The sequence below is a fragment of the Phenylobacterium sp. RIFCSPHIGHO2_01_FULL_69_31 genome, assembly GCF_001824475.1.
Lineage (GTDB): Bacteria > Pseudomonadota > Alphaproteobacteria > Caulobacterales > Caulobacteraceae > Phenylobacterium.
On sequence record NZ_MHXN01000045.1, the window covers coordinates 56,685 to 167,995 of the forward strand.

Here is a 111,311-nt window from a genome sequence, read left to right on the forward strand (position 1 = left end):
GAGCACGACGGGCCGGCTCGAGCAGGCGGCGGCGACCGGCCCAGTTCTCCTGAGGAGCCCGCTGTTCGGGCACGGCCCTCGCCAGGGCGCGGGAGCGTTGGGTTACACCAATCCCGCTGGCGAAGTTTCGATCGATAGTTATTTGCTGGCAATGTTGCTGGACTACGGGATCGTGGGGTTCTTACTCTACTACGCCATGTTCATCTTCATGGTGATCCAGGCGCTGCGGGTAGGCAGTCGCTACGCAAACCCGGAACTGGCCTATGTCATGCCGGCTGGGGTCGCCCTGGTAGTCTGGCTCGCCTCGAAGGTCGTGCTGGCGCAAGAGGACAGCACCTCCTTCACCTACATGCTGCTCGGCCTGGTCGCCGCGTCAGTTTATCTGGCGCGCCGAATCCAAGCCAAGCAGGACGCCGTTGCAGTCGCCCCTCAGGTTGTAAGCCGGTCTAGGTAGGGCACGCGACGGAAGATAAGAGCCTTCGCGACGACGGGCCCCAGGATCCCTGCCGCAAGAAGCAGCGGGAAGAGCAGGAAGAATCCGCTTCCGTCCCAAGGAACAAAGAACAGCAACACACCCTTCGCCAAGCCGATGGCAACCGTATTCAGCAGGTATATGACGAAGCTGAAGCCCCCTAGGATGGCGAGCACGCCGCCGACCTCAGAGATCTTTCGGCGACAGAATCCGTGGAGAACGGGGATCGACAGGAATCCGCAGAGCAATATCGATAGATTATAGTTTGCGATCACCCTTGTAACGATAATCGCAGCCGCGAAGATTATTAGGTTGATCCAGAGATAGCGATCGACGAACGCAGTCCAACGTTCACGACGCTGTACAGCGAGGCCCGCGAAGAGAAAGAACGGTAGATACAAGAAGAATCTATCCGCATATAATATCGGCAAAACAGGAAGCACGCTTAGCGGTATGGAAATAAGGAGAAGCAACACTCTATTTGAAACGATGGCGTGAACAATAACCAGAACAACGGTATATTCGAACAGAACAAAAATATACCATACGGATTTTGCGGCGCTCGCTCGCGTGTCCCAGAATAGATTCACGATGTCCGCGAAAATGCTGTTCGAATAATTATCGACATGAATGAAATTCGCCGCGACGTGCTTTCCAATGACAATGAAGACGCCAAAAGCAAAGAAGGGGATGAGGAGCCGCTCAGCACGCTTCAGGAAGAAGCTTGGACGGCCACTCGATGGGATTTGATCGGAAGCTGTATAGTAGAACATGTAGCCGCTCAGATATATGAAGAACGGCATATGAAATGCATAGATGGCCGCGCGGAGCGTCATATACCAGTCGGCGCCCTCCGGTGGACGGCCCGTCACAAGGTGACCAAGCACCACCAAGAAAATCCCGAGCCCCTTGGCGCGATCAATGTCTGCAAGGTGCTCGCGCCGCGGACGAGCGCTTGAAGTCCCAGTACTCGTCTCGGTCGTCAAGTCGCACGCCTCCCGCATCACAGACCTGGAAATGCCGAAATCCCCCCAGCGAGGCAACCGGCGTGCGTCGGCCCGCGGGGACGCGCATCACCAGCCGCCAGCGAAGGCCGGAGCACACCGACCGCCGCATCGGCAATGATTGCACAATGCGGGGTGCCGCCTTGCCAAAGAATCGACGTTTCGCAGGATTAAGCAAACAGAAGGCTGGCCGACCCACTATACGTTTCAAAGACGCCCTGCGCTTGTCGGCCGCCCAATACGTCGCCGAAGCATGAAGGATGGAGATCGACTTGGCCGGCTGGAACCCGTTCACTCGTAAGGCGGCGATGAAGAAGTCGCGCGTCGACCCGGCGCCGGCCGCTCTTTCCAAGCCTGTGGCAAGCGAAACGACCCGGCGGGCACAGGAACTCAACCCCCTGCCCCGGTTCAATACGACCGCGAGCGATCAGGTCAGCGGACGCGGGCATGACCGTTTCAGCGCACTCCGCGCGAAGCTGCGGCACGCCTTTACGCCTTCGCAGCCGGTTGGAGATCGCAAGCTTTTTGCGGGTCGCGAGGAGGTATTGAAAACGATTATCCGCGCGATTGAGGACCAACGTCTGCACGTCGTGATCTATGGTGAGCGCGGGATCGGCAAGACATCGCTCATGCATGTCCTCACGCAGGCTGCAAGCGAAGCACGGTACATTGTCGTTTATACCTCATGCGGCGCCAATTCGACGTTCGACGACACGTTCCGCGCCGCGGCCGCCGAGATCCCCCTGCTGTTCCATTCGGGCTTTGCGCCCACCACGACCGAGGCCGAGACGGGAGCGTCCCTTGCCGACCTCCTCCCCAATGAGGCGCTGACGCCGCGGAAATTCGGAGATCTGTGCGCCAAGCTAACCGGCACCCGGGTGTTGATCATCCTTGATGAGTTTGATCGCGCCGGTTCCGGTTCGTTCCGGCGTGACGTCGCGGAGTTGATCAAGAACCTCTCTGACCGGCTCGGGCGTGTGCAACTCGTCCTGGCCGGTGTTGCGGCCGACCTTACAGAGTTGGTCGAGCACATCCCTTCGATCCGCCGCAACATCTTCGCGATGCGGATCCCTAAGATGAGCGAAGTCGAGGTTCTACAGATTGTCGCCAACGGCGAGCGAGAAACCGGCCTAAAGTTCGATAAGCAGGCCAGTGTCTTTGTCGTCGAAGTGTCGCGGGGCTCTCCCTACATCGCAAATCTGATATGCCACCACGCTTGCCACGCCGCGCTCGATGGCCAGCGTAGCTCCGTATACGCCGCTGATGTGGCTAGCGCCGTCGACCGTGCGATCATCGAATATGAGGGACGCGTGCCAACGCCGGCGCAGGTCCACGTCCGACGGGTCTTTGACCAAGGTCGCCAGGACGCGCTGGCTATGACGGCCCGTGCCGCACTCGCCGGCGACGGAACGTTCGACGCGCTGGATATCGAAGCAGCGAGCGAAATTGCACTTCGCAAGGCGCAGGAGGCCATCGACGCGCTAGTCGATGAGCGACTTCTCGAACCGGTACCAACTGAAGCCGTACACCAACGCTATCGGTTCACTGAGGACGGTCTGCCGACCCTAATTTGGATGATCTGGGCTCAGCGGAACCTGAACCGCGAGGCGGCGCCAGTGCGCGCTACCGCAGCCGCGTCCTAACGTGGGCCGGGGCAGTGGCCGGCTCGCAATGCGAGCCGGCCACCTGTCGTCATTTCGCGTCAGGCGCCCCACCGACGGCGGGCGCCGGAGCCGCAGGTTGCGCACTCGCTGTCGGCGCTGACGGCGACGCAGCTTTGCTCGGCGCCTTCGGAGGGGCCGGTTTGAAGGCCGGGTTGTACGTAATCTTACTCTCCGCGGCTTTGCGCATGCCCTCAATCTGCTTGCCCACGGTCTCGCCGGCGCGTTGCTGCCGCAGAACGTTCTGCGCGTAACTCACGGCGACGTCACCGGTCAACGGAACCGAACGTGACCCCGTGATCTGGTTGAACAGTAGTCGACCTCCCTGCGGGATGACGAAAATCTCCCCGTCAGGCAGCGCTAGAATTCCAGTCAGCAGACGTGGATCGGCCGTGAGTGTATCGAACACGGCGGCATTCTGCTGATACGGAACCCCTTCTTCATCCAACAACGTCTTGACCTCGCCTAGCGTCTTCAGCGGGCGCAAACGATCCGGTGTGATCTTGTTTGGTGCGGCGATAACTTGATCTACAACCAGGACCTTGCGCTCGGCGAAGCGGGTCGGATTCGCTGAGACGTAATCCTGCGCTTGCTGCTTAGTAGGCGGGGCGATCTTCGACGCGAGTTTGCGCTGATAGAGCTGTGCAAGCAGGGTCTCGCGGTAGCGGTCCACTTGCAGCGTATAATCGGCGCCCTTGTCGAGCTTCTCTTTACGCGCTTCCTGCGCGAGCATTCGACGGAGAATAATGCGCTGAAGAGCCTGTTGTTGGGCCGCCTTCATCACCGCAGGATCACGGGAGCCGAAACCACCAAGCTCTGCCCGAAGCTCGAGGCTGGTGATCTCCTCGCCGTCAACGGTAGCGACAACCTGGCCTGTGGGTTTGTCTCCCGCGACAAGCTTCTTCACACGGTCGCAACTCGAGACCATTAGGCCCGCGCTGACGGCGACCGCTAATACGACCATTCTTGACTTCACTTGCCTCTCCCTGGTGACTACGGCACGGCGTCGCACTCGGCCTGACAATGCACTACCTTCGTGTGCATGAAGTAATGGTATTCCGGCCAGTTGAGAATGCAGTTGCTGACCTCGCCGCTATCGTTCTTCGCCCGATTGGACCTGCGCGGGGTTCCCAACTACGTAGGCCCCGGGCGGCACGTCCCTGACCACGACTGCGCCAGGCGCAACCACCGCGCGATCACCTACCTCTACGCCGGGCATCACAATCGAGCGGGGACCGAGCACACAACCCTCGCCGATCCGCGTGTCCAGATAGATTCCACGCGTCATATCGTGAGTAAGGACAACAGCCTCCTCTTCAATGACGCTTCCGGCCGCGATATGTATGCCTCTTGGCCAAGTCCGGTCGATCAGGGCTGTAGGAGCGATCCTCGCCGACGGATGGATATCCATCCCCCAAACATGAATCTGGACGAGGCGAATTATGCGCCTCTTCAGACCGTCGATCACAAGACCCCCCGATTGTTTCCACCGCTCAGACGTGCGTGCAAATGTCAGCACGACGCAAGGAACCGAAAATGGCCCTGAGATCGTTAAATCAGCTTCGCACCTTTAGGAACACTCTCATACTGCTGCGGAACCGTTGGCTGACAAGCCGCATGGGCATCGTCTTCGGTCAAGGCGTCAGCATATCGCTATCGGCAAGATTTCGGTCAAACCAGAGGGGCGACATCGTCGTGGGAGATGACACCCTCATCGCCTTCAAGACTCTGTTTCTCACCCGCGACCACCGTAGTGGCGACGTAAAGCCGATCCGGATCGGATCGCGATGCTTCATAGGCGGCGGTAGCACCATCCTCCCCGGTGTTAGCATAGGGGATGAGTGCATCGTCGGCGGGGGCTCGGTGGTGTTTACCGATGTCCCGGCGCGCTCGATCGTCGTCGGGAACCCTGCCCGTGTGCTTCGCGGCGATATCGAGGTAGGTCGGCTCGGGCGCCTGAAGGGCGCCGACGAGAACACGCGCGTGATGTACCGGTAGCGATCCTCATCCGGGGCTGCTAGACGCGAGTCCCCGCAGGTAGCGCCCGTACTCGCTCTTGCCCTGGAATTCGGCCGACTTCATGAGCTCGGCCGAGTCGATCCAGCCGTTCTCGAAGGCGATCTCTTCCAGGCAGCCGATGCGCAGGCCCTGGCGCTGTTCGAACACGCGGATCAACTCGCCGGCCCCGATCAGGCTGTCGTGCGTGCCGGCGTCCTCCCACGCGAAGCCGCGACCCAGCAGTTCCACGTGCAGCTTGCCTTCCTGCAGGTAGACGTCGTTCAGGGCGGTGATCTCGAGCTCGCCCCGGGCGGAGCGCTCCAGCGTCTTGGCGATCTCGCTCGCGCGGCCGTCGTAGAAATAGAGGCCCGTGACCGCGTAGTTCGACTTCGGTTTCGCCGGCTTTTCCTCGATGGAGAGCGCCTTATTGTCGGGCGACAGCTCCACCACGCCGTAGCGCTCGGGATCGTGCACCGGGTAGCCAAACACCGTGGCGCCTTCCTGGCGCGCGTCAGCGTTCTTCAGCATCTGCACGAAGTTCTGGCCGAAGAAGATGTTGTCGCCGAGGATCAGGGTCGAGGGCTCGCCGCCCACGAACTCTTCGCCCAGCAGATAGGCTTCGGCGAGGCCGCCCGGCGTCGGCTGGATCACATATTCGAACCGCACACCGAACCGCGAACCATCGCCCAGAAGGCGCTTGAAGCCCGCCTGGTCCTCGGCCGTGGTGATGATCAGGATCTCGCGGATGCCGGCCAGGAACAGCACCGACAGCGGATAATAGATCATCGGCTTGTCATAGACCGGCAGCAGCTGCTTGCTGACCGCGATGGTCAGGGGGTGCAGCCGGGTGCCGGCGCCGCCGGCCAGGACGATACCGCGCCTCATGCCTTCACCAGGCCCAAGCGGTCGGAATGGAACCCGCGCTCACGGATCCGTTCGACCCAAGCGTAGTTGTCCACATACCAGCGCACGGTGTCCTCGAGACCCGCGTCCAGCGGCATCCGCGGCGTCCAGCCCAGCTCGCGCTCCAGCTTGGAAGCGTCGATCGAATAGCGGAAGTCGTGACCCGGACGGTCGGTGACGAAGGTGATCTTGTCGGCGTGGCTGGTGTTGGCCGGCGCCATCTTGTCGAGGTGGGCGCAGATGATCTTGATGACCTCGAGGTTACGCTTCGAAGCGTCGCCGCCGATGCAGTAGGTGTCGCCCAGCTTGCCCTTGGCCAGGACCAGCAACAGCGCCTCGGCATGGTCGTCAACGTGCAGCCAGTCGCGCACCTGGCGGCCGTCGCCATAGACCGGGATGGTCTTGCCTTCCAGCGCCCGGGTGATGACCGTGGGGATCAGCTTCTCGGGAAATTGGTAGGGACCGTAGTTGTTCGAGCAGTTCGTGATGACGACCGGGAACTTGTAGGTGTGCCCCCAGGCGCGGACCAGATGGTCGGACGCGGCCTTGGACGCCGAATAGGGCGAACGCGGGTCGTAGGGCGTCTCCTCGGTGAAGTCGCCGTCCTCGCCCAGGGCGCCGAACACCTCGTCGGTGGAGATGTGGTGGAAGCGGAACGCGTCCTTCCGGGCGCCGTCCAGCTTGTTCCAGTACGCGCGGGCCACCTCCAGCAGGATCGCCGTGCCCAGGATATTGGAGCGCACGAAGTCCAGCGGCCCTTCGATGGCCCGGTCGTTATGGCTCTCGGCGGCCAGGTGCATCACTGCGTCGGGCTGATGTGTCTCGAACACCGCCTCCACCTTCGCGCGATCGCAGATGTCGACGTGTTCGAACGCGTAGCCGGGCTGGCTCGCCACGCTCTCGACGTTGTCCAGGTTCGCCGAGTAGGTCAGCGCGTCCAGGTTCACGACCTGATGGCCATCCGCAATGGCGCGGCGCACGACCGCAGACCCGATAAAGCCTGCTCCGCCCGTAATCAGGATCTTCAATGACGCCCCCGGCGCTGCAAACGACGGCCCTCCTTACTATGAAAGGAGGCCGGTTCAAGGCGGTTGGTTATGGGTCATCACCCGCTAACGACCGGTGACCAGATTCAGATCGAGCTTCGCCGGCGTCTCGTCCGCCGGCCGCCCGTGCCGGCGCTCGATGTCCTTCTGGAGGGCTCGCGCGGCGAAGGCGTGGCCGGTGAACAGGGTGTCGATCGCCCAGCCGATCAGCGGCACGCCGGAGGCGACACTGTCCAGGCCGAGATAGGCGGCCATGCGCCCGATGGTCTTGCGCGAGGCGCCGGCCTGGACCGCCTCGGTGAGAAGCAGGGCTGCGGCGCCCACGGAATAGACGGTTCCCGCCACCGGCACCCACGCGAGCACGCCGTCGACACCCAGGCCCCACGGGCCGAAGCCGACCACGCGGTCCGAGAGCTGCTTCACCCGTTCGGCCCGCCGCCAGGCCCGATGCGCGCGGTCACGGTCTTCGTCCATGGGCAATGAAAGCCCCTCCTCCGCGGCCGGTTCCCGCTAGATCATGTCGCCGGCGGCGGCGTCGAGCAGCAGGAAGACCCGCCCGCCTTCCGCCGCCAGCATGCCCGACAGCAGCAGGCCCGCCGGATCCCGCTGAACGGTGTCGTCGATCAGCGTCTTGTACCGGCGCAGGTAGACCTCGGTGCGGCGCTTCACGTCGTCGTCGGTGAAGAGACGGCGGGCGATCCGGCGCGTGGCCGCCGGCGCCAGCTTGCGCACCACCTCGCGGCCGCCCTCGCGGTCGCCGGTCTGCAGCGCGGCCGCGATCTCCTCGATGCGCGCGCCGGGCAGCAGCTTCGCCGGATCGACGCCCATTCGGGCCAGCTCGGCGCCCAGCACGTCCTCCAGCCGCTCGCCCTCGCCGTCCGCCCCGTCCAGCGAGGCCAGCAGATCCTTCCACGTCCAGGTCTCGCCGCCCTCGTCGCCATCTTCGGCCTCGGCTCCGGCCGGCGCGGCAGGCGGCCCACCCGCGGCCTCGAACACCGCCGAGAATTCCCGGTCGGTGGCGGTCGGCGTCAGGCGGATCCGATTGCGCAGGCCGATCCGATCGGCCAGCGCGGCGCCGGCCGGCTCGACGGGCGTTTCCAGCTCGAGCGTCTCTTCGATCTCGGCCTCGGCGGACGGAAGCGGGGGGGCCTTCGCCTTGCGAACCGGCGGCGGCGGCGGCGCGACAGGCGACGCTGCGACGGGGGGCGCCGCGACGGCCGCCACGCCCATCAGCTTCACCGCCTCGGACAGCATCTCGAAATTGCGACGCACGCGGTCCTGGAAGGCGGCGTCGATGGCCTGGGCCTCCTCGGCCGTGCGGCGGGCCTGGGCCATCAGCTCGTCCATCCCGTCCGCCACCGCGGCCCGAACGCGATCGGCCTGGCCGGCGGCCGCGGCCGGCAGTTTCGCCGCGCGCTCTTCCAACTCCGCCATCATCGCGGCCAGTTCGTCCAGGGTGGCCCGCGCCGCCTTGGCGCCGTCCTCCAGCTTGCGCGCCGTGACGGCTCCCGCCTCCTCGACCATCCGGGAGGATTGCTCGACCAGCGCCCTCGCCTCCTCCAGCCGCGCCTCGAACACCTGGTTAGCCTTCTGGCCCGCGCTGAAGGCGGCCTCGGAAAGCTGGTCGACCTGCTCGCGCGCGGTTCCGGCGTGGCGGGCGGCGGCGGCTCGGGTCTCCTCCGCGGCCTTGGCCAGGGCCTCGATGGCCGCGCGGGTCTGGGCCTCCAGCTGCGCCCGCTGCTCGGCGGCGGCGGCCGACACCGCCTCAAGCGACTGCAGCGTCGACTGGCCGAACTCCTCGCGCTCGGCCTTGGCCGTCTCGGCGATATCGCGGAATTGCAGCGCCGCATCCGACATCAGGCGGCGAAGCTGCTCTCCGCCCGTGAGCGCGCGTTCGCTCATCTCGGCGGCGGACGCGCGCGCCTGGTCGATGAACTGCCCCAGGGTGGCCGCGTGGGTGTCGGCATTTGCGGCGAACGCCTCGTGATCGCCTTTGAGCGTCTGGCTCAAGGCCACGAGGGCGGCGCGCTGCTCGGTCAGCCCGGCTTCTACCGCCCGCACCTGGTCGGCGACGCCGAGGCCGGCCGTCTCGAGACGGGCGATGTGCCGGGTGAGGTCCTCGCCCGCCGTGCGCGCGACGTCGCTCGCCTCTCCGGCGGCCGCCGCCAGATCGGCGGCCCGGGCCTGGAGGGCGTCTTCGGCCTCGCGGATCTGGGTCTCGGCCACGCCCGTGGCTTCGGCGATCATCCGGGCCTGCTGTGCGACGGCATCGGTTACCCGGTTGGCCTGGGCGTCGAGGCTCTGGGCCAAGGCTCCCATTTCGGAGCGCTCACGGCCGAGGGTGGTCGCCAGCTCCTGCGCGGTGCGCGCCGACTGGGCGGTGGCCCCGGTGAGCTTGTCGGTCTCGAACGCGAGGGCTTCGCGCATGGCGAGCAGGGTCTCGCGCGCCTCCTCCGCGGCGGCGGCGGCGCGCTCGATCTCTTCGCGGACCGCCAGGGTGACGTCGCCGGCGCGGGCCGCAGCGGCGACCGCGGGGGCCAGCATGTCCTCGGCCATCGCCCGGGCGCGCCGGGTCTCGTACCCCAGCTTCTGCGCCTGGCGGATCAGGTAGGCGGCGCCCAGGACGAAGATGGCCGGACCGACGGCGAGCAGGGCGAAGACGGTCAGCGCGAAGGCGTCGTCCTGAAGCGGGGCGACCTTGTTGCGATATCCCACCGCGAAGGCGATGGGGGCCAGCGCCCAGAGCGCCGCCACCGCAAAGGCGATCAGCCACGTCGGCCAGCCCGACGGCGGGGGATCGGCCGGGTCGAGCGCGGCATAACCATCGGGCTCGCCGGACGCCGTCACGGCCCGCGCGCCGGGCATCACCACCGCGTGGGCGCCGCGGGACGCTTCCATCGTCCGAAATCCGACCGGCTCGGACGTCTCCATAGGCTCGGTCGCCATGTTGGCCGCCTCAGCCGCGTGGGGATCCTCGTCCGGGCCCCCGAAGTCCATCGGTCGCGGCCGCTTGGAGAACCTCATCTACGCCCGTTCCTTCCGACTGTCCGGCCAGCGCGCCCATGGCGCACACCTATCCAGGGGCGCAGGATTACCCTCGGCGCGAGCCGACGCAAACAGGCGGAACGTCTCAGACCCGCGCTTTGCGATATCGCAGGCCTTGAAGCCGCGTAACTGCAGACGCTGCGGATCGCCGCAAGTTCTCGACGGATCCGTTTGATCTCTTGTCGCCTGGTCCATTCGCCAGTTGGGCGCGGGCCCCCATCCGCGCTCGTTGAGAGGCTTTGGCCCCGTATCGGACGTGGCGTACCAGGGTGCTGCCAAATGGGAATAGGGGAAGGCGAGCGCGTCGCGGCGTCCCGACGGCGATCGACCGACATGAAGGTGGCCGCAGATGCGGTAGGCTGACACCTTCCCTCATGGGTAAAGTGTGTATCCAGCATCATCGCTCGCGCGAACTCCGACACATGCTGCACAAGTACATGGAGGCCTTGAGCAGCTCGCTAGGGCGATCGGCGGTGTGTCTAACGCCGGAAGCTTCGGATCAGCAGGATGAGGCCGGTGAGGGCCAGCCAGGTGGCGGCGGCGGCGGCAGTGACGACCAACGGGTGGTTGAAGGTCTGGCGCTGGCCGTAGTCCATGATGTGCAGCATCCAGGCGATGTCCCACAGGCGCCAGGTGTCGGTCCTGACCCCCACGACTTCGCCGTTGGCTTCCGACACCAGAAGCGTGCTGCGGTCCTTGTCGGCGAACTCCACACGCCAGACCGGCAGCGGCGCGTCGCGGGTTTCGGGCGTGGGCTGGGCGATGCGCCGCACCGATCGGACCGGGGCGTCGCCGCTGTAGCGCGCGACCGCCAGCGCCCGAGCCTTCGCGGCGTCGATGACGATCCGCCGGCCGTTGACGGCATCGAGCAGCACGACGGCGTCGGGGGTCGTCGCTTCATACACATAGGTGTCGAACAGCGGCTTCAGCTGCAGCCTCAGGATCGGCGCCCCGACACGCTCGGCCACCGACGCCAGCGGCAGCGGCGCGGCGGGCGCTGGGATCTGCGCCACCGGCAGTATCGCCGCCTCGCCGCTGACCGCGCTGGAATCCAGCAACGCCATGAACGCCCCGCTGCCGGCCCACAGCAGGACCTGCAGGCCCAGGATCAAGCCGAGCCATTTGTGAAGACTGCGGATTACGAACAAGGTGGCGGTCTCACGCAACCGCACCGCGCCGGCGGCGCCGGCGGCGGAAGCTGTAGAATAGGAGCCAGCCGCCGGTGACGGCCGACCCCACCGCCAGCCAGGTGAAGGCCCTGAGCAGCGGATTGTTCACGTCCGTCCGCCCCTCGTAGTCCATGATGTGGAGCATCCAGACGACGTCGAACGCGCGCCACAGATCGTGCCGGCGCGACACCAGTTCGCCGGTCTGGGGCGAGATGTAGAACGTCGGCCGCCAGGCGCCCTCGAACTCCACCCGCCAGATCGGCGTCGCCCGGCCCTGGATTTCCAGCGGCGCCTTGGTGAGCAGCGTGGCGCTGACGATCTCGCCATCCTCCGCGAACAGCGCCTTGGCCCGGGCCCGCGCCTCGGCCTCGCCCAGCGGCGACAGTTTGCGGCCACTGCGGGCGTCGAAGAGCGCCCGGCCCGCCTCGGCGTCGACCACATAGACCGGCCGGCCGGCCTGGACCTCCAGCCGGGCGCTTTTCAGGCCCGGCGCCAGGTGCGCGAGGTGCGCCGGCTCGACCAGGCCCGCGACGGGAAGCGGCCTTGGCGGGACCGCCTTCACCAGGCGATCGCCGTGGATGATGTCGATATGGACCGCGGCCATGTAGAGGCCGCCGAGCATCCAGAGGACCGCCTGGATCCCCACGACCAGAGCGAGCCACTTGTGAAGCCGGCGCGCCAGGGCCGGCCAGCGCAACGGCGGCCTAGAACCAGGCCCGGAGACCGGCGACGAACCGCGTGTCCTCGACATCTTCCCCCTCGGCGCGCGCGAAGTCGGCCGTATCGCCGAACTTGCGGCTCCAGACCACGCCGACATAGGGCGCGAACTCCCGCTTGATCTCATAGCGCAGCCGCAGGCCCAGTTCTGCATCGGAAACGCCGGATCCGACGGCGCGCGTGGGGATGTCCTCGGCCGCGAAGTTCACCTCGGCGCGCGGTTGCAGGACCAGCCGTTGCGCGAGGCGCAGGTCGTAGGTCCCCTCCAGCCGCCCGAGCAGTTCGCCCTTGTTCGACAGGAACAGGGCGCCCTCGGCCTCGAACCAGTAGGGAAGCAGGGTCTCGAAGCCGACGGTGGCGTAGGTCCGCTGCGGTCCGGGTTCGAAGTCGTGCCGCACGCCGAGCTGCAGGTCGGTGTAGACGCCGACGGCGCGCGAGTAGAGCGCCTGGACCTCGGCGTCGTCGACGCCATGGTCCCAGCTTCCCTCGCCCTCGGACTTCAGGACCAGGCGATTCAGGTCGCCGCCGTACCAGGCCTCGGCGTCCCAGTGGTAACCGCCGTCCGAGCCGAGCAGCGCCTCGGACAGGTTCAGCATGACCTTGGACAGGCGCGCCCCGCCATGCTCGCCGGCGAGGATGGCGCGGCCTCGGTCCATGGCGGCCGCGCCGAAGATCCGGTCGGCGGCGTTGTCCCTGGCGACGGGCGGAGCGGGCTCGGACCCCACGGGGAGATCGGCCCCGGTCTGCGGCGCAGCCATCGCGTGGCCGGCATGCGGATCGGCTAGCGCCGGGGCGGGCATCCGATGGCCGGCGTGAGGATCGGCCGGCGGCGACGCCTGCGGCATGGCGTGCCCGGCGTGCGGGTCGGCCGGCGCCGATATGCGGTGACCGGCGTGCGGATCCGCGGGCGGCGAAGCCTGCGGCATCGCGTGGCCGGCGTGCGGATCCGCCGCCGGGACGGGCTGCGCATGGTGAGCGTGCGGGTCGGGCGTCTGCGCCAGGGCGGGCGCGGCGGCGGCCAACGGCAGCAAGGCCAGGAGAATCAGGCGGCTCATGCGGCGCCTCCGTCGAGGGGGCGGACCTTGAACACCTGAAACATGCCGGCGTGCATGTGGTACATCATGTGGCAGTGGAAGGCCCAGTCGCCCCGCTCCGCCGTCACATCGAAACTCACCTTACCGCCCGGCAGGACGTTGACCGTGTGCTTGCGCGGCATGCGCCCCACCGGCCCGTGGACCAGCTCGAAGAAGTGGCCGTGCAGGTGAATGGGATGGGTCATCATGGTGTCGTTCACCAGGGTTACGCGCACCCGCTCCCCGTGCCGGAAGGTATAGGGCGGCGGGCGGTCGGACCATTTCCGGCCGTCGAACCCCCACATGAAGCGCTCCATGTTGCCGGTGAGCCGGATCTCCACGGCCCGGGAGGGCGCGCGGGTGTCGGGGTTGGGCTCCAGGGCGAGGAGATCCTTGTAGACCAGCACCCGGTGGCCGACGCTCTCCAAGCCCTGCCCGGGTTCGCCGGTGCGGTCCGCCGGCGAGGCCGCGATGGACTGGACGCCAGGGCCAAGCTGAAGCTGCGGCGCGTTCCGCGGGTCGCGCATGGACATCTCCATGCCGCCCATGGCGTCCGAACCGCGCACACGGGGCGGCGCCATGCCGGGCGCGGCGGACGACGCTGCGCCGTGGCCCATGGCGGCGTGATCCATGGCCCCATGCGCCATGCCGCCATGCCCCGCGCCGGCGCCCGCCGAGGCCCCATGGGCGTGGGCCGCCATGTCCATGCCCATGTCCTTCATGGTTCCCAGCGGCCGCGCGCGCAGCGGCGGAACCTCGGCCGTCATCCCGGGCCGCGGGGCCAAGGTCGCGCGGCCCAGGCCCGACCGGTCGACCGCCTCGGAGACGATCGTGAAGGCGCGGTCTTCGGTCGGCTGGACGATGACGTCGTAGGTCTCGGCGTTGCCGATCTGGAATTCGTCCACTTCGACCGGCTGCACGTTCTGCCCGTCGGCGGCCACGACGGTCAGCTTCAGGCCCGGGATCCGCACGTTGAAGATGGTCTGGGCGGCGGCGTTGATGAACCGCAGCCGCACCCGCTCGCCGGGCCGGAACAGGGCCGTCCAGTTGTCCTTCGGCCCGTGGCCGTTGATCAGGAACCGATACGCCGCGCCGGTGACGTCCGAGATGTCGGTGGGGTCCATCAGCATGCGGGACCACTCGATCCGCTCCTGCAGGGTCTGGTCCCGCCCCGCCAGCAGGCCGGCGACGGTCTGCTTCTGGTAGTTGAAGATGCCGCCCTGCTGCTTCAGCTTCTGGAAGATGCGGTGCGGGTGCAGGAAGCTGTAGTCCGACAGGACCAGCACGTGCTCCCGGTCGTAGGCCACGGGGTCCGCGCCCGCCGGGTCGATCACGATGGGCCCGTAATGACCCTCCTGCTCCTGCAGGCCGGAATGGCTGTGGTACCAGTAGGTCCCGCTCTGGATGATCGGGAACTCGTAGGTGAAGGTCTCGCCCGGCCGCACACCCGGGAAGCTGACGCCCGGCACGCCGTCCATCTCGAACGGCACCAGGAGGCCGTGCCAGTGGATGGAGGTGTCCTCATCCGTCAGCGCATTGGTCAGCGACAGGCGGACCTTCTGCCCCTCCTTCAGACGGATCAGCGGGGCGGGCACAGTTCCATTGATCGTGACCGCGTGTCCGGGTCGCCCGTCGACGGTGAGATGACTGCGGGCGACCGTCAGCTTGATGTCTTCACCCGAGAGCGTGGGGAGGGTCGCCAGACCCGGCGCCGCGCTCTGGGCCCATCCGGGGAAGAGAGCGGTCGCCGCAAGTCCGCCTCCGGCCAAGGTCGCGCCCCGCAGAAGCTGGCGGCGGCTCAAGGCGTCGTGCATCGTCCATCCTGGATCTGAACGGCCCCAGAGGGGCCCACTGGCGGGTATACGCACCGCGATCCCCCATCCCTCAAGCTTCGCCGGGTGATTTTTCGATTGGCCGAATGCGGGGCCTTCGACGCTGGTGCGTATACTCCGGGTGCAACCCCATGAGATCACGATGACCACTGCTCCCCGTAATGACCGCCTGTCGAAGAGCCGCCGGAGCCTGCTGGCAGGCGCCGCGGCGCTGGCCTTCGCCGGCTGCGCCCGGGCCGAGGCGCGCGAGCTGACGGTCTACAAGACGCCCTGGTGCGGCTGCTGCAAGGGCTGGGTCACGCACATGACCCGGTCCGGCTTCCGGGTGAAGGTGGTCGAGCTGGAGGATCTAGCGCCCATTCGGGAGCAGTATGGGGTCCCCTTCCGGCTGTCGTCCTGCCACACCGGCGTGGTGGGCGGCTATGTCGTGGAGGGCCACGTTCCCCCGGCCGACGTGGCGCGGCTGCTTCGGGAGCGACCGCGCGGCCTTGGCCTCACTGTCCCCGGCATGCCGATCGGATCGCCCGGCATGGAGCAGCCTGGCGGCGCGACCGAGCCATACGAGACGCAGCTGCTGTTGGACAGAACCGGCCGCACGCGCACCTTCGCCCGTCACGGCTGAGGTTGCGGTAAGGGGTTCGCGACCTGCGTGCGTATATCCGCTGAGGAACAGAAGGAACCTGCGCCATGGCCGACGATCTGGACCGGATGCTCGCCCGCCTTGCGCGTGAGGCCGGCCTTCAGGCGCCCGACGGGTTCGAGGCCCGCGTGCTGGCCGGCGTGGCCGCTCGCCGCGAGGCCCTTCGCGCCGGCCACGCCCTGGGACCGGCGCAGTTCGCAGCGGTGGGCCTCGCGCTGGCGGTCGGCGTGACGGCGGGCGGCCTCGCCGGTGTTCGCACGGTGGTCGGCTCGCACGGCTTCGACACGTTCTCGACCGCGACCCACCTGGCGCCCTCGACGCTGCTGGAAGGCGACGGATGACCTTTACGCCCAGACTTCTTCTCACCCTCGTGCTGTCGGTGATCGTCGCCTTTGCCGGCGCGTGGGCCGGCGCGAAGTACATGGTGGCGCGCACTCAGCCGGAGGCGCCGCTGCACGACCTCGTGCACAGGAAACTGAACCTGACGGCCGAGCAGGAGCGCCGCATCGATGAGCTGGAAAGCACCTTCGCGGTGCGCCGCCAGGCCCTAGAAGCCGAGATGCGGGCCGCCAACGCGGACCTCGCGCGCGCCATCGCCGCAGAGCATGCCTATTCGCCGGGGGTGCAGCAGGCCGTCGACCGATTCCATCGCGCGATGGGCGAGTTGCAAAAGGAAACGATCCTGCACGTGCTCGCCATGCGCCGGGTCCTGACGCCCGAACAGGCTGCTACCTTCGACGACACGGTGGTGAAGGCGCTGACCGAAGACGCCACGTGAGCCCGGCGGACGAGCCGACCGACGCCGACCTCGCCCGGGCGGCGGCGGCGGGCGATGAGCGGGCCTATGCTCGCCTCGTCGCGCGTCACAAGGATGGATTGCTTCGCCTGATCGGGAGGTACCTCGGGCGTCCGGACGAGGCGCAGGAGGCCGCGCACGAGGCGTTCATCGCGGCCTGGAGCGCCCTGCCCCGCTACGATACCGCCCGTCCCTTCGGGCCCTGGCTGCGGACCATCGCCATCAACAAGGCGCGCGACCGGGGGCGGCGACTGGCGTTTCGGCGGCTGTTGTTCGGCGACCGGCCGCCGGAGGATACCGCGGCGCGCCATCATCCCGATCCGGCCGCCACGCCCGACGAGGCCATCTCGGACTTGGAGCGGCTGCGCCTGCTGGAGCGGGCCATCGCTCAGCTTCCCGATGCCTTGAAAGCCCCGCTCGTGCTGACGGCGCTGGAGGGGTGTTCGCAACAGGAGGCGGGCGACATCCTCGGACTCACCCCCAAGGCCGTCGAGACGCGGGTCTATCGCGCCCGCCGCGTCCTGGCCGAAACGCTTGGGACAACCCTGCGGGCAGATCCCTGATCGGGCGGATCAGTGGGCGCGGGCCAGCGCCAGCTCCGGTTCGCGCGGCAGGCCGAACGCCCTCAGGCTCGCCGGCAGCCGTGCGCTCATCCGCGTCGCTTCGCGCATCGAGGCGAACGGCGTCGCCGACGCGGGATCGGCGACCCACACCATGCGGCCGACAGGGGTCATCTGAAGGTACTGGTCGATGTGGTGGCCGGTATCGGTCCTGGCGACCAGGGCGGGGGCGATCGGGGCGACGATGCTGGGCATGGCGGGGTCCTTCGTGTTGACCCACAGTCGCCGAGCCCCTGCGCCGTCGCCATTCGGGAGCTCCCCCTAGGTAGCGATACGGAGCGGGCGCAAGGCGGAGATCAGGCTCCGCGCTCGCGGATTCCAACGCCGTCGCGGACCTTGTCCGACGGAAAGACGACCACCCGCTCGCCGGGCTGCAATCCCTTGCGGATCTCGGCCTCATCGTCGGTCATGGCGCCCACGGTCACGGGCGAGAGCCGCGCGCGGCCGCCGACGACGCGGAACACCGCCCAACCCCGTCCCTCGCGAACCAGGGCGCCCACCGGGGCCTTCACCGCGTTCGCCTCGCGCCGCAGCACCACCCGTCCCCAGACCCGGTAGCCGGGCCCCAGGCGCGACCAGCGAGCGGGATCGCCGGCGAACTGGAGCAGGACGAGGACGCGCTGTTCCTCCACGCCAAGGGCCGAGACCTTGGTGAACCCCTGGGGCTCCACGCGGCGCACGATAGCGGGGATGGTCCCTTCGCCGCCCCAGTCGAAGATCTCGGCGGGCATGCCCTCGCGGACCCGCACGGCATCCTGTGTGAGAAACTCGATCGCCGCTTCCAGGCCGCTCTGGTCGCCGATCTCCACGAGCGGAGCGCCCATGGCCACGGTCCGCTCGCTCTCTTGCAGCACCCGCGTGACGTAGCCGGAGGCCGGCGAAGTGACGGGCACGGCCCGGCCGTCCGCCGCATCGGGACCCAGCAGCGCCGAGCGCGCAGCCGCCAGTTCGGAGCGGCGCACGATGAGTTGCGCGGCGGCGGCCCGCACGGCCGCCCGCGCCGCCCGGGCCCCGGCCTCTGCGGAATCCAGCGCCTGGCTGGCGGCGAATCCCCGCTCGGCCACGGTCCGCGTCCGGGCCAGGTCGTTGTCGGCCTTGCGCGCCTCTGCCGCGAGCTGGTCCTGCTGGGCGGCGGCGGCGGCGGCGCTAACCGCGGCCTGGGCGGCGGCCACCGCGGCCTGGGCCTGCGCCCGCGCGCGGGGATCGAGCAGGTCCGCGCTGGCGGGCCAGATGTGCGCGACGACCGTCTGACCGGCGGTGACGCGGTCGCCGACGTGCAGGGCGACGCGCTGCAGGCGGCCCGAGACCGGCGCGGCCACCACATAGGCCTCGCGGACGCGTGCGAAACCCTGGTCGGCGACGCTCTCGTCGATGGCTCCGCGGGTCACCGCCGCCACGTCGGCCTCCACCGGCCGGGGCGCGAACAGCATGGCGAGCGCGGCGGCCACCAGGCCCACGAGGACCGCCCCGATCGCCCACCGCACCCACTTGGTCTTGGCCATCGTCTATTCCCTCGTCTTCAGGACGGTCACGAGGTCGAAACCCCAGATGCGCCGCCCCACCAGCAGGGCGGCCAGGCTCACGGCCGCGAGATAGGCCAGGAGCGAGATTCCATAGCTGCGCGGGCCGATCACCGCGGGCAGGCGCATCTCGTCGCGCGAATAGGCCGCCACGAGACCGTGGGCGAGAGCCTGGCCGCCCAGCATGCCCAGGGGGATCGCCGCGAGCGCCAGGATCGCCAGTTCGCCCACCAGGATGTAGGCGCACTCCCCCTGCCCGAACCCCAGCACCCGCAGGGTCGCCAGGTCGCGGGCGCGCTCCGACAGTGCGATGCGGCTGGTGTTGTAGGCGACCCCGAAGGCGATTGCGGCGGCAAAGCTGACGTAGAAGCTGATCATCACGCGGAAGGCCTCGGCCATGGCCTGCCGCCAGTTGGCCACGGTGTCGTCGCGCGACGAAGAGCCGATGATCTGGGGGATCCCCTCGATGGCGCGATAGAACGCCGGCCGTGCGTCCGGCGCTACGAGGAGCTGGGCGCCGCTGGCCAGGTCGCCCTCGCCCATCAGGTGGTTCAGCTCGCGCCGGGGCATGTAGGCGGCAAAGCCGCTGTAGTCGCGGGCCAGGGCCGTCACCGGCAGGTCGGCCGCCGGTCCGGAGCCGTCGATCACCTCCACCCGCACGCTGTCGCCCGGCTCCAGCCCCAGGCGGGCGGCGAGCGCCTCGCTGATCACCAGTCCGCGCCCCTTGAAGGGGATCGGCCGGTCCAGCCCGTCCAGCGGCCGCTGAAAGCTGGCCCCGGGATCGAGGCCGACGATGCGGGTCATCTCCTCGCGCCCGCCGGCCTTGAGGCGCGCCGCCACGATGCGGACCGGCTCGGCGGCGAAAACGCCGGGAAGCCGCTGAACGCTCGCCAGCGCGGCGACGCTGCGCGCCTCTGCGAAGCCGACGGACTCGCTCCAGCGCTGGGTTCGGTAATAGGCCTGGTCGACGACCTTATCGAGGCTGTCGAACAGGAACTGTGTCCCCACCAGCAGGGTGAGGCTGGAGGCCAGGCCCAGGATGGCCAGCGTGGCCCGCATGGGAAACCGCTCCAGGTTCCGCACGATGATGCGCGTGGCCTGGTCGACCGAGCCGTCCCGCGCCACACGGTCCAACAGTCCCTCGCGATAGGCGGTCGGCCGGAGTGGTTGCATGGCGAGGGCCGGCGACAGCCCAGCCGCACGCCGCACCGCCGCCAGGGATCCCAGCATGGTCGCGGCGATCGCCACCCCCGCCGAACAGGCGAACGCGCCCCAATGGAAACGCGGCTCCAGCAGGGGAAACCGGAAGTACTCGCGATACTGGTCGACGATGGCCGCGGCCAGGCCGCCCCCCGCGAGGCCGCCGGCGATCGCGCCCGTCAGGCCGATCACCGCGGCGAGCCGCAGGTATGGGACCGCCGCCTCGCGGTCGCGATAGCCGAACGCCTTCAACAGGCCGATCTGCTCGCGTTCCGCCTCGACCAGGCGCGAAACCGTGAGGTGCACGAGCGCCGCGGCGATCACCAGGAAGATCGGCGGCAGAATCGAGGCCGAGGTCGAGAGCTCCTTCAACTCGGCGGCCAGGAAGGCGTGCGAGGCCTGGTCCTCGCGCGCATAGGCCGCCCGCCCCCCGTAGGGGGCGAGCATCCGGTCGAGGTCCGCAAGGACCGCGGGGACCGACGCCCCGGGGGCCACCCTGAGCGCGACTGCGTTCACCGCCCCGTTCATGCCGGCCGCCCGCTCGACGGCCGGCCGCGGCGCCCAGAATACGGCCTGGTGGGCGTCGTCGGGCATGAAGGACTCGGGCGCCGGCACATAGACGTACTCAGGCGACAGCGCCGCGCCGACGATGGTGAAGGTGAAGGCGCGGCCATCGATGACGGCGGTCAGCCGATCCCCCAGCCGGACCCTCGCCGCCTCCATGAAGGTCTTCAGCGCCACCGCCTCGTCGAGCCGGTTGGGGTCGGGCATCCGGCCTTGCGTCAGGGTGATCCGGTTGAGGGCCCGACGCTCGTCGTCGGGCAGCGAGATCACCCGTGCGATCGCCGGCCGCGACAACCCGGGAACGTCCATCAGGCCGCTCTCGAGGATGCGGGCGTCCACCGTCGTCACACCGTCCAGCCGCGACAGGTCGCGGGTCACGGACGCCGGCATACGCTTGGCCTGCGCGAAGACGTCGGCGAACCGGCTGTCGGCATAGAAGGCGTCCTGGGCGCCGGCCAGCGCCCGCTGCGCCGACAGCGACATCACCGCGACCGCGACGCCGCAGCCGACCAGCAGGGCGATCGCCATCACCTGCCACTTGAGGCGCCAGAGGTCGCGCAGGAGCTTGCGGTCGAGCGCCTTCACCAGCTCACCTCCCGCGGCGCGAGTTTCCGCGCGTTGGGCTGCACCTCCTGGATCCGCCCGTCGCGGAACCGGATCACGCGGTCGGCCATGCCCGCGATGTCGGTGTTGTGCGAGACGATCATGGCGGTCGCGCCGACGTCGCCGGTGACGTCCACGATGGCCTCCAGCACCTGGACGCCGCTGTCGCTGTCGAGGGACCCTGTCGGCTCGTCGCAGAGCAGCAACTCCGGCCGCTTGGCGATGGCGCGGGCCACGGCCACGCGCTGCTGCTGGCCGCCTGAGAGCTGAGCCGGGAAATGGTCCATCCGATCCGCCAGCCCGACCCGCGCAAGGGCTTCCTCCGGGGACATCGGGTCCGTGGCGATCTCGGTTATCAAGGCCACGTTCTCGCGGGCCGTCAGGCTGGGCACCAGGTTGAAGAACTGGAAGATGAAGCCCACGGAGCGCCGCCGGTAGCGCGTGAGCTCCGTCTCGCTGGCGCCGGTCAGTTCGAAGTCGTGGAAGCGCGCGGATCCGGAACTCGCCCGGTCCAGGCCGCCCAGGATGTTGAGCAACGTCGACTTGCCCGAACCTGAGGGTCCCAGCAGCACCAGGGTTTCGCCGGCCAGGATCTGCAGATCGACGCCTCGCAGCGCATGCACATCGCCCGCCCCGGTGCGATAGACTTTGCTGAGGCCGCGGACATCGAACGCGACCTTCGGACCGGGCGCTGGAGGGGCGGTCGCCATCTTTGCTCCCTAGCGGCCTGGTTCCGCTGCGCCTTGACCTCGCGCAACGGCGCGCCGCCGTCCTGCCTAGTCGCCGGGAGACAGCCGCACCGAGGCCTCGGCCAGCCGCCGGTACAGCCTGCGCCGGCGCGCCAGGGGCTGCCAGTCGTAGAGAAAGATCTGGATCGGCCGCCAGTTGGCCACCCATCCAAGGATGATCAGGCCCTCGTCGAACACGCGGCCGAGGTAACCGCCCAGCAGTTCACCCAGGATCCGGCCAAGGACGACGGCCACGGCCAGGACGGCCAGCCCCACGCCGAGCGAAGCCCGTCCCACGCGGAACAGGTCGCGCAGTTCCCAGCCGATCACCTCGGCGCGATAGGCGAAGTAGTTGCGGATCGCATCGCCGATGTGGGCCGCGTCCTCGCGCTCGGCCTGCGCCGCCGGAAGGTGGACCAGGATCTCGATCGGGGCGTTCGGCATCTCGCCCGCCCAGCCGACGACGTATTCCTCCACGCGCTCGTCCAGATCGCGCTCGCGATAGGGCAGCGGATCGAGGTTGTGGAACAGCTGGCCGATGTCATGGATGCGCAGTTCGATGGGCCGCGTACGCCGGGCCGCGCCGGACGACCGGTCTTGCGGCGACGGCCGCACCTTGTCTGTCATGGCTCGATCCTCGGGCAAGCCGCGAAGCTGGCGTTGACCGCGATCAACTCCGCTGGCGGCCCTTGGCGCGCATCGCCAGGCCCGCGGCGATGGCGAGTTGCGCCTTCGCCGCCGCCAGAGCCTCGGCGAGCTTGTCCGCCCGCTCCGGCGAGCGGGTCAGCCGCTCGGCCGCCTCCAGATAGATGCCGAGTGCGGTCAGCGTTCCCACGAGGTCAGGCGCGACTGCGGGCCCAGCGGCGACGTTGGGAATTTCCGGGGCCTCTGCACGGGACGGCCCCCGCGTCTGTCTCTGCTCGCTCACGCCGCGGCCTCCAGAACGCATCGACACCATCTAGCGCACCGAACACCCAAGGTCGCAAGCACCGGTTGCGCCCGAGGACCACGGCGGGTCAGCGCCCATCCGGCATCAGGCCAAGCTGTCTGCCGACGATGCGGTCCAGCAGCCGTTTGGGCAGGTGTTCCCCCATGAAGATCCTGAACATGTCCGCCGCGACCGTGTAGCGGACCTTCGGCTTCTGCGCAGTCAGGGCGTGGTGGATGACCTCGCCGACTCTCTCGGGCGGCAGGCCCGCGCGCCCGAGCTGCAGCATGTAGGCGCGGATGCGGTCCAGGGCGGCGGCGTATGGCGTGTTGGCGTAGCGGCTCACGTCGACCTGGTCGGCCTTGTCCCAGATCGGGGTCGCGACGGCGCCGGGCGCCACGACGATCACGTCCACGCCGAACGGCAGCAGCTCGCGCCGCAGCGATTCCGACAGGCCCTCCAGCCCGAACTTCGAGACGTTGTAGGGCGCCATGAACGGGTTGGCGGTGCGCCCGCCGACCGAGGAGATGTTGACGATCCGGCCCGGGTCGCGAACGGCCGGCGTCCGCGCGCCGAGGAGCGGCGCGAAGGCCTGGGTCGCGATCACCACCCCGGTCAGGTTGACCTCCAGCTGATGCCGGAACTCGTCGACGGGCAGGTAGAGCAACGGCCCGGCCACGGCGATCCCGGCATTGTTCACGAGACCCGCCAGGGTGGCGCCCGAGAGCGCCGCCTCGACCTGCGCGGACGCCGCCTGGGCCGCCTGCGCGTCGGTGACGTCGAACACCAGGGGCGTGAATGCGTCCCCGAACTCGGCCTTGAGGCGGGCGCCGTCCTCGACCTTCCGCACGCTGCCGAAGACGTGGAAGCCCTTCGCGACGAGCACGCGCGTCGCCCCCAGTCCGATCCCCGTCGAGACTCCCGTGACCACCACAGATCGCACCACCACCGCCTCCCGCCTCATTGTTGTACGGCCAAGCTCACACGGGCCCCGCCAAGGGTTCAATCCCCTTCCCTGCAAAGGGAATCGGGGGCTCTATCCCCGCCTCCATCGCCTCAGAGGTCGATCGCCGCATGAGTCCCGCCGACATCGTCCTCGCCATGGCCGCCGTGTTCCTCGGCGGCCCGACGCTCTGGTCGCTGGCGATGATGGTCCGCAGTCCGCGATGGTCGGGGCCGCGCTCGGCCTGGGATTGGAGCCTCAGCCTCGCCTCGGCGCTCGCCTACGCCCTGGCCTTCAACATCATCTTCTTCATCCAGGAACTGTTCCTGGTGGTCCCGAAGGCGCTGACGCCGGGGCTCAAGCCCACGCTCTTCCACAACAACCATAGCTGGACGGGCCAGAACCCGCTCGCCGAACTGTTCCAGGGAACGGGAGCCCTGGCGACCGTCATCGCCGGCGTCGCCTTCGCCGTCTGGGCCACCCGGCGGGCGCCGCGCGCGCTGGGCCTGCGCCTGTTCGTGACCTGGATGGCGCTGCTGGGCCTGCTGGAAGCGCTTCCACAGGTGCTGATCGGCACGGTGATCCCGCAGAACGACGTGGGCCGGGCGATGACCTATCTTCAGCTCCACGAGGTTGCGAAGGTCGCGGCCTCCGCCGGCGCCCTGGCGGCCATGGCGCTGGCGTGCGGGCTCGCCACCCCGCTCGTCCTTAGCCTGGTTCCGGGCGCCGAGGCCCAGGGGCCGCGCGGCCGGGCGCGCACGGTGTTCCGCTATGCCGTCCTGCCGGCCTTGCTGGCCGTGGCGCTGATCGTCCCCTTCCGCCTGCCGGGCGCGCCGATCGAGGTGCTGTTCCCGCCGGCGGTGGCGACGCTGGTCGCGGCGACCTGGCTGCAGGCCTGGTCCTGGCACGCGCCGCGCGCACCCGCGGGCGCCCCATCGCGAAGCTGGACCCTCCCCAGCCTGCTGGCGGCGCTGATTGCGCTCCTGGCCATTTTCCAGATCGCCCTCCGCCCCGGCGTACCGTTTTTCTGAGCCGCGAGGCAGCGCCGTCGACTCCGTTCTGCGAACATCGATATGCTTTTTGGTAACATTCCGCCGCGGCAAGCGACGGTTTCGTGACAACGGCGCCACAGGTCACCGCAAGAAAGCCCGCCGAACGCCGCAATCCCTTTGCCCATAAGGGATTGCGCCCGCTACGCGCGCGTCTCCGAGCGAAGATCCTGCACCTCCCCATAAGCAGGGCCGCATCGGGGAGAACGGACCGAAATGAAATCTGGAATGCTGTTCCGCACGTCGGCGCTCGCCGTCGTGCTGGCGGGCGCGTTTGCGTCCACCATCCAAGCCCAAGAGGCTGCCGCGGATCGCGAGATCGAAGAGATCGTCGTCACCGCCCAAAAGCGCGAGCAGAGCCTGCAGGACGTGCCGATCGTGGTGACCACGGTCAGCGGCGAACTGCTGCAGGACGCGGGCGTGAAGGACATCCGCGACCTGACCGTGCTGACGCCCGGCCTGACCGTCACCTCGACGTCGAACGAAACCATCGTCACCGCCCGCGTCCGCGGCGTGGGCACCGTGGGCGACAACCCCGGCCTGGAAAGCTCGGTCGGCGTGGTGATCGACGGCGTCTATCGCCCCCGCAACGGCGTGTCGTTCGGCGACCTGGGCCAGGTGAGCCGCATCGAGGTGCTGAAGGGCCCGCAAGGCACCCTGTTCGGCAAGAACACTTCGGCCGGCGTCATCAACGTCATCACCGCCGGTCCGACCAAGGACTTCCAGGCGGAAGCCGAAGCCACCTACGGAAACTTCGACCAGATGGGCGTGACCGGCTCGGTCAGCGGCCCGATCAGCGACAAGGTCTCGGCCCGCCTGTTCGCCGGCACGCGCCAGCGTGACGGGTACCAGGACATCATCGTGGGCCCGGGCCCGCGCACCAAGACGCGCGACAACGACCAGAACTTCTACACCGTCCGCGGCCAGCTCGAGGTCGAGGCTACCGACGACGTGAACATCCGCTTCATCGCGGACTACACCAAGCGGGACGAGAACTGCTGCGTCGGCACCCAGCTCTTCGTGGGCCAGGCCGCGAACAGCCGCGGCAACCTGATCAACGCGGTCCGTCCCGGCTCGCTGGACCTGACCTCCACGCCGTTCGACCGCCAGGGCTACGCCAACCGCGCGACCAGCCAGGACGTCGAGGATATGGGGCTCTCGGGTGAGCTCAACTGGAACCTCGGCAACGGGATGCGCCTGACCGCCATCACCGCGGTCCGCAACTGGCGCTCCGAGACCGGGCAGGACAGCGACTTCACCGCCGCCGACCTCGTTTATCGTCCGGCGGACGGCTCGAACTTCGTCGAGTTCGGCCAGTTCAGCCAGGAACTGCGCCTGGCCGGCGAAGGCCTCGACGGCAAGCTCAACTGGCTGGTCGGTGGCTTCTACGCCAAGGAAGACCTGAAGACCCGCTCGGTCTTCAAGTACGGCACGGACTACTATGCCTACTTCGCCGGCCGCGTTCTGGGCGGCGTCCCGGCCCTCATCGGCCTGACGCCTGGCACGGTGCTGCAAAACGGCGCCGGTTCGGACGACCGCTACAAGCAGGAAGGCGAGACCTTCGCCCTCTTCACGAACAACAGCCTGCAGATCACCGAGCAGCTGGAACTGACCGTCGGCCTGCGCTTCACCCGGGACGAGAAGTCGCTCCGGTCGCAGTACAGCACCACGGGTTCGACCTGCGATCAGGGCGAAGCGGCCTTTGGCACGCTCGCTGGCCTCCTCGGCCAGGCCACGGCTTCCACGATCGTCGGTGGCCTCTGCCTGAACGCCCAGAACAACGACTTCGACGCCCTGGGCCGCTACACGCAGAAGAACACCGAAGAGGAGTTCTCGGGGACGGCCAAGCTGGCCTACCGCTGGAACCCGGACGTCATGACCTATGCCTCGTACTCGCGCGGCTACAAGGCGGGCGGCTTCAACCTCGACCGTGAGCAGGCGATCGTGGTGACGGCGGCGGGCCCGAACTTCACGGCCGACGGCGACACCGGCTTCAAGGGCGAGTTCGTGGACAGCTACGAGCTCGGCGCCAAGACCAGCTGGCTCGACCGCACGCTGCTGCTGAACGTCGCGGCGTTCTACCAGAAGTTCACGGACTTCCAGCTGAACACCTTCGTCGGCACGGCCTTCGTCGTGGAGACCCTGCCGAAGGTGGTGTCCAAGGGCGTGGACCTGGACTTCATCTACCTGCCGCCGATCGACGGCCTGACCCTCCAGGGCGGCGTCACCTACGCCGAGACGGAGATCGGGAAGTTCGCGGCCGCGGACCTCATCAATCCCACCCGCTTCAACAGCCTGCGCCGCCTGCCCGGCGCCCGGCTGTCGTTCGCGCCGCTGTGGTCGGCCTCCCTGGCCGGCACCTACGAGCGTGAGGTGGGCAACGGCCTGAAGTTCAAGGCCAACCTCTCGGGCAAGTTCACCTCGAGCTACAACACCGGCTCCGACCTGCATCCCTCGAAGCTGCAGGACGAGATGGTGCTGGTGAACGGCCGCATCGGCCTGGGCTCCGAGGACGAGCGCTGGATCGTCGAGCTGTGGTCCAACAACCTGTTCGACAAGGACTACGTCCAGGTCGGCTTCAACGGGCCGTTCCAGGTGGATGAGAACAATGACGCCGTCAGCGTCTACGACGCCTTCCTGGGCGCGCCGCGCACCTACGGCGTGACCCTGCGACTGAAGTACTGATCGCTCTGCGTACCTGAGCGTCGGTGGAGGGGGCGGCCCGGAGCAATCCGGGCCGCCCTTTTCGTTTGCGCGGGATCGGCGTCAGTCGCGGCGCGTCGAGACGGGCGCGTTCGGATCCGGCGCGGCGGGCGGCGTGTAGCTGGGCAGCGGCTCGGGGGCCGGCGCGGGCGGCGCCGCAACGACGGGTGGCGGCAGCGAAAGCACGGGCGCCGCAGGCGCCTCGTCGGCTGCCGCCGTCGGCGGCGCGACCCTGGCCGCGGGGGCTGCGACTCGGGCCGCCGGGCGGGCTGGCGGCGGCGTCTCTACGCTCGCGACCGTGGGCGCCGGCGATGACGCCGCGGGCGCTCCGACCGGGGCCGAGGCAACGGCGCCCGCCGCTGGGGGGCCCGACGCCGGCGCCGATTCCAGAGCCGCCTCCTGCCCGCGGCTCAGGGCATAGGCGACGCCGAGAACCGCGGCGAGGCCCGCCACGGTCGCGGCGATGACCGGGGCCGGCGACTTTCGACGGACCTTGCGGACGCCCGCGCCCACCGGCTGCACGATCACCGGCGCGACCTCGCTGTAGGATTGCGGAGGCGGCGCGGGCTCCGGCTCCGGCGCGGCCGCCAAGGGCGTCTCGGCGCGTGGGGGCTCGGCGCTCGGGATCTCGGTGACGACCGGCGGCGCGGGTGGGGCCCGCTCGGGCTGCGCGGGACGCGGAGGGGCGACGCCGGGGAGGCCGGCGAAGGCCGCCGGGCCGGCGGGCCGGACGAATGCGGGGGTGATCGTGCGCGGCGGCGGCTCGGCCGGCGCAGGTGACGGCGCGGCCTTCGGGAGCGGCCCGACGCGGAACGGCGCCTGGGGCATCTGGGGCCAGGCGCTGTTGCGGGCGAAGGGGTTGTCGTCCTGTTCGGAAGCCATGGCTCAAAATTCAGCGGGACTTGGACAGCACTATGACGCGCGTCGGCCCCGGCGCGCCATCGCCAGCGCCAGATTGTGGGGGATCGCCAGGCCCTCGCGCAGGGTCATGCCCAGGCCATGGCCGAAAGGCGGGCGCTCGCCGCAGGGCCAAGGCTCGCTCGCCACGCCGTGCAGCGCCAGCAGCAGGCGGATCCGCGGCAGATGATAGGCGTCGCTGCAGGCGACCACGCGGGGATGTCCGCCCGCCGCGACCTGGCGAGCCGCGGCCGCGGCATTGTCGGCCGTCGTGCGGCTCGCCTCGTCCAGGATCAGGCGCTTCGGCGCCACCCCCTGCGCCGCCAGCACCCGGCCCATGACCGAGGCCTCGGACGGCGCGCCGGGGACCGCGGCTCCGCCCGAGCAGAGAACCGGCGCCTCGGGATGCGCCCGCGCCGCGGCCAAGCCGCCGCCGATCCGCCGCAGCAGGGCCGGCGACGGGGCTCCGTCGGGTCGCACCATGGCGCCGAAGATCACGATGAGGGGTGGCGCGCTCACGCCCCCAGCATGGCGCGCGCCGCCCTAGCCGTTCAACGGCGGATGATAATGCTCGATGAGGTCGGCCCGTTCAGCCTCGCGGATGGCGCGGGTCACGTTGAGCCGGGTCAGCACGGTCGCCTCGGCGTATTTCCGGCGCGCCTTCTCGAGGTCGGAGCGCCACGTCTGGCTGGCGAGGTTGTCGGTCTCGCCGGCGTAGACGACGTTGGCGCCCTCCTCCGTCAGTTCCGCAATGACATAATTGGCGCCGGCCGGCGGCAGGAACCGCTCCTCATCCAGCGGGCTGTAGCGATAACGCGCGCCGGAGGCCCCTGCGAGGTCGATCTGTCGGGTCACTCTCTCCACTCCTACGCTAGCGAGTCGGGTCCGTAGCGGGACCTCGGGATGCTTACCCGCCGGACTTGGACCAAAACTTGGCTGAGCGTTGCCGTAGAGGGCTCTGGAGCGCGAAATCATCGTTGGGAACAACCTTCGCCATATGGACGTTGGGCCCTGGCGCTGTCTCTGTAAGGCGCCAACGCCAAGAGGGAGACTGAATTCGGCGACCGGGGCTGGACAGCCGCCTCGCACCCCGAAACAACCCGAGTATGGAGAAGCCCGCCGACTTCCGGATGCAGGCCGCGACCGATCGCCCCACGGCGGCGCTCAGCGGGGACTGGACGACCAACCTGCTGGCCGGGGTGGGCGAACGGCTGGCGCAGGAGCTTCGCGGCCGCCAGGGCGTGAGCCTGGACCTGACCAAGGTCAGGCGGATGGATACGGCCGGCGCGTACGCCATCGTCCGGGCCGTGGGAACCGACTTCAAGCTCGACCAGGTGGTGGCCCGCCCGGAGACGCGGCGGCTGCTCGAGCTGGTGGACAACGCCGCCCGCGTCCAACCGGTCGTCCGGCCCGAGCCCAGGGGCTTTCACAACCTGACCATCCGGATCGGCCGGGGGATGGTGAACCTGGGGGTCGAGTTCCTCGACACCATGGGCTTCCTCGGCCACCTGCTGGTGGTGGCGCTCAGGGCCCTCGTCAATCTCGTCACCGCCCCGCACAAGGTCCGCTGGGCGCCGATCTTCACCCAAATGGAGCGCGCGGGCCTCGACGCCATCCCCATCGTGGCGATCACCACCTTCTTTATCGGCGCCGTGGTCGCCCTGCTCGGGGTGAACATGCTGCGCCAGTTCGGCGCCGAGGTTTTCGTGGTCGAACTGATCGGGGTGGCGGTGATCCGCGAATTCAACATCGTGATCACGGCCGTCCTGCTCTCGGGCCGTTCCGCCTCCGCGTTCGCCGCCGAGCTGGGCTCGATGAAGATGCAGCAGGAGGTCGACGCCATGCAGGTGATGGGCGTCGACCCGTTCGAGGCCCTGGTGCTGCCGCGCTTCATAGCGCTGCTGGTGACCATCCCCCTGCTCACCTTCGTGGCCACGCTAGCCGGCCTGCTGGGCGGCCTGATGGTCACCTGGTCCACCCTGGGGCTGGGACCGACGTTCTTCCTGCAGCGGATCGTCGACAATGTGGGCGCCACCCACTTCTGGATCGCACTCTCCAAGGCGCCGGTGATGGCCGGCGTCGTGGCCGGCATCGGCTGCCGTCAGGGCCTGCTCGTCGGCGGCGATGTCCAGTCCCTGGGCCAGCGGGTCACGGCCGCCGTGGTCCACGCGATCTTCGCGATCATCATGCTCGATGCCGTCTTCGCGCTCATCTACATGGAGCTCGACCTGTGACGGACGTCGTCAACGAGAACACCCTGTCGGACGAGGAACTGCTGGACCAGTCGGGCCCCGCCATCGAGGTGCGCGGCCTGCGCTCCCAGTTCGGCGACCACGTGGTTCACGACAACCTCGACCTGACCGCGATGCGCGGCGAGGTCCTGGGCGTGGTCGGCGGGTCCGGCACCGGCAAGTCGGTCCTGCTCAACACCATCATCGGCCTGCGCAATCCGGACGCCGGCACAGTCACCGTCTTCGGACAGGAGCTCAAACGCGCCTCCCGGCGCCGCTGGAGCGCGCTGGAGCGGTCGTGGGGCGTGCTGTTCCAGGGCGGCGCCCTGTTCTCGAACCTGACCGTGCGCGAGAACATCGCAGCCCCCATGTTCGAGCACACCAAGCTGTCCCGGCGCGAGGCCTATGAGCTGGCGGAGCTGAAGATTTCCATGGTGGGCCTCCGCCCCGAGGCCGGCTCGCTCAAGCCGGCCGAGCTCTCGGGCGGGATGCGCAAGCGCGCGGGCCTCGCCCGGGCGCTCGCCCTGGACCCGGAACTGCTCTTCCTCGACGAGCCCACCTCGGGTCTCGACCCAATCGGCGCGGCGGCCTTCGACGAACTGATCCGCGACCTGGCGGACAGCCTGGACCTCACGGTGTTCATGATCACCCACGACCTCGACTCCCTCTACGAGATCACCGACCGCGTCGCCGTGCTGGCGGACAAGCACGTGGTCGCCACGGCGCCGGTTCGCGAGCTCGAGCGTTCCGATCATCCGTGGATCCGCGAATACTTCCTCGGAGCGCGGGGCCGCGCGGCCCGCGACGCCCGAACGGGGACGAAAGGCTGATGGAAAGAAACGCCAACTACGCCCTCGTGGGGCTTTCCACCCTGATCCTCACGGTGGCGCTCGTGGTCTTCGTCGTCTGGCTGGCGCGGCTGCGGATCAACGCCGAGTACGACCTGTACGACATCGTCTTCCAGGGGCCGGTGCGCGGCCTCAACGAGGGCGGCGAGGTCCATTTCAACGGCATCAAGGTGGGCGAGGTCAGCAAGATCGCCCTGGACAAGTTCAATCCGCGCAACGTCATCGCCCGCGTGCGGGTCACCGAGGACGTGCCGATCCGGGTCGACAGCTATGCGACGCTGGAGCCGCAAGGGATCACCGGCCTGAATTACGTGCAGATCACCGCCGGCACCGGCACGCGCCCCCTGCTCAAGGAGGCCGACCAGCCGCGGTGCGAACGCCTTGGACTGGGCCGCGACTGCATTCCCATCATCCGCAGCCAGCGCAGCGCCATCTCCGACCTGCTGGAGGGCGGCGGCACCGTGCTGACCCGGACCATCGAGGCGCTGGACCGGGTGAACCGGGTCCTCTCGGACCAGAACATCAAGACCTTCTCGGCCTCGCTCTCCGACGCCCAGGCGGTCACCGCCGAACTGCGCGAGCGCAAGGCGATCATCGCCGACGCCCAGGCCGCGGTGCAGCGCATCGAGGAGGCGACCACCGAGATCGCCGCCCTTTCCCGCGCCACCCGCGAGGTGGTCGATGGCGACGGCCGCCGCGCGATCAAGAACCTGGCCGACGCCGCCGAAGAGGGCCGCGCCGCCGCCAAGGACGCCCGCGAGATGCTGGGACGGCTGCAGGGACCCACGACCGATTTCGCCACCAACGGCCTGCCTCAGGTAACCTCGGCGGTAATCCAGCTGCAGTCCACGGCCGAGTCGCTGGAGCGGCTGGTCAACGAGGTCCAGTCCAACCCCACGGGCGCGCTCGGCAAGGGCAAGGCCGAGGAAGTGAAGGTGCCCCAATGATGCGCTCGCCCGCCCTCCTCCGCCTGCTGGCCGTCGGCGCGACATCGCTGGCGCTCTCGGCCTGCGTCTCGCTGCTGCCCAAGACCAAGCCGGCGCACCTCTACCGCTTCGGCCAGCCGGTGAGCGCCGACGCGGTCGCCACGCCGATGGGCGCCGTCGGCGTCTTCCGCACCAACGCGTCCTTCCAGCGCGAGGCCGCGGGCGACCGCCTGCTCACCATCACGGGCGGCAAGGCGGCCTATGTGGCCGAGACCCGCTGGGTGGCGCCCGCCGCGGTGCTGTGGGACGAGGCCGTGGTCGCCGCCTTCGACGCCGACGCAGGCCCTGTTCGGCTGATCGCGCGCGGCGAGCCGGCCTCCGCCGCCTATGTGCTGCGGCTCGATGTCCGGAACTTCGAGGCGCACTACGACCAGGGCCCGAAGGCGCCGCCGCTGGTGGTCGTGCGGGTTCGGGCCGCGATGACGGGCGCTACCGATCGCGGCCTGGTGGGCGAGAAGCTGTTCGAGAAGCGGATCCGCGCCGGCGACAACCGCGTCTCGGCCATCGTGCCGGCCTATGACCGCGCGGTCTCCGAAGTGCTGGCCGAGGTCGTCGCCTGGACCAACGAGAACGCCAAGCCGACCTAGGCTTCGATGCCCGCCTGGCGCTTGGCGGCCGTCACGGTGTTCTGAAGCAGGACGGCGACGGTCATCAGCCCGACGCCGCCCGGCACCGGCGTGATCGATCCGGCGACCTGCAGCGCCTCCTTGTAGTGGACGTCGCCCACCAGCTTCGTCCGGCCCTCGGCGGCCTTGATCGGGTCGTCGAACGGCACGCGGTTGATGCCCACGTCGATGACGCAGGCGCCGGGCTTGATCCAGTCGCCGCGGATCATGCGCGGGCGTCCCACGGCGGCGACCAGGATGTCGGCCTCGCGGCAGACGGCCGGCAGGTCGCGGGTGCGCGAATGGGCCATGGTCACCGTGCAGTCTTCGGCCAGCAGCAGCTGGGCGACGGGCTTACCCACCAGCAGCGAGCGACCCACCACCACCGCGCGCTTGCCGGTCAGGTCGCCCAGCGTGGCCTTGAGCATGATGAGGCAGCCCGTGGGCGTGCAGGCCACCAGCGCCGGCAGACCCGCCACCAGGCGGCCCGCGTTGACGACGTGAAGGCCGTCCACGTCCTTGTCGGGGTCGATGGCGGCGATCACCGCCTTCTCGTCGAGGTGCTTCGGCAGCGGGAGCTGTACGAGGATGCCGTGGATCAGGGGATCGGCGTTGAGGTCGGCCACTAGGCGGAGCAGCTCGCCCTGCTGGGTGTCCGCCGGCAGGCGGTGGGTGACCGAATGCATGCCAACGGCCAGCGAATGCTCGCCCTTGGATTTCACATAGACCTGGCTCGCCGGATCGTCGCCCACCAGCACCACGGCCAGGCCGGGCTGCAGCCCGTGCTTTGCGCGCAATTCGGCGACCTCGGCCGCCACCTTGGCCCGCACGCGCTCGGCGTGGACCTTTCCGTCGATGATTCCCGCCGTCATGGCGCGCTGCTAGACCCTCAGGCCCGCGCGCGCAATCTCAGCCACGCCGCAACGGCCCAGGCATGGGCGTCGTGCCGCAGGATCGCCAGCGCCTCGTGCGGGTCCATCCAGACCAGGGTGTGGTCGTCCTCGACCTTCAGGCCGGGGTCGTCGCCCGCCACGGCAAGGGTGAAGAACACCGCGCGGTTGTCGAACGCCTCGCCATCGGTATTGAGGAAATACTGGTCCGCCCGGGCATACTCGCGCTCGACGGCAACCTTCAGGCCGGCTTCTTCCCCGAACTCGCGGACCACGGCGTCTTCAGCCGTCTCGCCGGGGTCCAGCGCCCCGCCGGGCAGGTCATGCCAGGCCGGATGGCGCGGCTTCTCGATCCGGACCAGGGCGATCCGTCCATCGCGCTGGGCAATCCCGAAGGCGGCCGGACGGTCGCGATAATCCCGGCCGTCCTCGCGCGTCCCGAACTGCGGCACGGCCATCAGTCGATTCCGTAGAGGGCCGGATACGGATCGGCCGTGCCGGCCAGCACGTCCTTCACCGCCACCGGCCGCCAGCCGACCTTGGAGTTCAGGCTGGCCCGCCACGCCTCGACGATCACGTCACGTAACTCGGACGCGCCGACTGCCAGGCGCTCGGTGGCCATGGCCGTGCCGCGTGGGTCTCCCGGCGCCATGCCTCCGGCCTTCTCCATCTCATAGAATGGGATCACCTGCTTACCCGTGGCGGAAAGGTAGTCGGACACGCGCTGCTCGATCGGGCAGTTGCAGAGGCGCAGCGGCGTGACCTTCGCCGCCACCGCCGCCGGCTTCACCGTCGCCTGGACAAGGTCGCTCTCGAACGGCCCATGCAGGCGCGCCTTGGAATAGTTGTTGGGGTTCGGGCCATCGCCCCAGCCGTTGTAGTGGCTGGTCACGTGCAGCGGCTGGCTGCCGTCGCCGACGAAGTGGCCGAGCTCGCCGATGCCCTTCAGGATCAGGGCCTCCCGGCGGATTCGGTCGGCGGTGAACCACTTGCGGTTCGCCTTCCATTTCGGATTGGACTCAGCCGCCTTCAGCACCCGCCAGTAGGCGAAATCGCTGGTGAGCTGCTGGTAGCGGTCGATGATCGAATACGGCAGGTAGCCGACCTTCCATTGATCGAGACCCGCCGCGCGAAGCTGGGTCTCGAACTCGGCCCGGGTGGCCGCCAGGGGCAGCATCTGGGGCCCGCCCAGCAGCTTGCCGTCGTCGTCCAGGTCGATGAAGTGCCCGGGGTCGCGATCCTGGTCGTGCAGCTTGCCGGCGCCCTTGGACCGGTCGGGCTCGCGCGACAGCTCGCCGACATCGGTGGCCGCCTTCTTGGTGAGCAGGAAGGCCGGCATCTCGGACGGCAGCGCCCGCATGGCGATCTCGCCCAGCATCCGGTGGCCGGTGTTGCCCCAGGCGAAGAGCGAGCTGGGCGCGGCGGCGAGGACGACGGCGAGGGCGAGGGCGGGAAGGCGCTTCATGCCTCCGCTTTTCACGCCCGTCCGCGACAATGGCAAGCGCGCTCAGCGAATGCCGAGGGCGGCCTCCACGCGCGCCACCCAGGCCTTCACCTGCGGATAGGGATCGAGGCTGAAGCCGCCCTCGTGGGCGACGCGGGTGTAGGCGACCAGCGCAACGTCGGCGAGCGACAGGGCCTCGCCCACGAGGAACGGCGTCTGGCCAAGGGCAAGCTCCATCCGTTGCAGCGCCCCGTTCCCCCGCTCGACCAGCCGGGGCTCCAGATCGGCGACAGGCTTGCCCAGGTACAGCACCTGGAACCGGGCGACGGCCACGTAGGGCTCGTGGCTGTACTGCTCCCAGAACATCCACTCGAACATCTTCGCCCGGGCGTAGGCGTCCGCCGGAATGAGGTCGGAGCCCTCGGCGAAATGGAGAATGATGGCGTTGGACTGGGCCAGGGCCCGCCCGTCGTCGAAGACCACCGCGGGCACTTGGCCCGCCGGATTCATCGCCAGGAAGTCGGCGGTGCGCGACTCGCCCTTGAGCACGCTGGTCTCGATCCAGGCGTACTTCAGGCCCAGAAAATCGGCCGTCCACTTCACCTTCAGGCAGTTGCCCGAGATGCTGTCACCATAGATTTTCACGCGCCGGCCTCCCTCTCGCTCAGGGCGCGTTGTGCCGCAATCCCTCCGGGTATCAAGCGATACCGTCTTACGACCGCTGTAAGGAAAACTCACAGGGCGCGGCGAATGGCCCGCCAGGGGTTGCCCCGCGGGACCTCAGCCGGTAGGACTCCGGCACCAGTTCAACGACGAAGGAGGACGCCGTCCATGCGACGCCGCCTCGCCGCCCTGGCAGCACTTTCCGCCATCGGTATCGCCTCAAACGCGCAAGCCGCGAGCAACGATCCCGTCGGGGACCTCGTAAGCTCCATCATTTCGGGAGCCCTCCCCGGATCGGCGGTCTTCAACGTGAAGGCCACGCTCTATCACGCCGGCGCCAAGGGCGTGGGCGCCCTGGACAGCCTGGGCTGCCGCGTCGTTCCGATGCGCACCCTGGCGGTGGACAAGAACATCATCCCGCGCCGCACCGTGGTCTTCATCAAGGAGACGGTGGGCATCAAGATGCCCGACGGCCAGGCGCACGACGGCTACTGGTACGCCTCCGATGTGGGCGGCGCGATCAAGGGCCAGCGGATCGACCTCTACACCGGTCACGGCGCGGCTTCGATGAAGCCGATGCAGAAGCTCAACCTCGGCACCCTCACCGCGGTGAAGGTCGGGAACTTCACGGGCTGCCCGCCGAAGTAAGGCGGGCCGGCCCTCGCCTTCGGGGGCAGCCATCCACAAGCCGAACTTCTTCGTCCTCACCGGCGGTCCCGGCGTGGGCAAGACCGCGCTTATTCGTCATCTGCAGGCCAGGGGCGAGCGCGTCGTCGAGGAGACGGCGCGCGCGGTGATCCGCGAGCAGGTGGAGACGGGCGGCGCCGCCGTGCCCTGGCTCGACAACGACGCCTTCGTGGCGCGGTGCGTGGAGCGCGACGTCGCCATCTTCGAGGCCTTGGCGGGCGAGACGCGCCGGGTCTTCTTCGACCGGGGGATCATCGACAGCTATGGCGCGAACGGCGCCCTGCCCTCGCCGCGGATCGCAGAGGCGGTGCGGACGCGGCGGTATAATGCGCGGGTCTTCATCTTCCCGCCCTGGCGCAAGATCTACGCGACCGACTCGGAGCGGCGGCAGGACTGGCAGGAGGCCGAGGCAACGTTCGGGATCATCCGCGCGCGGCTTCCGACCCTGGGCTACGAGCCGATTATCGTCCCGAAGGCCAGCGTGCCGGCGCGGGCGGCGTTCGTGCTGCGCCAGACGGCCGCGTGGCGAGGATCAGCCGAACAGTCGGATCGCGCCGTGGATCAAGAGCGCCCAGAGGCCGACTGAAGCGACGGCTCCGATCGCCAGGCCAAGGCCTCGCGGAAGTCGCTCGCCCGTGCGGACGGCGGGCCGGGCTTGCTCATGGGCCGTGGTGAAGCTCATGCCGCCAGCTCCGCGCGCGCCTGGGGCGCCAGGGCGAAGACGCCCATCCGCTGGCTGCGGCCGCGCAAGGTGATGCGGCCGATGGGACCCAGGCCCGCATCCGGCCCAAGCCGCCGCGCCGTCTCCTCACCGACCAGCAGGGGCGTCGCGTAGGTCTTGCAGAGCCCCTCGAGCCGCGAGGCCACGTTCACGGGATCGCCCAGCACCGAATAGTCGAAGCGACGGCGGCTACCCACGTTGCCGACGATGCAGTCGCCGGAGTTGATCCCGATGCTGACCCCGATATCGACCGGCGGCGGCTCGCGCTCGTCCGCGAAGATGGCGCGGAAGCGGTCGCGCACGTCGTCCATCGCCGCGATCATGGCCTGGGCCGCGTCGAAGGCGTGCGAGGCCTGGGCAGGGTCGTCGGCGGGCGCGCCCCAGAAGGCCATGACGCAGTCCCCCATGTACTTGTCGATCGTACCGCCGTGCGCCAGCACGATCTCGGTCATCGGGTCGAGGAAGGCGTTGATCAGGTCGGCCAGACGTCCCGGATTGTCCTTCAAGGCCTCCGCCAGCGAGGTGAAGCCCTGGAGGTCTGCGAACAGCACGGTCACGTCGCGGGTCTCGCTGCCCGGCCCCACCCCGTCCGGATCGGCCATCAGGCGCTCCAGCACCCCGGGCGAGACGTATTGGGAAAGAAGGCGCTCCATCTCCCGCCCACGCTGCTGCTCGGCACGGAGCTGGGCGGCGATATCGCAGGCCGGCGCGGTCGTCTCGGAGCCGCAGGCGCTCGGCGAACCGCAAGAGCCGGCGCTGGCCCCACTGCAGCCCGAGGAAGGACCGGTATCCAGTCGCATGACCGCCGAGCTTTCCGCCGGCGCGCGATAGGCGCACGCCTGCTGTACGCCGAACCACCCCGACAGGTGGGTCTTGAGCGCCTTGGAGGTCGCGGCGGTGTCAAAATGCGTCTCGGACATGGAGGCTTTCCCTCGATCTGTCCGAATTTCTCACCTGCGGGGTATGGTTAACATTCGGGACGAATCCCTACGTAAAACCTCTTATGAGTAATGTCGCAGGGCGGAATTAACCTTTTGGCGAGCGAGACGTGCAGGCCCTCGCTCAGGTCTCGACGAAGGCCTTTTCCAGCACGAAGTCGCCAGGCTGGGCGATCGAACCTTCCTGATAGCCTAGGTCGATGAGCTGCTGCTTGAGGTCGGCCAGCACCGACGGCCCGCCGCACAGCATGACCCGGTCTTCTGCCGGGTTGAACGGCGGCAGCCCGAGGTCGGCGAACATCTGCCCGGAGGCGATGAGATCGGTGATCCGTCCCTTGGTCCGGAAGTCTTCGCGCGTGACCGTCGGATAGTACTTCAGCTTCCCATCGATCAGCTCGCCGAGGATCTCGTCCCGCGGCAGGTCGTCGAAGAGGTCGGCGTAGTTGAGGTCGGCCACCTCGCGAACGGTGTGAGTCACCACCACCGTCTCGAACCGCTCGTAGACCTCCGGGTCGCGGGCCAGCGACAGCCAGGGCGCGAGGCCCGTGCCGGTGCCCAGCATGTAGAGGCGCTTGCCGGGCTTCAGGCCGTCCAGCACCAGCGTGCCCGTCGGTTTGCGGCCGATCAGCACCTGGTCGCCAACCTTGATGTTCTGCAGGCGCGAGGTGAGCGGGCCGTCCGGCACCTTGATCGAATAGAACTCCAACTCCTCATGCCACGACGGCGAGGCGATGGAATAGGCGCGGACCAGCGGCTTGCCGTCCTCCTTCTGCAACCCGACCATCACGAACTGGCCGCTGGAGAAGCGGAGCGCGGGATCGCGCGTCGTCCGGAACGAGAACAGGCTGGGGGTCCAGTGATGGACCCAGGTCACCGTCTCGACGAAGAAGGCGCCGGACGCCTTCATTCCGCCGGCCGGCGCCGGCTGAGCCAGAGTCACGTCGTTCATTCCTGAAATACCCTAGATATCGCCGCCGACGTTGTCGGGCGTCCCCGGCGCACGCGCCAGATGGATGCCGCATTCCGTCTTGTCCATCCCCTTCCAGCGGCCGGCGCGGACATCCTCGCCCTCCTCCGCCGGCTGGGTGCAGGGCCAGCAGCCGATCGAGGGGAAGCCCTGGGCCACCAGCGGATGGGCCGGCAGGCCATGCTCGGCCGCATAGGCGTCGAGGTCGGACTTGCCCCAATTGGCCAGCGGGTTGAACTTGAGCTTGCCCTCGGACTGCTCGACCACGGGCAGGTGCAGACGGTCGCCGCCGTGGAAGCGCTTGCGGCCGGTGATCCAGGCGTCGAACTCGCCCAGGGCCTTGTCCAGCGGCAGGACCTTGCGGATGTGGCAGCAGGCGTCGGTGTCGGACTGCCACAGCTTGGCCTGGGGATCCGAGGTCGCCAGGTCCTGGTACTGGGGCCGCAGGTCGCGCACGTTGGTGAGACCCAGGCGCGCGGCGAGCTGCTGGCGGTAGTCCAGCGTCTGGCCAAACAACATGCCGGTATCCAGGAACAGCACCGCGACGTCGGGCTTCACCTTGGCGGCGATGTCCAGGAGCACGGCCGACTCGGCGCCGAACGACGACACCAGGGCCAGCTTGTCGCCGAAACTCTCGACGGCGGCTTCGAGGATGGTGCGCGGGTGCGCATGGCGCAGCTCGGCGTCGAGGCGCAGAGCCACGGGGTTACGATCGAGCGCGTCAAAGGCCATCACTCAGCCCTCCCGTTCCGCGAAGGCCGGCGCACGGCCGTCGGCGGACCTCTGGTAGACGTGGCGATACCGGTGGGCCGCGGCCTGCCACTCGTTGGAGCTGGCGTCGTCGGCGGGCTCGAAGGCGTCGAAGCCCACCCGGACCATGAAAGCGGCCTGCTCGCGCAGCACGTCGCCCACCGCCCGGACCTCGCCCTTGAAGTGGAACCGTTCGCGCAGCAGCCGGGCGTTCGTGTAGGCCCGCCCGTCGCGGTACTTGGGGAATTCGAGCGCCACCACCGACAACTGGGGCAGGTCGTAAGCCAGGGCCTCGACCTCCTCCTCCGCCTTCAGGCGCACGCCGACGCGGCGGCCCTCGGACAGAAGCCCCTCGCCCTCAGCCTGGAAGCGGCCGAGGGAGACGATCACGTCGCCGCTCGCCATGTCCTGGTCGTCCGCGACGTGGGTGAACGGATCTTCGGCGGCCTTGGCGACGCCGTCCTTCAGTTCAATGAGCGTCGGCATAGACGGCCTCCTTGAAGGGGGTGACGCCGGTGCGGCGGAAGGTGTCGAGGAAGCGCTCGCCGTCGTGCCGCTCGCGCAGGTAGACGTCGACCAGGGTGTCCACGGCGTCGGCGACCTTGTCGTAGGGCAGCGCCGGGCCGAGCATGGAGCCCACTGAGGCGTCCTCGGCGCCCGACCCGCCCAGGGTGAGCTGGTAGAACTCCTCGCCCTTCTTATCGACGCCCAGGATGCCGATGTGGCCCACGTGGTGGTGGCCACAGGCGTTGATGCAGCCGCTGATCTTGATCTTCAGCTCGCCGATCTTCTCGGCGCGGTCCTGGTCGCGGAACTTCTCCGCGATGTGCTGGGCGATCGGGATCGCCCGGGCGTTGGCTAGGGCGCAATAGTCCAGCCCCGGGCAGGCGATGATGTCGCTGACCAGGTTGATGTTCGGCGTGGCGATGCCGGCCTCCGCCAGCGCGGCCCAGACCGCCGGAACGTCGTCCAGCTTGACGTGCGGCAGCACCAGGTTCTGTTCGTGCGTCACGCGGATGTCGCCGAGGCCGTACTGCTCGGCCAGGTCGGCCACGACTTCCATCTGTTCGGAGGTGGCGTCGCCGGGCGTGTCGCCGATGCCCTTCAGGCTGATCTCGACGATGCCGTAGCCGGGCCTCTTGTGCGGCTTGACGTTGTTGCGGACGAAGCGGGCGAAGGCCGGCTTCGCCGCCTTGGCCGCTTCGAACGCCTCCGACTGCGCCGGCAGGGTCTCGAAGTTGGTCTGGGCGAAGGCGCCGCGGATGCGGGCAAGCTCGGTGTCCGGCAGGTCCGCGCCCTCGCCGATCTTGGCCCATTCGGCCTCCACCTGGCGGGCGAACTCGTCCTTGCCCAGGGCTGCGACCAGGATCTTGATCCGGGCCTTGTAGATGTTGTCCCGGCGGCCGTGGCGATTGTACACGCGCAGGATCGCTTCCAGGTACGAGAGCAGCCGATTGACCGGCAGGAACTCGCGGATGGTCGGGCCGACGTAAGGGGTGCGCCCCATGCCGCCGCCGACGATCACCTCGAAGCCCAGCGCCCCGTCGCGGGCGCGCTTCAGCACCAGGCCGATGTCATGCACGCGGGCCGCAGTCCGATCCTTCGGCGCAGCGGTGATGGCGATCTTGAACTTGCGGGGCAGGAACGAGAATTCCGGGTGGAACGTAGACCACTGGCGGATCGCCTCGGCCCACACCCGCGGATCGTCCACCTCCTCCGCCGTGGCCCCGGCATAAGGGTCGGTGGTGGTGTTCCGGATGCAGTTCCCGGAGGTCTGGATCGCGTGCATGTCGACGCTGGCCAGGTGATCCAGGATGTCCGGCGTGTCGGCCAGCTTGATCCAGTGGAACTGCAGGTTCGTGCGGGTGGTGAAGTGGCCGTAGCCCTTGTCGTAGGTGCGGCCGATCCAGGCCAGCTTGCGCAGCTGGGTCGGGTTCAGCGAGCCGTACGGGATGGCGACCCGTAGCATGTAGGCATGAAGCTGCAGATAGAGGCCGTTCATCAGCCGCAGCGGCTTGAACTGGTCCTCGGTCAGCTCGCCGGCGAGGCGGCGGGCGACCTGGCCGCGGAACTCGGCCGAGCGGTCGGCGAGCATCGCCTTGTCGATAGTGTCGTACTGGTACATCGCGCTACTTCCGCTTGATCAGGTTGACGCGGCCGGTGGAGCGGGCCGCGCCGTGGGCGTGCTGCAGCGCCGCGATCACCGCCCCGCCCTCGGCCTGCTTGCCGTGGTGGAGGTGGTTCGAGGGCCCGAGCGCGCGGATGCGCTCGCGGTAGCTCAGCGGGGCCCAGAGCCCTTCGGATTCCACCAGGTCGATCAGGTAGGCGTCGACTACGACCTTTGGCTGGTTCTTGGCCGTCGCCTCGGCCGCGATGGCCGCCGGGTCGTCGTCGGCCCAGAGCTGCGCGTCGGCGAAGCGCTCGACCCACTGGCCGGCGTTCCAGAACACGACCTCGCCGTCGAGCAGGCGGTTGGCGGTCAGAGCTTTCATGCCCGGGCCTCGCGGATAAGCGTTTCGACTTCCGTTCGCCCCTCGCCTTCGCGGGCCAGGGCCATGGCCTCGCCCACGATCAGCAGGGCCGGACCATTCAGGTTCGCCGCCGCCTCGGCGAGGCCGGCCAGCGTGGTGGTTAAGCGGCGCTCGGCGGCGCGGCTGGCGTTCTCGACGATCAGGGCCGGCGTCGAACCGGCCCGGCCGGCGGCCATCAGGCGCGCAGCGATCGGAGCGGCCATCGACAGGCCCATGTAGATCACCACCGTCTGATTGGCCTTGGCCAGGCTCTCCCAGTCCAGGTCGGGCTCGCCGCCCTTGGCCGCATGGCCGGTGACGAACGTCACAGCCTGGGCCGAGCCCCGGTGGGTCAGGGGCGCGCCGGCACTGGCGCTCGCCGCCAGGGCCGCGGTGACGCCGGGCACGATATCGCAGTCGACGCCCGCCTCGCGGCAGGCTTCCAGTTCCTCGCCGCCGCGGCCGAAGATGAAGGGATCGCCGCCCTTGAGCCGGACGACGTTCAGGCCGTCGAGCGCGAAGGCCACGAGCATCCGGTTGATCTCGTCTTGGCTGTAGGAGTGCCGCGACTTGCGCTTTGCCACCGAAATCCGGCGCGCCGACGCCGGCGCCAGGTCCAGGATCTCGTCCGACACCAGGCCGTCGTGGACCACGACTTCGGCGGCCTGCAGGGCCTTCAGGGCCTTGATGGTCAGCAGTTCCGGATCGCCGGGTCCCGCGCCGACCAACCACACCCGGCCCGGGCCGCGCGAAGGGGCGCCGCCGCCCAGCACCACGAGGCGATCGTTCCGCCTGCCTTTGCCGCTGCTGACACCCATGTTTAGCTTCTCTATCGACACACCGGCCCCGAAATCAGGACGGGGCGGACTGGCGCCCGCCCCGTCTGTCGCCCGCCAGTGAAAAGGGCCGATACACCGGCGGACGCTTGCAAATAGGGGCGGAGAAGCCCAAGTCGCAACCCGAGGACTTCTGCCCGGGGTGTCAGGAATTCTAGGATGGATCGAAACCAGCAGCGCCGCCGCCTGCCGCCGCTCAACGCCCTTCGGGCGTTCGAGGCGGCCGCGCGCCACCTGAACTTCAGCCGGGCCGCGGACGAGCTGTCGGTGACGCCCGGCGCCGTCAGCCAGCAGATCCAGAACCTGGAAGACTATGTCGGCGCGGCCCTCTTCAAGCGCACCCCGAAGGGCCTCCTGCTGACCGACGCGGCCCAGACCGCCCTGCCCGCCCTGCGCGAGGCGTTCGACCGCCTGGCCGAGGCCGCCAGCCTGCTGACCGCCGCCGTGGACGGACGGCGCCTGACCATCACCGCCCCGCCCTCCTTCGCCGCCAAGTGGCTCGCCCCGCGCCTGGGCGCCTTCGAGCGTGCCCATCCGCAGGTCGACGTGTGGCTCAACGCCGGCATGGACCTCGTCGACCTCAACGCGGGCGAGGTCGACCTGGCGCTCCGCTACGGCGCCGGCCGCTATCCGGGCCTGGAGGTGAAGCGGCTGGTCAGCGAGGCGGTGATCCCGGTGATCAGCCCGGAGCTCATCAAGGAGCATCCGCTGGAGACGCCCGAGGACCTAGCCAATCATACCCTGCTGCACGACGGTTCGCCCGAGATCGATGACAGCTGTCCCGACTGGCCCATGTGGCTGGCGGCCCGCGGGCTGCGCGGCATCGACGGGCACCGCGGCCCGCGGTTCAACCAGTCCAGCCTGGTGATCGAGGCGGCCGCCAACGGCCGCGGCGTGGCCCTGGCCAAGCGCACCCTGGCCCAGGCCGACCTGGATGCAGGACGCCTGGTGGCCCCGCTGCAGATGGCGCAGGCCGTCGACTTCGCCTATTACCTCGTCCATCCCAAAGCCAAGGGACGGCTGCCGCAGGTGAAGGCCTTCATCGGCTGGATCGAGGCGGAGGCGCAGGCGCACGAAGAGGCGCTGCGGGCCATCGACAATGGCGCGGGCATTTAGGGATTTGAGGTTGGCAGGAGGTCTCGTGGCGGCGTTTCTGGCCGCGACCTCGCTCGCGCCCGGCGGCGCGGCGGCGGAAGGCTCGCAAGCGGACTACATCCAGCGCCTGCGCCTGCAGGCCCAGCTCCAGACGCTGAACGCGGACCTGCTGAGCCAGGACAGCGCCACGGCCGTGCTGCAGGACCTCTGCAATCGCCGCGATCCCGAGGCGCCGAAGATCCTCGCCCGGCAGGTGGAGGTTCCGGACAACCTGCCCGCCGCCAACGCCGCCCGCCGCCAGCTGGGCGCGGCCGCCAACGAGCCGGTCCGCCATCGCCGAGTCGAGTTGACCTGCGGCGACGTCGTCCTGTCGCGCGCCGACAACTGGTACCTGCCCAGCCGTCTGACGGCCCAGATGAACATCGACCTGGAATCGACCCAGCGGCCCTTCGGCGTGGTCGTGCGGCCGCTGGCGTTCCAGCGTCGGACTCTCTCAGCGCGACTGCTCTTCAACCCCCTGCCGCGCGGCTGGGAGGCGGCGGACCCCGCGGGGTTCGACGCGCCAGTGGCCATCCCCGCCAATGTGTTGCAGCACCGCGCCTATCTTCAGACGCCGGACGGCCGTCCGTTCGCCCTGCTGATCGAGACCTATTCGGACCGGGTGCTGGTCCCCTAGAGCCGGTGCCAGCGCAGCGGCTTGCCGTGGCGCGCGAGCACGCCCTTGGCCTCCAGATCCAGTTGCACGGCCTTGACCCACCAGCCCGCGGTCTGGCCGCCGGGAAACAGGTCGTCCGGCAGATGCGGTTTCACTGCGGCGGTCATCTCGGCCTGCGACAGTCCGGGCTCGGTGGCCGGCAGGACCGCCATCAGCGCCGCGCGCATCGCCTCATACTTCGCCCGGTTCACCGGGCTCGTGCGTCCGGGGTGATTGACGTTCTCCACCAGGATGGTGTCGTCACGCATGAACCGTCCTCCGCCTTTCGCCTGGATGGAAGACGAACGAGCGGAGCCGATTCCGACCGTTCAGCCGCCCCCGATGCGGGTAAGATAGCCCTCGATCTCGGCCAGCGTATCGGCCAGCGCGCGCTTCAGTTCGGGCGCCATGGAGGCGTCGCCCCGCTCGGCGCGGTCGGCCACCTCGCCCAGCGCCACCGCGCCGATCCCGCGCGCCGCCCCCTTGATCGTGTGCGCCAGGTCCCGCCAGTCGGCGGCCGCGGGAGCCTCGAGCCGGGCCTGCCAGCCTTCGGCCTGGCCCTGGAACAGGCCCAGCACCTCGGTGACGATCTGCATGTCGCCGGCCATGAAGCTTTCGAGATACTCGAAGTCGACCGCCCCGCCGTCCATCGCCTGAAACTCCTCGCCCGCGCGCCGCTGGTAGCGGGACGGGCGGCTTCCTTCAACCGTGGACCGGAGTTGCGCGCACGGTGGCGCACCCGCGGACGCAAGCGCCTCGAGACAGTCACCATCATTCCGGGAGGAAGTGGTGGGTGCAGTAGGATTCGAACCTACGACCCGCTGATTAAGAGTCAGCTGCTCTACCAACTGAGCTATGCACCCGCCGTGCCCCGAACACCCCAGGGGGGCCGGCGGCGAGGGCGCGGAAAATACGCAAAATCGCGCCGTTGGCAAGGCGCGTCTTCGCCGCCTCGAAAAGAACGCTCCCCCCGGTCGCACCTCCGCCGTGGCGCCGGCCGCGTTAGCCGCGCAAAAGCTCCCGCATAGGGCGCATGCCCTTGACCCCATTCGCGCGAGGCGGGATCACTCCCGCAGCGTCGGGGGGTGCTAGGAGCGGTTCATGCGCAAGACGATCCTGGGCTTCATGCTCGCCGCCGGCCTCGCCGGCGTGGCCCAAGCTGCCGACTACGTCGTCGTCAAGTCGACCGATCCCGCGGTCAGGCCGGGCCTGGAGCTCAGCGCTGGCCAGCGGCTGGCCCTGGGCGAGGGTCAGGTCGCGACTCTGATGTCGGCCAGCGGCTCGGTCGCCACCCTCCGCGGCGGCCCGGGCGGCGCCGTGGCGCCCCGCGCGGGCGGCCAGGGCGACGCGGCCCGGCTGGCGGCGCTGAAGGTGCTGGTCGAGCCGGCGCCGACGGGCCGCACGTTCGGAGCCCGGCGCTCGGGCGTCTGCCCCGACCCGTCGACCCTCACCACCCTGGACGAGATCCTGTCGGTGCAGTCCGGCGGCTGCGCGACCCAGGCCAAGGTGGCGCTGGACGCCTACGTCGCGCAGCAGAGCAATCCCTGAGCCGTCAGGGGCCGGTGTAGAGCTCGCCGAGCGCCATCGCCGCCTGGCCCTTGGCGGCGTCAAGTTCGTCGCGCACCAGGCCCGCGGCCACCATGGCGTCGCGCTTGCCGTCGATGCGCTTCAGGGCGGCGCGCAGCACCGTGGGCTCGGTGGGCGTGGCGATGGCGACGACATTGTCGACCCCGAACGGCGGAACCGCCTTGGTGCGCGCCATCACGACCCGGGTCTGGCCGGCCACCATGCGCCCGTCCCCGTCGCCCTCCAGCGGGAACAGCACCTGCACCGTGCCGTCGCCGGCCAGGTTGAACGCCGTCAGCCACGCCTCGCCGCCCCGGTGGGTGACGGCCAGGTCGACGCTTTCGCCCTTCTTGTAGAGCTGGCCCTTGGGCCGCGGCCCGATGTCGACCTTCAGCTGCCGCTCGTTGGCCGAGGCGGCGAGCTGGCTGATGGCCCGCCGCTTCATGATCACGCCGGAGAGCTGCTCGGCGCTGGTGAGGTTCTCGGCCACCCGGTCGCCGCGGCTGTCGGTGACCCAGCCCTCCTTGGCGTTCCAGGTCAGGTCGGGCGTCCCACGCGGAATCGAGGCCCAGGGCCCTTTGCCGCCCAGGAGGTCGGCGGCCTGTTCGTCGGCGGGCTTCACCTCGATCGGGCGCTCGTCCGGCGGCGGCGGCTTCAGCGGCTGGAAGATCACGCTGCGCTCGTTGCGCGGCGGTACGGCGGCGCTGGACCACTGCTGGGTGCTAGAGAGTTCGCGCGTGCGGCTTTCCAGGCTTGAGGTGAGTTCGGCCAGCGACAGCTTGCCGTCGTCGTCCGCATCGGCGGCCAGGCGGCCGTTGGGGCGGCGGTCCTTGAGCGCGCCCTCCAGGGCATAGGTCAGCAGGCCCCGGGGCGGCGAGTCGCCGCGCGGCAGCGGGCCCTCCAGGGCGAACTGGTTGTCCTGGGCGGCGCCGACGTAGACGAGGTTGGGCGGGTCCACACCGGCCGGCGCCACCGCCATCGGGTCGGCGGGGCTGGGCGGCAGCGAGATCGCCATGGGATTGTCCAGGGCCGAGCGCCGCTTGAACGGCGTCGCAGCGACCAGGCTGCGGTTCATCGTGCCGGAGTGGCAGGCGTCGGCGATCTGCAGCACATTGACCGTGGCCGGGAAGAAGTTGATCAGCCAGCCGCGCAGGTCATTGTCGAGGACGAATTGGTTGGGATCCGGCTTGGCGACCCGAAAGCCGCCCAGCGCCAGGAACTCGTCCATGCCGTCGGCCTCGGTGGGATCGCGTGACTTCGCCTGCGAGCCGTGGCCCGCGTAGTAGAAGATCACCCAGTCCCCCGGCTTTGCGCGCTGGCCCAGGGCCTGGAGCTGGGCCCGGATCGAGGCGCGGGTGGCCTGAGCGTCGCTCAGCGAGACGATGTCCTTGGCGCCCTGGGCCTCCAGCACCGACTTCAGGGCCGCAGCGTCGTTGGGCGGGCCCTCCAGCGACGGAATCGGGGCCGTGTACTGGGCGACCGTCACGATCAGCGCCCGGATCTCGGCGCTGGCCGGCTGGGCCGCCGACATCATCGCCGCTGCGGCCAGACCCGCGAACCACCTGCGCATTGACCCACCCCGCTCCTTAAGCACCCGCCGCGTAGAATGACGTGCGCGCCGCTCGCGACAAGCAGCTCCGCCACAAATCCTACGGCCCAGCGCCCGGTTCGGAGGCGTCCGCCCTGCGCCCGCGGGTCGCGCGGAGCTTTGCGCAGGGGCATGGTAGGGGCTAGTTGAAGCGCGCCGCCCCGAGGCGGCCACCCACGGAGTTCGAGTCCGCGCATGAGCGCTTCCCAGGCGGAACAGATCGCCGGCGTCCGGCCGATCCTGAAGCGCGTGGTGGCCAACGCGGGCCTCCTGCTGGGCGGTCGGACCGTGAACGCGATCCTCGGCCTCGCCTTCATGGCCATCGCTGGCCGGGCGCTGGGCGCCGCCGAACTCGGCGTCTTCGTCCTGATCCAGGCGTTCGGCCAGTTCCTCGGCGAGGTGGTCAAGTTCCAGTCCTGGCAGACCATCCTGCACTATGGCGCCCGGCCGCTGGCCGAAGGCCGGGTCGCTGAATTCCAGCACGTCCTGCGCTTCACCCTCCTCCTCGACCTGGCCAGCACGGTGCTGGGCATCGCCGTCGGCGTGGTCGGCGCCTTCGCCTTTGCAGGCGCGCTCGGCTGGGGGCCGGACGAAGCGCCCGCCGCCGCGCTCTACATGTTCTCGATCGCCTTCATGGTCTCGGCGACGCCGCTGGGGCTGCTTAGGCTGTTCGATCGCTTCGACGTCCTGGCCTGGCAGGCCGGCCTGATCTCGTTGATCCGCGTCGTCGGCGGCGTCGTCGCCCTTGCGCTCGGCGCTTCCATGGAGGGCTTCCTGCTCGCGGCGGCGGTCGCCACGGTCGGCAGCTGGCTCTACCTGGCCGGTTCGGCGGTGGCCGAACTGAAGAAGCGCGGCCTGCTTCAGGACTTCTCGTGGCGCGGGCCGCTGACCGCGGGGATGCCGGGCGCCTGGCGCTTTGCCTGGAACACCAATCTCGCCAGCACCCTGGACGTGGCCTTCACCCACGTGGCGACGCTGATCGTCGGCGCGCTGGTCGGTCCCTCACAAGCGGCGTTCTGGCGGATCGGCCGCCAGGTCGCCGACGCCCTGGCCAAGCCCGCCAAGCTGCTCACCCCGGCCCTCTATCCCGAACTGGCCCGGCTGCGGGCGGACGACCGCCATCACGCCATGTGGCGGCTGGCGCGGAATGTCGGCCTTCTGGCCGGCGGGGTGGCCCTGGTGATCCTGGGTGCGAGCGCCCTCGCTGGCCCCGCCCTGCTGACCCTGGTGATGGGCAAGGCGTTCGCGCCGGCCGCGGACGTGATGAACTGGCAGGTGGGCGCCGCGGTGATCGGCGTCTTCGCCCTGCCGCTGGAGCCGATGCTGATCTCGCTGGGCAAGCCCGGCGCGGCGGTGCGGGTCAGGCTGGCGGTCAGCGCGGCCTTCCTCGCCGCCCTGCCCTTCCTCGTGACGCGGTTCGGCCTTATAGGCGCGGGCGCCGGACTGGCTGCGGCGGCAGGCGCCCTTGCCCTCGGCATGCTGTGGTTCATCCTGCGAGAGAACGGGACTCGGCGGAAAGCGGCGACGCCCGCGCCAGAGCCCGAAAGTCTGAAAGGCGACGTTTGACTGCTACCCCTACCGCTCCGGACCGTCCGTTCCATCCGGACGGCTTCGCGACCCTGACGGAGGCGCTCGATTTCGCCGCCCAGGGTCCGACCGGCATCAACCTCTACGGCCTGCGCGGCGAGCTGATCGAGGCCATCCCCTACGCCACGCTGCGCGATCGCGCCCGGGCCATGGCTGCCCGTTTCCTGGCCGCGGGCCTGAAGCCGAACGATCGCATCGGCCTCGTGGCCGAGACCGACGTGGACTTCGTCGTCGCCTTCTTCGCCTGCCAGTACGCCCGCGTCACCCCGGCGCCCTTGCCCCTTCCCGCCCCGCTGGGGGGCCGCGACGCCTATGTCCAGCAGATCGGCCGCATGCTGGCCTCGGCCAGCGCCGCGGCGGTGTTCGGGTCGGAGAGCCTCTTGCCCTGGCTGCAGGAGGCCGCCGAAACGGCGGGCGTGAGGATCGCCATGCGTGTCGGCGACCTGCCCGAGGCCGAGGCGCGCGACCTGCCCGCGCCAACCCCGGACGATCCGAGCTACGTGCAGTTTTCGTCGGGCAGCACGCGCAACCCCACGGGCGTGCTCTGCACCCACCGCGCCCTGATGGCCAACGCCCTGGCCTCGACCCGCGAGGGGCTGCAGGTCACGCCGCACGACCGCGCGGTCTCCTGGCTGCCGCTCTACCACGACATGGGCCTCGTCGGATTCCTGCTGATGCCCCTCTCGGCGCAGATGTCCATCGACCTGATGCCGACAGGCGCCTTCGTGCGCCGGCCGCTCCTGTGGTTGGACCTGATCTCCAAGAACGGCGGCACCATCTCCTACAGCCCCAGCTTCGGTTACGAGCTCTGCGCCAAGCGGGGCGACGGCTCGCGCGAGGGCCTGGACTTGTCGGGCTGGCGGGTCGCCGGCTGCGGCGGCGACATGGTGCGTCCGGGGCCGCTGACGGCCTTCGCCGAGCGCTATGCGGCGGCCGGCTTCTCCCCGACGGCCTTCGTGGCCAGCTACGGCATGGCGGAGGCGACGCTGGGCCTGTCGATGTCTCCCCTCGGCCAAGGCCTGATCTTCGACATGGTCGACGTCGACCGGATGGAGAAGGACGGCGAGGTCGCCGGCGGCGTCGGGCCGCGGGCGCGTGCGTTCGTCCGCTGCGGACGGATCTTCGGCGGCCACGAACTCGAGGTGCGCGACGAGGACGGCAAGGCCCTGCCGGAGCGCAAGGTCGGCCGCATCTTCGTCCGCGGGCCCAGCCTGATGCGCGAATACTACGGCGACCCGCAGGCGACCGCGGCCGTGCTGAGCTCCGACGGCTGGCTCGACACGGGCGATCTCGGCTACCTGGCCGAGGGCCAGATCGTGCCCACGGGCCGCGCCAAGGACCTGATCCTGCTGAACGGCCGCAACGTCTGGCCGCAGGATCTCGAATGGACCGCTGAATCGGAGATCGAGCGGCTCCGCAGCGGCGACGTCGCCGCGTTTTCCATCGATGAAGACGCCGGCGAGCAGCTGGTGGTTCTGGTCCAGACGCGCACCAGCGATCCGGCACTGCGCCGCACGCTCGCGGACGATGTGGCGGCCCTCCTGCGCGCCCGGCACGGCGTCGAGGCCCGGGTGGAGCTGGTGGGGCACAACACCCTGCCCCAGACCTCGTCCGGCAAGCTGAGCCGATCCAAGGCCCGCACCCTGTTCCTCAGCGGCGCGTTCAGGCAGCAGGAGCCGGCCTGAGCCGGGCAAGCGCCGCGGGGCGACTGGCCGCGGTCACCGGGGCCACCGGCTTCCTCGGCCGCCAGATCGTCCGCGCCCTCGCCGCCGAGGGCTGGCGGGTCCGAATTCTCGCGCGGCGCGACCCGGTCGACCCGCTCTGGCGCGAGGCCACGCCGGAAGTCGTCATCGGGGATCTCGGCGACCGGACGGCCCTGAACCGCCTCTGCGAGGGCGCCGACGTGGTGATCCATGGCGCCGGGCTGGTGAAGGCGCCGAATCGCGCGGCCTTCGACGCCGTGAACGTGGCCGGCGCGCGCCGGGTGGCCGAGGCCGCCGCCGAGGCGCCGCACGTGCTGCTGGTCTCGAGCCTCACCGCCCGCGAACCGCGCCTCTCGCACTACGGCGCCAGCAAGCATGCGGGCGAGCAGGCGATGGCCGAGGTGCTGCGGGATCGGCTGACGATCGCCCGGCCCTGCGCCATCTATGGCCCCGGCGACCGCGAGTTGCTGCCGGTGTTCCAGGCCGCCGCCGCCAGCCCAATTCTGCCCGTCCTCAGCGAAGCCGGCCGCGTGGCTATGATCCATGTGGAGGACGCCGCCCGCCAGACCGTCGCGTTGGCGGCCGGACCGCCCGCCCCGGCGCCGGTCGTGCTGTGCGACGAGCGGCCGGACGGCTATTCCTGGCGCGAACTGATGGCCGCGGCGGCCCGCGCCTGCGACCGCACGCCGCGGCTGGCGCCCGTTCCGAGGGCTCTCGTCCACGCCATCGGGATCACGAATGATTTCACAGTGCTTCTGCGGCGCACCCCCATGTTGACCTCGGCCAAGGCGCGGGAGTTGCTGCATCCCGATTGGGCAGTTTCGCCCGAGGAGCGCTCAGAGGGCCTGCCGCGCGCAATATACGACCTGGAGGCTGGGTTTTCGGCTACGGTGGCGTGGTACCGCAGCGCGGCATGGATGAAACATTAGCTGCGGTTTTGTGACCCGCTTTCCCCGCACGGGTGGAAAAACCCGGCGGAGAGGCTTAGTTACGCGTTTGGCGTTGAGCAGCGAGAGCCGATGGGGGGCTCGTCTATGGTGGAACTGGCGACGGATTTGACCGTCCGCGAGGTCGCGCGAGCGGCCGAGACGGTCCTGGGCCGAAGCGTTCAGGTCACGCCCGAGACGGACATCGCCCGCGACCTCGCAGTGGATTCGCTTGCGCTGATGAACATCGTCATGGAGCTTGAGGATCGTTTCGACCTCTCGATTCCCTTGGATCGTCTGGCGACGGTGCAGACGGTCGGCGACCTCTCTGAACTGATCAACAAGCTGCGGGTGAAGGCTTAAGGATGTCGCTGCTCGACAAGCACCTGGGCTATCGCGCCCCGTTGGATGGCATCCGTGCGGCGGGCGCCGATCCCTCCGCCGTCCGATTCGACGCGGTCCTGTCCCCCACCGAAGGCATGCTCGACGGCCGGAAGGTGATCCTTCTGGGCACGAACAACTACCTGGGCCTGACGTTCGACCCGGCCTGCATCGAGGCTTCGGCCGACGCGGTGCGCCAGTGGGGCACCGGCACCACCGGGTCGCGCTTCGCGAACGGCACCTTCGCTGGCCACACGGCGCTGGAGACGGCGCTGGCCAAGTTCTACGGCCGCAAGCACGCCATGGTCTTCACGACCGGCTACCAGGCGAACCTGGGCGGCATCTCCGGCCTGGTCGGCCGCGGGGATCACCTGATCCTGGACGCCGACAGCCATGCCTCGATCTATGACGCCGCCAAGCTTTCGGGGGCCGAGGTCATCCGCTTCCGCCACAACGACCCCGAGGACCTGGCCAAGCGCCTGCGCCGCATGGGCGACGCCGCCAAGGGCAGCCTCATCGTGGTCGAGGGCATCTACTCCATGATCGGCGACGTCGCGCCCCTCAAGGAGATGGTCGCGATCAAGAAGGAGGCGGGCGCCTACCTGCTGGTGGACGAGGCCCACTCCATGGGCGTCCTGGGCGAGAAGGGCCGCGGCCTGGCCGAGGCGGCCGGCGTCGAGGACGATGTCGACTTCATCGTCGGCACCTTCTCCAAGAGCCTGGGCGCGGTGGGCGGCTTCCTGGTGTCCGACGAAGACAACTTCGACCTGCTGCGGATCGTCAGCCGGCCGTACATGTTCACCGCGTCGCTGCCCCCGGCCGTGATCGCCTCGACCCTGACCGCGCTCAAGCGCCTGGAGGAAGATTCCAGCCTGCGCGCCCAGCTCGCGGCCAACGCCGACCGCCTCTACGAAGGCCTGCGCGACATGGGCTATGCCGTGGGTCCCCACGCCAGCCCCATCACCGCCGTCGTGATGCCCGACCAGGCCACGGCCGTGATGATGTGGAACGCCCTGCTCGCCAACGGCGTCTACCTGAACCTGGCGATCCCGCCGGCCACGCCCGAGAACAAGTCGCTGCTGCGCTCCAGCGTCAGCGCCGCGCACACGGCCGAGCAGATCGACGCCGTGCTGGATATCTTCGAGCGCCTGGGCCTCGAGTACGGCCTCCTTCAGCGCCCGCGCCGCGCCTCCGCCTGACGCCGTCGTAGTTCGAGCCACGCGCCGGGCGCCGCCAGGAACGGGTGGCGCTCGCGGAAGGGCGTGATCGCAAGCTCGATGCCGGTGTGCCGCTCGACCTTGTAGGCCGCATAGCGCGCCGCCCCGTCGAAGGTGAAGGCCGCCTTCAGGATCCGCGCCACGTTCAGCGGCTTGCCCATGAGGTCCGGCAGCGTCCAGCCTGGCACACCGCGCTTCACGGGCCGCAGCGTCCCGCCCTCAGCCGCATACCCGACGCCGCCCGCATCCCAGGCCAGCGGCAGGATCGCGGCGTAGCGGTCCCCGCCCGCCGCCATCACGGTGTCCGCGCGACCGACCCCCTCCACCCGGAACTCCGCCGCATAGGTGCGCCGGAACAGCGCCCGCCAGAAGGCGTCGGCCGGTCCGGCGTGCGGCCCCAGCGCGGCGGCGTATCGCGCTGCGGTCACCGCCGCGGCCGTGACCGCCTGGGCCGCAGCCTCGGCCGCTGCGGGGTCCGTAGCCCACACGCGCTGCGCCGGCTGGACGAACCGGGCCCAGATCGTGGTGTCCAGCGTCCGCCCCTCCGCCGCCCGCTGGAAGGTCGCCAGCGGCAGGGTCGCCACCTTGGCGCGCAGCACCCGGCCGCCCACCTGGACCTCGTGGTAGCTGACCTCCGGCCAGATCACCCGCTCGACCAGCCCATGGAGTCCGCGGCGATGCGGCCGCCGGGTCAGGCGGTAGAAGTCGAGGATGCCGGAAAGGTCGCCCGTCCGCAGCGTCGAGCCATAGTAGAGGATCGCCGCATCGCGGGCCGGATCGGCCAGGGCCCGGGCCAGCTCCGCCACCGCCTCGGGCGCGCTCGACGCCAGCTCGGCCTCGATGCGCCGGGCAAGCTCTCCCGTCACGGGATCACGAACTCCAGCGCCGGCCCCTGGCGCACGGTAAGGTCGCCGCCCTTGTACGGCTCGCCGTCCAGCACGAAGTCGCCGTCGAACGAGAGGTCGAAGCTGTCGACGTCGTGACGCCGGTAGCCGCAGGGCTCCAGCCAGGGCGCGTCCTCCCCCCGGACGATCACCGGCAGGGCGCGGAGCAGCCGCCTGGGCGGCGCCTCCACCGACAGCACCTTCAGGCCCTCCCGCGGCTCGCCGTAGGGCTTCAGCCCCAGCGGGAAGCGCTTGAGCGTCGAGGCCATGACCAGAAACCAGCGGCGCTCCTCGGGCGTCGGCGCGATGGACAGGCTTGCCGCCTCCCCGCGCCGCCAGCGATCGCCCGCGCCCCCCAGGACGGTGCGCACCAGCGCCCCGGCCATGGTGATCCCCACGGCCGCATCGTCGACGAAGCCGCGCCCGTGATTCTTCTGCGCCAGCTTGGTCGCCCGCACGAAGGCGCCGACGCCCAGCAGGAAGCCGCGCCGCTCGGGCGCCGTCTGGCCCGCCCGGACCACCTCCAGGCACTGGCGGCGCTTGGTGGGCCGGCCCGCCTGGCAGGCCGCGAGGATCTGTTCCAGCGTCGTGCCCAGGGGCGTCTCGATATCGAGGGCCAGGGCGTTGGTCTTGCCGTTCGGCAGCACCGCCAGCCGCGGCAGGCGCCCGTCGAACGCCTCGGGCAGGCGCGTCAGCACCTCGCGCACCGTGCCGTCGCCGCCGTCGATGACCACCAGTTCGACGCCCGTGGCCGCGAAGCGGCGGAGGCCGGCCAGCAGGTGGCTGGGCTCCTCGGGAACGATGTCCAGCACGTCTTCGGGCAAGCAGGGCGGCGCGCCGCCGGCGCCGCGGTTGCGGTGGCTGTAGCGGTTCCAGATGAGGCCGGCGCGGATCACCGCGACAGCCAGGAGACCACGCGCTCGCGCGGCATGGCCATGGCCTGGACCACCTGGGCGCCGTGGACGATCAGGCACAGGCCCGTCCAGACGGCGACAAGGAAGAAGCCGATCTGCGGATAGCCCAGCAGCCAGGCCGGGGTCAGGATCAGCAGGTTCGGGTTCCGCCGGGCGGTGATCAGGCGGAAGAAGCTGTCGAACGGCCGCCAGGCGTGAACGTGGAAGCCGAAGAGGCGCATGAAGATCCCCTCCTCCACGCGCTGCAGCACATAGCCCGCGAGGATCACCGCCAGCGACAGCTCGGCCCAAGGCGGCGGCAGCCCCACCTGGAAGCAGCCGACGTACCACGCCCACCACCAGAACGGCGGGTGGATCAGGTCGATGCCGTGGTCGAAGACGTTGCCGATGGCCGACGAGGTCAGGGTCACCCGCGCCAGCTTGCCGTCGACGGTATCGAGGAAGGTCATGATCCAGGCGCAGACCAGGCCCCAGCCGAACTGGCCCTCCCAGAACAGCCAGAAGGCCGCCAGGACCAGCAGGAAGCCCGCGAAGGTCACATGGTTGGGCTTCAGGCCCGCGATAGCGCACCACCGGGTGACGATCCGGGCCGGCACGGGCCACCAGTACTTGGTGACCACGTCCGTGACGCCCTTGTACGAGCCGGCGAAGGTCCGGGCCTCCACCGCGCGGACGTTGTCGGGGGTCAGCCGCACCAGCACCGGCGGCTCGCGCTTGCGCAGCGCCTCGTTGTAGGCGAGCTCGGCCAGCGAAAGGCGCTGCAAGCCCCCGGGGTCCGCGCCCCGCTCCAGCGCCGCGGCCGCTTCGGCGACCCGCGCGGCCGGCACGTGCGCGGCCACCGCCTCGCCCGCGTCGGTCACCAGAACCGAGCCCGGACGCTTCGCCAGCGTGGCCAGCAGGGATTCGTCATAGACCCAGGCGCCCAGCGCCAGCACCACGCCGCCCGAGGCCGGCGCGGTCTCGACGACGTTCAGCTTCGCCCTCACGAAGGTCCGGCGCAGCCGCTCGCGCGCCGTCATCCCCCAGATGCGCACCTCGCCCGCGCCCAGGATCATCCCGGCCGGCGCGGCCGCCGTCTCAGCCATGGTCTGCAAAAGCTCGCGCGCCTCTCACGCAAATCAGTGGAACCTGATACCGAGCGCCGTTCCGTTAGGAAAGCTCGTGACCACCTTCCGCCTCGCCCACCTGTCGGACCTGCAGCTTCCGCCGCCGCCCCTGCCCTTCCGCTGGCGTGACGCCGCCTCCAAGCGCCTGCTGAGCCGGTTCGCCTGGCGGCGCAAGCAGCACAGGCACCTCCAGGCCGTGCTCGACGCCATCGCGGCCGACGTCGCCGCACGTGCCCCCGATCACATCGCTATAACCGGCGACGTCATCAACTTTGCGACGCCCGAGGAGTTCGCCGCCGCCCGCCAGTGGCTGGAAGCCCTGGGCGCGCCCGACCACATCACCGTCAGCCCCGGCAACCACGACGCCCTCAGCGCCGCGGGCGCGCCGAAGGGATTCGAGCCCTGGAAGCCGTGGTTGTCCGACGGCGCCGAGGGCGGTTTCCCATATCTGCGCGTCCGCGGGCCGGTGGCGCTGGTCAACCTGTCGTCCGCCGTGCCGACCGCCCTCCACCTGGCGCAGGGTACGCTCGGTCGGGCGCAGATCGAGGCGGCCGGCCGGCTGCTGCGCGAAAGCGGCGAGCGCGGCCTCTACCGCGTGGTCCTGCTCCATCACCCGGTGGCGCGGGGCGTCGTGGCGGGCCGCAAGGCGCTGACCGACGCGGAGGCCCTGCGGGCCATGCTGGCCGAGACTGGCGCCGAGCTGGTCCTTCACGGCCATGCCCACGAGGCGTTGATGACGTCGACGCCGGGCCCGCGCGGCGCCATCCCGATCCTCGCGGTCCCCGCGGCCTCCACCCCCGCCGGCGGCCGCGGCCAGCCCGCCCGCTGGAACGAGATCGCCATCACCGCGGAGGACAGGCGCTTCCGGACAGAGGTCACCGCGCGCGGGATCACGCCGACCCTGGCCGTCGAGACGCTGGGGAGCTTCGTCCTGTGCTAGCGCAGGTACTTCATCTGGATCGCCACGAGCCGCTCGCCGGGCCCCACGCGGAACCGGACGGCGGACAGCGGCGGCAGGCCGGTCCGGGTGTCCGGGTCGTTCGAGAAGCCGAACCCCTCGGCCGGCAGGCCGACGATCGTGCGGTCGAAATCCCGGTCCCCGTCGCGGTCGTGATAGACCGCCACGGCGTAGCTCCCCTGGGGGGCCCAGAAACAGGCGCGCACGGTGGCGGCCGCCCGCACCCGCTGGCGCGCCCACTTGCCGCCCTTGGCCAGGAATCGCCGCTTGTCGTCGGGATAGACCGTGATTGCCACCTCGCCGGTCGCGGGTCGCACACCCGCCACCTGCACCGTCAGCTTGGAGGAGCTCGGGGTACGCGTTCCCGCGCAGCCTTGGTCGGCCAGCGCCGGGCCGGCCGTCAGCAATCCTGCGGCGGCGGCGATTGCGGCCGTTCGGCCTTTCATGCTCAGGACCGGCTCCCTATGATCTTCCGCGCGGCCTGGCCGCTCACCTGGCATGGATAAGTCGTGACGAACCCGACGGCCCGCAAGTTCGGCTACCCCCACACCCTGGTCGCCGAGACCGCGCACTGGCTGGTGCTGGTGCGCCCGCAACAGCCCACCTTTGGCGCGCTCGTCCTGGTTTGCAAGGATGAGGCGACGGCGTTCTCCGACCTCTCTGCGGCCGCCTTCGCCGACATGAAGGCGGCTGTGGACGGTATCGAGCGTCTTCTCCGCCAGGCCGTGGGCTACGAGCGCATCAACTACCTGATGCTGATGATGGTCGACCCCGACGTCCACTTCCATGTCTTGCCCCGCTACGACGGCGAGCGGGAATACGCGGGCCAGACGTTCAAGGATGCGGGCTGGCCGGGGCCGCCGGCGCTTGCGTCTCACGTCGCGCTGAGCGAGGAGGGGGCGACGGCGCTGGCCGCCGATTTCGCCGCCCGCTGGCGGGCATGACCGCCGCTGACCGGGGGACCCGTTGAGTCTCATCGACCGCTACCTGCTCCGCCTGGCCCTCTGGCCGATGGTGGGAGCGATGGGGGTGACCCTGGTCGCGCTCCTGCTGGAGCGGATCCTGCGCCTGCTCGACATGCTGTCGGCCTCCAGCGACCGCTTCGGCTTCGTGGCCCAGCTCGCGGTGAACCTGGTGCCGCACTACCTGGGTCTCACCCTGCCCGCCGCCTTCTTTCTGGCGCTGGTGGTGGTGGTCAACCGGATGAACCAGTCTTCCGAGGTGGACGCCCTGCTGGCCGCAGGGGTTTCGCTGACCCGGCTCGCGGCGCCCTATCTCTGCCTGGCGGCGGCGCTCACGGCGGTGAGCCTGCTGGTGTTCGGCTTCCTGCAGCCCTACAGCCGCTATGCCTATCGCGCGGTGCTTCACACGGCCCAGAACGCGGGCTGGAACGGGCTGGTGCCGGCCGAGACGATCCTGGCGCCGTCCAAGGACCTGACCATGACCACCGACGAGGCGGACGCGGCGGGTCAGCGGCTTTCGCGCATCTTCATCCGACGGATCACCGACAAGGGCCGCGAGGAGATAACCACCGCCAAGATGGCCGAGATCCGCCGCGCCGCGGATGGCAAGAACGTCCGGCTCGAGCTGCAGGACGGCCAGCAGCTCCGCTTCAACGAGCAGGGCCGGCCCGAGATTCTCAGCTTCAAGACCTTCACCATGCAGCTGCCGATGACCGGGCCCGCCCGCCTGCTCCGCGCCCGGGGCGGCGACGAGCGGGAGCTGACCCTGTTCGAACTGGCGGATCAGGCCCGCACGGGTAGTTCCACGCTGTCCAGCGCGGCTCTGAAGGGCGAGCTGTACGGGCGTTTGGCCCGCGCGTTCTCCCTGCCCTTGCTCCCGCTGCTTGCGGTGCCATTGGGACTGGCCGCCAAGCGCAGCGGCCGCGCGCCCGGCGCCATCGTCGGCGGTATCCTGCTCCTGGCCTTCCACCACCTCATCCAGCTTGGCGAGGGCCTGGCCGCGAAGGGTCGCGTCTCGGCCGAGCTGGCCGTCGGCGCGCCGTATCTGGCGTTCGCGGCCATCGCCCTCACCGTCTTCTTCACCAGTCGCAAGCGGCCCGGCGAGACGCCCATCGGCCAGGCGATGGAGCACCTCGGCGCCTTCATGGCGCGGATGCGGATGAAGAAGGCTACCGCGGGCGCGGCGCCGTGACCCTGGGCGGCTATCTTCTGAAGCTGGTGGGATCGCGCATCCTGATCGCGCTGCTGGTGCTGGTCGGCATCCTGCAGATCCTCGACCTGTTGGACGTCACGAACGACATCCTCGACCGCGACCTGGGCGCCGCCGGCGTGGGATACTACGCCATGCTGCGCCTGCCGCGGCTCATCGAGCAGGCCGCGCCGCTGGCGGTGCTGGCCGGGGCCCTGTTCGCCTTCGGCAAGCTGGCCGGAGACAGCGCGGTGACCGCCATGCGCTCCACGGGCATCTCCACCTACCGCATCACCTTGATGGCCGTCCCGGCGGCCCTGGTCCTGGCGCTGACCCAGCTCGCCATCGGCCTGCAGATCGCGCCCCGCACCGACAGCATGCTGTCCGACTGGTGGCAGGCCAGCACGCCCAAGGACAAGGCCGAGAGCGTGGATCCCGTGACCTTCCGCGTCGGCGACGAGATCGTGGTGGCCGTCCCGCGCGATCCCGACGGGCGCAGCCTGGAGCAGGTCACGATCTATCGCCGGGACGCCAATGGACGCCTCGTGCAGCGCACCAGCGCCCAGGCCGCCGTGTTCGAGAACGAGCGCTGGCGGCTGGTCGAGCCGCGATTCGAGAGCCTGGGAACCGCCAGCATCGCCGAGGGACAGGCGCGCTCCATGGACTGGACGGAGAACCTGCGACCCAGCGACGTGCGGATGCTGGCCGCGGGCGAGACCACGGTCACCGCCGCGGAGGCCCGGCGCGCCCTCACCGGCGGGCTCTCGGTGCGGCCGCGCACCTACTACGACACCCAGCTCCAGCGGGCCTGGGCCGCGCCCCTGGCATGCCTGGTGATGCTGTTGCTGGCCGCGCCCGCGTCGCTGGCGAACTTCCGCGGCGGCGGGGCGACCCTGATGGTCCAGTGCCTGGCCGCGGGCCTGCTCTACCTGGTGTTCGACGGCGCATTCACTGCGCTGGGCCAGAACGGCGCGGCGCCCCCGATCCTGGCGGCCTGGGCGGCGCCGGCGATGTTCGCCGCGCTCGGGGTGACCGTGCTGCTCTATCTGGAAGGATGATCGTGGCGGGGGGCGTCGATATCGTCCCGGTCGGCTCCAAGGCGGAGCTGGACCGGTTCATCCGCGTGCCCATGCGGCTGGGCGAACGCGATCCGAACTACATCGCCCCGTTGATCCTGGAACGCGGCGAGTCGCTGACCCCCAAGGGCAACCCCTTCTTCGAGCATGCGGACGTCCAGTTCTGGCTGGCGGTGAAGGACGGCCGGGACGTCGGCCGCATCAGCGCCCAGGTCGACCATCTGAACCCCCAGACCCGGCAGGGCGTCGGTCACTTCGGCATGATCGCGGCCGAGGACGATCCAGCGGTGTTCGAGGCGCTTTTCGCCGCGGCCGAGGCCTGGCTCAAGGCCAAGGGCTGCCGGGTCGCGATGGGGCCGGTGAACCTCTCCACCAACGAGGAGGTGGGGTTGCTGGTCGAAGGGCACGACACCCCGCCGATGTTCATGATGAGCCACGATGCGCCCCATACGCCCGGCCGCATCGAGGGCGCGGGCTACGCCAAGGCCAAGGACATCTTCGCTTACGTCTGCAGCGTGGCCGACGACCTGCCCGCCCCCATCCGGCGGCGGATCCGCAAGGGCCTGCCCGAGGGCGTGACGCTCCGGACGCTGAAGATGAAGCGCCTCGATGAGGAGGTTCGCACGCTGACGGCGATCCTCAACGACGCGTGGTCGGACAACTGGGGCTTCACACCGACCACCGAGGCCGAGACCAAGGCGCTGGCCACGACCTTGAAGCTGCTGATCGACGCCCGCCTGGCCTGGTTCGCCGAGATCGACGGCGAGCCGGCGGGCTTCATGATCCTCCTGCCCAACATCAACGAGGCGATCGCCGACCTGAAGGGCAAGCTGTTCCCGTTCGGCTGGGCCAAGCTCCTCTGGCGGCTGAAGGTGAAGGGCCCGAAGACGGGCCGGGTGCCGCTGATGGGCGTGCGGCGCAAGTTCGCAAACAGCCTGCGCGGCCAACTCCTGCCTTTCCACCTCATCGATGCGGTGGCCCAGGCCGCCCGCAAACAGGGCTACGAGCGCTACGAGCTGTCGTGGATCCTCGAGGACAACATGGCCATGCGCCGCATCTGCGACGCCGGCGGGGCCAGGGTCTACAAGACCTATCGGCTCTACGAGAAGGCGCTGGCGTGACGGCGTTCCAGGCGCTGGTGCTGGCGGGCTCGCGCGGCGGCGACGACCCGGTGGCGGCCTATGGCGGCGCCTCGCACAAGGCGCTGATCCGCCTGCAGGGCGAGACGCTGCTGGCGCGGGTGGTGGGCGCGGTGCGGGCGGCCGGCGCCACGCGCGTCGCGGTGATCTCCAGCCATCCCGAGGTCCGCGCCGAGATCGCACGCCTGGGCGCCGAGGCGCTGGACGAGGCGGCGGGCCCCAGCCTGAGCGTCCGGGCGGGCGCGTTGCGCCTGGGAACGCCGCTCCTGGTCACCACGGCCGACCACGCCCTGCTGGAACCGGCCTGGATTACGCGCTTCCTGGCCGACACGCCGCCCGACGCCGACGTCACGGTCCTGGTCGCCGCCCGCGCGACGGTCGAGGCGGCGGCGCCCGGCACGAAGCGCACCTGGCTCAAGCTCGCCGATGGCGACTGGTCAGGCTGCAACCTCTTCTACCTGGCCAACGACCGGGCCCTCGGCGTCATCGACCTCTGGCGACGCGTCGAAGCCGAGCGCAAACGGCCCTGGAAGATGGCCCAGATCCTCGGCCCTGGAATGCTTCTGCGCTATCTCAGCCGCCGGCTGGGGCTGCGGGATGCGGCGGCCCGCCTCGGCGCCCTGGCGGGCGTCCGCGCCGGCATCGTCGAGACGCCCTTCGGGCTGGCTTCGGTGGACGTCGACAAGCCGGCCGACCTCGACCTCGTCCGCGAGCTGACCAGTCGCTAGGCGGCGTTGGCCCGCCGTACGGTCTCCGTGGCCGCGCCGCGCTCGTCCTGGACGATGCAGCCGTACCAGCCCAGGCCTTCGTAGGTCTCGTAGCCCGGTGTGAGGGCATAGCCGACGGTCACGCCCTGGGCCGCATAGCTGCCCATGCTCTCCGCGCTCGCCGGAAGGCTGAACGTGTCGGCGAGTTCGCCCCGGCGGTCGGACGCAGCCAGCACCCGGCCGGTGCGGTCCAGCAACAGGACGCGCGAGCGCTGCCGCTCCTCGTCGGTGAGGCGCACCCCGTCGACGACCGCGTGGGCCTGCGGCTGCCAGTCGAAATGGATGCCGAGCACCCCGATGACTTCGCCGTTCACGGCGCCGTTGCGCCGGATCGCCGCGGCATAGGTAGCGACCGGGGCGTCGTTCAGCAGTGTGGCGCGCTCCACGTCGCAGGCCACGAAATCCTGTCCCGAGGCGGTCGCCTTGGCGTTCTTGAACCAGCCGGCGTTGGCCACGGAGCTGCCGGCGACCCGCGGATAGCGCTCGGGCCGGCCCGTCGCGATCACCCGCCCCTCCGCATCGCAGATCCACAGGTCGAGATAGACGGTGTAGGCGTCGAGAATGACCTTCAGGCGCGCGCTGGCGTGCCGGGCCGCGGCGTCGGTGCCCGCGCCGGCGCAGTCCACGACCGCGGAGTCGGTGGCCCACCAGCGGACGTCGCAGGTCCGCTCATAGAGGTTCCGGTCGATGATCTCGATGGCGTTCAGCGCCAGGTCGGCCAGACGCTGCCCGCGGAGATGGCCAAGGATCGCGCCGCCGACCGCGGACAGCTCGCGCAGGTCGCCCTGCACCTGGCTCTGCAGGTCCGCCGTCACCTCGTCGATGCGGGACGAGATCTGCTTGAACTCCTCCGCCACGACCGAGAAACCGCGGCCGGCCTCCCCGGCCCGCGCGGCCGTGATCAGGGCGTTGATGGCCAGCATCTTCGCCTCGCGGTTGATGCGGGCGATCTCGCCGATGCTGGTCGCGGCGGCCGTGGACAGCCGCTCGGACAGCTCGAGGATCCGCTCGGGAACCAGGGCTTCTTCGCTGTCGGACAACGGAACCTCTGCACGCCTGTCGCCCCGTGCGGGCGCGTTAACGGTAACGCTAGGCAGCCGATTCTTTAGAAGATGTTGTCAGGCGCCGAGCAAGTCGCCGCGCCCTGCTCCCCACGCGCCGGAACGCTCAATTCCTAGGCAATACAGCCGCGAGACTAGGCGCCGGCCGGCGCCGCCCATCCACTGGAAAGACGGGTCAGGTTCTCGACATCCTGAGGGAAATCCATCTCGCCCCACTCGAGGCCCTCGATGGACACCACCTTTACATCGACGCCCGCGCGAGCCAGTTCGTCGATGACCGAAAGATACCAGCGGCGCAGCCCTTCCGGCGTCTGCAGCACCTGCTCGACACCCGCCGCGAACTTCGCCGCTCCCGCCTTGGAGAAGCGCAGGAAGCCGATCGACTCGGCGTCATAAGCCTCGATCGTCTTGCCGATGGCCTTCAGCCGGCCGTGCTCGGTCAGCACCTTCATGTCGTCGGCGTCGTAGGCGGGCTTCCGATCGATGGTGACCGTGATCTCGGCGGGCGGGGCGGCGAGCAGGGCCTCCGCGACACCCGGCCCGAACAGGGTGTCGCCGTTGAGGATCAGCACCTCGCGGTCGAACTCCTGGCGCACGATCCAGCACGAGGCGGTGTTGTCCGACACCGTGTAGAAGGGATTGAAGGCCAGCCGCACCGGCATGGTGAGGTCCAGGGCCGCGACCTCGGCCTCGACGGCGTCGGCGCGGAAGCCCGTGACGATCACGGCCTCCTGCACTCCGGCCGCCTGCAGGCGCAGGAGCTGCCACGCCAGAAGCGTACGGCCGGACAGCTCGATCAGGCATTTCGGACGGGTCTCGGTCAGCGGCAGCAGCCGCTTGCCCTGCCCTGCAGCGAGGATGATGGCTCTGTTGGGCGAGGTCACGAAAGCGTCCGTGAGAAAGGGGGTCGCGGCGCGCGCCGCGAAGGTCGGCCCTTATGTAGGCACAGGGCCCAAAAGTGAAGAGACCCCGCAGGGCGAGCGGCCCGCGAGGTCTCTCTTTTCAGCATGGCTGCGGCGCGGGCAAAAAAGCGCGCCGCGTGCGTCCTACTTCAGGTGCGCGGCCAGATGCTTGTTCATCTCGAACATGCTGACCTTGTCCTTGCCGCCGAAGACGGGCTTCAGCTTGGCGTCGGCCAGGATCTCGCGCTTGTTGGCGGGATTCTGGAGGTTGTTCTTCTTGATGTAGTCCCAGATCTTCGAGACGGTCTCGCCGCGCGAAAGCTGGCCAGCGCCCACGACGGCCGCCAGTTCGGCGGAGGGCGTCAGGGGCTTCTGCAGTGCGTTCGTCTTCTTTTCCGTGGCCATGGGCTCCCCCGGCTAAAATGTTGGCGCGAGGTTCCGGCGGGGGTCGCCGGGACCGAGTCGCTTTAGGCATCCTAGCGCGGCGCGCGTCGGGCGCCACCGAAGATGCGTCACATCAGTCGTCTAGGGGTTGAGCGCGCGATGGGCGGGGTTCGTTCCAAGGACGGGCGCGGGCGCCGGCACGACGAGCGCGCGGCTGAAGAAATCCAGCAGGTCGGGCCAGCGGGGCTCCGTCTCGTACACCTCGGTGTCGAACAGCACGCCGGAAAGACTGAGCGCGGCCTCAAGAATCCCCGCCCGGCGCTGCACGGCGCCCACCTGATAGCCGATTCTCACCACGCCATTGATTCTTTGGGATATTTCGAGCGCGGTTCGGGCGCCGAAGCCACGAGCGCCGTAGGCCGCCGCCGCGGCGATCCGCTCGGCCCGATCCGCCGCGAGATGCAGCGCCATGTCCCCGCCCCCGCCGAATCCCAGGACCCCGACACGGCTGTCGTCCACGCGCCGCTCGTCGGCGAGGTAGTCCATGCAGGCCCAGGCGGCCTCCCGCCGATCGTCCGCCGCCAGGGTTGCGAGGTCGGGCGCCAGGACAAAATAATTGTGGGCGGATAGACGCCGCGCGGTCGATTCTGCCCTCTCATCCCGGTCCGGCGGGCCGGAAAGCAGCAGAATCGGGGGCTTGCGGCCCGGCGTGTCGGGCCAGGCCACGAAGGCGTCGAGCGCCCCTTCGTCCAGTTCGAGCTCAATGCGGGCTTCCGGCATGCCCGCCACCTTAATCCTACATTTTCAGTAGGAATAAGCCGATTGTCTGCGGCGGGCTTGAGATTCCCTCTAAGCGCCGTCCAGAGCCACCGTCACCTTGGCGGAGAGGCCGGGCCGCAGGCGCGCCACCTCCGGCTGGCCCGGATCGAAACGCAGCCGCACGGGCACCCGCTGGACGATCTTGGTGAAGTTGCCCACGCCCGGCTCGAACGGCAGCAGGGCGAACTCCGAGCCGGTCCCAGGGGCGAAGCTCTCCACGCGCGCCTTCAGGGTCACGCCCGGCAGCGCGTCGACCTTCACCGTGGCGGCCTGGCCGTTGAGCATCCGGGCCGTCTGGGTCTCCTTGAAGTTGGCCGTGATGTAGAGGCGGTCCAGGGGGTTGACCACCAGCAGGCGGGAGCCCGGCTGCACGTAGTCGCCCACGTTGGCCTGGCGATCGCCCACGACGCCGGAGACGGGCGCCTTCACGTCCACGTGCTGGCGGTCCTGGCGGGCGAGTTCCAGCGCGGCCAGCGCCTTCTGCCGCTGCGCCCGGGCCTGGGCCACGGCGGCGACCAGCTCGCCCCGCCGGCTGGCCGTGGCGGCCGCCTGGCTGCGGCTGACCGCCAGGCTGGCGCGGGTCCTGTCCGCGGCCGCGGCCGCGGCGACGGCCTGGGTCTGGATCCGGTCGGCGTCGCGGCGGGGGGCATAGCCGGTCTTCAGCAGGGCGTCGTAGCGCGCCCAGTCGGCCCGAGCGCGGTTGGCCTCGGCGTCGGCGGCGCGGATTCCCGTCTCGGCCTCGCGGACCTCGGCGACGGCCATGGCCTCCTCCGAGCCCAACCGCACGAGGGCGGCCTCGGCCGAGGCCACCGCGGCGTCGGCCAGGGCCACATCGCCCTCGGCCGCGGCGACGCGGGCGGCGTATTCCTCCGGGTCCAGCCGCACCAGCACCTGGCCGGCCTTCACCGGCTGGTTGTCGCCCACCAGCACCTGCGCCACATGTCCGCGCACCCGCGGCGCCACGATGGTCACGTCGGTCTTCACATAGGCGTTGTCGGTGGTGGCCGACGCCTTGGCCGCGTGGATGTAGGCATAGCCGCCCGCCCCCACAGCCAGCGCCGCGCCGAGGATCAGCACCCCGCGTGGCGGCAGCCGCCGCCGGGGCTTCACGGGCGAGCCCGTGGTGACGGTCTCCATCTTCATCGGTCGAACACCAGCAGCGTGGAGGTGGCCGTGGCGTAGAGGCGGCCCTCGGCGTCGGTCAGCCGGCCCTCGGCGAAGGCGGCGCGGCGCCCCGCCTGGACCACGCGGCCCTCGGCGCGGACCGGTCCCGTGTGCTTGGTCATGGCCCGGTGATAGGCGACCTTGAGCTCCAGGGTCGTGTACCCCTGCCCCGCCTTCAGCACCGAATGGACGGCGCAGCCCACGGCCGAGTCCAGCAAGGTCGCCGCATAGCCGCCGTGCACCGTGCCGATGGGGTTGTAGACGCTCTCGTCCGGCGTGCCGCCGAACACCACCCGGCCCTCTTCGATCTCGATGACGGTGAAGCCCATGGTCCTGCCGATCCCCGGCGCCCGTTCGGGCCGGTCGGGATCGAAGGCCGCACGCAGTTGTTCGAGGCCCGAGAGCTGGGCTGTGGGCGTGACGGCGTTCATTGGACGATCCCCATGCGATGCTTGATGCGATCCCGCGCCTCGGCGAGCAGACGGCCGGCCTCGGCCTCGTCGGAGATGGCGCGGGAGAGCGCGACGGTCCCCGACATCTCGGCCACCAGGGACGCGGCGAGGCTGTCGCGGTCGGGCGTCGTCTCGGGCAGCCAGCCGGCGATCCGCTCGATCATCCGCCGCACGCCGCGCTCGTAGGCCTCCCGAACGGGCGCGCCCTGGCGCGGCAGGTCGCTGGAAAGGCCCGCCACCGGGCAGCCCCGCTCGGGATGGGCGCGATGTTCCAGCGTCACATAGAAGTCCACGAAGGCGGCCAGGGCCTGGGCCGGCGCCATGCCGGCGGTCGCCCGGCCGAACCGGCGCCCGCTCTGGCCGAACGCCTCGTCGATGGCGGCGACGATCAGCGCCTCCTTATTCGGGAAGTGGGCGTAGAAGCCGCCGTGCGTCAGGCCGGCCTCGGCCATGATCTCGGCGACGCCCACCCCGTCCGGTCCCTTGGCGCGCACGGCCTTGGCGGCGGCCTTCAAGACCTTGTCCCGCGTCTCCTGCTTGTGCGTGTCGCTGTAGCGCATGGCCTTGCCCGCATTTATATGATGCCCATAATATTAAGCGTCGGCCGCCGGAGCGCAAGGACCATGACTGTCGCATCGGCTGCCGCAGGCGCCCCGCCCGCCGGCCCCGCCACCCTCAGCGAAGGCCGCAAGCTCCTGATCTTCGCGATCATGGCGTTCGGCCAGTTCATGGCCCTGCTCGACATCCAGATCGTGGCGGCGTCGCTGAATTCGATCCAGGCGGGCCTCAACGCCGGCCCCGACGAGATCGCCTGGGTGCAGACCGCCTATCTGATGGCCGAGATCGTGATGATCCCCCTGGCCGCCTTCCTGTCCCAGGCGCTCTCGACCCGCTGGCTGTTCACCCTCTCGGCGGGTCTCTTCACCATCTCCAGCCTGCTGTGCGGCCTGGCGTGGGACATCAACTCGATGATCGTCTTCCGCGCCATCCAGGGCTTCACGGGCGGGGCCATGGTGCCGCTGGTCTTCGCCACCGGCTTTGCGATGTTCGAGGGGCCCAAGCGCGCCGCGGTGCCGGCCATCCTGGGGATGGTCTCGACCCTCGCCCCGACCCTCGGGCCCAGCGTCGGCGGGCTGGTCACCGAGTACTGGGACTGGCGCTGGCTGTTCTTCATGAACATCGTGCCCGGCGTCGCCGTGACGATCCTGTTCCCCCTGCTGGGCAAGGTCGACGGCGCCAATCCCCAGATGCTCCGGCGCATCGACTGGCTGCACGTGGCCTCGCTGGCGGTCTTCCTGGGAGGCCTCCAGTACGTGCTGGAAGAAGGTCCCCGGCATGAGTGGTTCACCGACGAGAAGGTGCTGACCGCGGCCTGGTTCTCGTTCGTGGGCGCGGTGGTGTTCTTCGAGCGCACGTTCTTCTCGACCATGCCGGTGGTGAAGCTGACGCCCTTCCGGCGGCCGACCTTCGCCATGGCCTGCGTCCTGAACGTGGTGATCGGCTTCGGCCTCTACGCCTCCACCTATCTGACGCCGGTATACTTGGGGCGGGTGCGCGAGTTCTCCAGCCTGCAGATTGGCACGACCGTGTTCGTCACCGGCGTGGCCATGACGATCACCGCGCCCATCGCCGCGCGCCTCTCGACCCGCGTGGACGGGCGCTACGTCATCGCCGTCGGCTTTGCGATGTTCGCCTCCTCGCTGTGGATGTTCAGCGACATCACGCCCGAGTGGGGCTTCTGGGACCTGTTCTGGCCTCAGGTGATGCGGGGCCTGGCCATGCTGCTCTGCATCGTGCCGGCGGTCGGTATGGCGCTGAACGGCGTGCCGCCCGACCAGCTGCGCTATGCGTCGGGCCTGTTCAACCTGATGCGGAACTTGGGCGGCGCCATCGGGATCGCCGTGGTCAACACCTGGCTGATCGACTTCAGCCGCGAACACGCCGCACGCCTCTCCGACGCCATGGGCCGGCAGCCCGACCGGGCGCAGGAAATGCTGCGGGGCCTCTCCCAGATGGCCCAGCAGTGGACGCCGGACGCGAGCCGGGCCCTGCAGACCGCCGAGGCCGTGATGGGCCGCGTGGTGGGACGCGAGGCGGCGACCCTCGCCTTCGCCGACACCTTCATGCTCATGGCCCTGCTGTTCGCCGCGGCCTTGCTCATCGTCCCCTTCGCCAAGCCCGCGCCACTCCAGGGGCCTCCCCCGACCGAGCATTGAAGATCGGCAGACCCTGACGCAAGGTCGCGGGAGATCTGGATTCTCCCAACGGGCCCGACCACATGGATATCGTTCTCGACACCATCGACCGCCGCATCCTGCGCGAACTGCAGAAGGATGCGACCATCCCCATCGCGGAATTGGCCCAGGTGGTCGGCCTCTCGCAGACGCCTTGCTGGAAGCGGATCAAGCGGCTGACCGACGCCGGGATCATCACCAGCCGGGTGGCCCTGCTGGACCGCAGCAAGCTGGACCTGGGGCTGGCCGTCTTCGTCTCGGTGCGGACCAACCGGCACGATCAGGAGTGGCTGGACGCCTTCGCCGGCGCCGCGGCCAGCATGCCCGAGGTGGTGGAATTCTACCGGCTGTCCGGCGACACCGACTATCTGCTGAAGGTCCTGGTCCGCGACATCGCCGCCTACGACGCCTTCTACAAGCGCCTGATCGCGGCCGTGCCCCTGTCGGACGTCAGCTCCGCCTTCGCGATGGAGCAGATCAAGTCCACCACCGCGCTGCCCGTTTGACATAACCCCACGGCAGGCGGCCAACTTGCCCCCAACGAACAAGAAGCTTGTTGGGAGGCGTACCGGCCATGTCGTGGACCATTGCTGACATCTGGGAAGCGATCGCCGCCGCCCAGCCGGAGATCCCGGCCCTGGTCCAGGGCGGTCGGTCGATCGGCTGGGGCGCGTTCGACGCCCGGGCGGACGCCCTGGCCGCCCACTTCATCGCCAGCGGCATGGAGCGCCAGGCCAAGGTGGCGGCCTACCTCTACAACGGCCCGGAATACCTCGAGACCTATTTCGCCGCCTTCAAGGGCGGCTACGCGCCGGTCAACACCAACTACCGCTATGGCCCCGAGGAGATCGTCTATCTCTTCGACAACGCCGACGCCGAGGCCGTGGTCTTCCACGCCGGCTTCACCGACCTCTTGGAACAGATCCGCCACCGCCTCCCGAAGGTGAAGGCCTGGATCGCGGTGGCCGAGCCGGGCCATCCCGCGCCGGCCTGGGCCGCCGACTACGACGCCGTGGTCGGCAAGGTTCCCGCCAGCCGCCCGGTCAGGGCGCCCTGGGGCCGTTCGGGCAATGACCTGCTGCTGCTCTACACCGGCGGCACCACCGGCATGCCCAAGGGCGTGATGTGGCGCCAGGACGACCTGTTCCAGGTGCTGGGCGCCGGCGGCAACGCGGCGCTGGGCATTCCGCCGGTCACCTCGGTCGAGGAGCTGGTCGCGCGCATTGCGGGTCCAGAGCACCTGCGCCCCACTATGATCGTGGCTGCGCCCCTGATGCACGGCACCGGGCAGTTCTCCGCCTTCATCGCCCTCAACGGCGGCGGCACGGTCTGCGCCCTCCCCTCCCGGAAGTTCGACGCCGTCGAGCTTTGGAACGAGACCGAGCGGCTCAAGGCCACCAACATCGTCCTCGTGGGCTTGGCCTTCTCCACCCCGATGCTGGAGGCGCTGGAGGCCAATCCGGACCGCTGGGACCTGACCAGCGTGCGCTCGATGAGCTCGTCGGGGTCCATGTGGAGCCAGGAGAACAAGCGCGGCCTCCTCAGCCACATCCCCGGGGCCATGATCGCCGACAGCTTCGGCTCGTCCGAGGCCGTGGGACTGGGCGCCTCGGCGTCGGCGGCGGGCGCGGAAGCCCAGACCGCCGCCTTCATGCTCGGCCCCAACACCGCGGTGTTCTCCGAGGACGGGCGGCGCATCCAGCCCGGCTCGAACGAGCGGGGCCTGGTGGCGGTCAGCGGCTTCCTGCCCGTCGGCTACTACAAGGACCCGGAGAAGAGCGCCAAGACCTTCAAGGTCATGGAAGGCGTCCGCTGGAGCGTGCCCGGCGACTGGGCGGAGGTGAACGCCGACGGCTCGCTGAAGCTGCTGGGCCGCGGCTCGGTCTGCATCAACACCGGCGGCGAGAAGGTCTTCCCCGAAGAGGTTGAGGAGGCGCTGAAGCGCCATGCCGGCGTGCGCGACGCGGTGGTGGTCGGCGTACCCGACGCGCGCTTCGGCGAGCGGATCTGCGCGGTCGTCGAGCCGGAGGCCGGCGCCACCCTCACCCTGGCGACGCTCTCCGACCACGTGCGGGGCCAGCTCGCCGGCTACAAGGCCCCGCGCGAGCTCGTCGTGGTGGACACCATCGGCCGCGCCCCCAACGGCAAGGTCGACTACAAGGCCATCAAGGACCGCGCCCTGAGGGCCCTCGGCGCGCCCGCCTAGAGCGCGATCCGCGGAAGGGGCCGCGGGCGGCGGCCCTCCCACCCCAACATCCGTCATCCCGGGTGGAGCGCTCGCTAGAGCGCGCAGACCCGGGACCCAGCCGCACCGCCGCCGACGCATGCCTAGGGGGGCGCGGCAGCCACGACGGCCGTCCTTCAGGCTCCTCGAACCGAGAGTCGGAACGATCGCGCCATTAAGGATTCTCGGCGTCGATCAGCTGCAGCTTCTAGTCGCGCCGCCAACGCTTGATCTGCTTCTCGCGTCGGATCGCCTCTGCCATCACGAGCATCTTGGCGCAGCTTTTTAGGTCGCGTCGGCTGGGTCCCGGGTCTCCGCGCTGCGCGCTACGCCCGGGATGACGGCCAGGAGGAGGGTCACCGCCCTAGCGCTTCGGCCGCGGCTCCCTCGACAGCCGCGTGATCAGCAGCGCGGCGCGCTTGGCCTGGAGGTCCAGGCTCTTCAGGTCGGCGGTCTCGCCGGGGGCGTGACTGCCCTCGCCGGCCAGGCCCAGGCCCACGAGCCCGTCGATGAAGGCCACGAACGAGATGTCGCCGGCGCCGCGGTTGGCCGGGTCGCCGGCCGGCATCTCGGGAACGCCGAGCGCCGCGTTGACCGCGTTCAGCTTCGCCAGCAGCGCCTTGTTGCCCTCGGTGGGAGCCATCGGCGGGTAGCCGTCGTCCGAGAACTCGATCTCGGCCTTCGCGTGTTCGAGATGGCGCCCGACGATGGCCTGCATCTTCGCGCGCACCCTGGCCTCCTGCTCGGTCGAGAGGGTGCGGATGTCGCCGCGCGCGACGGCTTCGGCGGCGATGATGTTCGGCTTGCCGCTGGCTTCGCCGCCCGTGTCGCCGGCGTTCAGGGCCGCCTGGGCGCCGCCCAGGATCACGCCCACGTTGTAGGTCAGGTTCGGCTCGGGCAGCTCGCGCCGGAACTCGTCGACGATCCGCGCCAGCTCATAGATCGCGCCGCATCCCGCGTTCGGCTTGCAGACCCCCGACGAGTGGCCGGACTTCGCCGTCGCGCGGATGGTCCACGAGGTCGACGAGCGGCGGGCGATGGAGCCCACGTCCCGGCCGTCGACGCGCGACAGGCCCTCGAAATCCAGGGCCACGTCGCTCGCGCGGCCTGCCGCGATGAGGTCGGCGCGCGCCTCGGCCAGCGGAGCGCCGGGCTTCTCCTCGTCGCCCGTCAGCACGACGGTGATGTCGGCGTCCTTGAGCGTGCCGGCCGCATGCATGGCGCGCAGCGCGGCCACCATGACCACGTCGCCGCCCTTCATGTCGCCGACGCCCGGCCCCTCGACGATATCCCCGTCGCGCTTCCAGCCCTGGAACGGACTGTCCGGCTCGAACACGGTGTCGAGGTGGCCGATTAGCAGGATCCGCTTACCCCTGCCGTTCCCCTTGTGGGTGGCGATCAGGTGGCCGGCGCGACCGACCTTCGCCATCGGAACCCACCGCACCTCGAACCCGAGTTGTTCGAACTCGGGACGCAGCATGCGGCCCACCTGCTCGACGCCCGCAAGGTTCATGGTGCCGGAGTTCACCCGCACCAGGTCCTCGAGCAGCTTCAGGCTGCGCGCCCGCTCGGCCTCGATGGTCGCGACCATCTTTCGCTCGACCGGGTCCTTGGGCGCCCCGAAAGCCGGAGACGCCAAGGCGACCGCGGCCAGGGCGGCGAGGACGACGGACGCACGCAAGAGCTTCAGCTCGGCTGGCTGCGAAGGCTGCGGACGAACTCCACCAGCGCCGAGCGGGACACGCCGCGCGGCAGGCCGGCATAAGCCTTGAGCAATTCCAATGCGCCGGGTTCGGCCAGCAGGGCCGCGACCTCGTCGACCGCACCGCTGTGGACCGATGCTTCTCCGAACATCTCGGCCACGGGCACGCCCAGGGTCTTGGCGATGCGCGTCAACATGGACGCGCTGACGCGGTTGGCGCCGCGTTCGTACTTTTGAATCTGCTGGAACGTGACGCCGGCGGCTTCGGCCAGCGCCTGCTGGGACAAGCCCCGCACCTTGCGCAACAGCCGGATTCGAGCGCCGACGGCAACGTCAACTGGATCGGCGGCCGTCTCGGTTCTGTTGGCCATGTTTTTCCCGGATCTCCTAGAAGTCGTGAGCCTTACCTGCCCCGCCCAGCCGCGTCATCGGCCGGAGGAACAAGGTCTTCTTGCGGCAAGGAACTATCCGAAATGCAGTAACACGCCTCGGCAATCGCAATGCCCACGGCCCGCCGCAGGGGGCCAAACGCCGGCACATCGCGTTCAAGCTGGATCAGTTCTTCTTCGTAGGGACCAAGCAGTTCAACAAGGTTCTGGGCAAGACGCCTGCCGTGCTCCGAGTCTTGAATCATGCGGTCCTCTTTTGCCGGAACCTCGACCATCGATTGGGGGAATGCAAGCAACCGCAGCGCGCGAACCCCCCAATAGCGATCATGCGTCGCAGGCTGGAGCGGAACCCCAGGTGAAATAGGGGGTTAGTGGCGTCCAATGGGAAATCCACGACGAGACGAAGGCCCTCGCGGGCCGTGCGAGGTGATCGACTTCGACGGGGCCCTTCTCGACGCATGCTCCGCCGACGTGCGCGCCGACCTCCTGCTTGAGGCCAAGCTGCTGGCCGGCGTATTCGCCCCCGCCGGCGATCCGGGCTCCCTGGCGAAGATGGCCGCCCAGTTGTCAGCCGGCGAACGCGACGCCGAGATGGACCGGGCCCACGCCCGGCGGCTGGCCGCCGCCCTGAAGCACCTCGCCAAGTCGGCCTGACGTCTACTCCGCCGCCGCCGTCGCCCGCTTGCGCGGCCGACGTTCCGGCCGGTCGAGCAGCTTGCGCAGCGTCGTCGCGAGCACCGCCGCCTCGTAAGGCTTGTCGAGCAGCGGGAACTCGCGTCCGTCGATGGCCCGATCCTCCCCCACGAAGCCGGAGGTCAGCAGCACCCGCAAACTCGGACGCAGCTCGCGCGCCGTCCGCGCCAGGCTGAGGCCGCTCACGCCGCCCGGCATCACCACGTCGGTGAAGAGCAGGTCGATTTCGGGGTCCGCATGCAGCACCTGCAACGCCTCGCTGGCGTTGGTGGCGGTGGTCACCCGGTAGCCGAGGCCCGTGAGCACGTCGAGCGTCAGCGCCAGGACGGTCGCGTCGTCCTCGACCAGCAGGATCTTCTCGGTTCCCCCGATGACTTTGGCGGCCGGTGCGTCGCGCCGCGGCGCCTCCGCCCGCCCCTCGCTCGCGGGCAAGAGCAGGTGGAACGCTGTCCCCTCCCCCGGCGCGCTTTCCAGCCGCACCTGCCCATCGGACTGGCTGACGAACCCATAGACCTGGCTCAGGCCAAGGCCCGAGCCCTTGCCCACGTCCTTGGTCGTGAAGAACGGCTCGAAGACCCGCGCGCGAACGTCTTCGGTCATGCCCACGCCGTCGTCGCGCACCTCGATGGCGACGTAGCCAAGCTTGTGCGGGCCGCTCTCCCGGCGCGTGGCGATCAGCAATCGGCCGCCCTCGGGCATGGCGTCGCGGGCGTTCACCGCCAGGTTGAGCAGCGCCGTCTCCAACTGGGTGGCGTCGACGTGGGTGTTGAGACCGTCTTCGCCCAGCTCCAGGTCGATGGTGACGGCTTCGCCCACCGCCTGGCGCATGAGGGGCGCGAAGTCGCGGATCAGGCGGTTCACGTCCAGGGTGATCGGGGTGAGGTGCTGGCGCCGGGAGAAGGCGAGAAGCTGGCCGGTGAGGTCGCGGCCCCGCTCGGCCGCCTGGCGGACGGCCTCGATCCGCCGCATGCGGCGCTCTTCCTCTTCCTTGCGGGTGGCCAGCATGTCGATGTTGCCCAGCACCACCGTCAGCAGGTTGTTGAAGTCGTGGGCCACGCCCCCGGTCAGCTGTCCCACCGCCTCCATCTTGCGGGCTTGGGCGAGTTGCTCCTCCAGGCTGCGTCGGTCGGTGGCGTCCAGGAACACGCCGAAGATCTCGCGGGCCTCCCCGTCGGTGCTGGGCGCCATGACACCCTGGTCCTGCAGGACCCGATACTGTCCGTCGGCGCAGAGCCAGCGGAACTCGACGGCGTAGTGACCGGTGCGGGCGGCGCCCGAGATCCGCTCGGCGACGTGGGCCACGTCGTCCGGATGAATGCGGCTGGTCGCGAACTCGGGCTCTGTTGTGAAGCGCTCTGCGGGAAAGCCGGTGATCGCATGGACGCTGTCCGACACGAACAGCGGCGCGAACGGCGGCTCGATGCTGCGCGAGTGGAAGACGATGGGCAGCGACCGCAGGATCGCCTGCTGCGTCGCCTCGGTGCGGCGCAGGGCCCGCTCGGTGCGGTCCTTGTCGGCCTTCACCCGCGCGTGCTCGTCCAGCAGCCACTGCTGGTAGGCCGACTGCCGCTCCACTTCCTTGGTCTTGAGGTAGAGGTCGACGAAGACCTGCACCTTCGCCTTCAGGATGAAGGGGTCGATCGGCTTGAAGACCACGTCGACGGCGCCGGCCGAGTAGGCCTGGAAGATGTGCGCCTCGTCGCGGAAGATGGCGGTGAGGAAGACGATGGGCGTGTGCTGGTTGCGCTTGCGCGAACGCAGCAGGGCCGCCGTCTCGTAGCCGTCCATCCCGGGCATGTGCAGGTCGAGGAGGATCAGGGCGAACTCCTCAGCCAGGACCCGCTTCAACGCCTCCTCGCCCGACCGCGCGACGACCAGCTCGTGCCCGAGCTCCTTCAGCGCCTCGACGGCGGCGAACGCGTTGCGCTCGTCGTCGTCGACGATGAGGATCCGCGCCGCGAGGGGGGCGTCCAGGTCGGGCGGCGCGGCATCCGCCCGCCAGACCCGGGGCGCCGGTCTGGCCTGCACAGGGACTGTCACGTCAACTCGCTTGCGGCATCATCGGCGCCACGGTGTCGCTGGCGAGCCGCATCGCGTCCGCCCGCTGGATCGAGACCCGCAGGACCGAGACCAGGTGGTCGATGTCGACGGGCTTGGAGACATAGTCCGAGGCTCCGGCCTGAATGCACTTCTGACGGTCGCCCTTCATCGCCTTGGCGGTCACCGCGACGATCGGGATGTCCGCCGATTCCGAGCGCGAGCGGATCTCGCGGATGGTCTCGTACCCGTCCATATCGGGCATCATGATGTCCACCAGGACCACATCCATGTCCGACTTGGCGTCCAGGATGTCGAGGCCGGCGCGTCCGCTCTCGGCGTAGCTCAATTCGATGCCGTACTCCTCGAGCGCCGAGGCGAGCGAGAAGATGTTGCGGATGTCGTCGTCGATCACCAGCACCTTGCGGCCGGTGAGCACCGCATCCTCGTGGCGGCTCTGGCTGAGCTTGGCCCTGGCCGGCGCCGACAGCGTGTCGACCGGCGTGTGGAGGAGCAGCGCCGCCTGGTCGATCAGCTGGTCCGGCGTCCGGGCCATGCGCACCAGTCCGCCGAACACCGCCAGGCGCAGGCGGCGATCCTCGTCGGGCTCCATCGCGAGCGGCGCGTAGACCACCACCGGCGTGCAGCGTCCCTCGGCCTGCTTGAGCTGCTCGATGAGTTGCGTCGTGGGAACGCTGCCACCCTCCACGATCACCGCGTCGGGAAGCTCGGCGGCCGGCCGGGCGACGACCGCGCTGAAGTCGTCGGCCAGTTCGAGATCGGTGAAGCACTGCCGCAGCATGTCGGCCGCCTCGCCCTCGCGGCCGATCAGCACGATGCGGCGGTCGGACTTGTCGGCGAACGTCTTCACGCCCTGCAGGGTGGAGACGACCACCTCCCGCTCCACCGGCTTGTGGGTGAAGCCGAAGGCGCCCATCGACAGCCCCAGGCCCTTCTGGTCGTCCGCCGAGATCACGTGGACCGGGATGTGCCGCGTCTCAGGCGTGCGCTTCAGCAGGTCGAGCAGGGCCAGGCCGTCCATGTCGGGCAGGCCGATGTCCAGCATGATGGCGTCGGGCCCGAACCGCCGCGCCAGCGACGCCGCCGCCCCGCCCTCGCCCGTGACCACGCCCTTGAAGCCGGAATCGTGGACCAGGTTCAGCAGGATCGAGGCGAAGCGCGGATCGTCCTCGACGATCAGCACCACCGAGTCCTCGGACGTGATCAGGTCGCGGTCGTCGGCCACGCCCTCCGCCGGCTCGTCCGAGAACGACGACGGCATCAGCATCGGCCGCGGCAGTTGCGCAGCGCCCGAGCGGGCCGCCGGCGCCTGGGCCGGGCTGAAGTTGAGCGGCAGGTAGAGGGTGAAGGTCGACCCCTTGCCCGGCGTGGACGTGACCCGCAGCTCCCCGCCCAGCAGGCGGGTGATCTCGCGGCTGATCGACAGGCCCAGGCCGGTGCCGCCGTACTTGCGGCTGGTGGTGCCGTCGGCCTGCTGGAAGGCCTCGAAGATGATCCGCTGCTTCTCCTCGGGAATGCCGATGCCCGAATCCTCCACCGAGAAGGCCAGGACCTGGCCGGCGGTGTTCAGGTGGTCGTTCGTGGCGTTCCAGCCGGAGTGGGCCCGCGCCACCTTCAGCTTCACATAGCCCTTCTCGGTGAACTTGAAGGCGTTCGACAGCAGGTTCTTGATGATCTGCTGCAGGCGCTTGTCGTCGGTGTACATCGATCGCGGCAGGGCCGGGTCGAGGTCGATCACGAAGTCCAGCTTCTTGTCGGCCGCCACCTGGCTGAACGTGCGGTCCGTCTGGTCGCGCAGGCTGGCGAACGACATCTCGCTGATGTCCAGCGTCGTGGTGCCGCTCTCGATCTTCGACAGGTCCAGGATGTCGTTGATCAGCCCCAGCAGGTCCGCGCCGGCGGCGTGGATGTTGTGGGCGAATTCCACCTGCTTGTCCGACAGGTTGCCCTGGGTGTTGTCGGCCAGCAGCTTCGACAGGATCAGCAGCGAGTTCAGCGGCGTGCGCAGCTCATGGCTCATGTTGGCCAGGAACTCGGACTTGTACTTCGACGTCAGCGCCAGCTGTTCGGCCTTGTCCTCCAGCGCGATCTTGGCCTGCTCCACCTCGCGGTTCTTGGCCTCCACCTGCTGGTTCTGCACCGACAGCAGGTGCGCCTTCTCCTGCAGCTCGGCGTTGGTCTGCTGCAGCTCCTCTTGCTTGGTCCGGAGCAGTTCCTCCGACTGGCGGAGCGAGGCGGCCTGCTGTTCCAGCCGGTCGTTGGTCTTCTTCAGCTCCTCCTGCTGGGCCTGCAGTTCGGAGGTCAGCAGCTGCGACTGCTTGAGCAGCCCCTCGGTCCGCATGTTGGCGGCGATGGTGTTCAGCACGATGCCGATGGACTCCATCAGCTGGTCCAGGAACTGCTGCTGGGTCTCGTTGAACTCGCCGAAGGTGGCCAGCTCGATCACCGCCTTCACCTCGCCTTCGAACAGCGCCGGCAGGACGATGATGTTGGCCGGAGCCGCCTCGCCCAGGCCCGACGAGATCTGCACATAATCCTTGGGCACGTTGCTCAGGAGGATGCGCGACTTCTCGTAGGCGCACTGGCCGATCAGGCCCTCGCGTAGCTTGAACGAGTTCGCCAGGTGCTTGCGGTTGTTGAAGGCGTAGGAGGCCGCGAGGTTGAGGACCGGATTGCTGTCCTCGTCCCGGTCGGACACGTAGAACACCGCGTGCTGGGCGTTGATCAGCGGCGCAAGCTCGCTGAGCACCAGGTTCGACACCGTCGACAGGTCGCGCTCGCCCTGCAGCATCCGGGTGAACCGGGCCAGGTTGGTCTTCAGCCAGTCCTGCTCGGTGTTCTTCAACGTCTGATCGCGGAGGTTCCGGATCATCTCGTTGATGTTGTTCTTCAGCTCCTCCACCTCGCCCGAGGCTTCGACGGTGATCGAGCGGGTCAGGTCGCCCTTGGTCACGGCCGTCGACACCTCGGCGATGGCGCGCACCTGGGTGGTCAGATTGGCGGCCAGTTCGTTCACGTTGTCGGTCAGGTCGCGCCACAGGCCGGCGGCGCCGGGCACCCGGGCCTGGCCGCCCAGCTTGCCCTCGATCCCCACCTCGCGGGCCACGTTGGTCACCTGGTCGGCGAAGGTGGCCAGGGTCTCGATCATCCCGTTGATGGTGTCGGCCAGGGCCGCGATCTCGCCCTTGGCGTCCAGGGTCAGCTTTCGCTTCAGGTCGCCGGTGGCCACCGCGGTCACCACGTCGGCGATGTTCCGGACCTGGCCGGTCAGGTTGCCGGCCATCATGTTCACGTTGTCGGTCAGGTCCTTCCAGGTCCCGGCCACGCCCGGCACCTGCGCCTGGCCGCCCAGCTTGCCCTCGGTGCCCACCTCGCGCGCCACGCGGGTCACTTCCGAGGCGAAGGCGTTCAGCTGGTCCACCATGATGTTGATGGTGTTCTTCAGCTCCAGAATTTCGCCCCGCACGTCCACGGTGATCTTCTTGGAGAGGTCGCCGCGGGCCACGGCGGTGGTCACGTCGGCGATGTTCCGCACCTGGCCGGTCAGGTTGCCGGCCATCAGGTTCACGTTGTCGGTCAGCTCCTTCCAGGTGCCGGCCACGCCCTTCACCTGCGCCTGACCGCCCAGTTTGCCCTCGGTGCCCACTTCACGGGCCACGCGGGTCACTTCCGAGGCGAAGGAGTTCAGCTGGTCCACCATCGTGTTGATGGTGTTCTTCAGCTCCAGGATCTCCCCGCGCACGTCCACGGTGATCTTCTTGGAGAGGTCGCCGTTGGCCACGGCGGTGGTCACCTCGGCGATGTTCCGGACCTGACCGGTCAGGTTGTTCGCCATGAAGTTCACGTTGTCGGTCAGGTCCTTCCAGGTCCCGGCCACGCCCTTCACCTGCGCCTGGCCGCCCAGCTTGCCTTCCGTACCCACCTCGCGCGCCACGCGCGTCACTTCCGAGGCGAAGCCGTTCAGCTGGTCCACCATGGTGTTGATGGTGTTCTTCAGCTCCAGGATCTCGCCCTTAACGTCGGCGGTGATCTTCTTGGACAGGTCGCCGTTGGCCACGGCGGTGGTGACTTCGGCGATGTTCCGCACCTGACCGGTCAGGTTGTTCGCCATCAGGTTCACGTTGTCGGTCAGGTCCTTCCAGGTGCCGGCAACGCCCTTCACCTGGGCCTGGCCGCCCAACTTGCCTTCCGTACCCACTTCGCGCGCCACGCGCGTCACTTCCGACGAGAACGAGTTCAGCTGGTCCACCATGGTGTTGATGGTGTTCTTCAGCTCCAGGATCTCCCCGCGCACGTCCACGGTGATCTTCTTGGACAGGTCGCCATTGGCCACGGCGGTGGTCACCTCGGCGATGTTCCGCACCTGGCCCGTCAGGTTGGCGGCCATCAGGTTCACGTTGTCGGTCAGGTCCTTCCAGGCGCCGCCGACGCCCTTCACCTGGGCCTGGCCGCCCAGCTTGCCCTCCGTACCCACCTCGCGCGCCACGCGCGTCACTTCCGAGGCGAAGGCGTTCAGCTGGTCGACGAGGGTGTTGATGGTGATCTTGAGTTCCGAGATCTCGCCCTTCACGTCCACGGTGATCTTCTTGGAGAGGTCCCCGTTGGCGATGGCGGTGGTGACCTCGGCGATGTTCCGCACCTGGCCCGTCAGGTTGGCCGCCATGAAGTTCACGTTGTCGGTCAGGTCCTTCCAGGCGCCGGTCACGCCCTCCACTCGGGCCTGGCCGCCCAGCTTGCCCTCGGTGCCCACTTCACGCGCCACGCGCGTCACTTCCGACGAGAAGGCGTTCAGCTGGTCCACCATGGTGTTGATGGTGTTCTTCAACTCCAGGATCTCCCCGCGCACCTCCACGGTGATCTTCTTGGAGAGGTCGCCCCGGGCCACGGCGGTGGTCACGTCGGCGATGTTCCGCACCTGGCCGGTCAGGTTGCCGGCCATCAGGTTCACGTTGTCGGTCAGTTCCTTCCAGGTGCCGGCCACGCCCTTCACCTGCGCCTGACCGCCCAGCTTGCCTTCCGTACCCACCTCGCGCGCCACGCGCGTCACTTCCGAGGCGAACGAGTTCAGCTGGTCCACCATGGTGTTGATGGTGTTCTTCAGCTCCAGGATCTCGCCCTTCACGTCCACGGTGATCTTGCGGCTCAGGTCGCCGTTGGCCACGGCGGTGGTCACCTCGGCGATGTTCCGCACCTGGCCGGTCAGGTTGGCGGCCATGAAGTTCACGTTGTCGGTCAGGTCCTTCCAGGCGCCGGTCACACCCTTCACCTGCGCCTGGCCGCCCAGCTTGCCCTCGGTGCCCACCTCGCGCGCCACGCGCGTCACTTCGGCGGCGAACGAGCCCAGCTGGCCCACCATGGTGTTCACGACCTTGCCGATCCGCAGGAACTCGCCGCGCAGCGGTCGCTCCTCGTTCTCCATGTCCATGGTCTGCGACAGGTCGCCCTTGGCCACGGCGCCGATCACGCGGGCCATTTCGGCGGTGGGATGGATCATGTCGGTGATCAGCGTGTTCACCGCGTCCACCGAGGCGGCCCAGGAGCCCTGCGCTGCCGGCAGCTTGGCGCGATGGCTGATCTTGCCCTGGCGGCCCACCGTGTCGCCCAGCCGCTCGAACTCGCGGGTCATCCGGTCGTTCTGCTCGACCACGTCGTTGAAGGCTTCCGCGATCTCGCCGGCCATCCCCGTGGCGCGCGGAAGGCGCACCGAGAAATCGCCGCGGCTGAACGCGCGCAGCGCGGCCAGAAGCTGGGCTGTATCGACCTCGGCCTGGGGACGCGGAGCGCGGCGGGCTTTGGCGGTCTTGGCAGCGGCAGCAGGCATGAATTCCCCCGACAGGACGTTCTATAAAAAGGGGAAATGCCGGCAGCCCTGACGCCTCGGCACACCCCCACCCTCACGGGAAACGTGGCCCTACAGCCACGGTTCCAGCTCGGCCGGAAATAAAGGTTTCGCTCATCCTTGATGAACCGGCGGTTTAGTTTTCTCAACTGGACAGGGTATCGCAGCCGCCAAGGAACCGTGCGGCTGCGCCGTCGTTCCCTCGACCGATGTCACAGGCCTATGACGCGTCCGCCTTCGAACCGCCGCCGGACGCCGAAGCGTTCTACGCGGAGAGCCTTCGCCTGCTGACGGCGTCCGGCATCCCCTTCCTGCTCTCGGGAACCTATGCGGTCTGCGCCTATACCGGGATCGTCCGGCCGACCAAGGACCTGGACGTCTTCTGCAAGGCGGGGGATTTCCCCAAGATCCTCGCCCACTTCCAGGAGCGAGGTTACCGCACCGACGTGGAGGACGAGCGCTGGATCGCCAAGGTCTGGCAGGGCGAGCGCTTCTTCGACGTCATCTTCGCCATGTCGAACGGCGCCGCGCCCGTTACCGACGCCTGGTTCGAGGACAACTCCACCATCGAGGTCTACGGCGTCGAGGCCAAGATCACCGCGCCGACCGAGCTGGTGATCTCCAAGATGTTCATCCAGGACCGCTACCGGTACGACGGCGCCGACGTGGCTCACGTGCTCTACCGCCAGGCGGACCGCATCGATTGGAAGCGGCTGCTGGGCTACATGGAGCCCTATTGGGAGGTGCTGCTGATCCACCTCCTCAACTTCCGCTTCGTCTATCCGACGGAGCGCGACCTGATCCCCCGCTGGGTGATGACCGAACTCACCGATCGGCTGGCGGCCCAGGTCACCCTGCCCCCTGCGCGGGTGAAGGTGTGCCGGGGGCGGATGTTCAGCCCGCGCGACTACCTGATCGACATCACCGAGTGGGGCTTCGCCGACGTGGTGGGCAAGGGGCTGGAGGAGCGCCATGAGCCTATCGCCTGACACCGCCGCGAACGATGGCGCCGCCCGTCCGTTGCGCCTCGCCGCCATCGGCGACCTGCACGTGGGCGAGAACGCCGAGCGCCCCTATCGCGAGTTGTTCGCCCGCATCAGCCAGGAAGCCGACGTGTTGGCGCTTTGCGGCGACCTGACGAACTTCGGCAAAACGCGCGAGGCGGAGATCCTCGCCGAGGACCTGCGCGTCTGCACGATTCCCGTGGTGGGCGTCCTCGGCAACCACGACTACGAGTGCGGCCAGCCCTCGGAGGTGTCCCGCATCCTGCACGAGGCCGGGATGAAGGTGCTGGACGGCGAGGCCCTGGAGATCGAGGGCGTCGGCTTCGCGGGCTGCAAGGGTTTCATCGGCGGGTTCGGCCGCCACATGCTGAGCGCCTTCGGCGAGCCCGAGATCAAGGCCTTCGTCCAGGCCTCCGTCGACGAGAACCTGAAGCTCGAGAGCTCCCTGCGCATGCTGCGGAACGAGCGGATCGTGGTGGTGACCCACTACTCGCCAGTGCAGGAGACGCTGGAAGGCGAGCCCCCAGAGATCTTCGCCTTCTTGGGCTCGGCGCGGATGGGCGAGACCATCGACCGGTTCGAGGGCGTGACCTGCGCCATCCACGGCCACGCGCACCGCGGCGCCCACGAGGGCCGGACCGCCAGGGGCGTGCCCGTCTACAACGTCGCCCGCCCGATCCTGAACCGGGACCTGGGAATCGACTACGCCCTCATCGAGGTCTGAGCCCGCGGGCCAAAAAAAAGGCCGCACCCGGAGGCGCGGCCAAGTCATTAGGGAGGAAACGCCCAAAAGGGCAGGACCCTTCTGCGCCTTTGCTGCACCGCACGCAAGCGCTAATTTCATACAGCCGTGAAATGGGTTTCAGGCGATCCAGTCGCGCTTCAGCCCGCGCGCCGCCAGGACGAACAGCACGGCGCTGACCACGTAGAAGCCGAGGCCGGAATAGATGGCGTAGCGCAGCGCTTCCGTCCCGTAACGTGGCGTAAGTACGTCGGAAATCGCGCCGAAGTACCAGGTGCCCAGGCCCAGGCCGATCAGGTTGTTCACGAACAGGAAGCACGCCGAAGCTGTCGACCGCTGGGCCGGTGCGACAAGATGCTGCACTGCCGTAATGACAGGTCCCAGCCACACCAGATTGAGGCCCGTGGGGATCAGGAACAAGATGAAGGCCACCCACAGCGTCTTGGCCTGCACCGCTAGCACGAAACACGGCAGCGCCAGCAGGAACGCGACGGCCGGCACCAGCAGGTAGGCCGCCGGGCGCGCGCGGCCGAGCCGGTCGCCCAGCACGCCGCCGGCCCATACGCCGATGACGCCGCCGACCAGGGTCATAGAGCCCAGGAACAGCGAGCGGTCGACCAGGCCCATGCCCAGGCTGCGCTCGAAGAAGCTGGGCAGCCAGAAGGCGACGCCGTACCCGCAGACGGAAGAGGCCGCCGCACCGAGCGAGATCAGCCAGAAGCTGGGCTTGGCCAGCAGGGCGCGAACCCCGCCGGCCGGCGGCGCGCCCGCCGCGACAGGCGCCGGGGGCGGCGAGGCCTCCCGCGGGGGCTCCTTGACGATCAGGCGGAAGATCGGCGCCAGGGCGACCCCGGCGACGCCCACCGCGATGAAGGCGGCCCGCCAGTCCACCGCATGGGCGATGAGGCCGCCGAACAGGATGCCGAGCGCCGAACCGATGGGGATGCCGAAGGAATAGGCCGCCAGCGCCCTCGCCCGCTGCTCCTTCGGAAAGTAGTCGCTGATCAGCGAATAGGCCGGGGCCACGCCCCCCGCTTCGCCGATCCCCACACCCATGCGGCAGAGGAACAGCTGCCAGAAGCCGGTGGCCAGGCCGCAGAGGGCGGTGAAGCCGCTCCACAGCGCCAGCGCCCCGGTCATGATCCAGGTGCGGCTCCACCGGTCGGCCAGGGCCGCGATCGGCACGCCCAGCCCGGTGTAGAAGAGCGCGAAGGCCAGGCCGCCCATGAGCCCGAGCTGGCTGTCGCTGAGACCCAGCTCGGCCTTGATGGGCCCGGCCAGGATCCCGAGGATCTGCCGATCCAGGAAGTTGAACGTGTAGGCGACGATCAGCACCGCCAGCACGACCTTGGGATAGCCGCTGGCGCGGGGAGTCGAGGACATCGGGACCTGCAGAATCAGGAACGCCCGGCTCCGTGGAGAGCCGGGCGTCGATGAGGATCTAGAACTTGGCCTGGAGCGAGAGGGTCACGGTGCGCGGCGGGCCGTAGTAGGCGGTCACCGAGTTGCCGAAGAGCACGCCGGCCGACTGCGGGAAGTTGTAGCCGCCGATGCGGTACTCCTCGTCGCCCAGGTTCTTGCCGTGCAGGCCGACCTGGTAGCGGTCGTCCGCCGACGTCCAGACGATGCTGGCGTCCAGCAGCCAGTAGCTGTCCTGGTCGAGGATCGAGGGCACCTCGAACATGTTGAACGACGAGCGGTACGACGCCGAGGGGATGACCGCGATCGAGCCGTGGTCGCCCAGGTCGTGGCGCCAGGTCAGGCTGACCGCGCCGTTCCACTTCGGCGTGTTCTGGAACACCCGCTCGTCGGCGAAGTCGCGCACCACCGGCGGCGTCGCCGTCAGGTCCAGGGCCCGGTATTCGTCGAACTCGGCCTTGGTGTAGCCCAGCGAGAAGTTGGCGAAGAGGGAGGACGTGAACGTCGCCTGCCCTTCGATCTCCGCGCCGTAGATGTGCGACTTGCCGACGTTGGCCACTTGCGAGGCGATCGAGGCGCCCACCGGCGTCTGCAGGGTGACCTGCTGGTCCTTGTACTTCGAATAGAAGACCGCCGTGTTCAGCGACAGGCGGCGGTCGAAGAAGTAGCCCTTCACGCCGCCTTCGTAGCTGTCCACCTTCTCGGGATCGTAGCCGTTCACCGAGCTCGGGGTCAGGATGGCGTCGGCGCGCATGTCGAAGCCGCCCGACTTGAAGCCCTGGCTGAACGACACATAGGTCGAGACGTCCGGCGTGATCTCGTAGCGGACGCTGACCCGCGGGGTGAACCGCTCGTAGGTGTCCGAGCTGGTGAAGTTCGACCGGACCAGGCCGGGGATCGCCGTCGGATTGCCGAACAGCGGGCTCTTCAGCCCGGTGAAGTTCTGGCGATAGACCTGCGCCGTCTTCTTGTCGCGGGTGTAGCGGCCGCCCAGCGAGATCGAGAGCTGGTCGGTGACGTCGTAGCTGACGTCGGCGAAGGCCGAGTAGCTCTTGGTGTCCACGTGGCCCGCGGTGGCGATCGACAGGTTGGCCTGGCCGACGACGGTGTCGAAGGCGCCGGCCGCCGTGGCGTTCAGGTAGTAGAGGCCGAACACGCCCTGAAGGCGCTCGCCCGAATAGAGCGCCTGGAACTCCTGGGTGAACTGGTGGTCGTTGTAGCGGGCGGGGATGTCGAGCAGCGAGGCCTGCTCGGTGTCGAAGTCGATCACGCCTTCGGTCTCACCGGCGCGATAGGCGGTGATGGACTTGAAGGTCAGGGTGTCGCTGGCCTTCCATTCGCCCAGCAGCGAGACGCCGCGCGCCTCCACCTTGTTCTTGTCGCCCGCGCCCGCGCGGGTGTCGTAGATGTCGTCCAACACCGTGGCGGTCGGGATCGGCACGCCCGCGGCGGTCAGGCCGGGGACCTCGCGGTGGCCATGGCGCGGGTTGGAGCGGTCGGTGACGATATCGCCCGACAGGCGGAAGAACAGGGTCTCGGACGGCGTCACCTCGACGGTGGCGCGGGCGGCCTGGACGTCCTTGTCGTAGTGCTCGGCGCCCGTGGTCAGGTTCTCGCCGAAGCCGTCGCGGTTGAACGTCGCCCAGGTCAGGCCCAGGCCCACGTAGTCGTTCACCTGGCCCTTGGCCGAGGCGATCAGGTCGCGCTGGTCGTAGGAGCCGAGGTTGGCGCGCAGCTTGATCTCGGGGTCGCCCTCGATCTTGGCCGTCACGTACTTGATGGCGCCGCCGATGGTGTTGCGGCCGTAGAGCGTGCCCTGGGGCCCGCGCAGCACTTCCAGGCGCTGGACGTCGAAGATGTCGAGGACGGCGGCCTGCGGGCGGGCCACATAGACGTCGTCGATGTAGAGGCCGACGCCGGGCTCGAAGCCCCACAGCGGGTCCTGCTGGCCGACGCCGCGGATGAAGGAGATCAGGGTCGAGTTCGAGCCGCGGGCGACCTGCACCGTCAGGTTCGGGGTCGACTGCTGCAGGGTGGTGATGTCGACGGCGCCCGTGGCGGCCAGGCGCTCGCCGGTAACGGCGGTCACGGCGACCGGCACGTCCTTCAGGCTTTCCTCGCGCCGGCGGGCGGTGACGACCACTTCCTCGACGCCCACGTCGTCCGCAGCCGCGGTCTGGGCGATGGCGAGGGTGGGAACGACGGACCAGGCCGCGCCCGCAAGCAGGGCGGCTTTCACCAGCTTCTTCATGTATTTCCTCCCGAAGACGCCTTGGCCGCTCCCCATGAGCCGCCCGGAATCAACGATTTCACCACCAGGTGAATTAAGCGGGAGTGTTGGAGCATTCCGACGCGGAGCGCCAGCGCGGTCGCACGGCGCCGGCGCGTTTTTAATCGACTGATGAATTTGCGACACAGTCCCGGCTAGGGCCGCCGGCGAACCACCTCTTCGAGACCCGCCGCGCACCAGGCGTAGAGCCGGGCCCGCACCGCCTCGAGGTCGGTGGACCTGCATAATCCGTATGACAACTGGTCGATCCGACCTGTTTCGGACAGCGCCAGCATCATGGCGCCGGTCAGGAACTGATAGGCCCAGTAGAGGTCCCGCAACTCGGCCTCCGGCAGCGCCGCCTTCAGGGTGTCGACCAGCTGGTGGACCACCGGATCAAAGAACCGGTGCATGGTCTCCCCGCCCCAGGCCGGCGTGTTGTTCACCAGCGCCACCAGGCGGAAATAGTTCTTCCAGCCCTCGTCGTTGGTCAGCGACAGTTCGATCAGCGGGTCGATGAAGGCCTCGATGATCCCCTCGGCGGTCATCGTTCCCTGGTGGGCGTCGACGTAGACCCGCATCGCGGCCAGGCGGGCATCGTTCAGGATCTCGGCGCGGCGGGCGAAGACGCTGTCGAACAGCTCGCGCTTGGCGCCGAAGTAGTAGTGGATCAGGGCGGTGTCGACGCCGGCCTCGGCCGCGACCTGGCGCACCGTGACCCCGTAGAAACCGTGCTTCGAGAAGAGGGCCTCGGCGGCGTCCAGGATCGACTGGCGCAGGTCGGGCCCCTGCCCCTTGCGCCGGCGTCCCCGCAGCGCCCCTCCCGCCTGTCCGTCCGCGCGCGCCATCGCCCTCCCCGCTACGCCAGGGTTACCCGCTAGCACTGTTTGCCCGCGTTGACAGTCGGCGCGAGCGGGCCAAGCTTGATAACAACGATCGGGGGAAGCGAATGACCAGCGCCAGCGCCGAGCGGCACCTGTCCATCGACGCCGTCCGCGGCATGGCGGTGCTGGGCATCCTGCTGATGAACATCGTGGGCATGGGCCTGCCCTCGTTCGCCTACATCAACCCCACCTACGCCGGCGGATCGACCGGGGCCGACTTCTGGATGTGGGCGGTCAACAACGTCCTGACCGATGGCAAGATGCGGGCGCTGTTCACGATGCTGTTCGGCGCCTCGACCGTGCTGATCGCCGAACGGGCGGAGGGCGGATCGGGCCTGTCGCCCGCGATGATCCACTACCGCCGCATGGGATGGATGCTGCTGTTCGGCCTGGCCCACGCCTTCCTGTTCTGGTTCGGCGACGTCCTGGTGGTCTATGCCCTGGCTGGCCTGCTGATCTTCCCGTTCCGCAAGCTGCCGGCCCGCACCCAGCTCATCATAGGGGCGACGATCCTCCTCGCCCTGCTGGCCAAGAACGTCTGGCAGGCCGGAGCGCTAGAGGCCCTGCACGCCGCCGCCACGGCGCCCGGCGCGCCGGCGGATACGGTCAAGGCCTGGCGGCAGGCGTCGATGGCGGTCCAGGCGCCGCCGGAGGCCAAGGCGGTCGAGCTCGCGGGATTCGGCGGCGACTTCCTGTCGGCCCTGCAGGCCCGGGCCAACATGGTCATGCTGTTCTATGTCGTGCTGCTGCCGACGGAGATGTTCCCCGAGGCCCTCGGTCAGATGTTCGTGGGGATGGCCCTCTTCCGCATGGGCTTCTTCACCCTCGGGTGGTCCACCCGAGCCTACCTGGCGTTGATCGGGTTCGCCTACCTGGTCTGCGTCCCGTTTACCGCCTGGCTCGCGGCGGGCATTGCCCAGTCGAACTTCGACCCCTTGGTCCTGCACGAGCGGGAGGCGTGGCAGCAGACGACCAGACCCTTCATCGGCCTAGCCCACGCCGCGGTCGTCCTACTGATGGTTCGAGCCGGGCTATTCAAGGCGCTGACCGACCTGCTCGCGGCGGCGGGACGGATGGCGTTCAGCAACTACCTGGGCACCTCGATCATCACGAGCACCCTCTTCTGCGGCTACGGCTTCGGCCTCTACGGCGAGCTGTCGCGGGCCGAGCTTCTCTGGGTGGTGGCGGGCGTCTGGGCGTTCCTGCTGATCTGGAGCCGGCTGTGGCTGGACCGCTTCAACTACGGGCCCTTCGAATGGGCCTGGCGCTCGCTCGTCCAGTGGAAACCACAGCGGATGCTGAAGGCCCGCGCGCCGGCGGCCGCGGCCGCCGGCTAGGCTTCTCGGCTACTTCGGCCGCTCCAGCGTGGGCCACTTCACGCCCAGCTGGTCCAGGTAGGTCGGATACTTCGTCTCGTCGTAGTACTGCGCGCGCATGGCCGGGCGGAATTGGGCCATCATGTCGGCGTTGAGCTCGATGGCCGGCTTGTCGCTGGCCGAGATCATCGGGACGTAGCGCTCGTCCTTGTTCTGGACCTTGACGAAGTAGTCCTTGGCCGCCGAGCGCAGCTCCGGCCGGGTGAGCAGGTCCAGGGTGGTCATGGCGATCACCTTGGCGCCGGCCACCACGCCGTCATGCGCGATAGGCGTGGCCATCGAGATGGCGTTCATCCAGCTGTGGCCCGCCAGCCCCGGGATGTTGGAGGGGTAGTTCACGGTGATCGTCGGCACGGTCCAGGAGATGTCGCCGATGTCGTCCGACCCGCCGCTCTCCGGCTTCTCGACCGGGGGCTCCAGGTTCTTGAGTTCTGTGGACAGCCCATCCTGCTTGTCGGCGCCGACCTCCTTCTGGACGGCCTTGGCGAAGGCCTGCTGGTCGGCGGTCCACTTGGGCAAGCCCACCGCCTGAATGTTGGCGTAGGCGGCCTCGGCGATCGGCTTGTTGAAGTGGCGCGGGGCGGCCGTGCCGACGATCCGCCGCTCGACCGTGGTGTCGGTCATCATGGCGGCCCCGTCGGCGATCTTGTTGCCCACGGCGTAGAGGTCGGAGATGCGCTTGAAGTCCTGCTCGCGGAAGAAATACCAGACCTTCGCCACCTGCGGCACGACGTTGGGCTGGTCGCCGCCGTCGGTGATCACATAGTGCGACCGCTGCTCGGGCCGGATGTGTTCGCGCCGGAACTCCCAGCCGATGTTCATCAGCGATACGGCGTCGAGGGCGGAGCGACCCATCCAGGGCTTGCCGGCCGAATGGGCGCTGGCGCCGTGGAACGTGTACTCCACCGAGACCAGGCCGGTGCCGGAAGGTTTGCCCCAGGTGGTGGAGAGGTTGTCGCCCACGTGGGTGAACAGCACCGCGTCGACGTTCCTGAACACGCCCTCGCGGACCATGAACGCCTTGCCGGCCACCAGCTCCTCGGCGACGCCCGGCCAGAGCATGAGGGTGCCGGCGATGCCCTCCTTCTCCATCAGGTCCTTGACCGCCAGGGCGGCCACGACGTTCACGGCGTTGCCCGAGTTGTGGCCCTCCCCGTGGCCTGGCGCGCCCTCGACCATAGGCTTTCGCCAGGGGATGCCCGGGGTCTGCGAGGCCTTGGGAATGCCGTCGATGTCCGAGCCCAGGGCGATGACCGGGCCGCCGGTCTTGTTCGTCCAGGTGGCGACCCAGCCCGTGGGCAGGCCGGCGACGCCGCGGGTCACGGTGAAGCCGTTCTTCTCCAGGACCTCGGTGATATATTTCGAGGTCTCGACCTCCTGGAACGCCAGTTCGCCGAAGCTGAAGATCTTGTCGTTCATCTGCTGGGCCAGCTTCGCGCGCGCCTGCACGCTGGCCACCGCCTGCTTCTTCAGCGCGGGAAGGCTGGCGGCGTCCGCCGTCGTGGTCAGCATCAGCGCCGCAAGCGCGATCGGCAGGCCCCAGGTCTTCATCTCACGAACTCCCTCTTCGACGACACGGGAGACGTGAGATGCGATTCTGGCTCGCCAGCCAGCGCCCTGCCCCCGTCGGGAACCATAGCGTCGGGGATCGGCCCCCGCGAGGCGCCTTGCGCCCTACAGCGCGTCGCAGCCCGGAGGCGGCAGGACCACGACGGGCTCCTGCTTGAATTTGGTGCGATACGCGGCGCGCACCGCCTCGACCTTGGCCCCGCCGCCGTCGCCGGTGGTCGGCAGCACCACCAGAACAACCTTCGAGGCCTCGCGGATCAGCCGGTTCTCGGAGCCCTTCCACTGGCCGCCGCCGTCCACCACGGTGACGCCATCGGGAAAGCGCGGCGTGACTTCCTGGTCCACGAACCGGCGCAGCGCACGCTCGTCGAGCGTCGCGGGGGCCTTGGCGCCGAAGAACAGCTGGGCGGTGCGGAGCGGAGCCTGGCCGACGGGGCAAGCCAGCGGCCTGGGCGCGCTCGCGCACCCGGCCACGCCTAGCATCAGGATCAGCGCCCCGGCCGCCCTCATCCGCCCACGAGCTCCCGGCCGATGAGGAAGCGGCGGATCTCGTTGGTGCCCGCGCCGATGTCGTAGAGCTTGGCGTCGCGCAGCAGGCGCTCCACCGGATACTCCTTGGTGTAGCCGGCGCCGCCCAGGGCCTGGATCGCCTCCAGCGCCACCTTCACGGCGTTCTCGCTCGCCATCAGGATCGCCCCCGCCGCATCGAACCGCGTCGTCTGGCCCGCGTCGCAGGCCCTGGCCACAGCATAGACATAAGCGCGGGCCGAGTTCAGTGCGACATACATGTCCGCCACCTTGCCCTGCATGAGCTGGAACGAGCCGATCGGCTTGCCGAACTGTTTGCGCTCGCGGACGTAGGGCAGGACGACGTCGAGGCAGGCCTGCATGATGCCCAGCGGCCCGCCGGACAGCACGGTCCGCTCGTAGTCCAGCCCGCTCATCAGGACGCCCGCGCCCCCGCCGACGGGGCCCATGACGTTCTCCTCCGGCACCTCGCAGTCCTCGAACACCAGCTCGGCGGTGTCGGAGCCGCGCATCCCCATCTTGTCCAGCTTGTTCGAGACGCTGAAGCCCTTGAAGCCCTTTTCGATGAGGAAGGTGGTGATGCCGCGCGAGGCCTCCTCCGGCGAGGTCTTGGCGTAGACTACCAGGGTGTGAGCGTGGGGGGCGTTGGTGATCCAGAATTTCGTGCCGTTCAGGACGTAGCGGTCGCCGCGCTTCTCGGCCTTCAGTCGCATCGAGACGACGTCGGAACCGCTGCCGGCCTCGCTCATGGCCAGGGAGCCGACATGTTCGCCACTGATCAGCTTGGGCAGGTAGCGCCGCTTCTGCTCCGGCGTGCCCCAGCGGCGGATCTGGTTCACGCAGAGGTTCGAGTGGGCGCCATAGCTCAGGCCCACCGAGGCCGAGGCGCGGGACACCTCCTCCATCGCCACCACGTGTTCGAGATAGCCCAGGCCCAGGCCCCCGAACTCCTCCTCGACGGTGATGCCGTGCAGGCCGAGCTCGCCCATCTGGGGCCAGAGCGCGCGGGGGAAGGTGTTGGCGGCGTCCACCTCGGCGGCCAGCGGCGCGATCCTGTCGGCGGCGAAGCGGGCGGTGGTGTCGCGGATGGCGTCGGCGGCCTCGCCGAGGCCGAACTCCATGTTAGGGCCGTGGTTCGAGATCATGGGCGGCTGTTAGCATGGCCGCCGCGCCGCGCGAACTAGTCGCGCTCGGCCTCGCGCCCCAGCCGTTGCAGCAGCCGGAACACCGCGACCACCACGAAACCGACTCCGGCGAGGCCTGCGGGCCAGGCTACCATCAGGGGCGTGATCAGGCCGTTCGCGGGCGCCCGGGCGCTGAGCCCCCAGAAGATGCCGAAGCCGAAGAAGGCCAGGCCGAACAGCGCCAGCAGCAGGTCCCAGACCACCGAGACTTCCTTAGGCTTCGGCGCGGGCCGCGGACGGGCGGGAATGAACTCGTACGGCTGGGCCTCCGGCTCCGGAGCCGGTTCGGGTTCCTCGAAGGCGGCGGCGGGCGCCTTTGGGATCTCCAGGTCGTCGGCCGCCGCTTCGGGTTCGGGGACCAGCGGCTCGTCCACGACAAGCTCTTCCTCGACCTCTTCAGGTTCGAGATGCGGGGTGATCGGCGGCGCGAAATCGGCCTGCGGGCGCAGGTCGGCTTCAGGTTCGGGCTCGGGAAGCTGATCCCCTTCGGGCTCGGGCTCCGGTTCGGGCGAGACTTCGGCCTCCCAGGCCGCGATCGGTTCGGAGGCCCCCTCGGGCTCGGAGATGACCTCCGGCTCGGGCTCCAGAGCCGGTTCGGGCTCCTCGCCGGGATGGGCGAAGATCGTCTCGAGCCGGGCAGCGACGGCCTCCGCTGCGGCGGTCACCGCCGGACGGGCCAGTTCCGGCGCTGCCGTCGCGAGCTCCACCTCCTCCAGCGTCGCCTCGCGGCGGACCCGGACGCGGTTGTCGTCGAATGAGGTCTCCAGCTCCACCGGCCGGCGCAGCGGCACCAAGTCGAGCGCGTCCAGGTCGATGGCCGGCCGGATGATCGGTGACGGGGCGGAGGCGAAGTCGTCGCCGGGCGGGGTCAGGAACAACGCCTTCTCGGCGGCGCGGCGGCGCACCAGGGCGTCCACCACGATCCGCTCGCCCTCGAAGTCGGCCTTGCGCCACAGCTCCATGGCGCAGGCCGCCTGCACTGCGGCGCCGGCGTTGAGCCGCTTCAGCACCTGGCTGCGGCGGAAGTTGTCCAAGCCGATGTTGAACGCGAAGCTGCAGATCGCGTCGTACTGGTTCTGGCTGAGCGGCGCGTAGACGTTCTCGTTCACCGTGTGCTGGACGCTGATCAGGTCGTAGACCAGCAAGGCCTCGGCGTCAGACTCGGAAACTTCGGCCCCCTCGCGAGCCGTCAGCGTGTGGCCATAGCCGATCATCCAGCGGCCATCGGGCAGCTGGGCGGCGTGTCGGCGGTAGCCTTCGAACCGCTTGATCAGTTCGATGGCCGCCCGGGAAACGCGATGGCGCGAGAGCATGGCTCCCAATCGTCCCAAATCGGCACAGGCGGCAGGCGCCTGAACGGATCAGGCGCAAGCCTGACGCCAGTTACAACAGGATTAGCGCGACGAGGCCCAGGAAGGCGAAGAAACCTGTGAAGTCCGTCGTGAAAGTCACGAAAACAGATGAGGAAACGGCAGGATCCCGGCCCATTCGCTCCAGCGCCAGCGGGATCACCGCCCCCGCGAGCGAGGCCACGAACAGGTTGATCATCAGCGCCAGGCCGAAGGCGATCGAGAGCCGCAGGTCCTGAAAGAGGCCGAAGACGACACCGCCGGTGAGTATCGCCAGCACGAAGCCGTTCGTCAGGCCCACCACCATTTCCCGGCTGACGGTGCGCACGGCGTTGAACGCGGAAAGCTCGCGGCTGGCCAGGGCCCGCACGGCCACGGCCAGGGTCTGGGTGCCGGCGTTGCCGCCCAGCGACGCCACGATCGGCATCAGGGCGGCCAGGATCGCCAGCTTCTGAATCTCCTGTTCGAAGGCGCCGATGACGCTGGCGGCCAGGGCCGCCGTCACCGTGTTCACCAGCAGCCACGGGAGGCGCGAGCGGACGATGCCGATGACGCCCGCGTCGCGGCCGGCGTCCGACACGCCGGCCAGGGCCAGGATGTCCTCCTCGCCCTCTTCCTGGACGACGCCGACGATGTCGTCGACGGTGATCTGGCCCACCAACCGCCCAGCGGGGTCGACCACCGGCGCGGAGATCAGGTGGTACTTGTCGAAGATGTAGGCGACCTCTTCCTGGTCGAGGTCGACGGTGATTTCCGTCACCGGCTCCATGATCTGGGCCAGGGGCGTCGCGCGGGCGCTGCGCAGCAGCATGCTCACCGGCACCGCGCCGACCGGCTTGTAGGCGGGGTCGACCACATAGATGTCGAAGAACAGCTCGGGCAGTTCGTCGCTGTCCCTGCGGAAGTGGTCGATGGCCTGCCCGACGGTCCAGAACTGCGGCGCGGCCACCACCTCGCGCTGCATGAGGCGGCCGGCGGTCTCGTCCTCGTAGGAGAGCGTGCTCTCGATGGCCGCCCGCTCCAGCTCGGGCATGGCCGCCATGACCTCGGCGCGCTTGTCGTCCTCCAGGTCGTCGACGACGTCGGCCGCGTCGTCGGATTCCATCTCGCCGATGGCCTTGGCGAGGGTCGCCGACGGGACGTGCTCCAGCACCTCCTCGCGGATCTCGCTGTCCAATTCGGACAGGATCTCGGCCAGGGTCTCGGGATCAAGGTGCGGGATCAGTTCTTCCCGCGCATCGGCCGACAGGAAGCCCATCAGATCCGCCACGTCGGCCGGATGCAGGGCGCTGAGCAGCTCGCGCAAGCGCTCGGCGTCGCCGCGGTCCAGGGCGTCCGCGACGTCCGAGACGAATTCCGGGTTCAGCGCGTAGTCGTCTTCGAGGGCCAGGTCTTCGAGGTCTTCCTCGATGTCCACGAGCTCGGTGAGGTCGTCCGTTTCGCGTACCATGCGGACCTCCCCGGCTATATCTGGACGGCTCTGCTCGTTCCCTGGTTGAGACCCTGATTCACGGATGCGGTCGAGAGGATCGCCGCCGGCGAGCCGGGCCACTCACGTCGGCCAAAGCCGCTTGCGAGCGAACGCATGGCCTGAGCCGGATTTCAAGTAGGTCTCGAAAGCTTCCGCCTGATCCCGTTCGCCGAAAGCGACATAGGTGACCAGTTTCCAGGGCCGGTGCTTCGAGGTGTGCGGAGACTTGCCACCGTTGTGTTCGCGGACCCGTGCCCGGAGGTCCGACGTGACGCCGATGTACCGTTTGGCTGGGTTCGCGAGACTCACGAGGAGGTAGACGTAGTGCAGGAGAGCCCCTCCGGTGACCGGCCCTGCTACGCCAAGGCTTCGCAGGGCATCCTGCTTCGCCTCGACCCACCTCGTTCAATCCTGCGTAGCCCAGGGGGCGAAGCAGGATGGTGCGGTCGAGAAGACTCGAACTTCCACGGGTTGCCCCACAGCGACCTCAACGCTGCGCGTCTACCAATTCCGCCACGACCGCTCGTGGTGAGGCGCGGCAGGTAGCAAACCCCGCCCGCCTTGTGAAGTGCGTTAAAACATAAGGCTCAGGCGTTGCCGGCCATGTAGTCGTAGACGTTGGCCTCACGGGTCACCGTGATGGCGATCCGCTCGTCGTTGATCTGGATTTCGCCGCGGGCGACCGGGTGGTTATTGGCGAGGATCCAGACCTCCTCGTTCACGGTCGTATCCAGGGGAATCACCGCCCCGCGGCCCATGCGCAGCAGTTGCGCCATGGGCAGGGTCGCGCGACCGAGCACCACCTGGATTTCGACATTGACCGCCTTGACCTGGCTCACGAAGGAAGACCCCGAAACTGAACTCACGGGCTTTGCGCGACGCACGCCCGAACCCCACATTGGGCCGACATGCTTGACCGCACGTTAAATATGCCCGGCGAAGCGCTGTTCGGTCGCACCGACGGCGCCCCTGTCGGCTGGGCCGTTTCGCGCGGCCAGGTGGGCTATCCCGAAGCGGTGGCGGCCATGGAGGCGCGGGCGGCGGCCATTGCGGACGGTCGGGCCGGCGAACTGGTCTGGCTGCTGGAGCATCCGCCGCTTTACACCGCCGGCGTCTCGGCCAAGCCGGCCGACCTGATCGACCCCGACCGATTCCCCGTGTTCGAGAGCGGCCGCGGCGGGCAGTTCACCTATCACGGCCCCGGTCAGCGGGTGGCGTACGTCATGCTGGACCTGACGAAGCGCCGCCGCGACGTCCGCGCCTTCGTGGCCGCCCTGGAGGCGTGGGTGATCGAGGCGCTGAGCGCCTTCAACGTGAAGGGTGAGATTCGCGAGGGCCGCGTCGGTGTCTGGGTCGAGCGGCGCCAGCCCGGCGCCCCGCCCCGCGAGGACAAGATCGCCGCCATCGGCGTCAAGCTGCGCAAATGGGTCTCATTCCACGGGATCTCGCTGAACGTGGAGCCGGACCTCGGCCACTTCGGCGGCATCGTTCCCTGCGGGGTTACCGCGCACGGCGTCACCAGCCTGGTCGACCTGGGCCTGCCGGTGACCATGGACGAGGCCGACGCGGCGCTGGAGGCCAGCTTCGCTAAGGTGTTCGGGGCGGTGGAAGAGGCGGAAGCGCCGCTTCTCTGATCTCTACGCAGACGCCAGCATCACCGGGTTAAGGCCGTAGCGGTTGGCGCCCTGTTCGCCCGGCATCAGGGCCAGTTCCACGAAGGCCCAGACCAGGACCAGGAAGAAGGCGAAGTCGAGGAAGCCCGAGGGGTGCGGCCAGACCGCGACCACCGACGTCAAAATAAGCGCGGCCCACCAGCCCGACCGGCCGCGATCGTGGAGCCGTTTCGAGAGGACGCAGGCCCCGGCATAGAACAGCGCCGGATAGACCACCCAGCCAGTGATCCAGTGCAGCGTCGCACCGACCAGCGCCTCGTAGAACGCCGCAAGGACCAGCAGCACCGCCGCCGCGATCAGCGACGGCAGGCGCGGCGCGCGGCCCTGGCCTGAGAAGAAGAGGTCCGCAAAGCCCATCGAATCCCCCGAGCGGAAACGCTCAGGCGAACTCTACCAGAACCTCGTCGGCCGCGACGCTGTCGCCGGACTTCACATTGACCGCCTTGATCGTGCCGTCCCGCTCGGCGCGCAGGATGTTCTGCATCTTCATGGCCTCCAGCACGGCCACGACCTCGCCGGTCTTGACCTCCTGGCCCTGGGCCACGTCGATGGAGACCACCAGACCCGGCATCGGCGACAGCACCATCTTCGAGGTGTCCGCGGCCTTCTTGGGCGGCAACTTCTGGTGCAGTTCGGCCGAGCGCGGCGTCAGCACCAGCACATGCAGCGTCGTGGCGCGGTGGCGGATCACGAAGCCCTCGGCCGCCGGCTTTACCGCCACGGTGAAGTCCTTGCCGTCCAGGTTGCCCCGGAACGACGGCTGGCCGGGCCGCCACTGGATGTCTTCCAGCCGCAGCTTACGGCCGTCGGCGTCGATCGTGAGGCCGCCGTCGACCGCCGCGACCTTCATGGACTGTTGCTTGTGCCCGGCGACGACGATCCACTCGCTGCGCACCTGGTCCGGCGCGACGCGGGCCAGCATCGCCCGGTGCATGGCCAGGGCCACCGCGCCCATCAGGTCGCGCTGCGCGTCGGTCGGCGGCAGGCCCTGGAAACCGTCGGGGAACTCGTCCTTGATGTAGTTGGTCGAGAGCTTGCCTGACCGGAACCGCGCCTGGTCCATCACGGCGGCCAGGAACGGGATATTCTGGCCCAGGCCCTCGATATGGAAATCCTCCAAGGCCCGGCCCATGACGTCGATGGCCGCCTCCCGGGTCTTCCCCCAGGTCGACAGCTTCGAGATCATCGGATCGTAGAACATCGAGATCTCGTCGCCCTCGCGCACGCCCGCGTCGTTGCGCACGAAGCCGCCCTCCACCTCGCCCTCCGCCGGCGGCGAGTAGCGCACCAGGCGGCCGATCGAGGGCAGGAAGCCCCGGTAGGGGTCCTCGGCGTAGATCCGGCTTTCCATGGCCCAGCCGTTGATCTTCAGGTCCTTCTGGGCGAACGGCAGCTTCTCGCCATAGGCCGAGCGGATCATCTGCTCGACCAGGTCCACGCCGGTGATCATCTCGGTGACCGGGTGTTCCACCTGCAGGCGGGTGTTCATCTCCAGGAAGTAGAAGCTCTTGTCCTGGCCGGCCACGAACTCGACGGTGCCGGCGCTGTCGTATTGCACGGCCTTGGCCAGCGCGACGGCCTGGTCGCCCATGGCCTTGCGGGTCTTCTCGTCCAGCAGGGGGCTGGGCGCCTCCTCGATGACCTTCTGGTTCCGGCGCTGGATCGAGCACTCGCGCTCGAACAGGTGCACGACGTTGCCGTGCTTGTCGCCCAGCACCTGGATCTCGACGTGGCGCGGGCTCTCGATGAATTTCTCGATGAAGATCCGGTCGTCGCCGAAGCTGGACTTGGCCTCGGCGCGCACCGCCGGGAAGCCCTCTTCCACGTCCTTGCGGTTCCAGGCGACGCGGATCCCCTTCCCGCCCCCGCCGGCCGAGGCCTTAATCATCACCGGATAGCCGATCTCCTCCGAGATCTTCACGGCGTGGGCGGTGTCGTCGATCTCGCCCACATGGCCGGGGACCACCGAGACATTGGCCCGGGCGGCGAACTTCTTCGATTCGATCTTGTCGCCCATCGCCTCGATGGCGTGGGGGTTGGGGCCGATGAAGACGATGCCTTCCTTGGCCAGTCGCCGGGCGAAGGCCGCGTTCTCGGAGAGGAAGCCGAAGCCGGGGTGGACCGCCTCGGCGCCCGTGGACCGCACGGCGTCGACGATCTTGTCGGCCACCAGATAGCTTTCGGCGGCGGGCGCGCCGCCGATGAACACCGACTCGTCGGCCATCTCCACAGCCATGGAGTCGGCGTCGGCGTCGGAGTAGACGACCACCGTCTTGATGCCCATCCGGCGGCAGGTCTTGATGATCCGGACAGCGATTTCGCCCCGGTTGGCGATCAGGATTTTCGAGAACATTCGGTGTCTTACACGCCCAATTTGACTGCGGTGCCGCAGGCCGTGACCATCAGCATGCCGTTCTCGACCCCGAGGGTTTCATAGTCGAGGTCGACGCCCACGACTGCGTCCGCGCCCAGCGCCTGGGCGTCGAGGGTCATCTCCTGGATGGCGATGTCCCGGGCCTCGCGCAGCGCCTTCTCATAGCCCCCGGCGCGGCCGCCGATGACGTTGGTGATGCCGGCGAAGAAGTCGCGGAAGATGTGCGCGCCGATGATGGCTTCGCCGGTGACGACGCCCAGGGTCTTCACGACCCTGCCTTCCGGCACGTCAGGCGTGGTGGCGATGATCATGGCGCGTGGGTCTCCGGTCTTTCGCCGCGAAGGGCGGGACCTTAGATTGGCGGTCATGGACACGCCAGCAGTCTCCCCCTCCGGTTTCTCTCTCTCGCCGCCTGACCCTGAGGAACGCAAGCGACTGGAGGCCTCGCTCACCCGCGAGGAGGCCGAGGTCCTGCTGCACCACGGCACCGAGGCGCCCTTCTGCGGCGGCCTGCTCGATCAGAAGGACGACGGCGTCTACTGCTGCCGCCTCTGCGGCCTGCCGCTCTTCCAGCACAGAACCAAGTTCGAGAGCGGCACCGGCTGGCCCTCCTTCTGGGCGCCGGTAGACGAAGCACACGTGAAGGGGATCCGCGACACCTCGTACGGGATGGTCCGGATCGAGACCACCTGCGCGCGCTGCGGCAGCCACCAGGGCCACGTGTTCCCCGACGGCCCGCCGCCGACCCGGCTGCGCTATTGCATCAACTCGGTCTCGCTGACCTTCGTGAAGGGCGGCGCGCCCCTGCCCGACCCGCTCGGTCGCGGCGACAACGAGCACGCCGCCGGCGTGTACGCCTGAGCGAGCCCCCGTCCCGCGGTTCGATCTGGACGTCGGGCCTCTGGGCGTTCCTGGCGGCCATCGCCATGCTGGGCTGGGTGGCCTGGCAGAACCGCGCGGAAGACACGCGGCCCGGTCTTGCCTTCACCACCCTGGACGGCGCGTCCGAGGCTGAGCGCGAAGCCGCCGGCCGGCTGCTGCAGGAGGGCTACGCCTTACTGCGGTCCAGCGCCTTCCGGACCAGCCTGGAAGCCCTGCAGGATCGCTACCCCGCGATCTACGCCCGGCAAGCCGAGCAGGACCTTGATCCAAGGGACGTCGCCTCGATCGTGGCGCTGGAGCGGCCCGGCTCCCGCTTCGCGCCGGCGCAGGCCATGATTGTCGATGACAATGGCGCGGCCCTGGGCGCTGCCGGCGAAGGCGGCGCCTCCGGGCGGTACGCGGACCTCCTGATCACGCGCGGCGTGCTCAGGGCTTTCCAGTCGAGCGACATCGTCGCCCGCTCATGCGCGATCAACGTGGCGGCCCACGAATACGCGCACACGATCTCGCTGACGCCCATGGGCTATCGCGTGGCCTTCACCGACACCGGCGAGTCGCAGCGGCGGATCGCGGACCGCAAGAACCCCGGCACGCCGATCGCCAGCTACCTGATCGGGTCGGTGGCCCAGTGTACATGGCTGCAGCGCCAGGGCCGCATCGGCTCCGGCGACATCAAAGCGTGCGTCGAGGTGTTCGGAACTGCCGCGTTCAATTGGGCTCGCTGCAACCAGTTTGCCGGCGGCGAGCCCGTGGCGTTGCGCCCCGGGCTCGCTCCAGCCGTCCCGGCCCTCTAGTTCCGCTTCTGCGCGGGCGGCGAGGTGTTGCCGTCGGTCACGTCCTTCACCGCATCGCTGGAGGCCATGCGGGCTTCCTGGACGCTGTCGCCATACCCGCGACCGGCGCTGGTGAAGTAGTTGCCGGACTGGATGCGCAGGTTGTTCTGGACGTGCTTGACGCCGGACAGGTCCTCCACGATGCGCTCGGCCCGGTGCTTGGCCTCACGGCTCTCGACCGTACCGGACAGGGTGACCTCGCCGCCTGAGACCGAGCAGTTGACCTCGCTGGCGTCCAGCCAGGGGTCGTCGGTCAGGCGCTGGTGGACCTCCTCGCTGATCCGCTCGTCCGAGCGCTGGTAGCCCTTGGGCCCACGGCCGCGCGCGCCGCGGAACTCCTCGTAGCGCTGGCGGTCCTCGCCGTAGCTGTCGCCGCCCATGTCGCTGAACCAGTTTGAGATCTTGCGGCCCGTCCGCCGGAAGAAATCGCCGGCTTCGCGCGCGCGGTCCTCGAAGTCATGGTCGCCGTCGCGGCTCTCGTACCGGCCCCGGTAATCGCGGCCGCCGTCGCCGTAGCCACGCTCGTAGTCGTAGCCGCCGGTGCCGCCGCTGGCCGGCCGACGCATCTCTCGCGCCCACCGCTGATCGGCCTCCTGGCTGCCGAACCGGCGGCCCTCGGCATCATACGGACCGGACGAGCCGGCGCCGTAGCCGTAGCCGCCGCTATAGCCACCGCCATAGGTGCGCGAGCGGCCCTCTTCGCCGTAGTTGCCGCGGGTGTAGTCCTGGCCCTGGAAGCGCGGACTGGCCCGATAGCCGGTGTCGTAGTCGCCCCGTCGCATCGCGGGGGAGACGCCGCCGTAGTCTTCATCCTGCCAGTTCGAGCCGCTGCGGCTGCGATAGTCGCGCTCGCGCTGCGGACGGTTGTACGCCGCGCCGCTTTCCCGTTCGCCGAAGACACGCTCCTCGCGGTCGAAGCTGCGGTCCTCGCGCCCGGCATAGCGGTCGCCTTCGTCGTTCAGGCCGAAGACGTCGTAGCGATCGTCGTACCGCTGCTGGAGCCCGCGATCCCGCCATTCACGTTCGTCGTTCCACCGACCGGCCATGTTCGTTCTCCTTCGCTTCACGGGCGAATCCCGTTTGGCGGAGAACGGGGGGCGCGGAGCGTTGTTCCGACGAAGACCCGCCCCAGAGGCAGTCCGGCCTAGAGCGGGATGTTGTCGTGCTTCTTCCAGGGGTTCGTCAGGGTCTTGCCCTTGAGATTCTTGAGCGCGTTGACGATGCGCTTGCGAGTGGAGTGCGGCATGATCACGTCGTCGATATAGCCCCGCGAGGCCGCGACGAACGGATTGGCGAAGCGCGCCTTGTACTCCGCCTCCCGCTTGGCGATGGCCTCGGGGTCGCCAATCTCGGAGCGGAAGATGATCTCCACCGCCCCCTTCGAGCCCATCACCGCGATCTCGGCCGTGGGCCAGGCATAGTTGATGTCGCCGCGGATGTGCTTGGAACTCATTACGTCATAGGCGCCGCCATACGCCTTGCGAGTGATGATGGTGATCTTGGGCACGGTGGCCTCGGCGAAGGCGAACAGCAGCTTGGCGCCGTGGCGGATCAGCCCCCCCTGCTCCTGCTTCGTCCCCGGCATGAAGCCCGGCACGTCCACAAAGGTGATGATCGGGATCTCGAAGGCGTCGCAGAACCGGACGAACCGAGCGCCCTTGCGCGAGCTGTCGATGTCCAGCACCCCGGCTAAGGTCTGGGGCTGGTTGGCGACGATGCCCACCGGCTGGCCGTCCATACGGCCAAAGCCGACGACGATGTTCTTCGCGAAGTCCGGGCTGATCTCGAAGAAATCGGCCTCGTCCACGACCTTCAGGATCAGCTCCTTCATGTCGTAGGGCTTGTTGGGGTTGGCCGGCACCAGGGTGTCCAGCGACGCCTCGATGCGGGCGGGTTCGTCGTAGCTCTCGCGGACCGGCGGCTTTTCGCGGTTGTTGAGCGGCAGGAAGTCGATCAGGCGGCGGACCTGGGTCAGCGCTTCCAAATCGTTCTCGAACGCCCCGTCGGCCACGCCCGACTTCAGCGCATGCACGCGGTAGCCGCCCAGGTCCTCGTGGCTCACGTCTTCGTGGGTGACCGTCTTCACCACGTCGGGCCCGGTCACGTACATGTAGCTCGTGTCCTTCACCATGAAGATGAAGTCCGTGATCGCGGGCGAATAGACGTCGCCGCCGGCGCAGGGGCCCATGATCACGCTGATCTGGGGAATGACGCCCGAGGCCAGGGTGTTCTCAAGGAAGATGTCGGCATAGCCGCCGAGGGCCGCGACGCCCTCCTGGATGCGCGCGCCGCCGGCGTCGAACAGGCCGATGACCGGCGCGCCCACCTTCATCGCCTGGCGCTGGACCTTAAGGATCTTCTCGGCGTGGGCGCTGGAGAGCGAGCCGCCGAACACCGTGAAGTCCTTGGAGAAGACGAACACCACCCGGCCGTTGATCCGGCCCCACCCGGTGACCACGCCATCGCCCGGGATGCGCTGGTCGGCCATGCCGAACTCGGTGACGCGGTGCTCGACGAACATGTCGAACTCCTCGAACGAGCCCTCGTCCAACAGAAGATCGATCCGCTCGCGGGCCGTCAGCTTGCCCTTGGCGTGCTGGCTGGCGATCCGCTTCTCACCGCCGCCCAGGCGGGCCTCGCCGCGACGCTTCTCGAGTTCTTCCAGGATCTGCTTCACGCGTGGGCGCCCCGTGTCGACGAAAGGCGAAGGCGTAGAGGCGCTTCGGCCGGGAAGCAAGCTGCCGCCGGGGGAGGCCTCGCACCGCGGAAACCGCTGCTGTATGAGCAGACCCATGTTCTTCCAGCGGGACCCATCCAGCCCGGAGCAGGATCGCCGCGCCGCGTCGGTGGCCGTGGTCCCGTTCGCGCCCCTCGCGCTCGAGCCCGAGACCGCGCGGACCGCGACCGGATTCCTGGAGGACGTGATCGCCGAACTGGCCCGCTCGCCCGATATCGAGGTGCTGGCCGCGCGCACCTCCCTGTCGCTATCGCCCGATCAGCTCGACCCGCGCTCGCTCATGGAGGCCTATGGGGTCACCCATGTGCTGGACTGTGCCGTGCGGCCCGGGCCGACGGGCGTGCAGGTGAAGGTGAACCTGGTCGAGGCGGCGGCGGGCCGCGTCGTGTGGGCCGAGCGCTACGAAGCGCCGCTCCGACGGGCCGGGGAGGTTCTGGAGGACATCGCGGTGCAGGTGGCCAACCACCTCACGGCCCGGGTGCGCCTGACCCGCCTCGCCCAGGCGCGCCTGCGCCCCCTGACCAGCCTGCGGGCGCAGGACTGCTGGCTGCGGGGACTGGAATGCCTGCGCAGGTCGACGCCGGAAAGCGACGAGGAGGCGCGAAGGCTCTTCGAGCGCGCGCTCTCGATCGACCCCACCTACGCCCGCGCCTACGCCGGCCTGTCGCTCAGCCATTTCAAGCGCTGGAACTGGCGGCACGCGACCCCGCGCGAGGAGGAGGACGACCGCGCGTGCCTGCACTACGCGGCCCGGGCCGAGGGGCTCGACGAGATGGATCCGGTCGTCCAGGTGGTGTGCGGCCGGCTATACGTCTATGCGCGCGACTTCCCGCAAGGCCGCCGGCATCTGGACCGCGCGCTGGAGCTGAGCCCCAACCACGCCGACTGCCTGATGCAGATCGCGCCGCTCTGGGCCTATCTGGGCGAGCCGGAACAGGCGCTGGAGATGGCGGCCAAGGCGTTCCGCCTAAACCCGCTTCACGAGCCCTGGTACTATTTCGTCTCCTTCATCCCGCACTTCGTGGCCCGCGACCTCGCCACCGGCCTGGCGATCTTCGAGCGCTCGCCGCCGGACCAGATCTTCGAGCAGTCCGCCCTGATGGCCGCCAGCTACGCCCATCTGGGCCGACTGGACGAAGCGCGGGCCCAGATCCCAAAGTTCCTGGAGGCGTTCCGCCGCGACATCACCGGCGGGCGGGAGCCGCGCCCCGGCGAAGCGCTGCAGCACATCTTCGATTCCAACCCCTTCGCCCGGGACGAGGACGCCATGTTCCTGCGGGAGGGCCTGCGCCTCGCGGGGCTGGCCGACATCGCAGGCGGCCCGCTGGTCGTCGACGCCCAGCCGCCAGCCGACAGCGGCCGCTTCGCCCGCCAGGGCGGTCTGTGGGAGCTGGAGTTCGCCGGCCGCCGGGCCCTGCTCCCGGACATGAAGGGCTTCTCGGACCTGGCGCTGCTGCTGGCCTCGCCGCGCGAGCGGATCCACTGCATGGAGCTGGCGGGCCGGCTGGTTGAGGGCGATAGCGGCACGGCCATGGACGCCAAGGCCCGCGCCGCCTGCCAGCGCCGGATCCAGGACCTCCAGGCCGACCTCGCTGAGGCCGAGCGCGACAATGACTTCGCCCGCACCGAACGCCTGTCGGCGGAACTTGACGGGGTGATCGAACAGCTCTCGGCCGCCGTGGGCCTGGGCGGGCGCGGGCGGCGGCTGGGCGACCCGGCCGAGAAGGCCCGGACCGCCGTCACCTGGCGCATCCGCAGCGCCATCCGCAAGATCGGCGAAGCGCACCCCGCCCTGGGGCGTCATCTGGAAGCGTCGATCCGCACCGGGGCGTTCTGCGCCTACCAGCCTGAGAACGCGGTGCGCTGGGCGGTCGGCTGACGCCGGCTCAGGCCGCGAGCATCAGCTCGTCGCGGGCCGCCGCCGCCAGTTCGAGCGAACGGATGCGCCTGTCCTGGTCGAAGATCTGGGCCGTCAGGATGATCTCGTCCGGCGCATGCCGCGCCACGAACGTCTGCAGGCCGGCCCGCACGGTGTCGGGACCGCCCACCACCGCCATGGACAACGGCGAGCCCGGACCGACCGTGGCGGCCAGCGACCCGTCGGTGTCCTCCCGCGGCGGCGGCAGAGGCCCCGGCTCGCCGCGGTGGAGGTTGATGAAGGCCTGCTGCAGCGACGAGAACAGGAACTGCGCCTCCGCGTCGCTCTCGGCCGCCACCACGTTCAGTCCGAGCATGAGGTGGGGGCGCGCCCGGTACTCCGAGGGCTTGAACCGCTCGCGATAGATCTGCGCGGCCTGGTCCATCATCTGCGGCGCGAAGTGCGAGGCGAAGGCGAACGGCAAGCCGAGGGCGGCGGCCAGCTGCGCGCCGAACAGGCTGGAGCCGAGCACCCACACGGGCACCTTCGAGCCTGAACCCGGCACGGCGCGGATCGCCTGCCCCGGCTCCGGGTCGCCAAGCAGGGCCAGCAGCTCGACCACGTCCTGCGGGAACTGGTCGACCCCGCTAGCGAGGTTGCGCCGCAGGGCGCGGGCGGTGAGCTGGTCGGTGCCGGGCGCCCGTCCCACCCCCAGGTCGATCCGGCCGGGATACAGCGCATCCAGCGTGCCGAACTGCTCGGCGATGATCAGCGGGGCGTGGTTGGGCAGCATCACACCACCGGCTCCCAGTCGGATGGTGGAGGTGCCATCGCCTACGTAAGCCAGGGCCACCGCCGTCGCGGCGCTGGCGATGCCGGTCATGTTGTGGTGCTCGGCCAACCAGTAGCGCTGGTAGCCGAACCGTTCGGCCGCCTGGGCCAGGGCGCGGCTGGCGCGCAGGGATTGGCCGGGGCTGCCGCCCTGGACGATGGGCGAGAGGTCGAGGACGGAGAGCGGAACCATGCCGCCTATGTAGGGGTCAGATCGACGCGATCCCAGCCCGCCTCACGCTCGGCCTCACAATGTGAGGCGCCGGCTCACGCTCTTGAAAGGCAACTCAAGAGAAAAGGAGCCGCCCGTGTTCGGGTTCTACGACTACTGGCTGTTCGGGCTGTTCGCCGCCTTCGCAGCCTTCGACATCCTGGCGCCGGCCAGGGCATTCCCCACCATCCGCGGCTGGCGCCTGAAGGGGCTGGCCTCCGCGATCCTCTACTGGTTCGTCTCCACTCGCGCCCCCTTCCTGTGGGACGGCTTCCTGGGCGAGCACCGGCTGGTCGACGCGACGGCCCTGCCCCTCTGGGTCGGCGCGCCCATGGCGTTCCTCCTGTACGAGCTGGGCGTCTACGCCTGGCACCGCACCATGCATGGGTCGGACACCCTGTGGCGCGTCTTCCACCAGACCCATCACAGCCCCGAGCGGGTCGATATCTGGGGCTCGCTCTACTTCCACCCCCTCGACATGCTGGGCTTCGCCTTCGTGGGCAGCTTCATGCTGGTGTTCGCCTTCGGCTTCTCGCCCGAGGCGGTGCTGATCGCCTTCCTGGCCGGGACGTTCTGCGCCCTCTTCCAGCACGCCAACCTGAAGACCCCGCACTGGCTCGGGTGGTTCATCGCCCGGCCCGAGATGCACAGCCTGCATCACGAGCGCGGCGTGCACCGCTGGAACTACGGCGACATTCCGATCTGGGACATGGTGTTCGGCACCTATCGGAACCCGAAGACCTGGAATGGCCAGGCCGGATTCTACGACGGTGCGTCTGACCGCACCCTCGACCTGCTGATCGGCCGCGACGTGGCCGGCGGCGAACGCGGTCTCTCGCCGCAGGCCGCGCGGTGATGCTGCCGCCGGCCGATCTCCACCCGCCGCTCGAGCCGCGCGACGTCCTCTTCCAACCTCAAGCTTCAAAGGCCGCCTTCATGCGCACCCGCCTGTCTCTTCCCACCGGCGTCGAACTCGACGTCCTCCAGTCCGGCGACCCCACCGGGGTCCCGCTCGTCCTGCTGCACGGCTTGAGCGACTCCCTGCTCTCGATGCGGCCGATGATGGAGCACCTGCCCAAGGGCATGCGCGTCATCGCCATCACCCAGCGTGGTCACGGCGACAGCTCCAAGCCCGCCGGCCCCTACACCACCGACGCCTTCGTCGGCGACGCCGTGGCGGCCATGGACAGGTTGGGCGTCCGGCGGGCCGTGGTGTTCGGCCATTCGATGGGCAGCATCGTCGCCCAGCGCCTGGCGATGGGACACCCCGAGCGGGTGGCCGGTCTGGTGCTCGAAGGGGCCTTTCCCGGCCTCAAGGGCAACCCGGCGGTGGAAGCGTTCTACGACGAGGCCATCAAGGACCTGTGCGACCCCATCGACCCGGCGTTCGCCCGGGCCTTCCAGGAGAGCAACATCGCCCGGCCTCTGGCGCCCGAGCTGCTGGACCTTGTTACGGCCGAGTCCTGCAAGCTGCCCGCCCACGCCTGGAGGGCCATTTTCGAGGACCTGATGGCCGACGACCTTGGCCCGGATCTGCCGCGGATCCAGGCCCCGACCCTGCTCCTGTGGGGCGACCAGGACGGGTTCGTGACCCGCGCCGATCAGGACCGGCTGCTGGCCGGCATCCGCGGCTCCGCCCTGACCGTCTTCGAGGGCACGGGCCACGACCCGCATTGGGAAGAGCCCGCCCGCGCGGCCGAGCTGGTCGCCGTCTTCATCCAACGCCACATCGCGCCCGCCGTGGCCTGAGGGACATCACTCATGACCACCAAGAAGACCCACTTGCCCCAGCTGGGCGACAGCCTGTTCCTGACCGACGGCGGCCTGGAGACGACACTCATCTTCCAAGAGGGCGTCGAACTGCCCCACTTCGCGGCCTTCATCCTGCTGAAGGACGACGCCGGCCGCGCCACCCTGCGCCGCTACTACGAGCGCTACCTCGAGATCGCCGCGGCCCAGGGGCTGGGCTTCGTCCTGGAGGCGCCGACCTGGCGGGCCAGTCCCGACTGGGCGCCGCGGCTCGGCCTGGCGCCCGGCGAACTGGAGCTGTTCAACCGCAACGCCATCCGGCTCCTCCTGGACCTTCGCGAGACCTGGCGCAGCCGCGTCCCGCGCGTGGTGGTGTCGGGCTGCATCGGGCCGCGAGGCGACGGCTACGATCCCGGGGAGACCATGACCGCCGACGAGGCCTGCGCCTATCACGCGGGGCAAGCGGCTGCCTTCGCGGCGGCGGGCGCGGACATGATCGGGGCGATCACCATGACCAATATCCCCGAGGCCATCGGGGTGGTCAGGGCCGCGGACGCCGTCGGCCTGCCGGTCGCGATCTCGTTCACGGTGGAAACCGACGGACGCCTTCCCACCGGCCAGACTCTGGCCGAGGCGATCCTGACCGTGGACGCGGTGACGGGCGATGCGCCCGCCTACTACATGCTCAACTGCGCCCATCCGACCCACTTCGCCGGCGCCCTGGAAACCGGCGAGTCCTGGGTCCGCCGGATCGCCGGCCTGCGGGCCAACGCTAGCAAGCGCAGTCACCAGGAGCTGAACGACGCGCCGGATCTCGACGATGGCGACCCCGCCGAGCTCGGCCGCGAGCATGCGGCCCTGCTTCGTCGCCACGGGCACATCCGCGTCCTGGGCGGCTGCTGCGGCACGGACCAGCGCCACGTGGAGGCCATGAGCCGCGCCTGCGTCGCCGTCCCGGCCTGACAGGGGCGACCTGACAGCCCGAGGGTTTAAATCCCCCCGGCCTTCGGGCGATCTCGGGGCCGCACGCGAGCGGCCCCGAGGTCAACCCGCGCCCCCTGACACCTCTAGGCGCCGAGGTTGCGGAACCAGCGGTCCAGCATCGCCGCCTCGCCGCGCAGGCGGGCCGTGCGCTCGGCGGCCTCTGCGTCGACGCCCCACTTCTCTTCCTGGAACGCGTCGTCGAGGCGGGAGACATCGAAAGCCGCCTCGCCGCTCATCCAGCCGCGCAGCAGGCCGACCGCCAGCAGCGCCGATCCGAATAGCGCCACGCCGAACGCCAGCCCGGCCAGCTGGAAGTCGTCCAGCGACAGGGCGATCTCGCGCACCTTCGTCAGCGTCTCCCCTGGCTGGGCCTTGTGGACGATGCCCGTGCAGCGTTCGAAGCGGAGCCCCTCTTCCGCCTCCGCCCGCGCCAGGATCGGCAGCCAGGCCTCCTCCTGCCGCGCCAGCAGGGCCGCCGGATCGTCGGCGAAGTAGCAGAGCAGATCGGCGCCCGCGTACTGCGC

The 111,311-nt window shown here is 69.3% G+C and carries 111 protein-coding genes and 2 tRNA genes (2 of these 113 cut by a window edge); 43 read left to right on the forward strand and 70 right to left on the reverse strand.

All coding sequences use genetic code 11. The annotated features are described in order from the left end of the window. Positions 1–454, forward strand: the end of a protein-coding gene (locus tag A2790_RS22440) for an O-antigen ligase family protein (protein WP_293397105.1). It extends 1,178 nt beyond the left edge of the window; only the last 454 of its 1,632 coding nucleotides appear in the window; its start codon lies beyond the left edge, outside the window; the stop codon is at positions 452–454. Here A2790_RS22440 and A2790_RS22445 read toward each other — a convergent pair. Then, entirely contained in the window at positions 430–1,458 is a 1,029-nt protein-coding gene (locus A2790_RS22445) for an acyltransferase family protein (protein ID WP_293396707.1), read from the reverse strand. The genes A2790_RS22440 and A2790_RS22445 overlap by 25 nt on opposite strands. Positions 1,459–1,736: 278 nt before the next feature. Between A2790_RS22445 and A2790_RS22450 the strand changes: the two genes are divergently transcribed. After that, entirely contained in the window at positions 1,737–3,119 is a 1,383-nt protein-coding gene (locus A2790_RS22450; protein ID WP_293396710.1) for an AAA family ATPase, read from the forward strand. A gap of 49 nt (positions 3,120–3,168) precedes the next feature. On the opposite strand, the gene A2790_RS22455 is transcribed toward A2790_RS22450, so the two are convergent. Together A2790_RS22455 and A2790_RS24470 are read right to left on the reverse strand one after the other, a co-directional pair. Beyond that, positions 3,169–4,044, reverse strand: a complete 876-nt coding sequence (locus A2790_RS22455; protein WP_293396713.1) for a hypothetical protein — start codon at positions 4,042–4,044, stop codon at positions 3,169–3,171. Between the two features lie 186 nt (positions 4,045–4,230). Beyond that, the gene (locus A2790_RS24470; RefSeq protein ID WP_363081581.1) at positions 4,231–4,548 is read right to left on the reverse strand and encodes a DapH/DapD/GlmU-related protein; all 318 of its coding nucleotides are present in this window, start codon (positions 4,546–4,548) and stop codon (positions 4,231–4,233) included. A gap of 206 nt (positions 4,549–4,754) precedes the next feature. Here A2790_RS24470 and A2790_RS22460 point away from each other — a divergent pair, with 206 nt between their 5' ends. Continuing rightward, entirely contained in the window at positions 4,755–5,135 is a 381-nt protein-coding gene (locus tag A2790_RS22460) for a DapH/DapD/GlmU-related protein (protein WP_293396716.1), read from the forward strand. A 6-nt stretch (positions 5,136–5,141) separates the two neighbouring features. Here the strand turns inward: A2790_RS22460 and rfbA are convergent, their stop codons facing one another. The 8 genes from rfbA to A2790_RS22500 all read right to left on the reverse strand — a co-directional run bounded on the left by rfbA (position 5,142) and on the right by A2790_RS22500 (position 14,902). Next, positions 5,142–6,020 carry a glucose-1-phosphate thymidylyltransferase RfbA gene (rfbA, locus tag A2790_RS22465; protein WP_293396719.1) on the reverse strand — a complete coding sequence of 293 codons (879 nt, stop codon included), beginning with the start codon at positions 6,018–6,020 and terminating at the stop codon, positions 5,142–5,144. Beyond that, positions 6,017–7,066, reverse strand: coding sequence for a dTDP-glucose 4,6-dehydratase (gene rfbB, locus A2790_RS22470; RefSeq protein ID WP_293396723.1), 1,050 nt, complete (start codon positions 7,064–7,066; stop codon positions 6,017–6,019). The genes rfbA and rfbB overlap by 4 nt, the downstream gene beginning before the upstream one ends. 84 nt (positions 7,067–7,150) lie before the next feature. Further along, positions 7,151–7,558, reverse strand: coding sequence for a DUF4112 domain-containing protein (locus tag A2790_RS22475; RefSeq protein WP_293396726.1), 408 nt, complete (start codon positions 7,556–7,558; stop codon positions 7,151–7,153). Between the two features lie 36 nt (positions 7,559–7,594). Continuing rightward, positions 7,595–10,108: a polar localization protein TipN gene (locus tag A2790_RS22480; RefSeq protein ID WP_293396729.1), complete on the reverse strand. Its 2,514-nt coding sequence runs from the start codon at positions 10,106–10,108 to the stop codon at positions 7,595–7,597. 500 nt (positions 10,109–10,608) lie between these two features. After that, positions 10,609–11,301: a PepSY domain-containing protein gene (locus A2790_RS22485; protein WP_363081524.1), complete on the reverse strand. Its 693-nt coding sequence runs from the start codon at positions 11,299–11,301 to the stop codon at positions 10,609–10,611. Next, entirely contained in the window at positions 11,288–11,995 is a 708-nt protein-coding gene (locus tag A2790_RS22490; RefSeq protein ID WP_293396735.1) for a PepSY domain-containing protein, read from the reverse strand. The genes A2790_RS22485 and A2790_RS22490 overlap by 14 nt, the downstream gene beginning before the upstream one ends. A gap of 7 nt (positions 11,996–12,002) precedes the next feature. Further along, positions 12,003–13,070, reverse strand: a complete 1,068-nt coding sequence (locus tag A2790_RS22495; RefSeq protein ID WP_293396738.1) for a copper resistance protein B — start codon at positions 13,068–13,070, stop codon at positions 12,003–12,005. Next, a complete protein-coding gene (locus tag A2790_RS22500) occupies positions 13,067–14,902 on the reverse strand; it encodes a copper resistance system multicopper oxidase (protein WP_293396741.1) in 1,836 nt (611 codons plus the stop codon). Before A2790_RS22500 ends, A2790_RS22495 begins: the two co-directional genes overlap by 4 nt. Positions 14,903–15,062: 160 nt before the next feature. Between A2790_RS22500 and A2790_RS22505 the strand changes: the two genes are divergently transcribed. The 4 genes from A2790_RS22505 (at position 15,063) to A2790_RS22520 (ending at position 16,919) form a co-directional block, all read left to right on the forward strand. Beyond that, positions 15,063–15,542 (forward strand): DUF411 domain-containing protein, encoded by a 480-nt coding sequence (locus A2790_RS22505; RefSeq protein ID WP_293396744.1) that lies wholly within the window; start codon positions 15,063–15,065, stop codon positions 15,540–15,542. Positions 15,543–15,607: 65 nt separating this feature from the next. Next, positions 15,608–15,901, forward strand: a complete 294-nt coding sequence (locus A2790_RS22510) for a hypothetical protein (protein ID WP_293396747.1) — start codon at positions 15,608–15,610, stop codon at positions 15,899–15,901. After that, positions 15,898–16,338, forward strand: a complete 441-nt coding sequence (locus A2790_RS22515; RefSeq protein WP_293396749.1) for a periplasmic heavy metal sensor — start codon at positions 15,898–15,900, stop codon at positions 16,336–16,338. Before A2790_RS22510 ends, A2790_RS22515 begins: the two co-directional genes overlap by 4 nt. Beyond that, positions 16,335–16,919: a sigma-70 family RNA polymerase sigma factor gene (locus A2790_RS22520; RefSeq protein ID WP_293396751.1), complete on the forward strand. Its 585-nt coding sequence runs from the start codon at positions 16,335–16,337 to the stop codon at positions 16,917–16,919. Before A2790_RS22515 ends, A2790_RS22520 begins: the two co-directional genes overlap by 4 nt. A 9-nt stretch (positions 16,920–16,928) precedes the next feature. On the opposite strand, the gene A2790_RS22525 is transcribed toward A2790_RS22520, so the two are convergent. The 7 genes from A2790_RS22525 to A2790_RS22555 form a co-directional block, all read right to left on the reverse strand. Beyond that, positions 16,929–17,171 (reverse strand): hypothetical protein, encoded by a 243-nt coding sequence (locus tag A2790_RS22525; RefSeq protein WP_293396754.1) that lies wholly within the window; start codon positions 17,169–17,171, stop codon positions 16,929–16,931. Positions 17,172–17,272: 101 nt separating this feature from the next. Then, the gene (locus A2790_RS22530) at positions 17,273–18,478 is read right to left on the reverse strand and encodes an HlyD family efflux transporter periplasmic adaptor subunit (protein WP_293396757.1); all 1,206 of its coding nucleotides are present in this window, start codon (positions 18,476–18,478) and stop codon (positions 17,273–17,275) included. Positions 18,479–18,481: 3 nt separating this feature from the next. Continuing rightward, positions 18,482–20,845, reverse strand: a complete 2,364-nt coding sequence (locus tag A2790_RS22535) for an FtsX-like permease family protein (protein ID WP_293396760.1) — start codon at positions 20,843–20,845, stop codon at positions 18,482–18,484. Further along, entirely contained in the window at positions 20,842–21,573 is a 732-nt protein-coding gene (locus tag A2790_RS22540; RefSeq protein WP_293396763.1) for an ABC transporter ATP-binding protein, read from the reverse strand. Before A2790_RS22540 ends, A2790_RS22535 begins: the two co-directional genes overlap by 4 nt. A 66-nt stretch (positions 21,574–21,639) precedes the next feature. Then, positions 21,640–22,218: a hypothetical protein gene (locus tag A2790_RS22545; RefSeq protein ID WP_293396766.1), complete on the reverse strand. Its 579-nt coding sequence runs from the start codon at positions 22,216–22,218 to the stop codon at positions 21,640–21,642. Positions 22,219–22,261: 43 nt separating this feature from the next. Continuing rightward, positions 22,262–22,519, reverse strand: a complete 258-nt coding sequence (locus A2790_RS22550) for a hypothetical protein (RefSeq protein ID WP_293396769.1) — start codon at positions 22,517–22,519, stop codon at positions 22,262–22,264. A gap of 88 nt (positions 22,520–22,607) precedes the next feature. Further along, positions 22,608–23,465 (reverse strand): SDR family NAD(P)-dependent oxidoreductase, encoded by an 858-nt coding sequence (locus tag A2790_RS22555; protein WP_293396772.1) that lies wholly within the window; start codon positions 23,463–23,465, stop codon positions 22,608–22,610. Positions 23,466–23,593: 128 nt separating this feature from the next. Between A2790_RS22555 and A2790_RS22560 the strand changes: the two genes are divergently transcribed. After that, positions 23,594–24,493 carry a hypothetical protein gene (locus A2790_RS22560; protein WP_293396775.1) on the forward strand — a complete coding sequence of 300 codons (900 nt, stop codon included), beginning with the start codon at positions 23,594–23,596 and terminating at the stop codon, positions 24,491–24,493. 234 nt (positions 24,494–24,727) lie between these two features. Further along, on the forward strand, positions 24,728–27,196 hold the full coding sequence (locus A2790_RS22565; protein ID WP_293396778.1) for a TonB-dependent receptor: 2,469 nt from the start codon (positions 24,728–24,730) through the stop codon (positions 27,194–27,196). Positions 27,197–27,277: 81 nt separating this feature from the next. Here the strand turns inward: A2790_RS22565 and A2790_RS22570 are convergent, their stop codons facing one another. Genes A2790_RS22570 through A2790_RS22580 form a run of 3 tightly spaced genes read right to left on the reverse strand, consistent with a single transcriptional unit; the run spans position 27,278 to position 28,966 of the window. Next, positions 27,278–28,096 (reverse strand): hypothetical protein, encoded by an 819-nt coding sequence (locus tag A2790_RS22570; RefSeq protein ID WP_293396780.1) that lies wholly within the window; start codon positions 28,094–28,096, stop codon positions 27,278–27,280. A gap of 30 nt (positions 28,097–28,126) precedes the next feature. Beyond that, positions 28,127–28,630, reverse strand: coding sequence for a YdcF family protein (locus A2790_RS22575; RefSeq protein ID WP_293396783.1), 504 nt, complete (start codon positions 28,628–28,630; stop codon positions 28,127–28,129). 24 nt (positions 28,631–28,654) lie between these two features. Further along, entirely contained in the window at positions 28,655–28,966 is a 312-nt protein-coding gene (locus A2790_RS22580; protein ID WP_068878629.1) for a hypothetical protein, read from the reverse strand. A 251-nt stretch (positions 28,967–29,217) separates the two neighbouring features. Between A2790_RS22580 and A2790_RS22585 the strand changes: the two genes are divergently transcribed. Genes A2790_RS22585 through A2790_RS22600 form a run of 4 tightly spaced genes read left to right on the forward strand, consistent with a single transcriptional unit; the run spans position 29,218 to position 32,763 of the window. Beyond that, positions 29,218–30,345, forward strand: coding sequence for an ABC transporter permease (locus tag A2790_RS22585; protein ID WP_293396787.1), 1,128 nt, complete (start codon positions 29,218–29,220; stop codon positions 30,343–30,345). A gap of 23 nt (positions 30,346–30,368) precedes the next feature. Next, positions 30,369–31,172, forward strand: coding sequence for an ABC transporter ATP-binding protein (locus A2790_RS22590; protein WP_293397108.1), 804 nt, complete (start codon positions 30,369–30,371; stop codon positions 31,170–31,172). Continuing rightward, on the forward strand, positions 31,172–32,137 hold the full coding sequence (locus A2790_RS22595; protein ID WP_293396790.1) for an MlaD family protein: 966 nt from the start codon (positions 31,172–31,174) through the stop codon (positions 32,135–32,137). The genes A2790_RS22590 and A2790_RS22595 overlap by 1 nt, the downstream gene beginning before the upstream one ends. Next, a complete protein-coding gene (locus A2790_RS22600) occupies positions 32,134–32,763 on the forward strand; it encodes an ABC-type transport auxiliary lipoprotein family protein (protein WP_293396793.1) in 630 nt (209 codons plus the stop codon). The genes A2790_RS22595 and A2790_RS22600 overlap by 4 nt, the downstream gene beginning before the upstream one ends. Here A2790_RS22600 and folD read toward each other — a convergent pair. From folD to A2790_RS22620, 4 genes are read right to left on the reverse strand one after another with little or no spacing between them, the layout of a single operon-like run. Beyond that, on the reverse strand, positions 32,760–33,653 hold the full coding sequence (gene folD / locus A2790_RS22605; RefSeq protein WP_293396796.1) for a bifunctional methylenetetrahydrofolate dehydrogenase/methenyltetrahydrofolate cyclohydrolase FolD: 894 nt from the start codon (positions 33,651–33,653) through the stop codon (positions 32,760–32,762). The genes A2790_RS22600 and folD overlap by 4 nt on opposite strands. Before the next feature lie 17 nt (positions 33,654–33,670). Then, entirely contained in the window at positions 33,671–34,129 is a 459-nt protein-coding gene (locus tag A2790_RS22610; protein ID WP_293396799.1) for an NUDIX domain-containing protein, read from the reverse strand. Beyond that, on the reverse strand, positions 34,129–35,136 hold the full coding sequence (locus tag A2790_RS22615) for a S1/P1 Nuclease (protein ID WP_293396802.1): 1,008 nt from the start codon (positions 35,134–35,136) through the stop codon (positions 34,129–34,131). The genes A2790_RS22610 and A2790_RS22615 overlap by 1 nt, the downstream gene beginning before the upstream one ends. Positions 35,137–35,178: 42 nt before the next feature. Continuing rightward, positions 35,179–35,760 carry a glutathione S-transferase family protein gene (locus tag A2790_RS22620; RefSeq protein WP_293396805.1) on the reverse strand — a complete coding sequence of 194 codons (582 nt, stop codon included), beginning with the start codon at positions 35,758–35,760 and terminating at the stop codon, positions 35,179–35,181. Positions 35,761–35,946: 186 nt separating this feature from the next. Between A2790_RS22620 and A2790_RS22625 the strand changes: the two genes are divergently transcribed. Together A2790_RS22625 and A2790_RS22630 are read left to right on the forward strand one after the other, a co-directional pair. Further along, complete coding sequence (locus A2790_RS22625) at positions 35,947–36,426, forward strand: 3D domain-containing protein (protein WP_293396808.1); 480 nt, start codon at positions 35,947–35,949, stop codon at positions 36,424–36,426. Between the two features lie 31 nt (positions 36,427–36,457). Beyond that, positions 36,458–37,051, forward strand: a complete 594-nt coding sequence (locus A2790_RS22630; protein WP_293397111.1) for an AAA family ATPase — start codon at positions 36,458–36,460, stop codon at positions 37,049–37,051. 92 nt (positions 37,052–37,143) lie between these two features. On the opposite strand, the gene A2790_RS22635 is transcribed toward A2790_RS22630, so the two are convergent. The 7 genes from A2790_RS22635 to cobA all read right to left on the reverse strand — a co-directional run bounded on the left by A2790_RS22635 (position 37,144) and on the right by cobA (position 43,169). Further along, positions 37,144–38,106: an adenylate/guanylate cyclase domain-containing protein gene (locus A2790_RS22635; RefSeq protein ID WP_293396811.1), complete on the reverse strand. Its 963-nt coding sequence runs from the start codon at positions 38,104–38,106 to the stop codon at positions 37,144–37,146. 142 nt (positions 38,107–38,248) lie between these two features. Then, entirely contained in the window at positions 38,249–39,031 is a 783-nt protein-coding gene (locus A2790_RS22640) for a ferredoxin--NADP reductase (protein ID WP_363081584.1), read from the reverse strand. A 54-nt stretch (positions 39,032–39,085) separates the two neighbouring features. Next, the gene (locus A2790_RS22645) at positions 39,086–39,823 is read right to left on the reverse strand and encodes a phosphoadenylyl-sulfate reductase (protein ID WP_293396815.1); all 738 of its coding nucleotides are present in this window, start codon (positions 39,821–39,823) and stop codon (positions 39,086–39,088) included. A 3-nt stretch (positions 39,824–39,826) separates the two neighbouring features. Continuing rightward, positions 39,827–40,327, reverse strand: a complete 501-nt coding sequence (locus A2790_RS22650) for a DUF934 domain-containing protein (protein ID WP_293396818.1) — start codon at positions 40,325–40,327, stop codon at positions 39,827–39,829. Next, positions 40,311–41,966 (reverse strand): nitrite/sulfite reductase, encoded by a 1,656-nt coding sequence (locus A2790_RS22655; protein ID WP_293396820.1) that lies wholly within the window; start codon positions 41,964–41,966, stop codon positions 40,311–40,313. The genes A2790_RS22650 and A2790_RS22655 overlap by 17 nt, the downstream gene beginning before the upstream one ends. A gap of 4 nt (positions 41,967–41,970) precedes the next feature. Then, a complete protein-coding gene (locus A2790_RS22660; protein ID WP_293396823.1) occupies positions 41,971–42,333 on the reverse strand; it encodes a DUF2849 domain-containing protein in 363 nt (120 codons plus the stop codon). Continuing rightward, complete coding sequence (cobA, locus tag A2790_RS22665; RefSeq protein WP_363081537.1) at positions 42,330–43,169, reverse strand: uroporphyrinogen-III C-methyltransferase; 840 nt, start codon at positions 43,167–43,169, stop codon at positions 42,330–42,332. Before cobA ends, A2790_RS22660 begins: the two co-directional genes overlap by 4 nt. A 177-nt stretch (positions 43,170–43,346) precedes the next feature. Here cobA and gcvA point away from each other — a divergent pair, with 177 nt between their 5' ends. Both gcvA and A2790_RS22675 read left to right on the forward strand, forming a co-directional pair. Continuing rightward, the gene (gene gcvA, locus A2790_RS22670) at positions 43,347–44,303 is read left to right on the forward strand and encodes a transcriptional regulator GcvA (protein ID WP_293396826.1); all 957 of its coding nucleotides are present in this window, start codon (positions 43,347–43,349) and stop codon (positions 44,301–44,303) included. Between the two features lie 25 nt (positions 44,304–44,328). Continuing rightward, complete coding sequence (locus tag A2790_RS22675) at positions 44,329–44,958, forward strand: hypothetical protein (protein WP_293396829.1); 630 nt, start codon at positions 44,329–44,331, stop codon at positions 44,956–44,958. Here the strand turns inward: A2790_RS22675 and A2790_RS22680 are convergent. From A2790_RS22680 to A2790_RS22690, 3 genes are all read right to left on the reverse strand, one after another. Further along, positions 44,955–45,245: a hypothetical protein gene (locus A2790_RS22680; RefSeq protein ID WP_293396832.1), complete on the reverse strand. Its 291-nt coding sequence runs from the start codon at positions 45,243–45,245 to the stop codon at positions 44,955–44,957. The genes A2790_RS22675 and A2790_RS22680 overlap by 4 nt on opposite strands. Before the next feature lie 60 nt (positions 45,246–45,305). Further along, a complete protein-coding gene (locus tag A2790_RS22685; RefSeq protein ID WP_293396835.1) occupies positions 45,306–45,626 on the reverse strand; it encodes an Hpt domain-containing protein in 321 nt (106 codons plus the stop codon). 137 nt (positions 45,627–45,763) lie between these two features. Beyond that, positions 45,764–45,839: transfer RNA gene (locus A2790_RS22690), tRNA-Lys, on the reverse strand. 238 nt (positions 45,840–46,077) lie between these two features. Here A2790_RS22690 and A2790_RS22695 point away from each other — a divergent pair. After that, the gene (locus A2790_RS22695) at positions 46,078–46,524 is read left to right on the forward strand and encodes a hypothetical protein (protein WP_293396838.1); all 447 of its coding nucleotides are present in this window, start codon (positions 46,078–46,080) and stop codon (positions 46,522–46,524) included. Between the two features lie 4 nt (positions 46,525–46,528). Here A2790_RS22695 and A2790_RS22700 read toward each other — a convergent pair whose 3' ends face one another. Beyond that, complete coding sequence (locus A2790_RS22700; protein WP_293396841.1) at positions 46,529–48,112, reverse strand: caspase family protein; 1,584 nt, start codon at positions 48,110–48,112, stop codon at positions 46,529–46,531. Positions 48,113–48,325: 213 nt separating this feature from the next. Between A2790_RS22700 and A2790_RS22705 the strand changes: the two genes are divergently transcribed. From A2790_RS22705 to A2790_RS22725, 5 genes are all read left to right on the forward strand, one after another. Continuing rightward, positions 48,326–49,696 carry a lipopolysaccharide biosynthesis protein gene (locus A2790_RS22705; protein WP_293396844.1) on the forward strand — a complete coding sequence of 457 codons (1,371 nt, stop codon included), beginning with the start codon at positions 48,326–48,328 and terminating at the stop codon, positions 49,694–49,696. Continuing rightward, a complete protein-coding gene (locus A2790_RS22710; RefSeq protein WP_293396847.1) occupies positions 49,693–51,402 on the forward strand; it encodes a fatty acyl-AMP ligase in 1,710 nt (569 codons plus the stop codon). The genes A2790_RS22705 and A2790_RS22710 overlap by 4 nt, the downstream gene beginning before the upstream one ends. Before the next feature lie 23 nt (positions 51,403–51,425). Further along, the gene (locus A2790_RS22715) at positions 51,426–52,349 is read left to right on the forward strand and encodes an SDR family NAD(P)-dependent oxidoreductase (RefSeq protein WP_363081586.1); all 924 of its coding nucleotides are present in this window, start codon (positions 51,426–51,428) and stop codon (positions 52,347–52,349) included. Positions 52,350–52,457: 108 nt separating this feature from the next. Further along, entirely contained in the window at positions 52,458–52,709 is a 252-nt protein-coding gene (locus A2790_RS22720; protein ID WP_068874975.1) for an acyl carrier protein, read from the forward strand. A gap of 2 nt (positions 52,710–52,711) precedes the next feature. Next, on the forward strand, positions 52,712–53,926 hold the full coding sequence (locus tag A2790_RS22725; protein WP_293396849.1) for a pyridoxal phosphate-dependent aminotransferase family protein: 1,215 nt from the start codon (positions 52,712–52,714) through the stop codon (positions 53,924–53,926). On the opposite strand, the gene A2790_RS22730 is transcribed toward A2790_RS22725, so the two are convergent. Genes A2790_RS22730 through A2790_RS22740 form a run of 3 tightly spaced genes read right to left on the reverse strand, consistent with a single transcriptional unit; the run spans position 53,899 to position 56,827 of the window. After that, entirely contained in the window at positions 53,899–54,810 is a 912-nt protein-coding gene (locus A2790_RS22730) for a hypothetical protein (RefSeq protein WP_293396852.1), read from the reverse strand. The two genes, A2790_RS22725 and A2790_RS22730, sit on opposite strands and share 28 nt — an antisense overlap. Next, entirely contained in the window at positions 54,807–55,724 is a 918-nt protein-coding gene (locus A2790_RS22735) for a diacylglycerol kinase family protein (protein ID WP_293396855.1), read from the reverse strand. The genes A2790_RS22730 and A2790_RS22735 overlap by 4 nt, the downstream gene beginning before the upstream one ends. Beyond that, positions 55,721–56,827, reverse strand: a complete 1,107-nt coding sequence (locus A2790_RS22740; RefSeq protein WP_293396858.1) for a CDP-alcohol phosphatidyltransferase family protein — start codon at positions 56,825–56,827, stop codon at positions 55,721–55,723. Before A2790_RS22740 ends, A2790_RS22735 begins: the two co-directional genes overlap by 4 nt. Positions 56,828–56,903: 76 nt before the next feature. On the opposite strand from A2790_RS22740, the gene A2790_RS22745 reads away from it, so the two are divergent. Beyond that, a complete protein-coding gene (locus A2790_RS22745) occupies positions 56,904–57,788 on the forward strand; it encodes a metallophosphoesterase (RefSeq protein WP_293396861.1) in 885 nt (294 codons plus the stop codon). On the opposite strand, the gene A2790_RS22750 is transcribed toward A2790_RS22745, so the two are convergent. Then, on the reverse strand, positions 57,785–58,252 hold the full coding sequence (locus A2790_RS22750; protein ID WP_293396864.1) for a DUF2141 domain-containing protein: 468 nt from the start codon (positions 58,250–58,252) through the stop codon (positions 57,785–57,787). The two genes, A2790_RS22745 and A2790_RS22750, sit on opposite strands and share 4 nt — an antisense overlap. A gap of 63 nt (positions 58,253–58,315) precedes the next feature. On the opposite strand from A2790_RS22750, the gene A2790_RS22755 reads away from it, so the two are divergent. Genes A2790_RS22755 through A2790_RS22775 form a run of 5 tightly spaced genes read left to right on the forward strand, consistent with a single transcriptional unit; the run spans position 58,316 to position 62,900 of the window. Continuing rightward, a complete protein-coding gene (locus A2790_RS22755) occupies positions 58,316–58,750 on the forward strand; it encodes an HIT family protein (RefSeq protein WP_293396867.1) in 435 nt (144 codons plus the stop codon). Positions 58,751–58,772: 22 nt separating this feature from the next. Beyond that, positions 58,773–59,960 carry an LptF/LptG family permease gene (locus tag A2790_RS22760; RefSeq protein WP_293396870.1) on the forward strand — a complete coding sequence of 396 codons (1,188 nt, stop codon included), beginning with the start codon at positions 58,773–58,775 and terminating at the stop codon, positions 59,958–59,960. Beyond that, positions 59,957–61,015 carry an LptF/LptG family permease gene (locus A2790_RS22765; protein WP_293396873.1) on the forward strand — a complete coding sequence of 353 codons (1,059 nt, stop codon included), beginning with the start codon at positions 59,957–59,959 and terminating at the stop codon, positions 61,013–61,015. Before A2790_RS22760 ends, A2790_RS22765 begins: the two co-directional genes overlap by 4 nt. Beyond that, positions 61,012–62,154, forward strand: coding sequence for a dATP pyrophosphohydrolase (locus A2790_RS22770; protein WP_293396876.1), 1,143 nt, complete (start codon positions 61,012–61,014; stop codon positions 62,152–62,154). The genes A2790_RS22765 and A2790_RS22770 overlap by 4 nt, the downstream gene beginning before the upstream one ends. After that, on the forward strand, positions 62,151–62,900 hold the full coding sequence (locus tag A2790_RS22775) for a nucleotidyltransferase family protein (protein WP_293396879.1): 750 nt from the start codon (positions 62,151–62,153) through the stop codon (positions 62,898–62,900). Before A2790_RS22770 ends, A2790_RS22775 begins: the two co-directional genes overlap by 4 nt. Here A2790_RS22775 and A2790_RS22780 read toward each other — a convergent pair. The 7 genes from A2790_RS22780 to A2790_RS22810 all read right to left on the reverse strand — a co-directional run bounded on the left by A2790_RS22780 (position 62,897) and on the right by A2790_RS22810 (position 68,281). Continuing rightward, positions 62,897–63,979 carry a methyl-accepting chemotaxis protein gene (locus A2790_RS22780; RefSeq protein ID WP_293396882.1) on the reverse strand — a complete coding sequence of 361 codons (1,083 nt, stop codon included), beginning with the start codon at positions 63,977–63,979 and terminating at the stop codon, positions 62,897–62,899. The two genes, A2790_RS22775 and A2790_RS22780, sit on opposite strands and share 4 nt — an antisense overlap. A gap of 155 nt (positions 63,980–64,134) precedes the next feature. Beyond that, entirely contained in the window at positions 64,135–64,884 is a 750-nt protein-coding gene (locus A2790_RS22785; RefSeq protein WP_293396885.1) for a sugar phosphate nucleotidyltransferase, read from the reverse strand. 162 nt (positions 64,885–65,046) lie between these two features. Then, positions 65,047–65,307, reverse strand: a complete 261-nt coding sequence (locus tag A2790_RS22790) for an SWIB/MDM2 domain-containing protein (RefSeq protein ID WP_068874940.1) — start codon at positions 65,305–65,307, stop codon at positions 65,047–65,049. A 120-nt stretch (positions 65,308–65,427) separates the two neighbouring features. Further along, on the reverse strand, positions 65,428–66,066 hold the full coding sequence (locus A2790_RS22795) for a dienelactone hydrolase family protein (RefSeq protein ID WP_293396890.1): 639 nt from the start codon (positions 66,064–66,066) through the stop codon (positions 65,428–65,430). Positions 66,067–66,135: 69 nt separating this feature from the next. Then, positions 66,136–67,248, reverse strand: coding sequence for an HlyD family secretion protein (locus A2790_RS22800; protein WP_293396893.1), 1,113 nt, complete (start codon positions 67,246–67,248; stop codon positions 66,136–66,138). After that, a complete protein-coding gene (locus A2790_RS22805) occupies positions 67,245–67,700 on the reverse strand; it encodes a PaaI family thioesterase (RefSeq protein ID WP_293396896.1) in 456 nt (151 codons plus the stop codon). Before A2790_RS22805 ends, A2790_RS22800 begins: the two co-directional genes overlap by 4 nt. Then, positions 67,697–68,281: a TetR/AcrR family transcriptional regulator gene (locus A2790_RS22810; protein ID WP_293396899.1), complete on the reverse strand. Its 585-nt coding sequence runs from the start codon at positions 68,279–68,281 to the stop codon at positions 67,697–67,699. The genes A2790_RS22805 and A2790_RS22810 overlap by 4 nt, the downstream gene beginning before the upstream one ends. A gap of 63 nt (positions 68,282–68,344) precedes the next feature. On the opposite strand from A2790_RS22810, the gene A2790_RS22815 reads away from it, so the two are divergent. The 3 genes from A2790_RS22815 to A2790_RS22825 all read left to right on the forward strand — a co-directional run bounded on the left by A2790_RS22815 (position 68,345) and on the right by A2790_RS22825 (position 72,161). Then, positions 68,345–69,937: a DHA2 family efflux MFS transporter permease subunit gene (locus A2790_RS22815; protein WP_293396902.1), complete on the forward strand. Its 1,593-nt coding sequence runs from the start codon at positions 68,345–68,347 to the stop codon at positions 69,935–69,937. A 62-nt stretch (positions 69,938–69,999) separates the two neighbouring features. Next, the gene (locus tag A2790_RS22820) at positions 70,000–70,461 is read left to right on the forward strand and encodes an Lrp/AsnC family transcriptional regulator (RefSeq protein ID WP_293396905.1); all 462 of its coding nucleotides are present in this window, start codon (positions 70,000–70,002) and stop codon (positions 70,459–70,461) included. A 68-nt stretch (positions 70,462–70,529) separates the two neighbouring features. Beyond that, positions 70,530–72,161 carry an AMP-binding protein gene (locus A2790_RS22825; protein ID WP_293396908.1) on the forward strand — a complete coding sequence of 544 codons (1,632 nt, stop codon included), beginning with the start codon at positions 70,530–70,532 and terminating at the stop codon, positions 72,159–72,161. A 382-nt stretch (positions 72,162–72,543) separates the two neighbouring features. Here the strand turns inward: A2790_RS22825 and A2790_RS22830 are convergent, their stop codons facing one another. The 3 genes from A2790_RS22830 to A2790_RS22840 are packed head-to-tail and all read right to left on the reverse strand — an operon-like array spanning position 72,544 to position 74,515. Beyond that, positions 72,544–73,860: a M20/M25/M40 family metallo-hydrolase gene (locus A2790_RS22830; RefSeq protein WP_293396911.1), complete on the reverse strand. Its 1,317-nt coding sequence runs from the start codon at positions 73,858–73,860 to the stop codon at positions 72,544–72,546. A gap of 5 nt (positions 73,861–73,865) precedes the next feature. After that, complete coding sequence (locus A2790_RS22835) at positions 73,866–74,252, reverse strand: helix-turn-helix transcriptional regulator (RefSeq protein WP_068874931.1); 387 nt, start codon at positions 74,250–74,252, stop codon at positions 73,866–73,868. A 32-nt stretch (positions 74,253–74,284) separates the two neighbouring features. Next, entirely contained in the window at positions 74,285–74,515 is a 231-nt protein-coding gene (locus A2790_RS22840) for a hypothetical protein (RefSeq protein ID WP_068874930.1), read from the reverse strand. A 181-nt stretch (positions 74,516–74,696) separates the two neighbouring features. Between A2790_RS22840 and A2790_RS22845 the strand changes: the two genes are divergently transcribed. Then, entirely contained in the window at positions 74,697–74,924 is a 228-nt protein-coding gene (locus A2790_RS22845) for a hypothetical protein (protein WP_293396914.1), read from the forward strand. Between the two features lie 3 nt (positions 74,925–74,927). On the opposite strand, the gene A2790_RS22850 is transcribed toward A2790_RS22845, so the two are convergent. Together A2790_RS22850 and A2790_RS22855 are read right to left on the reverse strand one after the other, a co-directional pair. Beyond that, positions 74,928–77,003 (reverse strand): response regulator, encoded by a 2,076-nt coding sequence (locus tag A2790_RS22850; protein WP_293396917.1) that lies wholly within the window; start codon positions 77,001–77,003, stop codon positions 74,928–74,930. A gap of 1 nt (position 77,004) precedes the next feature. Next, positions 77,005–82,842 (reverse strand): HAMP domain-containing protein, encoded by a 5,838-nt coding sequence (locus A2790_RS22855; protein ID WP_293396920.1) that lies wholly within the window; start codon positions 82,840–82,842, stop codon positions 77,005–77,007. A gap of 227 nt (positions 82,843–83,069) precedes the next feature. On the opposite strand from A2790_RS22855, the gene A2790_RS22860 reads away from it, so the two are divergent. Then, positions 83,070–83,849 (forward strand): hypothetical protein, encoded by a 780-nt coding sequence (locus tag A2790_RS22860; RefSeq protein ID WP_293396923.1) that lies wholly within the window; start codon positions 83,070–83,072, stop codon positions 83,847–83,849. Continuing rightward, a complete protein-coding gene (locus A2790_RS22865) occupies positions 83,833–84,588 on the forward strand; it encodes a metallophosphoesterase (protein ID WP_293396926.1) in 756 nt (251 codons plus the stop codon). Before A2790_RS22860 ends, A2790_RS22865 begins: the two co-directional genes overlap by 17 nt. A gap of 138 nt (positions 84,589–84,726) precedes the next feature. Here A2790_RS22865 and A2790_RS22870 read toward each other — a convergent pair whose 3' ends face one another. The 3 genes from A2790_RS22870 to A2790_RS22880 form a co-directional block, all read right to left on the reverse strand. After that, complete coding sequence (locus A2790_RS22870) at positions 84,727–85,989, reverse strand: MFS transporter (protein ID WP_293396929.1); 1,263 nt, start codon at positions 85,987–85,989, stop codon at positions 84,727–84,729. 58 nt (positions 85,990–86,047) lie between these two features. Beyond that, positions 86,048–88,276 (reverse strand): TonB-dependent receptor, encoded by a 2,229-nt coding sequence (locus A2790_RS22875; protein ID WP_293396932.1) that lies wholly within the window; start codon positions 88,274–88,276, stop codon positions 86,048–86,050. A gap of 173 nt (positions 88,277–88,449) precedes the next feature. Further along, complete coding sequence (locus tag A2790_RS22880; RefSeq protein WP_293396935.1) at positions 88,450–89,142, reverse strand: TetR/AcrR family transcriptional regulator; 693 nt, start codon at positions 89,140–89,142, stop codon at positions 88,450–88,452. Positions 89,143–89,243: 101 nt separating this feature from the next. Here A2790_RS22880 and A2790_RS22885 point away from each other — a divergent pair, with 101 nt between their 5' ends. Further along, a complete protein-coding gene (locus A2790_RS22885) occupies positions 89,244–90,515 on the forward strand; it encodes a DUF418 domain-containing protein (protein WP_293396940.1) in 1,272 nt (423 codons plus the stop codon). Positions 90,516–90,524: 9 nt separating this feature from the next. On the opposite strand, the gene A2790_RS22890 is transcribed toward A2790_RS22885, so the two are convergent. The 8 genes from A2790_RS22890 to A2790_RS22920 all read right to left on the reverse strand — a co-directional run bounded on the left by A2790_RS22890 (position 90,525) and on the right by A2790_RS22920 (position 97,554). Then, positions 90,525–92,105 carry an amidohydrolase gene (locus tag A2790_RS22890; protein WP_293396943.1) on the reverse strand — a complete coding sequence of 527 codons (1,581 nt, stop codon included), beginning with the start codon at positions 92,103–92,105 and terminating at the stop codon, positions 90,525–90,527. Positions 92,106–92,228: 123 nt separating this feature from the next. Next, the gene (locus A2790_RS22895) at positions 92,229–92,633 is read right to left on the reverse strand and encodes a DUF3574 domain-containing protein (RefSeq protein ID WP_293396946.1); all 405 of its coding nucleotides are present in this window, start codon (positions 92,631–92,633) and stop codon (positions 92,229–92,231) included. Next, positions 92,630–93,796: an isovaleryl-CoA dehydrogenase gene (locus A2790_RS22900; protein ID WP_293396949.1), complete on the reverse strand. Its 1,167-nt coding sequence runs from the start codon at positions 93,794–93,796 to the stop codon at positions 92,630–92,632. Before A2790_RS22900 ends, A2790_RS22895 begins: the two co-directional genes overlap by 4 nt. Positions 93,797–93,831: 35 nt before the next feature. After that, a complete protein-coding gene (locus A2790_RS22905; RefSeq protein WP_293396952.1) occupies positions 93,832–95,148 on the reverse strand; it encodes a lysozyme in 1,317 nt (438 codons plus the stop codon). A 70-nt stretch (positions 95,149–95,218) separates the two neighbouring features. Beyond that, on the reverse strand, positions 95,219–96,634 hold the full coding sequence (mgtE, locus tag A2790_RS22910; protein ID WP_293396955.1) for a magnesium transporter: 1,416 nt from the start codon (positions 96,632–96,634) through the stop codon (positions 95,219–95,221). A 102-nt stretch (positions 96,635–96,736) separates the two neighbouring features. Continuing rightward, positions 96,737–97,030: a GIY-YIG nuclease family protein gene (locus tag A2790_RS24475; RefSeq protein WP_363081589.1), complete on the reverse strand. Its 294-nt coding sequence runs from the start codon at positions 97,028–97,030 to the stop codon at positions 96,737–96,739. Between the two features lie 63 nt (positions 97,031–97,093). Further along, positions 97,094–97,178 (reverse strand) — tRNA-Leu (locus tag A2790_RS22915). A 64-nt stretch (positions 97,179–97,242) separates the two neighbouring features. After that, the gene (locus tag A2790_RS22920) at positions 97,243–97,554 is read right to left on the reverse strand and encodes a FliM/FliN family flagellar motor switch protein (RefSeq protein ID WP_293396957.1); all 312 of its coding nucleotides are present in this window, start codon (positions 97,552–97,554) and stop codon (positions 97,243–97,245) included. 9 nt (positions 97,555–97,563) lie between these two features. On the opposite strand from A2790_RS22920, the gene lipB reads away from it, so the two are divergent. Continuing rightward, positions 97,564–98,289 carry a lipoyl(octanoyl) transferase LipB gene (gene lipB, locus A2790_RS22925; RefSeq protein WP_293396960.1) on the forward strand — a complete coding sequence of 242 codons (726 nt, stop codon included), beginning with the start codon at positions 97,564–97,566 and terminating at the stop codon, positions 98,287–98,289. A gap of 3 nt (positions 98,290–98,292) precedes the next feature. On the opposite strand, the gene A2790_RS22930 is transcribed toward lipB, so the two are convergent. The 3 genes from A2790_RS22930 to A2790_RS22940 are packed head-to-tail and all read right to left on the reverse strand — an operon-like array spanning position 98,293 to position 101,013. After that, on the reverse strand, positions 98,293–98,685 hold the full coding sequence (locus A2790_RS22930) for a DUF805 domain-containing protein (RefSeq protein WP_293396963.1): 393 nt from the start codon (positions 98,683–98,685) through the stop codon (positions 98,293–98,295). A 22-nt stretch (positions 98,686–98,707) separates the two neighbouring features. After that, the gene (locus tag A2790_RS22935; protein ID WP_293396966.1) at positions 98,708–100,681 is read right to left on the reverse strand and encodes an acetyl/propionyl/methylcrotonyl-CoA carboxylase subunit alpha; all 1,974 of its coding nucleotides are present in this window, start codon (positions 100,679–100,681) and stop codon (positions 98,708–98,710) included. An 8-nt stretch (positions 100,682–100,689) separates the two neighbouring features. Next, positions 100,690–101,013: a heavy metal-binding domain-containing protein gene (locus A2790_RS22940; protein ID WP_293396969.1), complete on the reverse strand. Its 324-nt coding sequence runs from the start codon at positions 101,011–101,013 to the stop codon at positions 100,690–100,692. 55 nt (positions 101,014–101,068) lie between these two features. Between A2790_RS22940 and msrB the strand changes: the two genes are divergently transcribed. Beyond that, positions 101,069–101,563, forward strand: a complete 495-nt coding sequence (msrB, locus tag A2790_RS22945) for a peptide-methionine (R)-S-oxide reductase MsrB (protein WP_293396972.1) — start codon at positions 101,069–101,071, stop codon at positions 101,561–101,563. Between the two features lie 65 nt (positions 101,564–101,628). After that, positions 101,629–102,378 (forward strand): hypothetical protein, encoded by a 750-nt coding sequence (locus A2790_RS22950; RefSeq protein ID WP_293396975.1) that lies wholly within the window; start codon positions 101,629–101,631, stop codon positions 102,376–102,378. Here the strand turns inward: A2790_RS22950 and A2790_RS22955 are convergent. Together A2790_RS22955 and A2790_RS22960 are read right to left on the reverse strand one after the other, a co-directional pair. Next, positions 102,375–103,463 (reverse strand): BON domain-containing protein, encoded by a 1,089-nt coding sequence (locus A2790_RS22955; protein WP_293396978.1) that lies wholly within the window; start codon positions 103,461–103,463, stop codon positions 102,375–102,377. The two genes, A2790_RS22950 and A2790_RS22955, sit on opposite strands and share 4 nt — an antisense overlap. Positions 103,464–103,561: 98 nt before the next feature. Then, positions 103,562–105,094, reverse strand: coding sequence for an acyl-CoA carboxylase subunit beta (locus A2790_RS22960; protein WP_293396981.1), 1,533 nt, complete (start codon positions 105,092–105,094; stop codon positions 103,562–103,564). Between the two features lie 103 nt (positions 105,095–105,197). Between A2790_RS22960 and A2790_RS22965 the strand changes: the two genes are divergently transcribed. Continuing rightward, positions 105,198–107,033, forward strand: a complete 1,836-nt coding sequence (locus tag A2790_RS22965; RefSeq protein ID WP_293396984.1) for a hypothetical protein — start codon at positions 105,198–105,200, stop codon at positions 107,031–107,033. Positions 107,034–107,040: 7 nt separating this feature from the next. Here A2790_RS22965 and A2790_RS22970 read toward each other — a convergent pair whose 3' ends face one another. Further along, positions 107,041–108,036, reverse strand: coding sequence for an LLM class flavin-dependent oxidoreductase (locus tag A2790_RS22970; protein WP_293396987.1), 996 nt, complete (start codon positions 108,034–108,036; stop codon positions 107,041–107,043). Positions 108,037–108,151: 115 nt separating this feature from the next. Here A2790_RS22970 and A2790_RS22975 point away from each other — a divergent pair, with 115 nt between their 5' ends. The 3 genes from A2790_RS22975 (at position 108,152) to A2790_RS22985 (ending at position 110,766) form a co-directional block, all read left to right on the forward strand. Further along, positions 108,152–108,910, forward strand: a complete 759-nt coding sequence (locus A2790_RS22975; RefSeq protein WP_293396990.1) for a sterol desaturase family protein — start codon at positions 108,152–108,154, stop codon at positions 108,908–108,910. Positions 108,911–108,990: 80 nt separating this feature from the next. After that, positions 108,991–109,803, forward strand: coding sequence for an alpha/beta hydrolase (locus A2790_RS22980; RefSeq protein ID WP_293396993.1), 813 nt, complete (start codon positions 108,991–108,993; stop codon positions 109,801–109,803). Positions 109,804–109,815: 12 nt separating this feature from the next. After that, positions 109,816–110,766, forward strand: a complete 951-nt coding sequence (locus tag A2790_RS22985) for a homocysteine S-methyltransferase family protein (protein WP_293396996.1) — start codon at positions 109,816–109,818, stop codon at positions 110,764–110,766. Between the two features lie 104 nt (positions 110,767–110,870). On the opposite strand, the gene A2790_RS22990 is transcribed toward A2790_RS22985, so the two are convergent. Next, on the reverse strand, positions 110,871–111,311 hold the 3' portion of the coding sequence (locus A2790_RS22990) for an ATP12 family protein (protein ID WP_293396999.1). Its footprint extends 294 nt past the window's final position; only the last 441 of its 735 coding nucleotides appear in the window; its start codon lies off the right edge, out of view; the stop codon is at positions 110,871–110,873.

Bases quoted from the DNA above. Each gene is read 5' to 3' on its own strand.
- A2790_RS22450 (WP_293396710.1), top strand. From the start codon at position 1,737: ATGGAGATCGACTTGGCCGGCTGGAACCCGTTCACTCGTAAGGCGGCG.
- A2790_RS24470 (WP_363081581.1), bottom strand. From the start codon at position 4,548: ATGGATATCCATCCGTCGGCGAGGATCGCTCCTACAGCCCTGATCGAC.
- A2790_RS22460 (WP_293396716.1), top strand. From the start codon at position 4,755: ATGGGCATCGTCTTCGGTCAAGGCGTCAGCATATCGCTATCGGCAAGA.
- rfbA (WP_293396719.1), bottom strand. From the start codon at position 6,020: ATGAGGCGCGGTATCGTCCTGGCCGGCGGCGCCGGCACCCGGCTGCAC.
- A2790_RS22475 (WP_293396726.1), bottom strand. From the start codon at position 7,558: ATGGACGAAGACCGTGACCGCGCGCATCGGGCCTGGCGGCGGGCCGAA.
- A2790_RS22480 (WP_293396729.1), bottom strand. From the start codon at position 10,108: ATGAGGTTCTCCAAGCGGCCGCGACCGATGGACTTCGGGGGCCCGGAC.
- A2790_RS22495 (WP_293396738.1), bottom strand. From the start codon at position 13,070: ATGAGCCGCCTGATTCTCCTGGCCTTGCTGCCGTTGGCCGCCGCCGCG.
- A2790_RS22500 (WP_293396741.1), bottom strand. From the start codon at position 14,902: ATGCACGACGCCTTGAGCCGCCGCCAGCTTCTGCGGGGCGCGACCTTG.
- A2790_RS22505 (WP_293396744.1), top strand. From the start codon at position 15,063: ATGACCACTGCTCCCCGTAATGACCGCCTGTCGAAGAGCCGCCGGAGC.
- A2790_RS22510 (WP_293396747.1), top strand. From the start codon at position 15,608: ATGGCCGACGATCTGGACCGGATGCTCGCCCGCCTTGCGCGTGAGGCC.
- A2790_RS22515 (WP_293396749.1), top strand. From the start codon at position 15,898: ATGACCTTTACGCCCAGACTTCTTCTCACCCTCGTGCTGTCGGTGATC.
- A2790_RS22525 (WP_293396754.1), bottom strand. From the start codon at position 17,171: ATGCCCAGCATCGTCGCCCCGATCGCCCCCGCCCTGGTCGCCAGGACC.
- A2790_RS22530 (WP_293396757.1), bottom strand. From the start codon at position 18,478: ATGGCCAAGACCAAGTGGGTGCGGTGGGCGATCGGGGCGGTCCTCGTG.
- A2790_RS22540 (WP_293396763.1), bottom strand. From the start codon at position 21,573: ATGGCGACCGCCCCTCCAGCGCCCGGTCCGAAGGTCGCGTTCGATGTC.
- A2790_RS22545 (WP_293396766.1), bottom strand. From the start codon at position 22,218: ATGACAGACAAGGTGCGGCCGTCGCCGCAAGACCGGTCGTCCGGCGCG.
- A2790_RS22560 (WP_293396775.1), top strand. From the start codon at position 23,594: ATGAGTCCCGCCGACATCGTCCTCGCCATGGCCGCCGTGTTCCTCGGC.
- A2790_RS22565 (WP_293396778.1), top strand. From the start codon at position 24,728: ATGAAATCTGGAATGCTGTTCCGCACGTCGGCGCTCGCCGTCGTGCTG.
- A2790_RS22570 (WP_293396780.1), bottom strand. From the start codon at position 28,096: ATGGCTTCCGAACAGGACGACAACCCCTTCGCCCGCAACAGCGCCTGG.
- A2790_RS22585 (WP_293396787.1), top strand. From the start codon at position 29,218: ATGGAGAAGCCCGCCGACTTCCGGATGCAGGCCGCGACCGATCGCCCC.
- A2790_RS22595 (WP_293396790.1), top strand. From the start codon at position 31,172: ATGGAAAGAAACGCCAACTACGCCCTCGTGGGGCTTTCCACCCTGATC.
- A2790_RS22600 (WP_293396793.1), top strand. From the start codon at position 32,134: ATGATGCGCTCGCCCGCCCTCCTCCGCCTGCTGGCCGTCGGCGCGACA.
- folD (WP_293396796.1), bottom strand. From the start codon at position 33,653: ATGACGGCGGGAATCATCGACGGAAAGGTCCACGCCGAGCGCGTGCGG.
- A2790_RS22610 (WP_293396799.1), bottom strand. From the start codon at position 34,129: ATGGCCGTGCCGCAGTTCGGGACGCGCGAGGACGGCCGGGATTATCGC.
- A2790_RS22615 (WP_293396802.1), bottom strand. From the start codon at position 35,136: ATGAAGCGCCTTCCCGCCCTCGCCCTCGCCGTCGTCCTCGCCGCCGCG.
- A2790_RS22625 (WP_293396808.1), top strand. From the start codon at position 35,947: ATGCGACGCCGCCTCGCCGCCCTGGCAGCACTTTCCGCCATCGGTATC.
- A2790_RS22635 (WP_293396811.1), bottom strand. From the start codon at position 38,106: ATGTCCGAGACGCATTTTGACACCGCCGCGACCTCCAAGGCGCTCAAG.
- A2790_RS22640 (WP_363081584.1), bottom strand. From the start codon at position 39,031: ATGAAGGCGTCCGGCGCCTTCTTCGTCGAGACGGTGACCTGGGTCCAT.
- A2790_RS22645 (WP_293396815.1), bottom strand. From the start codon at position 39,823: ATGGCCTTTGACGCGCTCGATCGTAACCCCGTGGCTCTGCGCCTCGAC.
- A2790_RS22650 (WP_293396818.1), bottom strand. From the start codon at position 40,327: ATGCCGACGCTCATTGAACTGAAGGACGGCGTCGCCAAGGCCGCCGAA.
- A2790_RS22655 (WP_293396820.1), bottom strand. From the start codon at position 41,966: ATGTACCAGTACGACACTATCGACAAGGCGATGCTCGCCGACCGCTCG.
- A2790_RS22660 (WP_293396823.1), bottom strand. From the start codon at position 42,333: ATGAAAGCTCTGACCGCCAACCGCCTGCTCGACGGCGAGGTCGTGTTC.
- cobA (WP_363081537.1), bottom strand. From the start codon at position 43,169: ATGGGTGTCAGCAGCGGCAAAGGCAGGCGGAACGATCGCCTCGTGGTG.
- gcvA (WP_293396826.1), top strand. From the start codon at position 43,347: ATGGATCGAAACCAGCAGCGCCGCCGCCTGCCGCCGCTCAACGCCCTT.
- A2790_RS22680 (WP_293396832.1), bottom strand. From the start codon at position 45,245: ATGCGTGACGACACCATCCTGGTGGAGAACGTCAATCACCCCGGACGC.
- A2790_RS22685 (WP_293396835.1), bottom strand. From the start codon at position 45,626: ATGGACGGCGGGGCGGTCGACTTCGAGTATCTCGAAAGCTTCATGGCC.
- A2790_RS22695 (WP_293396838.1), top strand. From the start codon at position 46,078: ATGCGCAAGACGATCCTGGGCTTCATGCTCGCCGCCGGCCTCGCCGGC.
- A2790_RS22700 (WP_293396841.1), bottom strand. From the start codon at position 48,112: ATGCGCAGGTGGTTCGCGGGTCTGGCCGCAGCGGCGATGATGTCGGCG.
- A2790_RS22705 (WP_293396844.1), top strand. From the start codon at position 48,326: ATGAGCGCTTCCCAGGCGGAACAGATCGCCGGCGTCCGGCCGATCCTG.
- A2790_RS22725 (WP_293396849.1), top strand. From the start codon at position 52,712: ATGTCGCTGCTCGACAAGCACCTGGGCTATCGCGCCCCGTTGGATGGC.
- A2790_RS22740 (WP_293396858.1), bottom strand. From the start codon at position 56,827: ATGGCTGAGACGGCGGCCGCGCCGGCCGGGATGATCCTGGGCGCGGGC.
- A2790_RS22750 (WP_293396864.1), bottom strand. From the start codon at position 58,252: ATGAAAGGCCGAACGGCCGCAATCGCCGCCGCCGCAGGATTGCTGACG.
- A2790_RS22770 (WP_293396876.1), top strand. From the start codon at position 61,012: ATGATCGTGGCGGGGGGCGTCGATATCGTCCCGGTCGGCTCCAAGGCG.
- A2790_RS22790 (WP_068874940.1), bottom strand. From the start codon at position 65,307: ATGGCCACGGAAAAGAAGACGAACGCACTGCAGAAGCCCCTGACGCCC.
- A2790_RS22795 (WP_293396890.1), bottom strand. From the start codon at position 66,066: ATGCCGGAAGCCCGCATTGAGCTCGAACTGGACGAAGGGGCGCTCGAC.
- A2790_RS22800 (WP_293396893.1), bottom strand. From the start codon at position 67,248: ATGAAGATGGAGACCGTCACCACGGGCTCGCCCGTGAAGCCCCGGCGG.
- A2790_RS22805 (WP_293396896.1), bottom strand. From the start codon at position 67,700: ATGAACGCCGTCACGCCCACAGCCCAGCTCTCGGGCCTCGAACAACTG.
- A2790_RS22810 (WP_293396899.1), bottom strand. From the start codon at position 68,281: ATGCGCTACAGCGACACGCACAAGCAGGAGACGCGGGACAAGGTCTTG.
- A2790_RS22815 (WP_293396902.1), top strand. From the start codon at position 68,345: ATGACTGTCGCATCGGCTGCCGCAGGCGCCCCGCCCGCCGGCCCCGCC.
- A2790_RS22820 (WP_293396905.1), top strand. From the start codon at position 70,000: ATGGATATCGTTCTCGACACCATCGACCGCCGCATCCTGCGCGAACTG.
- A2790_RS22825 (WP_293396908.1), top strand. From the start codon at position 70,530: ATGTCGTGGACCATTGCTGACATCTGGGAAGCGATCGCCGCCGCCCAG.
- A2790_RS22835 (WP_068874931.1), bottom strand. From the start codon at position 74,252: ATGGCCAACAGAACCGAGACGGCCGCCGATCCAGTTGACGTTGCCGTC.
- A2790_RS22840 (WP_068874930.1), bottom strand. From the start codon at position 74,515: ATGATTCAAGACTCGGAGCACGGCAGGCGTCTTGCCCAGAACCTTGTT.
- A2790_RS22855 (WP_293396920.1), bottom strand. From the start codon at position 82,842: ATGCCTGCTGCCGCTGCCAAGACCGCCAAAGCCCGCCGCGCTCCGCGT.
- A2790_RS22860 (WP_293396923.1), top strand. From the start codon at position 83,070: ATGTCACAGGCCTATGACGCGTCCGCCTTCGAACCGCCGCCGGACGCC.
- A2790_RS22865 (WP_293396926.1), top strand. From the start codon at position 83,833: ATGAGCCTATCGCCTGACACCGCCGCGAACGATGGCGCCGCCCGTCCG.
- A2790_RS22870 (WP_293396929.1), bottom strand. From the start codon at position 85,989: ATGTCCTCGACTCCCCGCGCCAGCGGCTATCCCAAGGTCGTGCTGGCG.
- A2790_RS22875 (WP_293396932.1), bottom strand. From the start codon at position 88,276: ATGAAGAAGCTGGTGAAAGCCGCCCTGCTTGCGGGCGCGGCCTGGTCC.
- A2790_RS22880 (WP_293396935.1), bottom strand. From the start codon at position 89,142: ATGGCGCGCGCGGACGGACAGGCGGGAGGGGCGCTGCGGGGACGCCGG.
- A2790_RS22885 (WP_293396940.1), top strand. From the start codon at position 89,244: ATGACCAGCGCCAGCGCCGAGCGGCACCTGTCCATCGACGCCGTCCGC.
- A2790_RS22890 (WP_293396943.1), bottom strand. From the start codon at position 92,105: ATGAAGACCTGGGGCCTGCCGATCGCGCTTGCGGCGCTGATGCTGACC.
- A2790_RS22895 (WP_293396946.1), bottom strand. From the start codon at position 92,633: ATGAGGGCGGCCGGGGCGCTGATCCTGATGCTAGGCGTGGCCGGGTGC.
- A2790_RS22900 (WP_293396949.1), bottom strand. From the start codon at position 93,796: ATGATCTCGAACCACGGCCCTAACATGGAGTTCGGCCTCGGCGAGGCC.
- A2790_RS22905 (WP_293396952.1), bottom strand. From the start codon at position 95,148: ATGCTCTCGCGCCATCGCGTTTCCCGGGCGGCCATCGAACTGATCAAG.
- mgtE (WP_293396955.1), bottom strand. From the start codon at position 96,634: ATGGTACGCGAAACGGACGACCTCACCGAGCTCGTGGACATCGAGGAA.
- A2790_RS22920 (WP_293396957.1), bottom strand. From the start codon at position 97,554: ATGTGGGGTTCGGGCGTGCGTCGCGCAAAGCCCGTGAGTTCAGTTTCG.
- lipB (WP_293396960.1), top strand. From the start codon at position 97,564: ATGCTTGACCGCACGTTAAATATGCCCGGCGAAGCGCTGTTCGGTCGC.
- A2790_RS22930 (WP_293396963.1), bottom strand. From the start codon at position 98,685: ATGGGCTTTGCGGACCTCTTCTTCTCAGGCCAGGGCCGCGCGCCGCGC.
- A2790_RS22935 (WP_293396966.1), bottom strand. From the start codon at position 100,681: ATGTTCTCGAAAATCCTGATCGCCAACCGGGGCGAAATCGCTGTCCGG.
- A2790_RS22940 (WP_293396969.1), bottom strand. From the start codon at position 101,013: ATGATCATCGCCACCACGCCTGACGTGCCGGAAGGCAGGGTCGTGAAG.
- msrB (WP_293396972.1), top strand. From the start codon at position 101,069: ATGGACACGCCAGCAGTCTCCCCCTCCGGTTTCTCTCTCTCGCCGCCT.
- A2790_RS22950 (WP_293396975.1), top strand. From the start codon at position 101,629: ATGCTGGGCTGGGTGGCCTGGCAGAACCGCGCGGAAGACACGCGGCCC.
- A2790_RS22955 (WP_293396978.1), bottom strand. From the start codon at position 103,463: ATGGCCGGTCGGTGGAACGACGAACGTGAATGGCGGGATCGCGGGCTC.
- A2790_RS22965 (WP_293396984.1), top strand. From the start codon at position 105,198: ATGAGCAGACCCATGTTCTTCCAGCGGGACCCATCCAGCCCGGAGCAG.
- A2790_RS22970 (WP_293396987.1), bottom strand. From the start codon at position 108,036: ATGGTTCCGCTCTCCGTCCTCGACCTCTCGCCCATCGTCCAGGGCGGC.
- A2790_RS22980 (WP_293396993.1), top strand. From the start codon at position 108,991: ATGCGCACCCGCCTGTCTCTTCCCACCGGCGTCGAACTCGACGTCCTC.
- A2790_RS22985 (WP_293396996.1), top strand. From the start codon at position 109,816: ATGACCACCAAGAAGACCCACTTGCCCCAGCTGGGCGACAGCCTGTTC.